At 62.5% G+C, this 111536-nt stretch carries 112 protein-coding genes, 2 tRNA genes and 9 pseudogenes (2 of these 123 cut by a window edge); 62 read left to right on the top strand and 61 right to left on the bottom strand.

Features of this window, described 5'->3' with window-relative positions; translation table 11 throughout:
* The 3 genes from A4G99_RS11805 to A4G99_RS11795 form a co-directional block, all read right to left on the bottom strand.
* Positions 1-1122: the 5' portion of a PQQ-binding-like beta-propeller repeat protein gene (locus A4G99_RS11805; protein ID WP_066143688.1), read on the bottom strand. Its footprint begins 981 nt before the window's first position; 1122 of the gene's 2103 nt are visible here — the first part of the coding sequence; it begins with the start codon at positions 1120-1122; the stop codon falls past the left edge of the window.
* A gap of 153 nt (positions 1123-1275) precedes the next feature.
* Positions 1276-1908 (bottom strand): plastocyanin/azurin family copper-binding protein, encoded by a 633-nt coding sequence (locus A4G99_RS11800; protein WP_223301843.1) that lies wholly within the window; start codon positions 1906-1908, stop codon positions 1276-1278.
* 125 nt (positions 1909-2033) lie between these two features.
* Positions 2034-2288 (bottom strand): glutaredoxin family protein, encoded by a 255-nt coding sequence (locus A4G99_RS11795; RefSeq protein WP_066143683.1) that lies wholly within the window; start codon positions 2286-2288, stop codon positions 2034-2036.
* Between the two features lie 95 nt (positions 2289-2383).
* On the opposite strand from A4G99_RS11795, the gene A4G99_RS11790 reads away from it, so the two are divergent.
* Positions 2384-2677 carry a hypothetical protein gene (locus tag A4G99_RS11790; RefSeq protein ID WP_066143681.1) on the top strand — a complete coding sequence of 98 codons (294 nt, stop codon included), beginning with the start codon at positions 2384-2386 and terminating at the stop codon, positions 2675-2677.
* 4 nt (positions 2678-2681) lie between these two features.
* Here A4G99_RS11790 and A4G99_RS11785 read toward each other — a convergent pair whose 3' ends face one another.
* The 5 genes from A4G99_RS11785 to A4G99_RS11765 all read right to left on the bottom strand — a co-directional run bounded on the left by A4G99_RS11785 (position 2682) and on the right by A4G99_RS11765 (position 6560).
* A complete protein-coding gene (locus A4G99_RS11785; RefSeq protein ID WP_066143679.1) occupies positions 2682-2867 on the bottom strand; it encodes a hypothetical protein in 186 nt (61 codons plus the stop codon).
* Between the two features lie 3 nt (positions 2868-2870).
* Positions 2871-4178, bottom strand: coding sequence for a cytochrome bc complex cytochrome b subunit (locus A4G99_RS11780; RefSeq protein WP_223301842.1), 1308 nt, complete (start codon positions 4176-4178; stop codon positions 2871-2873).
* An 86-nt stretch (positions 4179-4264) separates the two neighbouring features.
* Positions 4265-4951: a ubiquinol-cytochrome c reductase iron-sulfur subunit gene (locus A4G99_RS11775; RefSeq protein WP_082837794.1), complete on the bottom strand. Its 687-nt coding sequence runs from the start codon at positions 4949-4951 to the stop codon at positions 4265-4267.
* Positions 4952-4977: 26 nt separating this feature from the next.
* Positions 4978-5508 carry a hypothetical protein gene (locus A4G99_RS11770; RefSeq protein WP_223301896.1) on the bottom strand — a complete coding sequence of 177 codons (531 nt, stop codon included), beginning with the start codon at positions 5506-5508 and terminating at the stop codon, positions 4978-4980.
* A 263-nt stretch (positions 5509-5771) separates the two neighbouring features.
* Complete coding sequence (locus A4G99_RS11765) at positions 5772-6560, bottom strand: hypothetical protein (RefSeq protein ID WP_150123097.1); 789 nt, start codon at positions 6558-6560, stop codon at positions 5772-5774.
* A 383-nt stretch (positions 6561-6943) separates the two neighbouring features.
* On the opposite strand from A4G99_RS11765, the gene A4G99_RS11760 reads away from it, so the two are divergent.
* Positions 6944-7912: a TIGR00269 family protein gene (locus A4G99_RS11760; protein WP_066143670.1), complete on the top strand. Its 969-nt coding sequence runs from the start codon at positions 6944-6946 to the stop codon at positions 7910-7912.
* Positions 7913-8171: 259 nt separating this feature from the next.
* Positions 8172-9353, top strand: coding sequence for a PQQ-like beta-propeller repeat protein (locus A4G99_RS11755; protein ID WP_066145172.1), 1182 nt, complete (start codon positions 8172-8174; stop codon positions 9351-9353).
* A 36-nt stretch (positions 9354-9389) separates the two neighbouring features.
* Here A4G99_RS11755 and ftsZ (A4G99_RS11750) read toward each other — a convergent pair whose 3' ends face one another.
* From ftsZ (A4G99_RS11750) to A4G99_RS11740, 3 genes are all read right to left on the bottom strand, one after another.
* Positions 9390-10577, bottom strand: a complete 1188-nt coding sequence (gene ftsZ, locus A4G99_RS11750; RefSeq protein WP_066143666.1) for a cell division protein FtsZ — start codon at positions 10575-10577, stop codon at positions 9390-9392.
* A gap of 3 nt (positions 10578-10580) precedes the next feature.
* A complete protein-coding gene (locus A4G99_RS11745) occupies positions 10581-10760 on the bottom strand; it encodes a ribbon-helix-helix domain-containing protein (protein WP_066143663.1) in 180 nt (59 codons plus the stop codon).
* A gap of 182 nt (positions 10761-10942) precedes the next feature.
* Positions 10943-11476 (bottom strand): zinc ribbon domain-containing protein, encoded by a 534-nt coding sequence (locus A4G99_RS11740; protein WP_066145169.1) that lies wholly within the window; start codon positions 11474-11476, stop codon positions 10943-10945.
* A gap of 128 nt (positions 11477-11604) precedes the next feature.
* Here A4G99_RS11740 and A4G99_RS11735 point away from each other — a divergent pair.
* The 4 genes and pseudogenes from A4G99_RS11735 to A4G99_RS11720 all read left to right on the top strand — a co-directional run bounded on the left by A4G99_RS11735 (position 11605) and on the right by A4G99_RS11720 (position 18275).
* Positions 11605-11678: transfer RNA gene (locus A4G99_RS11735), tRNA-Tyr, on the top strand.
* A 297-nt stretch (positions 11679-11975) separates the two neighbouring features.
* Positions 11976-13153 (top strand): annotated as a pseudogene (locus A4G99_RS29830) (M24 family metallopeptidase).
* A 973-nt stretch (positions 13154-14126) separates the two neighbouring features.
* A complete protein-coding gene (locus A4G99_RS11725) occupies positions 14127-17147 on the top strand; it encodes an FAD-binding and (Fe-S)-binding domain-containing protein (protein ID WP_066143660.1) in 3021 nt (1006 codons plus the stop codon).
* 54 nt (positions 17148-17201) lie between these two features.
* On the top strand, positions 17202-18275 hold the full coding sequence (locus A4G99_RS11720) for a ferredoxin--NADP reductase (protein ID WP_223301840.1): 1074 nt from the start codon (positions 17202-17204) through the stop codon (positions 18273-18275).
* Here the strand turns inward: A4G99_RS11720 and A4G99_RS11715 are convergent, their stop codons facing one another.
* On the bottom strand, positions 18276-19013 hold the full coding sequence (locus A4G99_RS11715) for an SDR family oxidoreductase (RefSeq protein ID WP_066143655.1): 738 nt from the start codon (positions 19011-19013) through the stop codon (positions 18276-18278).
* A gap of 111 nt (positions 19014-19124) precedes the next feature.
* Here A4G99_RS11715 and A4G99_RS11710 point away from each other — a divergent pair, with 111 nt between their 5' ends.
* The 3 genes from A4G99_RS11710 (at position 19125) to A4G99_RS11700 (ending at position 21733) form a co-directional block, all read left to right on the top strand.
* Complete coding sequence (locus A4G99_RS11710; protein ID WP_066143652.1) at positions 19125-20276, top strand: amidohydrolase family protein; 1152 nt, start codon at positions 19125-19127, stop codon at positions 20274-20276.
* Between the two features lie 50 nt (positions 20277-20326).
* Positions 20327-21520, top strand: a complete 1194-nt coding sequence (locus tag A4G99_RS11705) for a transcriptional regulator (protein ID WP_066143651.1) — start codon at positions 20327-20329, stop codon at positions 21518-21520.
* 138 nt (positions 21521-21658) lie between these two features.
* Positions 21659-21733, top strand: a tRNA-Glu gene (locus A4G99_RS11700).
* Positions 21734-22149: 416 nt separating this feature from the next.
* On the opposite strand, the gene A4G99_RS11695 is transcribed toward A4G99_RS11700, so the two are convergent.
* Positions 22150-22383 carry a hypothetical protein gene (locus A4G99_RS11695; RefSeq protein ID WP_066143648.1) on the bottom strand — a complete coding sequence of 78 codons (234 nt, stop codon included), beginning with the start codon at positions 22381-22383 and terminating at the stop codon, positions 22150-22152.
* A 161-nt stretch (positions 22384-22544) separates the two neighbouring features.
* Between A4G99_RS11695 and A4G99_RS11690 the strand changes: the two genes are divergently transcribed.
* The 3 genes from A4G99_RS11690 to queC are packed head-to-tail and all read left to right on the top strand — an operon-like array spanning position 22545 to position 24528.
* Positions 22545-22982, top strand: a complete 438-nt coding sequence (locus A4G99_RS11690; protein ID WP_066143645.1) for a 6-pyruvoyl tetrahydropterin synthase family protein — start codon at positions 22545-22547, stop codon at positions 22980-22982.
* Between the two features lie 2 nt (positions 22983-22984).
* Entirely contained in the window at positions 22985-23767 is a 783-nt protein-coding gene (locus A4G99_RS11685; RefSeq protein WP_066143638.1) for a 7-carboxy-7-deazaguanine synthase QueE, read from the top strand.
* Between the two features lie 32 nt (positions 23768-23799).
* Entirely contained in the window at positions 23800-24528 is a 729-nt protein-coding gene (queC, locus tag A4G99_RS11680) for a 7-cyano-7-deazaguanine synthase QueC (protein WP_066143635.1), read from the top strand.
* 42 nt (positions 24529-24570) lie between these two features.
* Here queC and A4G99_RS11675 read toward each other — a convergent pair whose 3' ends face one another.
* From A4G99_RS11675 to A4G99_RS11665, 3 genes are all read right to left on the bottom strand, one after another.
* A complete protein-coding gene (locus A4G99_RS11675; protein WP_150123096.1) occupies positions 24571-25494 on the bottom strand; it encodes a DMT family transporter in 924 nt (307 codons plus the stop codon).
* Positions 25495-25570: 76 nt separating this feature from the next.
* Positions 25571-26257 (bottom strand): type II CAAX prenyl endopeptidase Rce1 family protein, encoded by a 687-nt coding sequence (locus tag A4G99_RS11670; RefSeq protein WP_082837793.1) that lies wholly within the window; start codon positions 26255-26257, stop codon positions 25571-25573.
* Complete coding sequence (locus A4G99_RS11665; protein ID WP_066143633.1) at positions 26254-26544, bottom strand: DUF5789 family protein; 291 nt, start codon at positions 26542-26544, stop codon at positions 26254-26256. The genes A4G99_RS11670 and A4G99_RS11665 overlap by 4 nt, the downstream gene beginning before the upstream one ends.
* Positions 26545-27073: 529 nt before the next feature.
* Between A4G99_RS11665 and A4G99_RS11660 the strand changes: the two genes are divergently transcribed.
* On the top strand, positions 27074-27880 hold the full coding sequence (locus A4G99_RS11660) for a hypothetical protein (protein WP_066143630.1): 807 nt from the start codon (positions 27074-27076) through the stop codon (positions 27878-27880).
* Here A4G99_RS11660 and A4G99_RS11655 read toward each other — a convergent pair.
* Genes A4G99_RS11655 through A4G99_RS11645 form a run of 3 tightly spaced genes read right to left on the bottom strand, consistent with a single transcriptional unit; the run spans position 27877 to position 30493 of the window.
* The gene (locus tag A4G99_RS11655; RefSeq protein ID WP_066143627.1) at positions 27877-28314 is read right to left on the bottom strand and encodes a Mut7-C RNAse domain-containing protein; all 438 of its coding nucleotides are present in this window, start codon (positions 28312-28314) and stop codon (positions 27877-27879) included. The two genes, A4G99_RS11660 and A4G99_RS11655, sit on opposite strands and share 4 nt — an antisense overlap.
* On the bottom strand, positions 28314-30059 hold the full coding sequence (gene polX, locus A4G99_RS11650; RefSeq protein ID WP_066143624.1) for a DNA polymerase/3'-5' exonuclease PolX: 1746 nt from the start codon (positions 30057-30059) through the stop codon (positions 28314-28316). The genes A4G99_RS11655 and polX overlap by 1 nt, the downstream gene beginning before the upstream one ends.
* Positions 30056-30493: a DUF5788 family protein gene (locus A4G99_RS11645; protein WP_066143621.1), complete on the bottom strand. Its 438-nt coding sequence runs from the start codon at positions 30491-30493 to the stop codon at positions 30056-30058. Before A4G99_RS11645 ends, polX begins: the two co-directional genes overlap by 4 nt.
* Before the next feature lie 306 nt (positions 30494-30799).
* On the opposite strand from A4G99_RS11645, the gene A4G99_RS11640 reads away from it, so the two are divergent.
* The 3 genes from A4G99_RS11640 to A4G99_RS11630 are packed head-to-tail and all read left to right on the top strand — an operon-like array spanning position 30800 to position 33401.
* Positions 30800-31705, top strand: coding sequence for a rhomboid family intramembrane serine protease (locus tag A4G99_RS11640; RefSeq protein WP_066143619.1), 906 nt, complete (start codon positions 30800-30802; stop codon positions 31703-31705).
* A gap of 4 nt (positions 31706-31709) precedes the next feature.
* On the top strand, positions 31710-32525 hold the full coding sequence (locus tag A4G99_RS11635; protein ID WP_066145163.1) for an endonuclease V: 816 nt from the start codon (positions 31710-31712) through the stop codon (positions 32523-32525).
* 24 nt (positions 32526-32549) lie between these two features.
* Entirely contained in the window at positions 32550-33401 is an 852-nt protein-coding gene (locus tag A4G99_RS11630) for an SDR family oxidoreductase (protein ID WP_066143615.1), read from the top strand.
* A 738-nt stretch (positions 33402-34139) separates the two neighbouring features.
* Here A4G99_RS11630 and A4G99_RS11625 read toward each other — a convergent pair.
* Positions 34140-35177: a TRC40/GET3/ArsA family transport-energizing ATPase gene (locus tag A4G99_RS11625; RefSeq protein WP_066143612.1), complete on the bottom strand. Its 1038-nt coding sequence runs from the start codon at positions 35175-35177 to the stop codon at positions 34140-34142.
* 228 nt (positions 35178-35405) lie between these two features.
* Here A4G99_RS11625 and hisF point away from each other — a divergent pair, with 228 nt between their 5' ends.
* A complete protein-coding gene (hisF, locus tag A4G99_RS11620) occupies positions 35406-36221 on the top strand; it encodes an imidazole glycerol phosphate synthase subunit HisF (protein WP_066143610.1) in 816 nt (271 codons plus the stop codon).
* A 57-nt stretch (positions 36222-36278) separates the two neighbouring features.
* On the opposite strand, the gene A4G99_RS11615 is transcribed toward hisF, so the two are convergent.
* The 3 genes from A4G99_RS11615 to coxB form a co-directional block, all read right to left on the bottom strand.
* On the bottom strand, positions 36279-36560 hold the full coding sequence (locus tag A4G99_RS11615) for a DNA-directed RNA polymerase subunit L (RefSeq protein WP_066145161.1): 282 nt from the start codon (positions 36558-36560) through the stop codon (positions 36279-36281).
* Between the two features lie 142 nt (positions 36561-36702).
* Positions 36703-37560: a heme-copper oxidase subunit III gene (locus A4G99_RS11610; protein ID WP_066143607.1), complete on the bottom strand. Its 858-nt coding sequence runs from the start codon at positions 37558-37560 to the stop codon at positions 36703-36705.
* A gap of 127 nt (positions 37561-37687) precedes the next feature.
* On the bottom strand, positions 37688-38524 hold the full coding sequence (gene coxB / locus A4G99_RS11605; RefSeq protein WP_066143604.1) for a cytochrome c oxidase subunit II: 837 nt from the start codon (positions 38522-38524) through the stop codon (positions 37688-37690).
* Positions 38525-38632: 108 nt separating this feature from the next.
* Here coxB and cyoE point away from each other — a divergent pair, with 108 nt between their 5' ends.
* The 9 genes and pseudogenes from cyoE (at position 38633) to A4G99_RS11565 (ending at position 46927) form a co-directional block, all read left to right on the top strand.
* A complete protein-coding gene (cyoE, locus tag A4G99_RS11600) occupies positions 38633-40018 on the top strand; it encodes a heme o synthase (RefSeq protein ID WP_066143602.1) in 1386 nt (461 codons plus the stop codon).
* Positions 40015-40701, top strand: a complete 687-nt coding sequence (locus A4G99_RS11595; protein WP_066143599.1) for a hypothetical protein — start codon at positions 40015-40017, stop codon at positions 40699-40701. Before cyoE ends, A4G99_RS11595 begins: the two co-directional genes overlap by 4 nt.
* A 213-nt stretch (positions 40702-40914) precedes the next feature.
* Positions 40915-41853, top strand: a complete 939-nt coding sequence (locus tag A4G99_RS11590; protein ID WP_066143595.1) for an ABC transporter ATP-binding protein — start codon at positions 40915-40917, stop codon at positions 41851-41853.
* Positions 41850-42611, top strand: a complete 762-nt coding sequence (locus tag A4G99_RS11585) for an ABC transporter permease (protein ID WP_066143592.1) — start codon at positions 41850-41852, stop codon at positions 42609-42611. Before A4G99_RS11590 ends, A4G99_RS11585 begins: the two co-directional genes overlap by 4 nt.
* A 69-nt stretch (positions 42612-42680) precedes the next feature.
* Positions 42681-43016, top strand: coding sequence for a hypothetical protein (locus tag A4G99_RS11580; RefSeq protein WP_066143589.1), 336 nt, complete (start codon positions 42681-42683; stop codon positions 43014-43016).
* Positions 43017-43038: 22 nt separating this feature from the next.
* Entirely contained in the window at positions 43039-43164 is a 126-nt protein-coding gene (locus tag A4G99_RS28725; protein WP_255359089.1) for a hypothetical protein, read from the top strand.
* 240 nt (positions 43165-43404) lie between these two features.
* Entirely contained in the window at positions 43405-44346 is a 942-nt protein-coding gene (locus tag A4G99_RS11575; protein ID WP_066143586.1) for a 1,4-dihydroxy-2-naphthoate polyprenyltransferase, read from the top strand.
* Positions 44343-45364 (top strand): annotated as a pseudogene (locus A4G99_RS11570) (mandelate racemase/muconate lactonizing enzyme family protein). Before A4G99_RS11575 ends, A4G99_RS11570 begins: the two are co-directional and overlap by 4 nt.
* A 41-nt stretch (positions 45365-45405) precedes the next feature.
* Positions 45406-46927, top strand: a pseudogene (locus A4G99_RS11565) (AMP-binding protein).
* Positions 46928-46936: 9 nt separating this feature from the next.
* On the opposite strand, the gene A4G99_RS11560 reads toward A4G99_RS11565, so the two are convergent.
* Positions 46937-47560, bottom strand: coding sequence for a CHRD domain-containing protein (locus tag A4G99_RS11560; RefSeq protein WP_066143583.1), 624 nt, complete (start codon positions 47558-47560; stop codon positions 46937-46939).
* A gap of 91 nt (positions 47561-47651) precedes the next feature.
* On the opposite strand from A4G99_RS11560, the gene A4G99_RS11555 reads away from it, so the two are divergent.
* Together A4G99_RS11555 and A4G99_RS11550 are read left to right on the top strand one after the other, a co-directional pair.
* The gene (locus A4G99_RS11555; protein ID WP_066143580.1) at positions 47652-48353 is read left to right on the top strand and encodes an NRDE family protein; all 702 of its coding nucleotides are present in this window, start codon (positions 47652-47654) and stop codon (positions 48351-48353) included.
* Positions 48354-48378: 25 nt separating this feature from the next.
* On the top strand, positions 48379-48729 hold the full coding sequence (locus tag A4G99_RS11550; protein WP_066143577.1) for a MarR family transcriptional regulator: 351 nt from the start codon (positions 48379-48381) through the stop codon (positions 48727-48729).
* Between the two features lie 6 nt (positions 48730-48735).
* On the opposite strand, the gene A4G99_RS11545 is transcribed toward A4G99_RS11550, so the two are convergent.
* The 4 genes from A4G99_RS11545 to gatC form a co-directional block, all read right to left on the bottom strand.
* Entirely contained in the window at positions 48736-49401 is a 666-nt protein-coding gene (locus A4G99_RS11545; RefSeq protein WP_066143574.1) for a bacterio-opsin activator domain-containing protein, read from the bottom strand.
* An 84-nt stretch (positions 49402-49485) separates the two neighbouring features.
* Positions 49486-49803, bottom strand: coding sequence for a cupin domain-containing protein (locus A4G99_RS11540; RefSeq protein WP_066143571.1), 318 nt, complete (start codon positions 49801-49803; stop codon positions 49486-49488).
* A 216-nt stretch (positions 49804-50019) separates the two neighbouring features.
* A complete protein-coding gene (gene gatA, locus A4G99_RS11535; protein WP_066143569.1) occupies positions 50020-51285 on the bottom strand; it encodes an Asp-tRNA(Asn)/Glu-tRNA(Gln) amidotransferase subunit GatA in 1266 nt (421 codons plus the stop codon).
* Positions 51282-51560 (bottom strand): Asp-tRNA(Asn)/Glu-tRNA(Gln) amidotransferase subunit GatC, encoded by a 279-nt coding sequence (gene gatC, locus A4G99_RS11530; protein WP_066143567.1) that lies wholly within the window; start codon positions 51558-51560, stop codon positions 51282-51284. Before gatC ends, gatA begins: the two co-directional genes overlap by 4 nt.
* Positions 51561-51824: 264 nt before the next feature.
* On the opposite strand from gatC, the pseudogene A4G99_RS11525 reads away from it, so the two are divergent.
* Positions 51825-52798 (top strand): annotated as a pseudogene (locus A4G99_RS11525) (transcription initiation factor IIB family protein).
* Between the two features lie 80 nt (positions 52799-52878).
* Here the strand turns inward: A4G99_RS11525 and A4G99_RS11520 are convergent.
* The 3 genes from A4G99_RS11520 to thsA form a co-directional block, all read right to left on the bottom strand.
* Positions 52879-53148, bottom strand: coding sequence for a hypothetical protein (locus A4G99_RS11520; RefSeq protein ID WP_066143565.1), 270 nt, complete (start codon positions 53146-53148; stop codon positions 52879-52881).
* A gap of 40 nt (positions 53149-53188) precedes the next feature.
* The gene (locus A4G99_RS11515) at positions 53189-53452 is read right to left on the bottom strand and encodes a hypothetical protein (RefSeq protein WP_066143562.1); all 264 of its coding nucleotides are present in this window, start codon (positions 53450-53452) and stop codon (positions 53189-53191) included.
* 136 nt (positions 53453-53588) lie between these two features.
* Positions 53589-55151: a thermosome subunit alpha gene (gene thsA / locus A4G99_RS11510; protein ID WP_066143560.1), complete on the bottom strand. Its 1563-nt coding sequence runs from the start codon at positions 55149-55151 to the stop codon at positions 53589-53591.
* Positions 55152-55298: 147 nt separating this feature from the next.
* On the opposite strand from thsA, the gene A4G99_RS11505 reads away from it, so the two are divergent.
* Positions 55299-56138: an amidohydrolase family protein gene (locus tag A4G99_RS11505; RefSeq protein WP_066143554.1), complete on the top strand. Its 840-nt coding sequence runs from the start codon at positions 55299-55301 to the stop codon at positions 56136-56138.
* A 56-nt stretch (positions 56139-56194) separates the two neighbouring features.
* Here the strand turns inward: A4G99_RS11505 and A4G99_RS11500 are convergent, their stop codons facing one another.
* The gene (locus A4G99_RS11500; protein WP_066143551.1) at positions 56195-57118 is read right to left on the bottom strand and encodes a glycosyltransferase family 2 protein; all 924 of its coding nucleotides are present in this window, start codon (positions 57116-57118) and stop codon (positions 56195-56197) included.
* An 82-nt stretch (positions 57119-57200) separates the two neighbouring features.
* A complete protein-coding gene (locus A4G99_RS11495) occupies positions 57201-57908 on the bottom strand; it encodes a class I SAM-dependent methyltransferase (protein WP_066143550.1) in 708 nt (235 codons plus the stop codon).
* A gap of 166 nt (positions 57909-58074) precedes the next feature.
* Here A4G99_RS11495 and A4G99_RS25935 point away from each other — a divergent pair, with 166 nt between their 5' ends.
* The gene (locus tag A4G99_RS25935) at positions 58075-58233 is read left to right on the top strand and encodes a hypothetical protein (protein ID WP_190303746.1); all 159 of its coding nucleotides are present in this window, start codon (positions 58075-58077) and stop codon (positions 58231-58233) included.
* 18 nt (positions 58234-58251) lie between these two features.
* Here the strand turns inward: A4G99_RS25935 and A4G99_RS11485 are convergent, their stop codons facing one another.
* Positions 58252-58650 carry a PPOX class F420-dependent oxidoreductase gene (locus A4G99_RS11485; protein WP_066143545.1) on the bottom strand — a complete coding sequence of 133 codons (399 nt, stop codon included), beginning with the start codon at positions 58648-58650 and terminating at the stop codon, positions 58252-58254.
* 146 nt (positions 58651-58796) lie between these two features.
* Here A4G99_RS11485 and A4G99_RS11480 point away from each other — a divergent pair, with 146 nt between their 5' ends.
* From A4G99_RS11480 to A4G99_RS11465, 4 genes are all read left to right on the top strand, one after another.
* The gene (locus A4G99_RS11480; protein ID WP_066143541.1) at positions 58797-59048 is read left to right on the top strand and encodes a helix-turn-helix domain-containing protein; all 252 of its coding nucleotides are present in this window, start codon (positions 58797-58799) and stop codon (positions 59046-59048) included.
* Between the two features lie 106 nt (positions 59049-59154).
* Positions 59155-59904 carry an MBL fold metallo-hydrolase gene (locus tag A4G99_RS11475; protein ID WP_066143539.1) on the top strand — a complete coding sequence of 250 codons (750 nt, stop codon included), beginning with the start codon at positions 59155-59157 and terminating at the stop codon, positions 59902-59904.
* A 49-nt stretch (positions 59905-59953) separates the two neighbouring features.
* Positions 59954-60595, top strand: a complete 642-nt coding sequence (locus A4G99_RS11470) for a YkgJ family cysteine cluster protein (RefSeq protein WP_066143536.1) — start codon at positions 59954-59956, stop codon at positions 60593-60595.
* Positions 60596-60902: 307 nt separating this feature from the next.
* Positions 60903-61334, top strand: coding sequence for a TRAM domain-containing protein (locus A4G99_RS11465; protein ID WP_066143533.1), 432 nt, complete (start codon positions 60903-60905; stop codon positions 61332-61334).
* A 346-nt stretch (positions 61335-61680) separates the two neighbouring features.
* Here A4G99_RS11465 and A4G99_RS11460 read toward each other — a convergent pair whose 3' ends face one another.
* Complete coding sequence (locus A4G99_RS11460; protein ID WP_066143530.1) at positions 61681-63408, bottom strand: radical SAM protein; 1728 nt, start codon at positions 63406-63408, stop codon at positions 61681-61683.
* A gap of 1006 nt (positions 63409-64414) precedes the next feature.
* Here A4G99_RS11460 and A4G99_RS25930 point away from each other — a divergent pair.
* Positions 64415-64573, top strand: coding sequence for a hypothetical protein (locus A4G99_RS25930; protein ID WP_190303745.1), 159 nt, complete (start codon positions 64415-64417; stop codon positions 64571-64573).
* A pseudogene (locus tag A4G99_RS11455) lies at positions 64570-64944 on the top strand (Hsp20/alpha crystallin family protein); the annotation flags it as partial. The gene A4G99_RS25930 and the pseudogene A4G99_RS11455, both read left to right, overlap by 4 nt.
* 4 nt (positions 64945-64948) lie before the next feature.
* Here the strand turns inward: A4G99_RS11455 and A4G99_RS11450 are convergent.
* The 4 genes and pseudogenes from A4G99_RS11450 to A4G99_RS11435 form a co-directional block, all read right to left on the bottom strand.
* Positions 64949-66133, bottom strand: a complete 1185-nt coding sequence (locus A4G99_RS11450; RefSeq protein WP_066143524.1) for an FAD-binding oxidoreductase — start codon at positions 66131-66133, stop codon at positions 64949-64951.
* Positions 66130-66894: a creatininase family protein gene (locus A4G99_RS11445; RefSeq protein WP_066143521.1), complete on the bottom strand. Its 765-nt coding sequence runs from the start codon at positions 66892-66894 to the stop codon at positions 66130-66132. The genes A4G99_RS11450 and A4G99_RS11445 overlap by 4 nt, the downstream gene beginning before the upstream one ends.
* Positions 66895-66979: 85 nt before the next feature.
* Positions 66980-67764: pseudogene (locus A4G99_RS11440) on the bottom strand (luciferase).
* A 126-nt stretch (positions 67765-67890) separates the two neighbouring features.
* Positions 67891-69405: a flippase gene (locus A4G99_RS11435; protein WP_066143518.1), complete on the bottom strand. Its 1515-nt coding sequence runs from the start codon at positions 69403-69405 to the stop codon at positions 67891-67893.
* 278 nt (positions 69406-69683) lie between these two features.
* Between A4G99_RS11435 and A4G99_RS11430 the strand changes: the two genes are divergently transcribed.
* Positions 69684-70916 carry a hypothetical protein gene (locus A4G99_RS11430; RefSeq protein WP_223301839.1) on the top strand — a complete coding sequence of 411 codons (1233 nt, stop codon included), beginning with the start codon at positions 69684-69686 and terminating at the stop codon, positions 70914-70916.
* A gap of 187 nt (positions 70917-71103) precedes the next feature.
* Complete coding sequence (locus A4G99_RS11425; RefSeq protein WP_066143515.1) at positions 71104-72354, top strand: glycosyltransferase family 4 protein; 1251 nt, start codon at positions 71104-71106, stop codon at positions 72352-72354.
* 49 nt (positions 72355-72403) lie between these two features.
* Here A4G99_RS11425 and A4G99_RS11420 read toward each other — a convergent pair.
* From A4G99_RS11420 to A4G99_RS11410, 3 genes and pseudogenes are all read right to left on the bottom strand, one after another.
* A pseudogene (locus A4G99_RS11420) lies at positions 72404-73113 on the bottom strand (TOBE domain-containing protein).
* A 29-nt stretch (positions 73114-73142) separates the two neighbouring features.
* On the bottom strand, positions 73143-74156 hold the full coding sequence (locus A4G99_RS11415) for a M48 family metalloprotease (RefSeq protein WP_066143512.1): 1014 nt from the start codon (positions 74154-74156) through the stop codon (positions 73143-73145).
* 86 nt (positions 74157-74242) lie between these two features.
* Positions 74243-75592 carry a cytochrome P450 gene (locus A4G99_RS11410; RefSeq protein ID WP_066143510.1) on the bottom strand — a complete coding sequence of 450 codons (1350 nt, stop codon included), beginning with the start codon at positions 75590-75592 and terminating at the stop codon, positions 74243-74245.
* A gap of 89 nt (positions 75593-75681) precedes the next feature.
* Here A4G99_RS11410 and A4G99_RS11405 point away from each other — a divergent pair, with 89 nt between their 5' ends.
* The 6 genes from A4G99_RS11405 to A4G99_RS11380 all read left to right on the top strand — a co-directional run bounded on the left by A4G99_RS11405 (position 75682) and on the right by A4G99_RS11380 (position 80341).
* Entirely contained in the window at positions 75682-76344 is a 663-nt protein-coding gene (locus tag A4G99_RS11405; protein WP_066143506.1) for a helix-turn-helix domain-containing protein, read from the top strand.
* A 111-nt stretch (positions 76345-76455) separates the two neighbouring features.
* A complete protein-coding gene (locus A4G99_RS11400; RefSeq protein WP_223301838.1) occupies positions 76456-77697 on the top strand; it encodes an MFS transporter in 1242 nt (413 codons plus the stop codon).
* A 73-nt stretch (positions 77698-77770) separates the two neighbouring features.
* Positions 77771-78025: a hypothetical protein gene (locus tag A4G99_RS27195; RefSeq protein ID WP_223301837.1), complete on the top strand. Its 255-nt coding sequence runs from the start codon at positions 77771-77773 to the stop codon at positions 78023-78025.
* Between the two features lie 390 nt (positions 78026-78415).
* Positions 78416-79027: an aminodeoxychorismate/anthranilate synthase component II gene (locus A4G99_RS11390; protein WP_066143503.1), complete on the top strand. Its 612-nt coding sequence runs from the start codon at positions 78416-78418 to the stop codon at positions 79025-79027.
* A complete protein-coding gene (locus A4G99_RS11385; protein WP_066143501.1) occupies positions 79012-79881 on the top strand; it encodes an aminotransferase class IV in 870 nt (289 codons plus the stop codon). The genes A4G99_RS11390 and A4G99_RS11385 overlap by 16 nt, the downstream gene beginning before the upstream one ends.
* Before the next feature lie 49 nt (positions 79882-79930).
* Positions 79931-80341 (top strand): Rieske (2Fe-2S) protein, encoded by a 411-nt coding sequence (locus A4G99_RS11380; protein ID WP_066143498.1) that lies wholly within the window; start codon positions 79931-79933, stop codon positions 80339-80341.
* A gap of 788 nt (positions 80342-81129) precedes the next feature.
* On the opposite strand, the pseudogene A4G99_RS11375 reads toward A4G99_RS11380, so the two are convergent.
* Together A4G99_RS11375 and A4G99_RS11370 are read right to left on the bottom strand one after the other, a co-directional pair.
* A pseudogene (locus tag A4G99_RS11375) lies at positions 81130-82235 on the bottom strand (glycosyl transferase family 2).
* Positions 82236-82318: 83 nt separating this feature from the next.
* Complete coding sequence (locus tag A4G99_RS11370) at positions 82319-83461, bottom strand: MFS transporter (RefSeq protein WP_066145155.1); 1143 nt, start codon at positions 83459-83461, stop codon at positions 82319-82321.
* 182 nt (positions 83462-83643) lie between these two features.
* Between A4G99_RS11370 and A4G99_RS29265 the strand changes: the two genes are divergently transcribed.
* Positions 83644-83847: an HVO_0758 family zinc finger protein gene (locus A4G99_RS29265; RefSeq protein ID WP_082837792.1), complete on the top strand. Its 204-nt coding sequence runs from the start codon at positions 83644-83646 to the stop codon at positions 83845-83847.
* A 133-nt stretch (positions 83848-83980) separates the two neighbouring features.
* On the top strand, positions 83981-84964 hold the full coding sequence (locus A4G99_RS11365) for an NAD-dependent epimerase/dehydratase family protein (protein WP_066143495.1): 984 nt from the start codon (positions 83981-83983) through the stop codon (positions 84962-84964).
* Between the two features lie 6 nt (positions 84965-84970).
* On the opposite strand, the gene sppA is transcribed toward A4G99_RS11365, so the two are convergent.
* A complete protein-coding gene (sppA, locus tag A4G99_RS11360; protein WP_066143492.1) occupies positions 84971-85999 on the bottom strand; it encodes a signal peptide peptidase SppA in 1029 nt (342 codons plus the stop codon).
* A gap of 55 nt (positions 86000-86054) precedes the next feature.
* Positions 86055-86918, bottom strand: coding sequence for a coiled-coil protein (locus A4G99_RS11355; RefSeq protein WP_066143488.1), 864 nt, complete (start codon positions 86916-86918; stop codon positions 86055-86057).
* Between the two features lie 414 nt (positions 86919-87332).
* Here A4G99_RS11355 and A4G99_RS25925 point away from each other — a divergent pair, with 414 nt between their 5' ends.
* The 4 genes from A4G99_RS25925 (at position 87333) to nth (ending at position 89365) form a co-directional block, all read left to right on the top strand.
* Entirely contained in the window at positions 87333-87485 is a 153-nt protein-coding gene (locus A4G99_RS25925) for a hypothetical protein (protein WP_190303744.1), read from the top strand.
* Positions 87486-87568: 83 nt separating this feature from the next.
* Positions 87569-87985 carry a DUF371 domain-containing protein gene (locus tag A4G99_RS11350; RefSeq protein ID WP_066145153.1) on the top strand — a complete coding sequence of 139 codons (417 nt, stop codon included), beginning with the start codon at positions 87569-87571 and terminating at the stop codon, positions 87983-87985.
* 36 nt (positions 87986-88021) lie between these two features.
* Positions 88022-88531, top strand: coding sequence for a M50 family metallopeptidase (locus A4G99_RS11345; protein ID WP_082837791.1), 510 nt, complete (start codon positions 88022-88024; stop codon positions 88529-88531).
* Positions 88532-88558: 27 nt separating this feature from the next.
* Positions 88559-89365 carry an endonuclease III gene (gene nth / locus A4G99_RS11340; RefSeq protein ID WP_066143483.1) on the top strand — a complete coding sequence of 269 codons (807 nt, stop codon included), beginning with the start codon at positions 88559-88561 and terminating at the stop codon, positions 89363-89365.
* Positions 89366-89374: 9 nt separating this feature from the next.
* On the opposite strand, the gene A4G99_RS11335 is transcribed toward nth, so the two are convergent.
* Both A4G99_RS11335 and A4G99_RS11330 read right to left on the bottom strand, forming a co-directional pair.
* On the bottom strand, positions 89375-89782 hold the full coding sequence (locus tag A4G99_RS11335; RefSeq protein WP_223301836.1) for a DUF5518 domain-containing protein: 408 nt from the start codon (positions 89780-89782) through the stop codon (positions 89375-89377).
* A 119-nt stretch (positions 89783-89901) separates the two neighbouring features.
* Positions 89902-91293, bottom strand: a complete 1392-nt coding sequence (locus A4G99_RS11330; protein WP_066143476.1) for an NAD-dependent succinate-semialdehyde dehydrogenase — start codon at positions 91291-91293, stop codon at positions 89902-89904.
* Between the two features lie 207 nt (positions 91294-91500).
* On the opposite strand from A4G99_RS11330, the gene A4G99_RS11325 reads away from it, so the two are divergent.
* Positions 91501-92889, top strand: coding sequence for a cation:proton antiporter (locus A4G99_RS11325; protein WP_223301835.1), 1389 nt, complete (start codon positions 91501-91503; stop codon positions 92887-92889).
* Positions 92890-92897: 8 nt separating this feature from the next.
* Here A4G99_RS11325 and A4G99_RS11320 read toward each other — a convergent pair whose 3' ends face one another.
* Positions 92898-93425: a hypothetical protein gene (locus tag A4G99_RS11320; protein ID WP_066143473.1), complete on the bottom strand. Its 528-nt coding sequence runs from the start codon at positions 93423-93425 to the stop codon at positions 92898-92900.
* A 60-nt stretch (positions 93426-93485) separates the two neighbouring features.
* On the opposite strand from A4G99_RS11320, the gene A4G99_RS11315 reads away from it, so the two are divergent.
* Positions 93486-93833, top strand: a complete 348-nt coding sequence (locus tag A4G99_RS11315) for a DUF192 domain-containing protein (protein ID WP_066143470.1) — start codon at positions 93486-93488, stop codon at positions 93831-93833.
* 2 nt (positions 93834-93835) lie between these two features.
* Here A4G99_RS11315 and A4G99_RS11310 read toward each other — a convergent pair whose 3' ends face one another.
* Together A4G99_RS11310 and A4G99_RS11305 are read right to left on the bottom strand one after the other, a co-directional pair.
* Complete coding sequence (locus A4G99_RS11310) at positions 93836-94264, bottom strand: CopG family ribbon-helix-helix protein (RefSeq protein WP_066143468.1); 429 nt, start codon at positions 94262-94264, stop codon at positions 93836-93838.
* Positions 94265-94303: 39 nt separating this feature from the next.
* Complete coding sequence (locus A4G99_RS11305) at positions 94304-95374, bottom strand: S66 peptidase family protein (RefSeq protein WP_066143465.1); 1071 nt, start codon at positions 95372-95374, stop codon at positions 94304-94306.
* A 152-nt stretch (positions 95375-95526) separates the two neighbouring features.
* Here A4G99_RS11305 and A4G99_RS11300 point away from each other — a divergent pair, with 152 nt between their 5' ends.
* Entirely contained in the window at positions 95527-95925 is a 399-nt protein-coding gene (locus A4G99_RS11300) for a hypothetical protein (RefSeq protein WP_066143463.1), read from the top strand.
* 67 nt (positions 95926-95992) lie between these two features.
* On the top strand, positions 95993-96148 hold the full coding sequence (locus A4G99_RS25920) for a hypothetical protein (protein WP_190303743.1): 156 nt from the start codon (positions 95993-95995) through the stop codon (positions 96146-96148).
* A 90-nt stretch (positions 96149-96238) separates the two neighbouring features.
* Here A4G99_RS25920 and purL read toward each other — a convergent pair whose 3' ends face one another.
* A complete protein-coding gene (purL, locus tag A4G99_RS11295; protein ID WP_066143460.1) occupies positions 96239-98368 on the bottom strand; it encodes a phosphoribosylformylglycinamidine synthase subunit PurL in 2130 nt (709 codons plus the stop codon).
* A gap of 696 nt (positions 98369-99064) precedes the next feature.
* Complete coding sequence (locus tag A4G99_RS25915) at positions 99065-99229, bottom strand: hypothetical protein (protein WP_190303742.1); 165 nt, start codon at positions 99227-99229, stop codon at positions 99065-99067.
* Between the two features lie 539 nt (positions 99230-99768).
* Between A4G99_RS25915 and A4G99_RS24380 the strand changes: the two are divergent.
* Both A4G99_RS24380 and A4G99_RS11285 read left to right on the top strand, forming a co-directional pair.
* Positions 99769-100341, top strand: a pseudogene (locus tag A4G99_RS24380) (PHP domain-containing protein); the annotation flags it as partial.
* Between the two features lie 108 nt (positions 100342-100449).
* Positions 100450-101553: an asparagine synthase C-terminal domain-containing protein gene (locus A4G99_RS11285; protein ID WP_066145151.1), complete on the top strand. Its 1104-nt coding sequence runs from the start codon at positions 100450-100452 to the stop codon at positions 101551-101553.
* Positions 101554-101882: 329 nt separating this feature from the next.
* On the opposite strand, the gene A4G99_RS25910 is transcribed toward A4G99_RS11285, so the two are convergent.
* From A4G99_RS25910 to A4G99_RS11270, 4 genes are read right to left on the bottom strand one after another with little or no spacing between them, the layout of a single operon-like run.
* Positions 101883-102038, bottom strand: coding sequence for a hypothetical protein (locus A4G99_RS25910; RefSeq protein ID WP_190303741.1), 156 nt, complete (start codon positions 102036-102038; stop codon positions 101883-101885).
* Positions 102039-102088: 50 nt separating this feature from the next.
* Complete coding sequence (locus tag A4G99_RS11280; protein ID WP_066143455.1) at positions 102089-102562, bottom strand: NUDIX hydrolase; 474 nt, start codon at positions 102560-102562, stop codon at positions 102089-102091.
* 54 nt (positions 102563-102616) lie between these two features.
* Positions 102617-103387: an S-adenosyl-l-methionine hydroxide adenosyltransferase family protein gene (locus tag A4G99_RS11275; RefSeq protein ID WP_066143452.1), complete on the bottom strand. Its 771-nt coding sequence runs from the start codon at positions 103385-103387 to the stop codon at positions 102617-102619.
* Positions 103384-103902 carry a nicotinamide-nucleotide adenylyltransferase gene (locus A4G99_RS11270; protein WP_066145149.1) on the bottom strand — a complete coding sequence of 173 codons (519 nt, stop codon included), beginning with the start codon at positions 103900-103902 and terminating at the stop codon, positions 103384-103386. The genes A4G99_RS11275 and A4G99_RS11270 overlap by 4 nt, the downstream gene beginning before the upstream one ends.
* Before the next feature lie 260 nt (positions 103903-104162).
* Between A4G99_RS11270 and lonB the strand changes: the two genes are divergently transcribed.
* Positions 104163-106157 (top strand): ATP-dependent protease LonB, encoded by a 1995-nt coding sequence (gene lonB, locus A4G99_RS11265; protein WP_066143449.1) that lies wholly within the window; start codon positions 104163-104165, stop codon positions 106155-106157.
* 101 nt (positions 106158-106258) lie between these two features.
* Complete coding sequence (locus A4G99_RS11260; RefSeq protein WP_066143446.1) at positions 106259-107188, top strand: CPBP family intramembrane glutamic endopeptidase; 930 nt, start codon at positions 106259-106261, stop codon at positions 107186-107188.
* 243 nt (positions 107189-107431) lie between these two features.
* On the opposite strand, the gene A4G99_RS11255 is transcribed toward A4G99_RS11260, so the two are convergent.
* The 4 genes from A4G99_RS11255 to A4G99_RS11240 form a co-directional block, all read right to left on the bottom strand.
* Positions 107432-107869 (bottom strand): transcription elongation factor Spt5, encoded by a 438-nt coding sequence (locus A4G99_RS11255; protein WP_066143443.1) that lies wholly within the window; start codon positions 107867-107869, stop codon positions 107432-107434.
* A gap of 8 nt (positions 107870-107877) precedes the next feature.
* Positions 107878-108054 (bottom strand): protein translocase SEC61 complex subunit gamma, encoded by a 177-nt coding sequence (locus A4G99_RS11250; protein WP_066143438.1) that lies wholly within the window; start codon positions 108052-108054, stop codon positions 107878-107880.
* Between the two features lie 181 nt (positions 108055-108235).
* Complete coding sequence (gene ftsZ, locus A4G99_RS11245) at positions 108236-109384, bottom strand: cell division protein FtsZ (RefSeq protein ID WP_066143437.1); 1149 nt, start codon at positions 109382-109384, stop codon at positions 108236-108238.
* A 118-nt stretch (positions 109385-109502) separates the two neighbouring features.
* Entirely contained in the window at positions 109503-110837 is a 1335-nt protein-coding gene (locus A4G99_RS11240) for a D-aminoacyl-tRNA deacylase (RefSeq protein WP_066145147.1), read from the bottom strand.
* Between the two features lie 79 nt (positions 110838-110916).
* Between A4G99_RS11240 and A4G99_RS11235 the strand changes: the two genes are divergently transcribed.
* Complete coding sequence (locus tag A4G99_RS11235) at positions 110917-111312, top strand: universal stress protein (RefSeq protein WP_066143435.1); 396 nt, start codon at positions 110917-110919, stop codon at positions 111310-111312.
* 126 nt (positions 111313-111438) lie between these two features.
* A protein-coding gene (locus A4G99_RS11230; RefSeq protein WP_223301834.1) for a sodium:calcium antiporter crosses the window boundary here: on the top strand, positions 111439-111536 show its 5' portion. 1039 nt of this gene lie beyond the right edge of the window; only the first 98 of its 1137 coding nucleotides appear in the window; the start codon lies at positions 111439-111441; its stop codon lies off the right edge, out of view.

Genomic DNA, 111536 nt, shown 5'->3' with positions numbered 1-111536 from the left:
GGGCGGCAACGACGAGGTATCGAGATTACGTACCGGAACCCACCACTTCTGGTTGCCGCTCCGAAGGTCGAACGCGCCGAGTCCATCGCCGCTATCCCGTGTGATGGGGACGTAGACCGTTCCGTCGGCGATCGATGGGGTTCCGGTCGACCCGTCGAGAGTTTCGACCGTCCACCGTACGGTTCCGTCGTCGGCAGCGAGTGCCCAAATCCGTGCCCGAGCGCCGTCGGTCACGACGACTGTGTCGTCGGTGACTGCGGGTGATTGGCTGAGTCGCGTCGAATCGCCGAGGTCCGTCGTCCACCGTGTCGCTCCGTCCTCCGTCGAGAGTGCGAACGTCTTCCGTCCGGAGACGTAGACGGCATCGTTTGCCACGGTCGGTGCGTAGTCGATCATCCCGTCGGTGCTGGCCTGCCACTGTGGCTGTCCGTCGATCGCATCGAGGGCATACACCGTCTCCTTGTCGGCGAAGTACGCCGTTCCGTCGACGACTGCGGGTGGCACGTTCTCGGCGCTCGGTGTCTCGCCGTCCTTTCCGGATGGGAGACGGACTTGCCACTGTTTCGTTCCGGTCCCCGTATCGATCGCCCAGCAGGAACCCTGTCCGTTCACGTCGCTGGTCTTGAAGAAGGCGATGCCGTCGGCAACGGTCACGGGGGACGATTCGATGACGCCGATTTCGAACCGCCACCGCTCGCTCCCGTCATCGGCGGAGAGGGAGACGAGGTCGGTTCCGGCCACGTACACGGTGTCCCCGACGACGGTCGGTGCGTAGTCCAGCCCTCGGATATGCGTCGTCCAGCACGCGTTCCGCGAGTCAATGTCGAACGCCGTTATTCCTCCGGACGTATCGGAAACGTAGGCGATTCCGTCGACTACGGTCGGGGAATAGAGACCCCGATCACTCACCTGTTCGCTCCAGTCGACCCACGCTCCTGGACCGGGATCGTTCCCATCGGCACTACTCCCCGTGTTCCCCGTATCGTTTTGAAACGACGACCACGCATGATTCGTGGTCGTTGCCGTGTCGGACGCTGCGGTCCCCACAAGTCCTGTCGTCCCGATAGCAGCACCGGTCAGTTTGAGAAAAGTCCGTCGTGTCTCGTCGGAGGGGTCGACCATGAAAAGAATACAGGAGTACCACTTTGATTATTATTTAGCAATTAAATCGCCTGTAACCGTCCGCTGTGGCCTTCAGAACAACAGTTGCAGGCGTCTATTGATCGGTTATATCAAATAAAACCCACTTCCCGCGAACGGAATCCTCGAATCGGATCAGTCGTTCGATGGTCGGTCGTGTTCGTCGGTGAGGATGGTTTCCGCGTTCGAAGCCTGATCGTACCGGCCCGTTTTTCGGTCGTAGACCGAAAACAGATACACGCTCGTCAGGGAGAAGATGCTAAACCCACCCCAGAAGAGGGCCGGTGGCCCGCCGTGACCCGTGTTCGGGATGTACGGGAACGAGAGGGACTTCTTCTTCACGATTTCGTCCGACGGCGGTATCACTCCGCTACCCGGCTTGTCGGGAATTTCCGATTTTTCGGCCGGTCCGCCCGGTTCCCCACAGACGATTCGGCCGACCATCCCGAGCGTCTTGTGCGGGATACAGTAGTAGTCGTAGGTCCCCTTCTTCTCGAACGTGTACGAGAAGGACTTACCACTGCCGATCGTGCCGCTGTCCCACGATTTTGCCCCTTTCGGGATGAGCGTGTTGTTGGCGCTCGGGTTTCCTTTACTGTAGGATGTCGTCGAGTGACTGCCACTGTCGATGACCCATTTCACCGTATCGCCCGGTTCGACGTACAAACCGATCGGGTCGAAGACGTATTCTCCTGCTTCGGTGGCCATCTTGACGGTGTGTGTTTTTCCACCGCCCTTCTGACCGCTAACGATAGCAGTACTACCCACCGTGGTGGCCGCTACTCCTGTCAGAAATGATCTCCTATGCATCGAATTTCCCTCAATCTAGCTAGTTGGTTGCATCTTTGTAGTCCGGGGTACTGTACTTTCCGACATCGGTTCGACCATTCGTATTACTCTCCTGTTAGGTGGTCTCTGAACTCGTCCTCGTCGACACGGTATTTGAATCGTGGACGACCGTCGATCAGTACGTATGGAACACGTTCACCGTAGCGCTCCTGCAGTTCCGGGTCAGTATCCACGTCGACGATGTCGAGGCTGACGTCGTGGTTCACCGACTCTGAGACGCGGCGAACGGTTTCGATGGCATCCCCGCAGAGATGACATCCATCGCGCGTGTAGACGGTGACCGTCCGTTCTCGACCCATCTCTCAGTAAAACCCTTGGACTGGGGGCATTTACTCGTTTCCGTTCATCGCACGACCGCAATCGTGTTATCGATTCCGTTCGTAGTCGACTGCAAATGTCTGCTGATGACGACTCCGCGGAATCGAATCCGGACTCGTTTCTGGATCGGTTCGTCCACCCACGAATCGCGGCGATAGCTATCGCCGGTATCGCGCTCTGGGGAGTCTCGTTTCTCATCGCGGCATCGGGCGTCGCTATCGAATACACCGGAAAAGCGATCCTCAGCGCACAGTTGTTCTTCGTGTCGAGCCTCACCGGAATCGTCGGTATCGTCATTCTCGGCTGCTGTGTGCTGTGGCTCGTCGGAGTTCGTATTCGACAAGTGTTGTCCGTTTCCGAAAACAGCTGAATAGTTACGCGTCGGTTCCGTCGACGTCGATGAAGACGGTTGCGATGCCGATGATGAATCCCAGTATCGCAACCGGTATCGAGAGCGACCCGAAGAGATGTTCTAACCCCGCTGCGAGGGCGACGATACCGACCAGTTTCGACCCCCAATCGACCACGCGATACTGTCGTGGTGGGAGAGCGACTGCCATCGGTTAATCTCCGGGTTGTATCTGTGCCGCCGTCGTCTTACCCTTTCGCTCCAGTCGGCGACGGAGCATGAAGTAGACGATGAGTCCGTACAGGATCGGCACCACGACGACGAGGACGAGGAGCGGCGTTCCGAGCGCGCCGATCGTGGTATCGAACGTCTCCGCGATCTGCGAGTTCATCCCGGCCAGCGACGTCAGGTTGATGAACGTGATCGCCGCGACACCGACCGCTGTCGGTGCCGGACGGTCGAGCGGGTTCACCGCGAAGGTGATCTGTTCCGTGCTCCGGTCGATGAACGGCCAGATCACTAGGACGCCGATGATGATCGTCGGGATGATGACACCGCCGAGGAATCGGCCGAGCGACCCCAGACCACTCGGGACGACCTTGAGGATACCGTACACCCACATCAAGAACCACGCCGGAACCACACCGGGTGGGGTGGAGAGCGGGTCCGCCGGACCGGTGATGGCGATCCGCTGGATGGGGAACAATGCCGCCATGAACGAGATGACCGCCGTGGTGAACGAGAAGACGATCACCGTCATCGCGGCCTGGTTCGGAACGAGCGGGACGCCGGCGACGATGCTCTTGTCGTCCTTGTCCTCGATCTCGTCGACTTCGTCCCTCGCACTACGCTGTTCCGTGTGCTTCTGACGAATCAGCAGTCCCATGTGCACCGCGATGAGCGCGGCGATGGCCGCCGGAAGCAGGAACACGTGGAGGAAGAATATCCGCGGTAACACGACGTCCGCGTTGCTGGGGAAGCCCCCACCGAAGAGCAACTTCACTAACTGTCCACCGATGACCGGTATGGTATTCGTGATTTCGAACCCGATCGAAGTCGCCGTCTTGCTGAAGTTGTCGTACGGGAGCGAGTAACCGAGGAACCCTTCGCCCAGCGCCAACAGGAGCAGAAGGCTGCCGACCACCCAGTTCAGTTCACGTGGGTTGCGGTAGACGCCGCTGAAGAAGACCCGGAACATGTGGAGCGCGATGGCCGCGATGAACAAGTACGCGGCCCAGTGATGCATCATCCGGAAGTACATCCCGAGACGGATGTCGTAGCTGATTCGGAGGACGGATGCGAACGCACCGGGGAGGGTTTTTCCAGTGTAGGACTGTACCTGTCCCGAGTACTCCATTCCCTTCGTTGCCACGGGCGCGTACAGAAGTCCGAGGAACGTCCCAGTCAGCGAGAGGAGCACGAACGAAAACAACGCAACCTCTCCGAGGAGGAACGACCCGTACTTGTCCTCGGGGAAGGCCTTACCCAACATTCCGTCCTGCAGGTCGAGTCGGTCGTCCAACCAGGTGTAGACGCGACTACCCGCGTATTGATCGTTAGCCGATTTCCGGTCTCGTTTTTTCCATGGATCTAACATTGCTTTCTCCGTTACTGTGGTCCGATTGGGCCGTCGAACGGCCCGGTGGCGACGAGTAGCTTTCCGTCTTTACTGACTCCGATGGGGAGTTGCGGAAGCGCGCGTGGTGCGGGTCCGCCGGTGACTTCCGCACCCTTGAGCGGGTCGTACACGCTGTTGTGGCACGGACATTTGAAACCGTCTCCTTCCCGTTGCGAGACGAGACATCCCTCGTGGGTACAGACCATCGAATACGCGGCGTATCCCTTGACCGTTCCGTCGACGTTGGTCGGTTTTTTGTACTTCGACTCGGAGAAACGGACCAGTAGGGTCGGTGCGTCACCCGTTTCGAGCGGCTTACCCTTCTCGGCTTCCGGGAGTACGACTTTTTCGTCCCCGGATCCTTCCTTGAGGGTATCGATGCCGATTCGTTTGCCGTTTTCGTCCACGAGGTGGGTTCCCTTTACGTAGACGTTCTCACGCGAAGCACCGACACCGGCATCCGACAGCGCTGCGACGGCGCTCACGGCGATGCTGCCGACTGCGGCAGCGCCACCGATACCTGCGAGCCACGTCGCGACTGCTCGTCGCGACATTTCCGGCGGTTGGTATTCGTACCCACCCTCTTCGCGCTCGACGAGCTTTCCTTGCCGCTCGTCGGGCACCTCGTTTTCTTCGTTCGATCCGTCCGTTGGTTTGTTGGAATCGTCGTTGGTCATTGTTCAGATTTCCTGTTTTGTTCCATTCAGTGACTGCGGTCCTCGACCACGACCATATCCGGAATGAACCACGTCGTGTAGATAGCAGTCATCGCGCCGATCGAGAGAAACATCATACCAGCGTAGATGCCGAGGAACTGTGTCCGTGCATAGCCGAACGTTTCCAGTCCGAAGAGAGCAGCAAACACGACCGTGGACCACGCCGTGAGTGCTATCCCGATGATGCCGGGTGTGCTATACTCTGCGGGCCAGAAGTCCGCGATCCATCGGCCATCGCTGGTCAAGTACGATGGGAGGTTGAGATTTATTCCCCCATCCGTCGCTATCGAACCGCTCGACCGACCGATAACTCGGATGAATCGATTCGTGTAATATAACATCCCGACGAGGACGAACAGTGCGGCCCACGAGACCACACCGGCAGCGAACTCGCCGACCTCTACTGGTGTCGGCAGGAACGTTTCGTTTGGTGCAATACTTCCCTTGTTGCTGCTAAGGACGACCGGGGATTTCTCCTCGCCAGCTGCGAGCGAGAAATACCAAACCGGTGCAAGCACCAAGGCTATTAGCAGCAGGATGATTATTGTTTCGCGTTCAATTTTCATGGTTTACTATCAGCAAACGGCTATCGAGTGACACGTACCGGAACGGTGCCATTCGAGCCCCTTCTCAGTGCCGGTTCTGTGACGTTATCTAAGCGTATTGGTCGCATTTACTTGCCTGTTTTGCCATGGAGCCGGAATCGTATCGAAAAATACTTGTCCCAGATAATCTCGGACCGCAAAAATACGTTCGCAGCTCGAACTGTATCCTCGGCGGATCAGTTCGGTGTGTGAATCGTCGTCTCGCTCGACGAACTCGCCGTCGCGCTGACGTCACACTGCGCGTTCGAGTTGACGATCCCGCTCCAATTCACGCCGACGCTCTGTCCCGCGAAGTTCTCGAAGACCTGGTTGTAGAACGTCGTGTATCCCGGAAGCTGGTCACAGCGTCCCCAGTTGTAGGCTGCGACTTCAAGTGTTGTAAACGCGTGCGTGAAATCGAGCGAGAGGTCGTCCGAGTAAACGCTGGACGAGGTGCCTTTATCCACGTTCTGCATCTCGATGTACCACTGACCGCCGCTCGAACTGCCGACGTTCATGTAGCCGTACAGCGTGTCGCCGGGGTCGGCTGGCTTGACCGGTCCGTGGTGGTACGCGCCGCTGCTGTCCGGACCCCACCACGCCGAGTACGTCCACTGGTCGGTGTAGGAACCCCAGTCCCACTGGAGGACCGGCTGTACGATGGTCGTGTAATCGGCGTCCTCGAACGCCGGGAAGAGGAAGTCGACGTCGCCCGAGGTGGGCGGCGACGTGGGAACGACGAAGTATCCCTGATATCGCTTGAACCCGTTTCCATCGTTGGAGTTGTACGTTCCGAGCGTGTACGCGAGCCACTCGTGGACGTCGGGAACTTCGGGGTTTTTCTGTGACGTCACTTCCGGCTCTGATTGCATCGTCGCAACGTCGGCAGGAGACACCGTTCGATTCGTATCCTCGTGTGCGACCACCTTCTCCGTCCGCACTCTCTTCCCGTGCGGAACGTACACGTAGTCGGTCGGTGACGACATCGCGCCGGCCACTCCACTTCCGAACGTCAGAGCGCCCGTCGCTCCGATCGCCTTCAGGTACGAGCGTCGATTGAAACTCGATCGTCGGTCAGTACGGTTGGTATCCGTCATCGGTATTTTGACCCGGATACAGCTATACAGAATATAAATTTATACTTATTCGCTAGAAATAAATTGGTACCCCGCTACTTAATTTCGTATTGACATCACTGAAAACGGCGTGGCGGCCGATTATCGGCGGGGAAGTTCCCGTCGGCGCGCGGGTACCGTCCGTCTCTCCGCTTTCGTCTTGGGCCGACGACGAACATGCCGATTTACTATCGCAGTATTCGATTTATACCGGAGCGAAACCGTGAAACGGCCCGCGACGAAAGCGACACGTAATGGACTGCGATAAGTGCGACCGAGAGGCGGTGATGCACGCCGCGTATTCGGGGCTTCACCTCTGTGACGACCACTTCTGCCGGTCGGTCGAGAAACGACTCCGTCGACGCATCCGTGACGACGACCTCTTGCCCGCTTCGGCGACACCGGACGACCCCCAAGTGTGGCTCATCGGATTGTCGGGTGGCAAGGACAGCGTCGTCCTCACGAAGATCCTCCACGACACGTTCGCCGAGGACCCGCGGATCGAACTCCTGGCGCTGACGATTCACGAGGGGATCGAGGGATATCGGGACAAGAGCTTGGACGCCTGTCTCGAACTCACCGACGACCTCGATATCCGCCACGAGGTCGTCTCCTACGAGGAGGAGTTCGACCTCCGGATGGACGACGTGGTTCAAAAGGACCCAGAAAGCATGGCCGCCTGTGCGTACTGTGGCGTCTTCCGCCGCGACCTGCTCTCGAAGTACGCCGAGGAGTACGGTGCGGACAAACTCCTCACCGGGCACAACCTCGACGACGAAGCCGAAACCGCACTGATGAACTTCCTCGAAGGGGACGTCGCACAGGTCGCAAAGCATTTCGACGCGAGTCTGGCGGGATTCGACGAACGAAGCGAACAGGACGAGTTCGTCCCCCGAGCGAAACCGCTGCGTGACGTGCCGGAAAAGGAAGTCGCACTGTACGCACACCTGGAAAACCTCCCGGCACACATCACCGAATGTCCCCATTCCAGCGAGGCGTACCGCGGCGAGATTCAGAAATTGATGCTCTCACTCGAAGAGAATCACCCGGGGACGCGCCATTCCATCATGGCTGGCTACGAGGAACTCGCCAAACTCGCGGCGGACGAATTCGGCGCGGGTGAAGGAAAGCGCGAACTCAACGAGTGTGAACGCTGTGGTGCGGCCACGACGCGGGACGTCTGTCGGAAATGTGCGCTCGTGGAGGCGATCCACGCGGTGTAATTCGACTTCATCTCGACCACTTCCCAAACGGTGATTGACACGGACCGAATCCGGTTCTCAGTTCACTGTTTTCACTCCGTCTCCCGTGTGTCGTACACGCTTCGGTGCCCGACGGTGAGCGATGGCACGTGATTTAACGCCAACCCACTGTCATTTAATAGGATGGGTGTTGACAATCGAGAGGCGACCGACGATATGCAATTTCGATCCGTCGTGACGCCAGAGAAAACTTATTATGTCACTGATCAACACGGAGAATATGCCCTCCCGACGGACGTTTCTCGCCCTCGGCATAACCACGATGTTTACCGGATGTATGACGAAAGCCGACGACCCGCCGAAAGCGGGTGTGGACGAACAACCGGACCCCACGAGACACATTTACGGTGCAAACGGCGAGTGGTCGAGTTTTGGCTGCAATGCCAGTAATACCCGAAGCATCAGCGACGGAAAGGCCCCCGTCGATGGTGTCTCGGAGCGGTGGCGTGTCGAAGTTCCGCAGTTGATGTACGACGAACCGATCGTTTCGAACGGTCGGCTCTTCCTTTCGATTCCGGGCCGACTCGAAGTGTACGACGTTCGAGACGGCAGCAAACTGTGGACGAAGGAAATCGACCCGTATTCGACGCCACTCGTCCGCGACGGAACGGTGTACGTGGGAGACAGCGACCGTCTTCTCGCACTGGACGCGAAAACCGGTGAGACGAAATGGAAACGGACGTTCGACGCCCGCGGAGTGGTTCAGTCACCGGCGACCGCTGGCGGTAAACAGCTTTACGTCCCGGTCGGTGAAACCGTCTACCGAGTCGATGCGAAGACGGGCGATATCGCGTGGTCCCGTCGCCTGTTCGGTACCATTCTCGGGTCGCCACTGTGCAGTATGACGGGCTTGACGGTCACGACCGAGGCCGGGAAACTGTACTCGCTCGACAGAGACAGAACCGGGTACGCGGAGTGGAAACTACCTTCGAAACCACAGGCACCGCCAACGGCCGATACGGACGGCATCTACGTCAACTGTCTCGACAGTAAGACGTACGGAATCCGAACCGAGCGCACGCCACGGTTGAACGTCGATTGGCACGTCGAGACCGGGTGGGCGAACGGCGGACTCGCAGTCGGGAAACATCTCTACGCGTCGGGAACTGGCGGATTACGCGCCATCGACCTCGAATCCGGCGACCAACTCTGGAAACGGGATACGGGTAACTGGCGCTATACTGCGCCCGTTCTCGGTCGTGATACGCTCTTCGTCGGTGGCGACAAACTGTTCGCTTTCGACCCGACGCCATCGACGGGAGGGCTCTCGGGCGGACCCGCACTCAGGTTCGAGAAAGCGTTCCACGGTCGTGTTGGTCCCGGTCCCGTGCTCGATGACGGCGTGTTGTACGTCGTCGCGCAGACGGGGGAAGAATCGTACCACTTGCTGGCGTTGCACTGAGAACAGAAGAAAACGAGAATAAATGAGGCGAAGCAGTTATCGGATAACGTCGAGGCCGTTGTTCTTCTCCAGTTCGCTCCGGCCGCCGTCGCTCTGAGCGCCGAACGTTTTGCGCCCTTCGGACTGGTCGTTACCGCTATCGTACGACTGTGCGTCGACGTCGCGCATCTTCTGTCGGGAGCGGTCGGCCTGTTTCTGTGTCGTCGGGCCGAGCACCTGTGCGCTCTGGACGCCGGTCATGATGGCCATGACACGAACCTTGTTCTTGTAGTTCTCCTGAATGCGAGCGCCCCAGATTACGTTGGCGTCCGCTTCGAGCCGTTCGGTGATGTTGGCCGCGATGCCCTCTGCCTCTTTGAGCGTCAGGTCGGGACCGCCCGTGATGTGGACGAGACCGCCGGATGCGCCGCGATAGTCCACGTCGAGAAGCGGGTGGTTCATCGCGTCGCGCACCACTTCGTCGCTCTTGTTCTTGTCCTGTGTCTCACCGACGAGCATCACGGCGACGCCGCCCTGATTCATGATGGTGGACATGTCCGCGTAGTCGAGGTTGATGAGCGACGGCTGTGTGATCGTCTCCGAAATCCCCTTGACGGTTTCGGCGATGATCTGGTCCATGACCGAGAACGCCTTGCCGATCGGGAGGTTCGGGACGTAATCGAGCAGTCGGTTGTTGTCGAGGACGATGATGGAGTCCGCTTCGTTGCGGAGTTTCTCCAGCCCTTCCTCGGCCTTCACCGTGCGGGCACGCTCGACGTTGAACGGCGTGGAGACCATCCCCACGACGATTGCACCCTGCTCTTTGGCGATTTTTGCGACGACTGGTGCCGCGCCAGTGCCGGTGCCACCACCCATGCCTGCGGTCACGAAGACGAGGTCGGCGTCGCCGAGCACTTCCTTGACCGTTCCCTGTGCCATCTCGGTCGCACGCTCGCCCATCGAGGGGTCGCCACCCGCGCCGAGACCGGACGTGAGGGATTTGCCGACGAGGATTTTCGTGTCGGCTTCGATCATCTTCAAATGTTGTTTGTCGGTGTTGATGGCAACCGTGTCAGCGCCATCGACGCCGATGTTATACAGTCGGTTGATGGTGTTATTGCCCGCACCACCACAGCCGACGATGACGATTCGTGGGTCGCCGAACTCGTCGCCCGTGTCCACTGCTTCCATCTCACGCTGCTCGCTTTCGGCGTTTTCCAGCGCTTCTTGAACGATATCCTGCATCGATTATACCTTGGCCCACGTGCGCTTGTTCGTGGTCTCGGTCCCGGCGTTCTCATGCTCGTTGAGCATATCCCGCACTGCTGCCCGAATCGCTTCACTGCGGTTCGGGAATTCGCCGGTTTCGACCATCTGTTCGACTTCTTCGATTTGTTGCTTTGGGATTCGTAGTGTCACGCGCTCCATAGTTGGTTCCCCTTGTTTGGTAAGACGACACGCGGTAGTTTTGTTTCGTCCGTCTTACGCCGTTTTAGCGGCCGAGACACCCGGCTTCGGCCGTATTCAGATGGCGTAAGACAATCGTCTTACGTAGAAGTATCCACATAGCCACGGCATATATAATTAACGGCGTTTGTAAAACAATCGTTTTACGACGAGTCTAAAACGTCAGCGGACGGCGTTCGTCGGCCGCACCCGGGGCAGAACGCCCAATCGGAGCGCAGCTCGTCACCGCAGTCACAGAACACGCGATGTGTGGCTTTCTCGCCACAGTTCGGGCAGTAAACGTGGTTCGCGTCCAGCGATTCGCCACATTGTTGGCACGTGTTTTCGGCGTGGCCCGCGTCGGTGGGCGTCGTACGAACGTGCTCTTCCGTCTTGACCGTCGACGATTCTTCTTCCTCGTGCGCGCTTGCCGTTCCCGCTCCCGCGCCTTCGAGCGTGACGTTGACGTTGATGTCCCGCCCGTCGCCGCGGGGAGCCACGTCCGTGGCGAGTCGCTGATCGACGAGTTCGTCCACGCGGTCGGCGACTACTGCATCGAGCGTCGGCTCCTCGCCCTCGCTTTCGGAACCGTCGAGATACTCGCGGAGCGCCTCGCGCATCACTTCGCTCTTCGAAGCGTCGAGCGATTCGATCTGCTTGACGAGGTCGTCGTCCGCGCGAAATGTAATTTTACTCATCTCGATCACTCGTATAGATCCGTTTTCGGATACACCGTGTCTATCATACTTGAACCTTCCGTCCGTCGGACGCGCCAAGCCGAATAATAATTCTTAAGTCCGCAACGCGGATAGGTGAAAGTGCGTGCCCGCCCTTAGCTCAGATTGGTAGAGCAGTCGACTGTAGATCGACTTGTCCCCCGTTCAAATCGGGGAGGGCGGATTTGTTTTACAAATTCAACTGATACGATTTGAGCTTGTGAGTTGCATGCCCGGAATGGCCCGACGGGCCACATGCCCGGAACATCTCACGGTGTTCAAATCGGGGAGGGCGGACTTTCTCTCAAAATCCGACCGAGCAGAGCAGCGTCGCTCGACGCACTCGTGCCTGCCGGACGGTTCGGAATGCATCTCGAAATCGAGTTAGGCAGCCACTATCGGACGAGAAACGGCTCGTTTCGGTTTCTCCTCGGTTTCCGGCACGTCAACGCTTTTAGGCCGCTCCTGTGAACGACATCACATGTCGACACGGCTTCCCGATTCCGAGTTCGAAGCGCGTCTCTCGGACGTGCGCGAGCGAATACGCGACCGCGGTGTGGATGCTGGCGTCTGGTTCGGCGCGACGAGCATCGAATACCTCACCGGCTTCGACCACATCCAGACCGAGCGCCCGGTCGTCCTCGCCGTCACCGACGACCGTGTGGAGATCACGATACCGCGCCTCGAAGTCGAGCGCGTCCAGTCGAATCCCCATATCGACGCGGTCCACCACTACTTCGACTATCCCGGTGGGAAACCGATCGAGGTGGCCGCCGAGATGTTGTCGGAACTCGGAGCCGAATCCGTCGTGGCGGACGCCGACGGCGCGCCGGGTGTGATGGGCTACACCGGTCCCGCGCTCTCACAACTCGTCGAAGTCGAGTCGCAGGCGTGGGTGGACCGCATGCGCTGGGCGAAGTCGGACGCCGAAATCGACCTGATCAGGGAGTCAGCGAAGTGGGGTAACCTCGCCCATCAGTACCTCGCGGACTACACCGAACCGGGCGCTCATCCCGCGACCGTCAGCCAGCGCGCGTCCACGGACGCTCCCGCGCCATGCTCGACACGCTCGGGGACACGTACGTCGCACGCACACGCGGAGACGGTCCGGCCCACGCGGGCTATATCACCGGTCCACAGACCGCCCTGCCCCACGGCCATACCGCCAACCGCCGAATCGAGGAGGGGGACGTGCTCATCACGGGTGCTGCGGCCAACGTCGATGGCTACCACTCCGAACTGGAGCGCACGATGTTCGTCGGCGAACCGAACGACGAGCAGGTCCACTACTTCGAGTTGATGCTCGAAGCCCAGACCATCGCCATCGACGCCCTCGGTCCCGGCGTCCCGCTGGCGCACGTGGACGAGCAGGTGTCCGACTACTTCGAGGAGCAGGGCGTCGCCGACCTCGCGCGCCACCACGTCGGCCACAACATCGGCATGGGCGGTCACGAACCGCCGTACATCGACCACGGTTGGACCGACCACGTCGAGGCGGACGACGCCGAGATGGAACCCGGCCACGTTTACACCATCGAACCCGGCTTGTACACCGACACGTACGGCTATCGGCATTCGGACACGGTTGCCATTACCGAGAACGGGACGGAGATGCTGACCTACTTCCCGCGCGACCTGGAGTCCAACATCATCCGCTAGCACGATGAGGGCGACGACGAGTGCGTGACTTTGACTGATCCTGGCTCTGACTGAATTTGCCCCGAGACGACTCCTGCTCTGGTCTTTCTACAACCGTCGTTACGAAGAAGACCCAGAAAGCCCCCGACCGTTCGCTACGAGACGTGTTTGGTTGGTGTGTGATTGCAGTTACTGAGAGGCAGACCTCGAAAGCCCTCGCCCGTTCGCGGTCGCCCGAAGACGTTCCTGCTCACTTCGTTGCGCGGGCTGCGACTTCCGTGGTCACCCTCGCAGCGCAAGCGCTTCGCTCTTGCTGGCTCCCGTTCGCACGGCTCACGGGAACTTCGCTCGCGTGACCGCTGTGCAGGATATTTTGACCTCTCCGCACAGCTCGGTCAAAATAGTTGCCTGCACAGACGACTAAACGAGCGCGAACGGACGGCCCCTTTCATCCCACCCGACTGCACCTCCCCTACAACGCACCACACGCCTCCCCAGCCGATTCCTTCGCTCCCGCTGGTCGCTCACTCATCCCTCGCGCGCGAGAAACGCGCGCGCCGTGTGGTTGGTCAGTATTGCACAGTCCGTCCCGCCGGGTGGCGCGCGCTGGAGAGGCGAGACCATCGGTCGGTCGAACCGTCTCGGAAGGTTCGTGCGAGGGATGACGAGCGTAAGCGAGGAATCGGCTGGGGAGGACTGTGGGCGGTGCGGTTGCAGTGCGGAGGCGGTTGCGGTCTTCAGTGTTGCTCGGCTACTGAAATCACAAAACCAGAATCAAACTCTCCTGTGCGTAGCAAGTTCAGTCGGAGCAACGCTTCGACAGCGTCCACTCACTCCTTCGTCGTTCGTGGGACCGGGCGGGGGCTTTCGAGGCAGTCTACCTTCCTGCAATTCCAATCGAACCCACACGATACCCAAAAGCAACTGGCCGTGTTCCCCGCCGTCGTTGCCGTGGCCCACATGACTTTTCGGTCCCCCTTCCATACGCCCTACTATGGCAACACGTGACGCGGGAGACCCGGCCCGCGACGAACACGCGAATTACGATTATCATTCGGATTCTACCGCGCGCACTGGATTGGTCTCTGACCTCGTGAAACTGGTGGACGGGGAGGTTCGGTTCGACGAGTACTCCCGGCAGTTGTACGCCACGGACGCGAGCGCCTACGAGGTGACGCCCATCGGCGTCGTCTTCCCGACGTCGACGGACGACGTGGCGGCGGTGATGGAGTACTGCGCCGAACGCGAAATCCCGGTCCTGCCGCGCGGCGGCGGCACGAGCCTCGCCGGACAGTCGGTCAACGAGGCCGTCGTGCTGGACTTCACCCGGCACATGGGCGACCTGCTGGAGTTCGACGTGGAGGAACGGACCGCCCGCGCACAACCCGGCACCATCCTCGGGGAGTTGAACGCGGAACTCGCCGAGTACGACCTGAAGTTCGCGCCCGACCCGGCGTGGCGGGACAAGAGCGCAATCGGCGGCGCGATCGGTAACAACTCGACGGGTGCCCACTCGCTGAAGTACGGAAAGACGGACGCCTATATCGAGGAGTGCGAAGTCGTCCTCGCCGATGGTTCCGTGACGCGCTTCGGCGACGTGACGCTGGAGGAGCTTCGAGAGGGCGCGAAAGCGGATTCCCTCGAAGGCCAAATCTACGCCGAAGTCCTGCGAATCGTGGAGGAGGAATCGGACGCCATCGAGGAGGTGTTCCCGCAACTCAAACGTAACGTGTCGGGATACAACCTCGACAGGCTGGCGGAGGAAGCCGAGGAGGGGCACGTCAACCTCGCGCGCTTGCTCGCCGGGAGCGAGGGGACGCTGGCCATCGTGACGGAGGCGACGGTGAGTCTCGAACCCGTGCCCGAGACGAAGGCGATGGCGCTGTTGACCTACGACAGCCTGAACGACGCGATGGAGGACGTGTCGCCGATTCTCGACCACGACCCGGCGGCCGTCGAAGTGCTGGACGACGTGCTCATCGACCTCGCCAGCGACACCGAGGAGTTCCACGACGTAGTGGAGATGTTGCCGGACGGAACCGACTCGGTCCTGCTCGTGGAGTTCTACGCGACCGACGACGAGGACGGCCGGGAGAAAGTCGCGGCGCTGCGGGAGGCCCGCGAAGGGGAACGTGCGTTCTCCCTGCTGGAGGCACACGACGAGGAGGAACGCGCCCGCTTCTGGAAACTGCGGAAGTCCGGCCTGCCCATCCTGCTCTCGCGCACGACGGACGCGAAGCACATCTCGTTCATCGAGGACGCGGCCGTCCCGCCGGAGAACCTTCCCGAGTACGTTGCCGACTTCCAGCAGGTGCTGGAGGACAACGACACGTTCGCCAGCATCTACGCCCACGCCGGGCCGGGTTGTCTGCACATCCGGCCGCTCGTCAACACGAAGAGTCCGGCCGGGGTGAACCAGATGGAATCCATCGCGGACGCCGTCACCGACCTCGTGGTCGAGTACGGCGGCAGCGTCTCGGGCGAACACGGCGACGGCCGCGCCCGCACGCAGTGGAACCGGAAACTGTACGGCGACCACGTCTGGAACGTCTTCCGCGACCTGAAATCCGCCTTCGACCCGGACTGGTTGCTCAACCCCGGGCAGGTCTGTGGCGACGTGGACATGACCGAAAACCTGCGATTCGACTCCAGCTACGAGTTCGACGCCGGGTTCGACCCGGTGCTCGACTGGGAGAACGAGAACGGCTTCGAGGGGATGGTCGAACTCTGTCACGGCTGTGGCGGTTGTCGCGGTGGGCAGGAGGTCACCGGCGGTGTGATGTGCCCGACTTACCGGGCGGCCGACGAGGAGATCACGAGCACGCGAGGACGGGCGAACATGCTCAGGCAGGCGATGAGCGGTTCCCTTTCCGACGAGGAGCAGTTCGACGTGGAGTTCATGCACGAGGTGATGGACCTCTGTATCGGCTGTAAGGGCTGTGCCCGTGACTGTCCGTCCGGCGTGGACATGGCGAAGCTGAAAGCCGAAGTCGAACACGAGTACCACGAGCGCCACGGACTGAATCTGCGGGACCGCCTCTTCGGCAATATCGGTCGGCTCTCGGCGCTGGGAAGCGCGTTCGCGCCGCTCTCTAACTGGGCGACGGAACTGCCGGGCGCTCGGTTCGTCGCCGAGGAACTGCTCGGCATCGCCAGCGACCGAACCCTCCCGACGTTCCACCGCGAGACGCTCGAAGACTGGTTCGCCGAGCGCGGGACGCGCGTCCCGGAGGAGGACGCCGCCCGCCGCGTCCTGCTCTTTCCGGACACCTACACGAACTACAACCATCCAGAGGCCGGAAAGGCAGCGGTTCGGGTGCTCGAAGCGGCGGGCGTCCACGTCCGGATTCCGTCCGACGTCGCCGGGAGCGGCAGACCGGCCCACTCGAAAGGCATGCTCGATACGGCGCGAAAGCAGGCCGAGACGAACGTCGAGGCACTCTCCCCGTTCGTGCGCGACGGTTGGGACGTGGTCGTGGTCGAACCGTCCGACGCGGTGATGTTCCAGTCGGACTACCTCGACCTGCTTCCCGCGACCGAGAAATCCGGGTCGTCGAGTGGCCAGTACACCGAACCCCGTTCCGCCGACCCCGAGGCCGACGGTCTCCGAACGGAAGCCGAGCGACTCGCCGCGAACTCCTACGGCATCTGCGAGTACCTCGACGCGTTCGATTTCGACCTCCCGGCGACGGGTGACGGGTCGTTGACCTACCACGGCCACTGCCACCAGAAGGCGACGAAGAAGGACGGCCACGCCGTGGCCGTCCTCCGCAACGCGGGCTACGAAGTGGACGCGCTCGACAGCGGGTGCTGTGGCATGGCGGGCAGTTTCGGCTACGAAGCCGAACACTACTCGATGAGCAAGGCGGTCGGATCGATCCTGTTCGAGCAGGTCGAGGAGAGCGACGGAAACGAGGTCGTCGCGCCGGGTGCGTCCTGTCGGACGCAACTCGGCGACTGGCAGGGTGAGGAACCGCCCCACCCGATCCAGAAGGTCGCCGACGCGCTCGACTAACGTCCGGAAAATCGTCGGATAGGATTAGCGGGTCGGGAAATAGCGAGAAGTGTTTTGTCGCTCGCACACATCTTCGTAACCAGCGCGGCCATGGAGATACCATCACAGCATTCACAGCACAGACGGGCCGAGGAGCTTCCGCTGGTGACGGACTCGGCGACGATAGCCGAACGGAATCACCTCGACGAGGACCGCACCGACCGTGTCGTCGAGCGGACCGCCGAGTTGCTTCGGGTGGACGGACACGACGACTGGGCGGACGAGGTCGAATCGGGCGACCCGGACTGGGACGAGATGATCTCGACGTTGGAGGAGGACGAGCACCAACACGAGAACTTGCTGACGGAACTCTCGTCGTTGAAGGACCGGTATCAGCGACCCTACCCGTCGTTGATGAGCCTTCGCATCGAGATGGACGAGGAGTTCGATTTCGTCCCCGGCCAGTACACCACGATGCGATACGAACATACGCCCCGCGTCTATTCCATCGCCAGTTCGCCGAACGACGACGGTATCGAGCTCTGTATTCGGCGGGTCCCGCACGGGCATCTCACGTCGAAACTGTTCGAGGACATCGAGGAAGGCGAGACGGTGACGATTCGCGGGCCGAACGGCGACTTCGTCCTCGAAGAACCGTCTGGTCGGGACATGGTGTTTCTCGCCACCGGGACCGGCGTCGCGCCGCTTCGGAGCATGATCGAGTACACGTTCGAGGAGGGGCGCGACGAGTACGAGGGCGAACAACGGGACCTCTGGTTGTTCCTCGGCGCGTCGTGGAAGGACGACTTGGCGCACTTCGAGGAGTTCCGGAGACTGGATGAGGAACACGGGAACTTCCATTTCATCCCGACCTGCTCGCGCGAGGAGTACCTCACGGACTGGGAGGGCGAAACCGACTACGTCCAGCAGACGCTCGTCAAGTACCTCGTCGATGGCGCAGAGGAGAACCTCTCGGAGGACCTCGCGGAGTACGTGACCGAACCGGCCAACGACATCGACGCCGAAATCGATCCCGACAACCTCGAAGTGTACGCCTGCGGCGTCAACGCGATGGTGTCGATGCTCGCCAGCGCGGCGAAGGACCTCGGAGTCCCCGAGGACCATCTCCAGTACGAAGGGTACGGATAATCAGAAGTCCGAGAACTTGTCCCGGCGGTAGACGTCTATTTCGCTGACGGTCGAATTTCTCATTCCCGCCGCGAACGCGATAGCGTCGGCTATCTCTTCCGGTTCGGTGACGCTACCGGGTTCGAATCGTTCCTCGAAGGACTCGCCCTCTTCGGAGCCGAACTCCGTTCGGACTTCCGAGGGATTGACGACCGTGACGGCCACGCCGTCCTCGCCGACTTGTCCTTCGAGGCTGTGTGCGAACCCGCGCACCCACCACTTCGTCGCGGCGTAGACCGGATTGAACGGTCGGGGGAATCGCCCCGCGAAACTCCCGACGAAGATCAGGTTGCCGGACGACTCGCGGAGGTACGGGAGTGCGGCCCGTGTGGCGAAGAAGACGCCATCCACGTTCGTGTCCTGCATGGTTCGAAACTCCTCGGTCGAGAGATTCTCGACCTGCTGGCCCCGTGCCAGTCCGGCGTTGTTCACGAGCACGTCGAGACCGCCGAAGGCCGAAACCGTCCCCTCGACCATCGACGCGACGGCTTCCTCGTCGCGCACGTCGGTCGGGCAGACCGTCGTCTCGACGCCGTACTCGGATTCCACCCCTTCAGCGATGTCGGCCAGTTCCGACTCGCGCCTCGCCGCGAGCGCGACGTTCATTCCGTCGCTGGCGAGGGCGTGAGCCGTCGCCTGCCCGATTCCGGAACTCGCACCGGTTATCAGCGCCGTTCTCGTCGTTGTCGTCTCCGTCATACACCTCCGTTTCACGTCGAACGAATTCCCTCTTTCCTCAACGAGCTGAGAACTTCCCCCCACCCTGCCGGGACCCTGACGGTTATCTCGTCACCGCGTCTCACACCGCTCATGCTCGTACTTCGCGGTGCGGATGTCGTAGATGCAAACGGGATCAGGGAGGCGGATGTCGCCATCGAGGACGGCGAGATAGTCTCGGTGGGGGACGTATCGGACGCCGACGAGGAACTCGACGTGAGCGGGAAGTTCGTCGCCCCGGGGCTCATCGATTCGCACATCCACTCGTCGATGGACGGTCGGCCGGACGTCACGTCGGTGTTCGGCGACAGCGACATGATGCTCTCCTATCGTGCGGTATCGAACCTCCGCGACGCCCTTCGTGCGGGTGTGACGACGGTTCGTGACCTCGGTTCGCCGACGACGCTCGCGCTCGACGCCGCGGATGCGATCGAAGCCGGACTCATCGAGGGACCTCGAATCGTCGCCTGCGGCCAAAACGTCGTCATGACCGGCGGCCACGGCCACTGGCACGGCCGCGAGGCGGACGGTGAAGCGGAGGTGAAGAAGGCGGTCCGTGAGCAACTCAAGCGCGGTGCGGGCGTCGTCAAGTGCATGGCGACCGGCGGCGTTCTGACGGACGGTGCGATCACCGGTTCCCCCGAACTGGACGAAGCCGAGTTGACGACGCTGGTGGAGACGGCTGCCGCGAAGCACGTGCCGACGGCGGCCCACGCACACGGGACGGAAGGCATCAAGAACGCCGTTCGTGCCGGAATTTCGAGTATCGAACACGGGACGTTCATGGACCGCGAAGCGGCGGAGATGATGGCCGACCGGGGTACCTACTGGGTGCCGACCGCGAAGGCGTCCGCCGGTATCGTCGAACACGGGACGGAAGCGGGTATCCCCGAATACGCGGTCGAGAAGGCCGAAGACGCCATCGAATCGGTTGCGGACGCCTTCGAGTATGCGATGGACGCCGAGGTGCCCATCGCGATGGGAACCGACGCCGGAACGCCGTTCAACTTCCACGCCGACATTCCCGAGGAAATCGAACTGATGGTCGAGTACGGGATGTCGCCCGAAGCGGCGCTGGAGGCGGCGACGGTCAACGCGGCCGACCTCCTCGGGTTGTCGGACGTCGGACTGGTCGAGGAGGGTTATCGTGCGGACCTCGTCGTCCTCGATTCCGACCCCCGTGAGGACGAACGAACGTGGCAATCCCCGGCAAAAATCATGAGCAATGGTAGCATAGTTCGGTGACGTCCTCACGTCACAAGGTCTTTTATATCCGGCCATGGACGATAAGGTACATGAGACGGCTCCTGGCTGTCGGCCTCATCACGGTGCTGCTCGTCGCGCTGATTCCCGCTTCCGGGACAGCCCAGAGCAATGCTCCGACGACTCCGCAAAAGATTACCACTTCCCAGGAGTTCGATGATGTCGAATTTCATATTTTCGTCTATAAGAACAGTGCCGACGCTCTCTGGACATTTCGCTACGAGAAAACGTTGAATAACAAACAGGAACGCGAACAGTTCAAGGAATTTTCAAACCGGTTCAACTCTTCCGACACCGAGATGTACAAGAGCTTCAGGGAAAACGCCGTCAACCTCACGAGGACGGCGAACAACCGAACGAAACGGAAGATGGCCGCCAGCAACTTCTCGAAGAACGCCTACATCAACCAGGAAGGGATCGACGGAGATACGACCCGAGGCGTCGTCGAGATGTCGTTTACGTGGTCCTCGTTCGCGTACGGTAGCGGCAACGTCACGAACATCGGCGACGTGTTCAAGGGCGGCCTCTATCTCGGGAAAGACCAGACGCTCGTCATCAACCACGCGGACGGGATGACCTTCGAGAAAGTTCGCCCGACGAAGGGAGTGAACATGTCCGGGGACACGTTAGCGGAAAGCAGTTCCGTGTCCTGGACCGGTCCACGGGAGTTCACCGATCAGCATCCGATGGTGAAGTTCTCCTCACCACCCCAGAGTAGCACGACGACCACGACGACGTCCACGAACAACAGCAGCGTTCCACCCGGCGGTGGGAACCAAGGTTCCAACTCACGGTCGCCGATGATGTGGTTCATCGCAGTCGTTCTAGTCCTCATCGGGCTGGTCGCGGTGTTCATGTGGCGGCAGGGGAGCCTCGGTTCACTTTCGTCCGGTCGAAGCACACCGGGTGGCGGCGGTGGCGGTGCTGGTGCTGGCGGTGCCGCAGCGACTCCCGAGTCGAACACTCCGCCTGCCGAACCCGCAGTCAGCGACGAGGAACTGCTGACCGACGAGGCACGGGTGAAGAAACTCCTCCGCGAGAACGGCGGCCGGATGAAGCAGGTCAACATCGTGGACGAGACCGGCTGGTCGAAATCCAAGGTCAGCATGCTCCTCTCGGAGATGGAGGAGGAGGGCGATATCAGTAAGCTCCGCGTCGGTCGTGAGAACATCATCAGCCTCGACGGGCATGAACCGGATGCCGCCGGGTCGCCACTCGACCGTTGAGGACCATCGGTTTTTTTTTTCGGTGCGAACTGCATCGGGAGCGATGCGTGTTCCCGCTTCAGAATGTGTCATACCGCGCCACGGCGCTTCCGAAACGCAACTGTTAAACAGTCCGTGCGATTACGATTGAGTACACACGCTCCGTTGGTGTAGTCCGGCCAATCATCTTGCCCTCTCACGGCAAGGACCAGGGTTCGAATCCCTGACGGAGCATTTTCTAGAAGTAAACGTCCGAGCGATAGCAGTACTGCGAACACGAAGTAAAACAACCGTACTCATCGTATACGGTTAAGAGGCAGGTTCCGCTAGTCGTTTCCCAAGTACTGCGAGAGTAGCCCCTGCAATCAACGCTAGTAAGCCCGGTCCCCAATAGTTGATATTTGGGGCACAGGATCCACCTGAGGGACTTGCTTGATTGAGGCATAATGGATGTTGAAACGCAAGTATAAATGTAATAATTGCAATTGTGATCGTAGCAAAACCCAGGATGCTGAGTGGGTTACTCCACTCCGTGGTACTTTCCATGCATTACACATATCTCTCTATTATGCTATAATCCCATTCTTCCAGAAAAATATGATCTATTTATTGCATCAAATACTCACCAACCGGTGTAGAGATCTTCCGTCTCAGATGCTCTCGTTCGATTTCTTCTGCTGGTTCGCGATGAACGTCGAGATGACGGTGACGTCGAGGAGACCGACGACGACGAAAATCGCCGGGACGAACATCCCGTCGAGCGTGAAAAACAGCAGGACGCCGAGGAGGACGATCATCACCCCGCTTCCCCTGATGAGGAATCGAACTTTCTCGTGGTCTTCCAATTCGCCGAAGTTCTGCAACGTTTCGAGAGGGCTTTTCATGTTGGAGAGGATGAAGATATTTACTATAGATATTACGATTGCGATGAATAACTGGTGACTCCTCCTCGCCGATATCGTTCAACAGCGAGTAATCGACGGCCTCCATTTGTACCACGGCTCGGAGTAGTGGCGTTTAAGTATTCTCTCGATAATCTCCGAATATGACTGGATCGCTACTCGAATCATCCCCGGAACGAACGCTGCATATCGGACGCGACCGTCCGATTCGCATCAGCACCGGGCATCGATTGCTGCATCACGACGGGAAATGTAGCCGACCGCACGGTCACAACTACGAGATAGAGGTGACCGTGGTCGGCGAACTCACCGAGGAAGGGTGGGTCGTGGACAAGGGAGATATCACGTCGATAATCGACGAGTGGGATCACATGTTCCTGCTGGAGGACGGCGACCCGCTGGTGGAGGCGTTCGAGGAGAGCGGCGACGGGGCGGCGGTCGTCCTCTTCGAGGACCCGCCGACCGCCGAGGTGATGAGCCTCGAACTGGAACGCCGGTTCATGGAGGAGTTGCCCGACAACGTCTCCAAAGTCGGGGTACAGGTGAACGAGACGTCCGAACTCTGTGGTGCACCGGTCTGATCATGCCAGTGAACGCAACCGGTCCGGAAGAAACCGAACGCGATGAGGAAGCGGACTCGGACGAACCGTCGCTTCCCATCAACGAGTTGTTCTACTCGTTGCAGGGCGAGGGCAAACTCGCGGGCGTTCCGAGCGTGTTCGTCCGGACGAGTGGCTGTAACCTTCGGTGCTGGTTCTGCGATTCGTATCACACCTCGTGGGAACCGACACACGCCCGAATGACGCTGGACGACATCGTCGCGGAGGTCGAGTCCTACGACGCGAACCACGTCGTCCTCACGGGCGGCGAACCGCTGGTTCACGGGGAGTCGGTCACCCTGCTCGACCGGCTTTCGGAACTGGGCTATCACACGACCGTCGAGACGAACGGGACGTTCCTCCCCGACGCACCGATCGATCTGGCGAGCGTCAGCCCAAAACTGGCCTCCTCGACCCCGACGCCGGAGAACGACCCGAAAGGCGACGGCGAGTGGGCGGAACGACACGAGGAGCGACGGATCGATGTGGGGACGCTCGCGGGACTCGTGGACGCGTACGAAACCCAATTGAAGTTCGTCGTCACCGACGACGCCGACCTGGAAGAGATAGAGGAACTGGTTTCGGCCGTTCGTGATGCCGCCGACGAACCGCTATCCGACACGGACGTACTGTTGATGCCCGAGGGAGCGACCCGCGACGGACTGGACGAGAACCGTGAACGGGTCGCCGAACTGGCGATGGAGTACGGCTATCGATACACGCCGCGCCTGCACGTGGACCTGTGGAACGACGTCCCCGGAACCTGAACGCGAGATACGAAACACGATAGACGATATTCATGACATCGAACGATTCATCCGACGACTCGACTGCGACGGACGAACAGACCGAAAAACGCGCCGTCATCCTCGCCTCCGGCGGGATGGACAGTGCGACCGTGGCCTACGAAGCACGCGAACGCGGATACGAACCGTACTTCCTGCACACGTCCTACGGCCAACGAACCGAGGCGAAGGAGTTCGACTGCGCGAAGCGACAGGCCGAGGAACTCGACGCTGGCTTCCTGCACGTCGAGACGAGCCACCTCGCGAAGATCGGTGGATCGAGCCTGACCGACGACGAGATGGACGTCGAGGACGCCGACTTGGAGAGCGACGAAGTGCCGGACACCTACGTCCCGTTCCGGAACGCGAACCTGCTCTCGATGGCGGTCTCCTGCGCGGAAGCGAACGACTGCGATGCCGTCTTCATCGGCGCACACAGCGAGGACTTTTCGGGGTATCCCGACTGCCGCCCACAGTTCTTCGAGGCGTTCCAGAACGTGGTGGACACCGGCACGAAGGACGAAACGAACATCGAACTCGTCGCGCCGTTCGTCGAGTTCCGCAAGACCGATATCGCGGAGCGCGGCGTCGAACTCGACGTTCCGTACGAACTGACGTGGAGTTGCTACCGTGCGGAGGAACCGGCCTGCGGAACCTGTGATTCGTGTGCGCTTCGCTTGCAGGCGTTCCAGAACGTCGGCGTGCGCGACCCGATCGAGTACGAGGAACGGCCGGAGTACTGAGTGCCGAGTACTGGGTACCGACTACCGATCACCGACTATCGGCTACTGGGACGCCGCGCTTTTTCCCCCGGTCGAAGCGACGTAGATCCCGGCGAGCACGACGGCCCCGCCGATGACGGTTGCGAGGCCCGGCGTCTGCCCGAGGATGAGTAACGCGAGAATCGTGCTCCCCACGGGTTCGCCGAGGAGCGTGACGCTCACGACGCTCGATTCGACGTACTTCAGCGCCCAGTTGATTATCGTGTGGCCGAAGATTCCCGGCCCGACGGCCATCCCGAGAAAGAGGAACCACTCCGTCGGTCGGTAGGCCGTAAGGGAGACCGTCGCGTCGCTGGTCAGTGCGGCACCGAGCAAGACGATGGTGGTCACGCTGTACACGACCGTCACGTACGGAATCAGCGACACGCGCTGGCGGAGCGACCGCCCGGCGAGGACGTATCCCGCCGCCGCTATCGCCCCGACGATAGCGAGTCCGTTTCCGTACAGCGGCCGCGCCCCGGCGACGGCGGCGTTCGAGAGCAGGCCGCTCAGCGACATCCCTACCATTCCGAGCAGTGCGACGAAAATTCCGACCATCGTCCGTCGGGTGACGCGTTCGTCGAGCAGCGCCCACGCGCCGACAACGACGAACAGCGGTTGGGATTGGACCAGCGTCACGGACGCCGCGACGGTCGTCCAGTCCAGACTCGCGAACCACGCGATGAAGTGGGCGGCGAGGGCACACCCCGTGACGACGGCGATGAACAGATCCCGCCCCGAGAAGGTTCGCAGGTCGTCCCGATACCGCGTAACAGCGAGCGGCGCGAGGAGGAGCGTCGTGAACAGCGACCGATAAAACGCCTTGATGATGCTCGGCGCGTGACTGAGTTCGATGAGGATGGCGCTCGTGCTGACCGCGACGATGGCGACCGCGAGGGCCGCCATCGGGGACACCTCGTCCTCCACGCGCTCGACCATCCCGAACATTACGTGGGGGTTCCGCCGCGGGGCGGTTGAACGTTCCGAACGAGGAAAGCGACGAACTGCGGAAAATCGACCACCATCACATGTGCACCGGAATCCACGAGAGCCAGTGGACGACCCTCTCGGGCGGAATGAGCGGCTTGTGAAGCACCAACCAGTCAAGAAGCATCAGTCCGACGCCGTGGGCCACGACGGACGGAAGCAACGAATCGCAGTTGAAATCCACCACGCCGAACAGCACGTCCGTCGGTGCCGACAGCACGACTTCGATGGGCGGTTTTCCGAGGTGATGAAACGCATAGATCACCGGACTCACGAAGGCGCTCTTGTACCCGATCTTTCGCAGGCCGACGCAGAGAAACCCGCGGTAGTAGGTCTCGGCCGCGAGCACGACGATGAACTGCTTTACCGAGTGCGGGAGAAAGCTCCCGAGCGCCGCGCTCGTCTCCCACATCGGATAGTACGTCCGAATGGTCGGCAGCGACGATCCGACGACGTAAATCGGAATCACGAACGCCGCGAGAATCAACGTGTTGCGTATCGCCTTTCGATCCACCCGATAGCCGAGGTGACGGCCGTGCGTTATCGCCAGTACGCCGGGAATCAGGATGTACAGCGTCGTGTCGCGAACGACGCGTAGGTTCAGGCTGCCTCCCGTGCTCGGTAGGTACGACCACGAAACCGTGATGATCCCACCGACGAGGAACGTCAACTGTACCCACGAGAGGCCGAACGATCCGTCCTCGACGTTTCGGGAGAAGTTCACGAATCGTCGGCGGTCGGGACCGGACCCGTGCCGATGACGTCGCGAATCGCGCCCGTGAATGCCTGCTCGGTCTGGAAGTACGTCATGTCGACGTCCTCCAGAACGGCGTCGAGTTGCTGTGGTCCGTCCGGCGTTCGAATCGTCTCGCTTCCTTCCCGGCGCGCGATTTCGCTCTTCTGAATGGGCCAGAACAGCCGCGAAGAGATTCGCGCGATAGGTGCGCCATCGACGGGTTCACCGTCGCCGAGTTCGACGGCGGGTCCCTCGTCTTCGTTATCGTCGGCCATACCGTGGCGTTTGCGAGGGCGCGGATTATGCTTTTCGAACCCACCTTTTACGACGGGAAGTTGACGGCGGTTTCGTAAACGACACGAAACCGCCGTCGCTTCCCTGTAAAAGCTGGACCAAAAGCACTCCTCCCTCCCGGTGGTCGGTCGTCGGCCCGGAAAATCTTCGATTTTCCGGAGTCTCAAAATCGTGGTGCGATTTTGATGGCTCGAAAGACCGCAGGTCTTTCGATGGAATTTCTGGTGACTGGCGGCTGTGTCGGTTGCTGACTCTGGCGGTTGTGTCAATGCGAGATTTCTGGGCGGTTGTGACACCGGCCTACCGCTCCCGTACGGTCGCTCACGACTCATCGCCTGTTGGACTAATCAGATCGTGGTAGGTTCCGAGGGACAGTAGAACAGTCGATAGAGTAGAACGTATGATGATCGTCTCAGTACCCGACTTCCGGCCCGGTATAGAACTTAAGCATAATAATTCTGATGTCTGTCTGACGGAGTAGTTTAGTAGGAGGACTCCAATGGCAGATACATGACAAGCCTCGGGGAAACGTACGAAGGGCACGGCGGCGTGAAAAAGCGCCCCCGGCGTCTCTATCTCGGCGTCGGTCTGTTTCTCGCCGGGTCGTTGCTCGTCGTCGTGGGAATCCTCGCGGGGACGACGAACCTGTTCTCGGCCGTCGGACTGGACGTGTACGGCGCACGGAAGTTCGCGGGTGTCACCGCCGGTCTGGGCGTCCCCGCCGTTTTCGTCGGCGTGTTCGTCGTCCTCCCGGCGACGAGCGACCGCGTGCGCGCGGCGGCGGCCATCGGGTCCAGTATCACGATTCTCGGCGTCGCCATGTTCTGGTACGCCTACCCGCATCACTGGGCCGGACACGGCCAACACCTCACGCTGCCCGTCGTCGCCATCTACTTCGTCGGCCTCATGACGACGTTCTGGTGTCTGTTCACCGCCGTCGTGAACTTCAAGACGCGGAACGACCCCGGCGGAACCGTCACGATGGAAGTCACGCGCAAGGGCGAGACGAAAATAATCGAAGTCGAGAAACCGCGCGGGTTTGGCGGCATCGGCGTCTTCGGCGACGACCCGACCGGCATGGAGTCCCCCAGCGCCCCCGTTAGCGACGGCGGCGCGGCGAGCGACGACATCATCTCGCCGATGGATACTGACCGGCCGTCCGCTCCGTCCCCGACGAACCCGACGGACACGTACTGCGGCAACTGCGCCCACTTCGATTACGTCCGTACCGACTCGGGTATGACGCCCTATTGTGGACTCCACGACCAGCGAATGACCGATATGGACGCCTGTGACCGCTGGCAGTCCAACCGCTAGAGTTTCGATAGCGTTTCTTCGACCGACTTCCAGTGGCTTCCCTTCCAGAATCGCTTTCCGCAGTCCCGACAGCGCCACACCCTCTTTCCGTCGGGGACGTATTCCGGGTTCTCCTTTCCCTTACGCTCCCGAACCAGTTCCCCGTTACAATCCGAACAACGAGCGGGTTCGGAGAGCGAGAGGGAAAACCCGTGCTCGCGCAGTTCCCCCAACTGGTCCTCCACGTCGAGCGATTCGATGCAAACCGCGTCCTCGGAACGCCCCGCGAGTTCCACGTCCCGCGTGAGGAGCGTCCTGTCCTCCGATTCGGCCAGTTCGAGAATCACGTCGTCGTCCTCGACACCCCTGTCCAGCGCGTACGCGGCGTCGTAGCCACACATCCGCAGGTACGTCGCGAGTTTTCCCAACATCACGTCGAGAAAGAGGCGGTCCATCAGTGCAGGAACTCGCGGACGCCCGCGGCGTCGCGGGTGTTGAGCACGTCGTCCGCCTCGGCCCAACCGCGCCGCGCGGTGTGAACCCCGTACCTGATGTTCCCGTACTCGCCGGGGCTGTGAGCGTCGGTATCGATGGCGATGGTCGCACCCTCCTCGACCGCGACCTGCACCGCCGCACCCCAGAGGTCGAGACGGTGCGTGTTGCTGTTGATTTCCAGTGCGACGTCGTTGTCCGCGGCGGCGCTCGCCACTTCGCGCACGTCGAAATCGTGGCCCGGCCGTTGGTTGATGAGTCGGCCGCTCGGATGGCCGAGAATATCGACGCTCGGGTGTTCGATCGCCCGGATCAACCGCTCGGTGGCGTCGCCGTCCAGACTGCTGTGCGGCGAGGCGACGACGATGTCCAGTTCGGCGAGCACGTCGTCCCCGACGCTGATTCCGCCGTCCGGGTCGATGTTCGCCTCGACGCCGGTGAACACGTCGATGGGGGCGTCCTCGGCGGCCGCACGCACCTCGGCTATCTGCTCTTCGAGTTCGGCGTCGTCCAATCCGACGCCGCCGACCATCCCGGACCCCGTCGCGTGGTCGGAGATGACGATGTAGTCGTGGCCGAACTCGGCCGCACCCTCGATCATCTCCGCGATGGTGTTGTTTCCGTCCGACCAATTCGTGTGCAGGTGGAGGTCGCCGCGCACGTCGCCCTCCTCGATGAGGTCGGGGAGGTCGTCGTTCAGCGCGGCGTCGATTTCGCCGTTGTCCTCGCGCATCTCCGGTGCGATGAGCGGCAGGCCGAGCGCCTCGTACATGCTGGCTTCCGTCTCGCCTGCGACCTTCTCGCCGACGCGTTGCCCGGCGTCCGGGTCGTCCACATCACTCACGTCGAACACGCCGTACTCGTTCACCTTGTACCCCTGTTCGATGGCGTAGTTTCGCAGGGTAATGTTGTGGTTCTTGCTTCCGGTGAAGTACTGGAGCGCGCTGCCGAACTCTTCGGGGACGACGACGCGGAGGTCGATGCGCATGTCCGAGACGCGGATTGCGGCCTTGTCGGTTCCCGATTCGATGACCTCCGTCGCCCGCTCCCAGTCGGTGAACGCTTCGATGACCGCCTCCTTCTCGTCTTCCTCGCTTTCTGCGAGCACGTCGATGTCGCCGATGGTCTCGCGCCAACGCCGAAGCGACCCGGCGAGTTCGTGCCGCCCGGCGGACGGAATATCGTCGAAGAAGGCGAGTACCTGGTCCCCGACCGGTCGGGCGTCGCCGAGCAGTTCCCGTCCCCGTACCGTCCGTGCGAACTCGATGCCGTCGAGGATGTTCTCCTCCGTCTTGGGACCGTAGCCCTTGATCTCCTGGATCTCCCCCTCGCGGGCCGCGTCCTCCAAGTCGTCCAGCGTTCGGATACCGAGTTCCTCGTAGAGGCTGCCGACCGTCTTCGGGCCGACACCTTCGACGCGCGTCAGTTCGACCATCTCGACGGGGAGGTTCTCGCGTTCCTCCTCCAGTTCCTCGATTTCGCCGGTCTCGAAGTATTCGATGACTTTGCTCGCAATCGAGTCGCCGACCTGCGGGATTTCCCCGACCGCGTCGGGTCCCTGCTCGGCCAACTCCGCGATGTCCTCCGGGTAGTCGCGGATGTTGTCCGCCGCCCGGCGGTAGGCCTGCGGTTTGTACTGGACGTCCTGTGCTTCGACCAAGTCGGCGTACTCCTCGAACAACGCCGCGACTTCCTCGTTTCGACTCATAATCGTGATCGTTTCCCGCTGCTTTCGTTGCCGAGCGCCTGCTGGAGGAACGACATCCACCGTTTCTGGTCGGCGGCCTCCTTGGCACTCCCTTCGGCTTCCAGATTCGTCGGCCCGAGGTTTTCGAGCGCGTTCAGCGCGCGGTCGATGCCGATGATGCTCTCGACCAACTGTTCACCCTCCTCCTTGGTGATGTCCGCTTCTTCCAGCCGTTCCTTGCGCTGGAGGCGCTCGCGGCGCAGGTTCCGTTTCGCCCGCTCCACGCGGTCGCGTTCGCCCTCCGGGATCGTTTCCCGGCGTTTGATTTCGAAGACGAACTCGCGGAGGTCGATCTCCTCTCCCTGCACCGAAATCGACTCGGGAATCGACGCGCCCAGGGTCGCGCTTTCGCGTTCGACCCGCTCCAGCAGTCCTTTTCGTTCGTACTCCTTCACACCCCACACTCCTCGGCCAGCAGTCAAAAGCTTCCTGCCCTCTGCACTCCGAACATCACCCGACCGAACTTTCGGAGTCGGCCGACGACCACGGCGAACTGGACACGCTGGCCGACCAACCGCTGTGGATTCCGGAATCCGGCTTCGGATCGATGACGACCGTCCGACAGTTCTACAATTTCCCCGTCTACGGCACGCGGAAATCCGACTCGTTCGACGGTTTCTCGGCGCTCGATTTTGTCCCCTATTTTTCACGTCCGCCACGCACCCAAACCCATTTGACCGGTCGGTTCAAACCATGGAACAATGGCGCAATGCGACGTGTGTGGGCAGAACGAGAATATGCCGTACCAGTGCCGGATGTGCGGCGGGACGTTCTGTGCCGAGCACCGACTCCCGGAGAATCACTCCTGTCCGGGGTTGGACCAGTGGAACGATCCGGAGGGAGTGTTCGACAGTGGCTTCGATGATGGCGTGAACGATAGCGACGGCGGCCGATTCAGCGCTGCCGCCCGCACCGGCGGCCCGCTGAGCTACTTCCGCGGGAACATGACGTTCGTGTTCCTCGGACTGATGGTGCTGATGTTCGTCGCGCAGTACGCCATCACACCCCTGCTCGGAATCCAGCAATGGAGTCCGGAGTGGGTTTCGATATTCACGCTAAGCACCTATCATATCACCTACGTTTGGACGTGGATCACGTCCATCTTCGCACACAGTGGGTTCACGCATATCATCTTCAACGGCATCGTGCTGTACTTCTTCGGGCCGGTGCTCGAACGGCGCATCGGGAGCGCGAAGTTCTCCGCGTTGTTCCTCGGAAGCGGAATCCTCGCCGGACTGGCACAGGTCGGTATCGTCGGACTGATGGGCGGCAGTGCCATCGTTCTCGGCGCGAGCGGCGCTATCATGGCGATTATGGGTGTTCTCACGGTTCTGAACCCGAACATGAAGATTTACATCTACTTCATCCTCCCGGTGCCGCTCTGGGTGGCGACCATCGGCTTCGCCATCTACTCCGGATTCACGAGCGTCGTCGCTGGACCGGGTGCGGGTAACGTCGCCCAATTGGCCCACCTCACCGGGCTGGGAATCGGTCTGCTGTACGGCGCGTGGTTGAAAAACCGCGGTACGGGTGGTCCCTCCGAACTCGATATCGGCGGGGGCGGTGGACGTGGCGGGATGGGTGGCGGAGGCCGCCGCCGGTTCTGATGAAATGACCGACCTCGCCCACCCCGAATTCGTTCCGGACGCGTCGCTCTCGCGCGAAGAGATGGAAGCGCTCCAGTACGAGGTGGCGGAGACGGCTATTTTCGAGGACGCGTTCGACTTCGACGCGGGGAGCGTTCGTGCGGAAGCGACCGACGAGGAGCAGACGCACCTGCCGACCGGTGACGAGACGCCCGCAACCAATGACTCCCCCGTCGTCGTCGGCGTGGACCAAGCCTTCATCGACGACCTCGCCGTGAGCGCGCTCGTCGCGTCGCGCGACGGCGAGGTGATAGAGCGCGTTCACGCCGCCGTCGAGACGGAGATTCCGTACATTCCCGGACTGCTGTCGTTCCGGGAGGGAACCGCAATTTTGCGCGCCTTCGAGAAGTTGACCGTCTCGCCCGACCTCGCCATGGTGGACGGAAGCGGACGGATTCACTTCCGGCAGGCCGGAATCGCCACGCACATCGGCGTGATGTTGGACCTGCCGACCGTCGGCGTCGCCAAGAACCTGCTCTGTGGCGAGTTGCGCGACCCGCCGCAGGGATACATGGACGCGGGCGAGCGCGTGCCGGTCGTTGCGAACTCGCGGGTCAGCGCGCCCGGCGGGACGGTCATCGGCTACGCGCTCCAGTCGCGCCAGTATCCGAACCCGGAAAAGCGCCACATCAACCCGTTGTACGTCAGTTCGGGCCACCGCGTGAGCGCCGAGACGACCGCGGATTTGGTCTGGCAACTCTGTGCGGGGTACAAACTCCCCGAACCGACGCGGCGGGCGGACGCCTACGCTGATGACGTGAAGGAAACCGTTGATACTTAGCCACCCCCGTCCGAAGGAAACCCCATGGCTGAGACTGTGCTGATAACTGGCTGTTCGTCGGGGATCGGTCGGGAGGCCGCTCTCTCGTTTCTCGCGGACGGCTGGGAAGTGTACGCGACCGCCCGAAACCCCGCCGATATCGAGACGCTCGGGGAGAAGGGCTGTACCATTTCGACGCTCGACGTCACCAAGGACGAGGACGTGGAGCGCGTCATCGGGAGAATCATCGACGAGCACGGCCACCTCGACTGCCTCGTCAACAACGCGGGCTACGCTCAGCCCGGTCCCGTCGAGGACGTACCGATCGAACAGGTGCACGCGCAGTTCGACGTGAACGTCTACGGGCCGCTTCGACTGGCCCGCGCCGCATTGGAGCACATGCGCGAGCGCGGAAAAGGGACCATCATCAACGTCTCCAGCGCGGTCGGCCGCGTGGCGGTCCCCGGCATGGGAATCTACAGCGGGTCGAAGTTCGCGCTGGAAGGTATTTCGGACTCCCTCCGCGGCGAAGTCTCCGAGTACGACGTGGACGTCGTGCTGGTCGAACCCGGCCCGGTCGATACCGAGTTCTACGACCGCGCGAGCGACGAGGTCGAGGGCGTCGAGCGCTCCGGCGGCTACGAAAGCTTCTACAAGATGTACGGCGACCGGCAGGCCATCGACGGCGGCATGCCCGGCGCAGTCCACCCCAAGGAAGTCGCCGACACCATCCTCGACGCGGCGAACCTCCAACATCCGAACGCCCGCTATCAGGTCGGGACGATGGCGCGGATAACCGAGTACGCGCGTATCCTACCCGCCGCGTGGCTCGACAAACTGTACGGGACGTTCTCCGATCTCTCGACCAACGACTGGGTCAAGAAGTTCTTCGACTGATTCGGGAAGCGCGACGAGTGGGCGTGTTTGATTCTTTTGTGATTGCAGTTCCGGAGATAATTACCTCGAAAGTCCCCGCCCGCTCGCTTCGTTGTGCTGTTTTTGATTGTTTTACGAGTGCAGTTGCTGGGACGTAGACCGCCTCGAAAGCCCCCGCCCGCTCGCGGCCGCTAGACCGACATCTTGGTTCGACTCGTTTCGCTCGTCTTCACCAAGAGAGGTCGCCGAGACGCCCACGATACACGCGAGCGGCGCCCCTTTCAACCACCCACACCACCGCCCCGCACCACATCCTCCCCAGCCGATTCCTTCGCTCCCTCCGGAAGAGCTCCGCTCTTCCGTGCTCCCGTTCGCTACCGCTCACGGGGATTTCAGTCGCTCAGTCATCCCTCGCGCGATAGCCAATCAGACCCTCGGATGACCGCTATCCTCGGGCCTGCTGCCCCGCGCGCCACTCGGTTGGATAGGCTGCACGATACGGTTCAACCGCACGGCGCGCGACGGAAGGAGCGTCGGAGCGAATCGGCTGGGGAGGCGTGTGGGCGGTAGACGAGGTTCCTCCGGAACCTCGCAAGCGAGCGGCACAGCCGCGAGCAAGCGGTTGCGGGGCGGATGCGGTAATTCATGCGGCTCGGTACTTGCAGTCTCAAAATACAGACACCTCGTAGCAAGTGGGGGCTTTCTACGTCGTCGTCGCGGTAGTTATGTTCTCAGTAAAATGTTGGCGTTCCCGTCGGATCAGTCCAAACAGGCGGCGACGACGCGCAACATCTCCTCGCCGCGAACTTCGTCGGCGAACAGCGGAACGCGTTTGATGGTGTGCCCGCGGAACACGTCCTGTGCTTCCCGAAGCGCGCCCTGCTGGACCTCCCAGCGCTGTTGGCAGAACTCACAGTCGTCGAGGTTCGGGGTGGCGAACCGATCCGAATCGACCGAATCGGTCACGTCCGCGAGGTTCTCCATCACGCGGTTGACGACGACGGTTCCGACCGGGATTCCGAACTCCTCCAGTCGCGCGAGCAGGCGCTTGGACTCGAAGACGCTCATCTCCTCGGGGATCATGACGACGCGGAAGTCCGTTTTCGAGGGGTCCCGCAGCGTCGTCCGGAGTTTTTGAATCCGTTCCTTGAGCACGTCGAGGTTCTCCATCCCTTCCTCGGGGTCCGCACCGCCGCCGAACACGTCCTTGACGCCGTCCATCATCCCGCTCAATCGCTGGCGCAGGCTCATCATCCGGCCCACCATCGTGTCCATCAGTTCGGGCAGTTCCAGCAATCGGAGGGTGTGTCCCGTCGGCGCGGTGTCCACGACGACGCGGTCGAACCGCTCGTCGTCCAGAAATTCGAGTAACTTCTGCATCGCGGCGGCCTCGTCCGCCCCGGGCATCGCCCCGCCGAGGAGCGACCCCATCGGCCCGTCCTCATCGTCGCCGAGCATGCCGCCGAGCGGACTCCCTTCGCCCATCATTCCGGCCTGTTCCTCCAGTTCGGCGTCCGGATCGATCTCCGCCGCGAAGAGGGGAATATCCTCCCGAATGCGCGTCGCTTCCGCCGGAATGTCGCGCTCGAACGTGTCCGACAGGGAGTGTGCCGGGTCGGTCGAGACGACGAGCGTTCGCGTTCCATCGCGCGCGCTCGCCAGCGCCGTCGCGGCGGCCATCGTCGTCTTCCCGACGCCGCCTTTGCCGCCGTACAACACGTACTTCGGTGCATCGATCCCCGCGGGGACGACGTCCTCGTCGATTCGCTCGACGGGTTCCACGTCGATTTCGGCCATACCGGTGCTATCGGGCCGAAGTTTACGTACCTTCTGTTGTCCGCATCACGAAGGCGAAACGCACGAGCAGTGAAGGTACGAACAGGTGTGTTCGATTTTCCTGTGATTGCAAGTTCCGTGCTGCACGAAGCCAGTACCGCTGACACACGCGGCTCTACCGCTCGCTTCTCGTCGCAACCTTTCCCGTAACCCGTCTCCTTTTGCCGTCCGGTTCCCAACCCACTCCCAATGACTCTCACCAAGCGGATCATCCCGTGTATCGACGTGGACTTGGACGACGACGGGAACCCGGCGGTGTACACCGGCGTCAACTTCGAGGACTTACAGTACACGGGCGACCCCGTCGAGATGGCGCGCCAGTACAACGAGGCGGGCGCGGACGAGTTCGTCTTCCTCGACATCACGGCCAGCGCCGACGGCCGCGAGACGATGTTGAACGTCGTCAACTCGGTGGCCGACGAGGTGTTCATCCCGCTGACCGTCGGCGGCGGGATTCGAACCCGCGAGGACATCAAGGAAACCCTGCGCGCCGGGGCGGACAAGGTGTCCATCAACACCGCCGCGCTGGAGCGCCCGGAACTCGTGACGGAGGGGGCGACGGCGTTCGGCAGTCAGTGCATCGTCATCAGCGTCGACGCCCGTAGGCGCTTCGACGAGGAAGGCGAACACTACGAACGTGTGGACGGCGAGTCCTGTTGGTTCGAGTGTACGGTCAAGGGCGGCCGCGAGGGAACCGGCATCGACGTGGTCGAATGGGCGAGAGAGGCCGAATCGCGCGGCGCGGGCGAACTGTTCGTCAACTCCATCGACGCGGACGGGACGAAGGACGGCTACGACGTGCCGCTGACGAAGGCCGTCTGCGATTCGGTTTCGACGCCCGTCATCGCCTCGTCGGGGTGTGGCGGCCCGGAGGACGCGTACGAGGTGTTCACCGACGCGAACGCGGACGCGGCGCTCGCGGCGTCCATCTTCCACTTCGGCGAGTACTCGATTCGGGAGGTAAAGGAGTACCTCGCGGACCGTGACGTGCCGGTTCGGATGTGATTTTCCGGTCGCTCGTCGTGCATCACGAAGACCGAAACGAAATACGAACCCGAAAACTCAGGCGCTCGTGAACGCTTCGCGGAACGCGCCCGTCTTGTCTTTGACGTTCTGTGCACCGGCCTCCAAGGCGTCGATGGGGTCGACCCCGTCCTCGGTTTTGACGGTGAGGAGGGGGTCAGTCTGTCCACCCGACTGCTCGGGGTTCAGGTCGTAGGTCGCCGCCGCGACGCCCTCGGTTTCGAGGAGTGCACCCTTCAACACGTTCATGAAGGTGTGGTCCTCGCCCCCGATTTCGATCCGGAGTTCCGTATCGCTTTTCTCGATAACCCGCAGTTCCATACCACGAAATTCTGCACTCTCGCGTTTCAATCTTGCGAACGCGTGTTTCCGTGTTCACGGTGATTCGAACGGGATCGAATTCCACTCCGACTCGGTAGCGTGGTCACTGGAACGGATGAAAAGTGGGAAAACGAATTCGCGGTCAGAAGTTTATCTCGGCGCCGAAGTAGATCACGACGACGAGGAAGATCCACACCGCGTCCACGAAGTGCCAGTACATCGAGACGGTCGACACGGAGACGTGACGATCCGCGGAGTACTGTCCGTACAGCGAACGGACCAGAACGATGGTCAGGAGCACTGCGCCCATCGTAACGTGCAGGCCGTGGAGACCCGTCAGGCCGAAGAACGCGCTGTTGAACACGCCGCCAGTGAACGTGAACCCTTTCTCGACGATGAAGTCGTAGTACTCGTACACCTGTCCAGCGAGGAACAGGGCACCGAGGACGAGCGTCGTTGCGAGACCGGCGATGAACCGACTTCGGTTGTTCTTCCGGAGTTCGCTGTGCGCCCAGTGGAGCGTGATACTGCTGGCGACCAGCAGGACCGTGTTAACGATGACCAATGTACTCACGACTTCGGGAACCTCTCCGATCTTCGGGGGCCACGTACCGACCCGGATGAAGAAGTAGTAGACGAACCCGGCACCGAACGTCGCGATTTCGGTGCAGAGGAACATTATCATCCCGAAGCGTAGCTTCGGCGAGCCGGATGACTCCTTGCTCCAGAAGTGCTTGACGAAGGCGTGATACACCCACCCGTACAGTCCGCTGAGGAAGACCGCGGCGGCACAGATGAACACGATGGGGCCGATGTTCGGCCCGACCATGGTGTCCCCGCCGTGTCCCAGAATGTACAGTGCGGCACCGACGTAGAACCCTGATGCGCCGAGTACCGTGATGATCGGCCACCACGACGCCTCGCCGAAGCCTTTCGGCCAGTCCTCGACGGCCGGGAGGTGATGGCCGTGCTCCTCTGTCGAATCGTCCGTTACCGTCATACAGAGACGGTTGCGGCCCGACTACTAAAAATGCACCCAAAGGCGTTCGTCGGACGAACTGTCTGCGATGGTTTCAGTATTGCTGAGTCATCACTACGGAATCATCATCGAAACGGAAAAATCGGAATTACGCCGACGAGTTGTTGCCGCCCGCAGTACTGTTACCGCTCGAACTGTTGTTGCCACCCGCAGTGCTGTTGTTACCGCCGCTGCTCGAACTGTTGTTCCCTCCGTTGCCGCTCGAACTTCCGCCGGAGTTCTTCTTCTCCTGCTGTTTCAGCCACTTCTCGTACTTGGCGTTCGAGACGACGTGCACCTTGCTCAGCATGACCGAGTGACCGGAGCCACAGTACTCAGCACAGTACACCTGATACGTGCCTTCCTTCGTGACTTTCGTCTTGATGGTGTTGTTCTCGCCCGGTATCGCGTCCTGTTTCAACCCGAGTTTGGGAACGTGGAACGAGTGTATCCAGTCGGTCGACGTGACGTTGAAGTACACCGGCCTGTCCTTCGGGATGTAGAGGTCCGATGAACCCGTGATGTTGTGCTCGGGGTAGTTGTAGGTCCAGAAGTAGCGCTGACCGATGACGTCGACGCTGACCGCGTTCGGTTCCTTTTGCATCGTGTCCTTCGGCGTCACCGTGACGTACTCGTTCGCCATGACGCCGTAGGATGCGACCCCGACGAAGAGGAGGACGATTGCGGTTGCGACCGTCCACGTGATTTCGAGCCGTCGGTTCTCCTTCGTCGGTTTCGGGTCGTCGTTGTTGCGAAACTTCCAGACGGTGTAGAAGAGGATCCCCTCGACGAGGATCGAGATGGGGATTGCCGCGTACAACAACTGCTTGTTGAGCGTCCGAATCAGGGAATCTGTCGTCGAATTGTAGGCCGCTACAGGGTCGACAGCGAGTGCGAGGAACATCGCGCCGAGGGTCGCGATGAGTCCCATCCGCTTGGAATCCATATTGGCCTAGCCTTCGGAAGTGACCCATAAATATGTGCTGACTTCACTGCCGTCGAAAGTCGGATGGTCTAAGTACGCGGGGATACAATTCGTCAGACAACGGTGCCATTGCAGGATTCCTCATCTGGACGGTTCGAACGTGCACTGACAGCGACCGTTGTCGGCGTCTATCTCTTGGTCGTCGTCGGTGCGACGACCTCGCTCGTCAACGCCGTCTCCGCGTGCCCGACGTGGCCCGCCTGCAACGGCCATTGGATCGTTCCGTTCCACGATTCGAAACTCATCATCGCGTGGACCCATCGCGTGGTCGCGCTCGTCGTCGGCCTGCTGTTGTTCGCCACGACCGTGTTGGCGTTCCGTCGTAACTCTCGACCGCGCGTGAAGGCGGGAATCGGATTCGCCGCGATACTCTACCCGATACAGGTCGTCCTGGGCGCGTATGCGGCCACCTCCGCGACGACGACTTCGTTCGCCGACACTCACCTAATCGTCGGCATGGCGATTTTCACCGGCGTCGTCCTCGCGCTCGCGTGGACGCTCGAACCCGAAGAGTCGGACGGTCCGGTCGGTATGACGTTCAACGACCCGGACCCCATCGAGGAACCGACCGAAACCGGCGACCTCGTCGGCATCACGGCGACCGCGTACGCCTACTTCCGCCTGATGAAACCGCGTTTGATGTGGTTGCTCTGTCTCGTCGCCTCGGCGGGGATGGCGCTCGCGGCCGGATCCGATACGTTACAGGTGAGCACCATCGTCGCCACGCTCACCGGCGGCGTCCTCTCCATCGGCGCGAGCGGGACGTTCAACCACGTCCTCGAACGCGACGTAGACAAGCGGATGAACCGCACCGCGGACCGCCCCGCCGCGACGGCACAGATTCCGCTTCGAAACGCCATCGCCTTCGGCTTTCTGCTGGCCGCCGCGTCGCTGGCCGTCTTCCTCTCGGTGAACCTGCTCGTCGCCATCTTCGGCCTGTTCGCCATCGTGTTCTACAGCGTGGTGTACACGCTCATCCTGAAGCCGAACACGGTGCAGAACACCGTCATCGGCGGGTTGGCCGGGTCGCTCCCGGCGCTCATCGGTTGGGCCGCCGTCTCCGACGATATCGGTCTGCCCGCGCTGGTGCTGGCCGGTGTAATCTTCCTGTGGACGCCCGCCCACTTCTACAACCTCGCGCTGGCGTACAAGGACGACTATGCGCGCGGTGGATTCCCGATGATGCCCGTCGTTCGCGGCGAGGCCGAAACCCGAAAACACATCCTGCTGTGGTTGGGCGCGACGCTGCTCGCCTCGGGCGTCCTCGCCACGGTGACGACCCTCGGTTGGTTGTACGCGCTCACGACCATCGTGTTCGGGGCGGTCTTCCTGGTCGCGGTCGTTCAACTCCACCGCGAACGCGACGACAAGGCGGCGTTCCGCTCGTTCCACGCGTCGAACGCCTATCTCGGGGCGCTGTTGCTCGCCATCGTCGTCGATGCACTCGTACTATGAGCACCGCATTCACACGCTATCGGCCGTCCCACGAATCGCTGTTGTTGGGAGCGGTCGTGCTGAACGCGGAGTTGTTCGCGCTGCTGGCCTTTCTCGCCGTCAAGGGACTGTCCCACGGCTATGGCTTCCGCTACCTGCTCTACCCCTTTATCTGGATAAACGTCGGGCTGTACGCGGTGTGGAAGACGAACCCGGTTCGAACGAACGAGCGCGACCGGTGGGTCGCGCTCGCCATCGGCATCGGGTATTTCGTCGTCGTCGCGTACTTCGGCGGCCTGTTCGGCCGCACCGGTGCGCTCCCCGGATCGCTGGCGAACGGGTTTCGTATCTCGTGGCTCCCGCCGGGATGGGGACCCGCACTGCTGTATCACAACAGCGTGTTTCGCGTCGAGATTCTGCCATTCAAACTGATCGGCTATCTCTCGCTCGCGTATCTCGTCTACGCCACCGTCCTCGACGCGGCGGGGTCCGCGATTTCGGGACTCCTCGGCCTGTTCTCCTGCGTGAGTTGTTCGTGGCCAATCGTCGCGTCGCTCATCACGGGGGTCGCTGGCGCGGGATCGGGACTCGCCGCGACGGTTTCGTCCGGTTCCTACGACATCTCGACGGTCGTGTTCGTCGTTACCGTCCTGTTGTTGTACTGGCGGCCGACGATTCGGTGGGGCCGAGGACGAAACTCGTAATACCCCATCCGACCGAAGAACGGATCGAACGATTACGGGGTCGATGGAGCGGGAATTGGAAGGATCGATGAGCTGAACGCGGACGATGTCGAATAATTATTCGGGCAAAACTATCTTGGCTCAGTCAGTTCCGATTTCGATGTGATGTCGTTCGACGGACCGCTTGGTGGTCGAATCGAACTCCTTACTTAGCAACGGCGAGAAGTTCCGGGCATGTCCGACGCACTCGTCGCCGAGAACGTTCGGAAGGAATACGGCGACACCGTCGCACTGAACGGTGTCTCCCTCTCGGTCGGCGCGGGCGAAGTGTTCGCGCTCATCGGGCCGAACGGGGCGGGCAAGACAACACTCATCCGGTCACTGACCGGGACGATGACTCCCGACGGCGGGAGCGTTTCCATCCTCGGTGCACCACCCGGTAACGTGGACAAGTCACGGGTGGGACTGCTTCCGCAGTCGTTCGACCCTCCTGCCCGGCTTTCGGCCCGCGAACTCGTCGCGTATTACGCGGGCCTGTACGACGGTGCCCGCGACCCCGACGACGCCCTCGCCGACGTCGGTCTCACCGACACGGGCGACACGTGGTACAAGAACCTCTCCGGAGGACAGCAACGCCGGGTCTGTGTGGCCGCGACGCTGGTTAACGACCCCGACATCCTCTTTCTGGACGAGCCAACGACCGGAATCGACCCGGCCGGACGCCGCGCGCTCTGGGGACTCGTCGAGGACCTCGCGGACGGCGGAACGACGGTCTTCCTGACGACCCACTACATGGCCGAAGCGGAACAACTGGCCGACCGGGTCGGACTCCTCGCGGACGGCGAAATCGTCGCCGTCGGAACGCCCGACTCGCTCATCGGCGAGTACGGCGGCGAGAGCCGACTCGTCGTGGAAACCGCGACCCCGCGGTCCTCCGTCGAGATGGGATACACCGTCGAGGAGACCGAATCCGGACTGGTGTTCGACGGCGTCACCCCCGCCGACATCGGGGAGGTCGTCACGGACTTGAACAGCCGCGGCGTCGAGTACGAGGCCCTGACGTGGACCGAACCGGACTTGGAGGACGTGTACCTCAGGCTGACAGGCGCACCGCTCGGGCCGGAAACCACGCGTCGTGCCGGTGAGGCCGCCATCGTCGGAGGTGACCAATGACGTCGTTCGGTCGCGTCCGGTCGGAGGCCGGTGCGGCGTGGCGGTCGTTCCTCCGCCGTCGCACCGCCGTGTTCTTCACGTTCTTCTTCCCGGTCATCCTCATCCTCATCTTCGCGGTGTTGGTGCAGACCAATCCGGGTTCGGGCGGTTCGGGCGGCCTGTTCTCGAAACCCCCGGCGTACTACCTGCCGGGCTACCTCGCCGTCGTCGTGCTGTTCACACCGCTCTCGCGCGTCGGGAGTTCGGTCTCCCGGCACCGCGAGTCGAACCGCTTCGAGAAGCTGTCGACCACGCCGCTCACCCGTGCCGAGTGGTTGCTCGCACACACGCTCGTCAACGTCGTCATCATCGGCCTCGCGGGCGTCATCATCCTCGTGCTGATGACCCTCGTGACGAGCACGGGCGTCTCCCTCGCCACGTTGCCCGCCGTCGCGGTCTTCATCGCGCTCGCGGTCGCGTTGTTCTGCGGCCTCGGCTCCCTGCTGGGGAGTTACGCCGGGTCCTCGGACGGCGTCATCGCCGCCAGCAACGCCATCGCCCTGCCGTTGTTGTTCCTCTCGGACACGTTCGTCACGCCGGACCTCCTGCCGTCGTGGTTCCGTCCCATCATGAACATCTCGCCGCTGACGTACTTCGCGCGCGGCGTCCGAACCTTGACGTACTCCCATGGGGCCGTCGGCGGTGACTTGGTCGTCCTCGCCGCCCTCGCCGTGTTGTTCTTCCTCGCCGGGTCCTACGCCATCCCGGAGACGGACTGACCCCGCGAATCCTGTTATTCATTCTTCAACTCCGGAACGAATATTACTGACCGGCAGGTATGTGGTCCCATGGTCGATTTACCCTCCTCGGAATCCAGAACGCGTCGATGGCACCGATTCATCGAGCATTACACGCCGGACGGCACCGTCGGACGACTCTTGCTCGCGTTCGGTACCGGAACGCTGGGAATCCTCTCTTACGTCCTGACGAGCGTGAGTCTGTACAGTCTCAACCTGTTCGTCACGTTGTTTTTCGCCCCGTTGTTTCTGGCGCTCACCCTCGGAACCCTGGTCCTAACCGTCGCCACCCTCTGGCCGGTGTACCTCTCGCTCATCGGGAACATCCCGTCGGTCGAGCGCGTATTCGGAGTCGTTCGACGGTTCGGTTTCGACGGACGACCGTGACGAAACCGACCCCGTCGAGCGCTTGAAACGCAACTACGCCGACGGGAAGGTTTCGGAATCGGAGTTCGAGCGGCGGTTGGAGACCCTGCTTCACAAGGAGGAGTCGTCGCGATACGGGAGCGACGCTCGCGAACTGGAACGGAACTGACCACGCCGAGAACGCTCGCGGTGTTCGTGACGGATTCGTGACGAGCGTCGTCACTCGAAACGAGTCAATCTACTCCTGCAGAACGAGCCGTCTTCCGTCCATATCTCCACCTTGTGACGAGAAGCACTTAAACGAAAGTCCCTCGCCCGCGCCATCGAATCCGTTTCTCCGGAGAGAAATCCGGTAAGAGTCCTGTGAAACCGTAGATGCTATACACCTCTCGCCGGAACTATCTCGATAATGAACGATACGGCCACAGACGTCTCTCGGAAGCAGGCGTGGCTGATGGCGGCGCGGCCACACACCCTTCCGGCGGCCGCCGCGCCCGTCATCGTGGGCATCGGGCTTGCGCTTCACGAGAAGCAGTTCGCGCCGCTTCCGGCGCTCGCGGCTTTCGTCGGCGCGGCGCTGATCCAGATCGGGACGAACTTCGCCAACGACTACTACGACGCCGTGAAGGGCGTCGATACCGACGAACGGACGGGATTCACCCGCGTGACACAGTCGGGGCTCATCGCGCCGAACGAGGTCAAACGGGCGATGTACGGCACCTTCCTGCTCGCCATCGTCGTCGGGGTCTACCTCGTCTACGTCGGCGGATTACCGATCCTCGTCATCGGCCTCGCGAGCGTCATCAGCGGCATCGCCTACGCTGGCGGGCCGTTTCCGCTCGGCTCACACGGACTGGGTGACCTGTTCGTCTTCGTCTTCTTCGGCGTCATCGCCGTGATGGGGACGTTCTACGTGCAGGCCGCGAGCCTCGTCGCCGCGCCGTTCCCGCTCGCCATTCCGGGGGGAACCGTCACGATGACCGCGTTCTTGGCGAGCCTCCCAGTCGCGGCCATCTCGACGAACATCCTCGTCGTCAACAACGTCCGTGACTTGGAGAACGACAGGAAAGCGGGCAAGAAGACGCTGGCGGTGCTCATCGGCTACCGTGCGAGTCGCGGCGAGTTCATCGGTATGCTCGCCCTTTCCTACCTCGTCCCCATCTACTTCGCGACCACGTCGGCGTTCGGTTTTGCCGTCCTCCTCCCGCTCATCACGGTTCCGTACGCCGCGATGATCACCCGGACGATGCTCACGAAGACGTCGGGCGAGGCGCTCAATCCGGCACTCGAACAGACCGGAAAACTGCTGGCCGCCCACGCGGTCTGTTTCGCCATCGGTATGACGGTATGATTATCGAAACGCACGAGTTCTCGCTTCCGCTGGAGTCGCCGCTCGACACGGCACACGGCCCCATCGAGCACCGAAAAGGCATCCTCATCCGCATCGATGACGGCGACGACATCGGCATCGGGGAGGCGACGCCCCTTCCGGGGTGGACCGAATCCCTTCCGGCGTGCCGCGCGGCCATCGCGCACGTCGATGACCCCGAGAGCGCACTGTCGTCCCTCGAATCGACACCGGCGGCCAGACACGGCTTCGCGCTCGCGCTGGCGGACCTGCGAGCGAAGCGGGAGGACCAACCGCTGTATCGGATTCTCGGCGGGCCGGACCACGTCGAGTCGGTTCCGGCCAACGCCACCGTCGGCGACTGCTCGCGTATCGAGACTGTGGCGGCGGTGGAGGACGCGGTCGATTCCGGGTTCGAGTCCGTGAAGGTGAAAGTGGGGGCACGTTCGCTTACGGACGACGTGTCCCGCCTCCGGGCGGTTCGGGATGCGGTCGGCCCGGACGTCGAACTCCGCGTCGATGCGAACGGCGCGTGGTCGCGTGCGGAGGCACGCGAAGCGTTTCACAAGTTCGACTCGCTTCGAATCGCTTACGTCGAACAGCCGCTTCCGGCCGACGACATCGACGGTCTCGCCGACCTGCGCGGCCGGTCGTCGCCGTCGCTGCGGACGAGTCCATCGCGGAAACGTCGGCCGAGACGGTCCTCGACGCGGGTGCCGCGGACGTGCTGATCTGCAAACCGATGGTGATTGGCGGTCCTGATCGGGTCGTGGAGGTCGCGAAACACGCCCGGGACGAGGGCGTCACGCCGGTCGTCACGACAACCATCGACGGCGTCGTCGCGAGGACGGCGGCGATTCACGCGGCGGCCGCGATTCCCGACCGTCTCGCCTGCGGGGTGGCGACCGGAACGCTGCTGGGTCGGGATCTGGGTCCCGACCGGACGCGACTCGTGGACGGGTCGGTCAGCGTTCCGCAGGAACCCGGAAACGGCGTGGCGGATACGTGGGGTGAGTCATGAACGAACGGAAGAGAAACGACCGAGGGACGAACGAGCGACCGATGAACAAACCGTCGCTGAACGAACCGCCACTGAACGATTGGCTCTCGCATCGGGCGGACGTGTCGCCCGACCGAACCGCCATCGTCGAAGCGGCGGACGGCACCGAGTGGACGTACGCGGAACTCGATTCGGCCGTCGAGGAGACTGCCGAAAAGCTGGCCGGATTGGGACTCGGGAAAGGGGATCACCTCGGCATGCTGATGGAGACCCGGATGGAGGGTGTGCTGCTCGTCCACGCCGCGATGCGGTTGGGCTGTGTGCTCGTCGGACTGAACGTCCGTCTGGCCACCCCCGAGCTCCGTCGACAGGTCGCGGTGACGGATCTATCAGTTCTCGTCTGCGAGGCCGACACTGAAACGGTGGCTCACGAAATCGCTGGGGAGGGGACGGATGGTGAAAGCACTCGAAACGTCCCCGTGGTGTCCGTCGATGCATCGACGGACACCACGCTTTCGGCGTGTGAGGAAGCGGAGTTCGAACGCGCGGAGTGGTCGCGTGCGGACCCGCAGGTCCTCCTGTTCACGTCCGGGACGACCGGTAACCCGAAGGCCGTCACGCTCACGATGGGTAACCTGTTCGCCAGCGCGACCGCCTCGGCGTTCCGCCTCGGCGTCCTCCCGGGCGACCGCTGGCACCTCTGTCTCTCGACGTACCACATGGGCGGCCTCGCACCGCTCCTGCGCTCCGCGCTGTACGGAACGACGGTCGTCGTGCAGGAAGGCTTCGACGCCGAGGACACCCGTTCGTTCCTCCGGACGTACAGGGCGACCGGGGTTTCGCTCGTTCCGACGATGCTCCGGCGGTTGCTGGACGAGGGGAATCTCTCGGACTCGCTTCGGTTCGTCCTCCTCGGCGGTGCACCCGCTCGCGACGACCTCATCGCGGCGTGTGCGGAGCGCGACGTCCCGGTCTGCCCGACCTACGGCATGACCGAAACCGCCTCGCAGATCGCCACCGCGACCCCCGACGAAGCGGTTTCACACCTCGGAACGGTCGGTCGGCCGCTGATGTTCACGGACGTCTCCGTCGTCCGCGACGACGGGACGCTCGCACCGACCGGGGAACCCGGCGAACTCGTCGTCTCCGGACCGACCGTGATGGCTGGCTACTACGGCAATCCCGACGCGACTGACGAGGCGTTCGGCGAGCACGGCTCCGGACGGGCGACGTGGGCTACCGCGACGAAGGCGTCGGCTCTGGGTGTTGAACCGCCGCGCCGACCGTATCGTCACCGGCGGCGAGAACGTCCATCCCGGCGAAGTCGTGGACGTGCTCCGCGACCATCCCGACGTGTCGGAAGTCGCGGTCGTCGGCGTCGAGGACGACGAGTGGGGCGAACGAATCGCGACCCTAGTCGTTCCCGTCGCCGAGACGTCCGTGACGCTGGACTCGGTGCGCGAGTTCTGTGACGGCCGCCTCGCCGGGTACAAACACCCGCGTCTTCTCGCCACCGCCGTGGAACTCCCCCGGACGACCTCCGGAACCATCGACCGCGAGGCGGTTCGCGAACGGTTCCGGTGATCGGCGACTTTACGACTGTTGTATCTGCAGACTCACGGAGCGCTGGATTCCCAAACCGTTGCCCGTGCTCACGTCGAGCGCCTCCTTGAATTTCGCCTCGGCGTTCGAGACCGGCGAAATCTGCCCCCGAATCTCCCCTTCGGGATTCTGTTTCGTGTGAACGTTGACGTACGCCTCCCCGGTCTCGATGACGCTCGCTAGCTGTGTTAGCGGTTCGTTCTTCAGTGGCCCGACGAGGTCGCTCGAATCGAACGTTCCGGACGCGAGCACGCCGTTGAACTCGCCGGAGAACTGTCGTCCCTCGGTCGATTTCGGACTCGGATATAGCCAGACGACGACGGACCCGCTCTGCCCTCTCTTCCCCATGTGGATGTGCGCCTCCGTGACGTCCTCCAGTTTGGAGACGAGCAGGACGTACCGGACGTTCTCCCCGGCTTGCATGAACATCGCCACTCCGTTGGCGTTCGTTTCGACGTTCTTCGGTTGATTTTTGCCCGTCATCTCGCCCGTGCTGAACGACGGACTGCCGGTCATCCGTGTGGTCGTCTGCGCGGACCCGACGCTGGTTCCGAGCGCTCCCATCCCGACCCCCAGCGTCGCGCCGGTCTTCAGTACATTGCGTCTGTGTGTCATGTTCGAAACTCCCCGGAGTAGTCACGACGAGGATTCGCATAAGCGGCGGGGCCGACGAAACCTTTTATCGAATCGAGACCAACCCCTCCACGTGTGTACACTCATCGTCGCGTGGCAGGTTTTCGAGGACGCACCCGTCGTCGCGGCCGCGAACCGTGACGAAGCGTTCGGTCGGCCTTCACGCCCGCCGAGGGTGCTCGACCGGGATCCGACGGTCGTCGCCCCGCAGGACGAGGAGGCGGGCGGCACGTGGATCGGGTACAACGATTCGGGGTTGTTCGTCGGCGTGACGAACCGCTGGGTCGAACTGGAGGGCGAGCGCTCCCGCGGCTTGCTGGTACGCGACGCGCTGGCCCACGAGTCGGCCGCGTCCGCGCGCGAGTTCGTGACCGGCGAACTCGACGAACATCGATACGCCGGATTCAACCTCCTGCTCGCGGACGCGAACGAGGCGACCCTCCTGGAGTGGGACGGCACGCTCGAAACGACGCGCCTCGACCCCGGCGTCCACGTCGTCGTCAACCGAGGATTCGACGCGAACGCCCCGAAATCCGAACGGATTCTGCCGCACGTCGACGTGACCGCGGACGACCCGCCGTCGCTTTCCGAATGGCGAGCATCGGCCAGGGATACCCTCCGAAATCACGACATCGGCGTCTGCGTCCACGGCGACGGATACGGAACCCGCTCGTCGTCCATCGTCACCGTGTTCGAGGACGGCACCGGGAGCTACGAGTTCGCCGACGGCCCTCCTTGTGAAACCCCGTACGATAACGTGGAAAGTCACATTTAAACGCCCGCCCGTCCCTGTATTGAACATGAGCACGGCAACGTCCGAGGAAGACCTCACTGAGGACGAGTACAACGGCCTCGAACTCGTCCGCGAGAGCGGCGGTATCCATCAGAGCGACTTCTGGAAAAACCTCGATGTCTCGTCGCGCAAGGGTAGTCGAATCGTGGAGTCGTTGGAGCGACAGGGGTTCGTCCAGCGACAGGAGACCGTCTACGAGGGGCACAACACCTACTTCATCACGCCCGCCGCGAAGGACCTCGATTTCTCGCTGTTGATGGCGGGCGACATGCTCTCGCCGTTCATCGGGGAGGAGGAAATAGATCCCGAGAGCGACGCCTTCTCGCAGTGGATCATGAACCTCGCGTACGAGGACTAATCGATTTTACTGCGGTTCGTCGGCGTTTCGTCCGATTATGAGCGTGTTTTTCACGAGGCTGCGGTGACCGCGCCGCAGTCGCTCGGAGATGGCTTGGTGTGACACTTCGAGGTCGTCGGCGAGCTTTTCGGCCGACGCCTCCCGGGGAATGTCGTAGTAGCCACGCTCGAACGCGAGCGTGAGCGTGTCCTGTTGTTCGTCGGTGAGGCCGAACCGCCCCTTTCGACCCTGTTCTAACTCGTAGATGTTCCGAATGTCGAGCGTGAGGTCGTTTTCACGGCAGTAGTCGTAGGTGTCCGACAACGCGTTCCGGTCCGGGAAGAGAATACGGAGATGCCAGTGGCTACTGTTCCCGGACGCGGAGAGGACGGTTGCTTCCTCGTCCACGAGGATGTGAATGAGCGTTTGGATGCGGTCGGTCCACTCCATCTGGTACAACTGTTCTTCGTCCAAGTCCGCGAGCAACTGCAGGTTTTGGACGCTCGTGTCCTCCTCCAAGATCGATTCCATGTCTCCTTCCCCGCCGCTCGCCCAGACGAACGGCATCACTCTGTCGCTCTCGTGTGCAACAACGCGCTCGATCTCGAATTCGAGGGTTTCGTGCTCCGTCAACGTTTCCCAGAGCGCGAATTCGTCGGCTGGAATCTCGACTTCGACGACGGTACCTACCATACGGACAATCGAACTGCCGGAAAGAAATAAGCGTTGGCGGAGATTTCACGTCGTCCGTTCCATCTTGCCATCGTCGCTACATCCTCACAGAAAATCCTCTCGCGGTGGCGAGAAGACGTCGATGATTTCCCCGGAATCGATTATCTCGTAGCTGTGTTCGACGCCACCCGGTATCGAATAACTGTCCCCGCTCTCTATCGTTTCCTCGTCGCCTCCGATGTGGATCCGATACGTACCCGACATCACGTACCCGCTCTGTTCGCTTTCGTGGGTGTGCGGCGGAACGTCGTTGCCCTCTTCGAAGTGCATCTTCGTCACCATCGACTCGTCGCCGACCGCGAGCACGTCGAACTGCACGCCCTGAAATTCGTTCGTCTCCGCGTCTTCTGCTTTGACTATCATCGGAATCGCATCGAATAATAGGTTGTTTATACTATAATATGGTTACTAGTTTATCATCCGTTTTATTCTACCGTCGAATGGTGTAGTTCGATAGCGGCACAGTTGGCGGCCCGGTGAAACTGGACACGTGTCAACGGGTTTATAAACGATTTCTCTCCTCGATTATCGTCTTCCGAACCGGCGTGACTGTCCCCCGAAAAAACCCGAACCGATTCGTTACTCCAACGCGCTTCCGGCCCGGATCACGCGCTGTTCGCCGAATTTCGGCCCGATGAACTGCACGCCGACGGGGAGACCGTCGGTTTCTCCCGCCGGGACGGAAATCGCGGGGAGATTGGCGAGGTTGACGGGGACGGTGTTCGCGTCCGCGAGGTACATCTGGAGCGGGTCGTCCAGACTCTCGCCGAGTTCGAACGGCGGCGTCGGCATCGTCGGACTGGCGAGCACGTCCACGTCCTCGAAGGCGTCGTCGAAATCGCCCTTGAGCCACGAGCGGGCGTCCTGTGCCTTCTTGTAGTACTTGTCGTGATACCCGGCCGAGAGGGCGTAGGTGCCGAGCAGGATGCGTCGTTTCACCTCGTCGCCGAACGACTCCTCGCGCGTCTCGGCGAAGGTTTCGTTCCAGTTGCCGTCGTAGCCGCCGGACTCGCCGTACCGAACCCCGTCGTACCGGGCGAGGTTCGAGGAGGCTTCGGACATGGCGATGACGTAGTAGGCTTCGACGGCGTGTTCGATCGATGGGAGGGACACTTCGTGGACCGTCGCTCCCTGCGATTCGAGTTCGTCCATGGCGTCCCAGAAGCGGGAAACGACGCCCTCGTCCGCACCCTCCACGAGTTCGGTCGGGACGCCGATGTCGAGGCCGTCCACGTCGCCGTCCGCGGCGCTCGCGTAGTCGGCGTCCGCGCCTTCCTCGCGGGTCGTCGCATCGTGGTCGTCCGGTCCGGCGATGACGTCGAGCAGGGAAGCGGCCTCCTCGACCGTCGGTGCGATTGGACCGACCTGCTCCAAGCTATTCGCGTAGGCGACGAGTCCGTACCGCGAGACGAGTCCGTAGGTCGGCTTGATGCCGACCACGCCACAGAACGCGGCGGGGCAACGGATGGAGCCACCCGTGTCCGTCCCGAGCGAGAGGTCGGCCTCACCGGCCGCGACGGCGGCCGCACTGCCACCGGAGGAGCCACCTGCGACGTGACCCTCCGCGACCGGGTTTTCCGTCGGGCCGAAGGCCGACGTTTCGGTCGTGGTTCCCATCCCGAACTCGTCCATGTTGGCCTTGCCGACGATGGTCGCCCCGGCGTCCTTCAACCGCGTGACGACGGTTGCGTCGTAGGGCGGGACGTACTCCTCCAACATGGCCGACCCGCAGGTCGTCCGGATTCCTTTCGTACTTATGTTGTCCTTGACGGCGACGGTTTTTCCGGCGAGCGGGCCGTCGTCCGCACCGTCGATAGTTTCCTCGGTGATGAATATGTCGCTCATGAGACGTTGGGTCCTTTGAAGTAGCCGTCTTCGGTCTCCGGTGCGTTTTCCAGCGCATCGGCCTGGTCGAGGCTGGTTCGAACCTCGTCCTCGCGCATGACGTTGACGAGGTCGTCCTCGCGTTCGACCTCGGGTACCTCGTCCAGCGTTTCGAAGTAACCCAGAATATCCGCGAACTGTTCGGCAAATCGCTCGGCTTCCTCGTCGGAAACCCCGACGCGGGCCAACCGTGCGACGTACCGAACCTCGTCCGGTCCGGGAGGCGTGTCGCTCATGTGTTCATGAACCCTCGGACGAGCGGTAAGGGTTTCGATACTCACTGCCGAATGGCTGATAAAGAAGGCCATCAGCGGAGTCGTGCGAGAAAATCGAATACTGCATTCTTCCCGTGCCATATCCGATAAAACACCAGTTTACGCCCCGGGAAAATGGGCGTTTTTGCCACTGGAGTTAAGACGGTGGAGGTCCTATAAGATATGTCTATCGATTCTCTCACTCTCGTAGTGCACCATCGACCCTCTCTCTCCTGATAGTACGCCATGACTGATACACGTACCCGACCGACTGACGAAACCGAAACCACCGGTGAGCAAACCAAAACGCGAGCCGACGAGCAACAACGATGTCCCGAGTGTGGTGGCCCGCTCGTCACCGACGAAGAGCGCGGTGAGCGGGTGTGTGACGACTGCGGTCTCGTCGTCGAGGAAGACGCCGTGGACCGCGGGCCGGAGTGGCGCGCCTTCGACGCGAGCGAACGCGAGCAGAAATCCCGCGTCGTGCACCGACGACGAACATGATGCACGACAAGGGGCTCTCGACCAACATCGACTGGCGGGACCGGGACGCCTACGGCAACTCGCTGGGCTCCCGCCAGCGCGAGAAGATGCAGCGACTCCGCAAGTGGAACGAGCGCTTCCGCACCCGCGACAGCAAGGAGCGCAACCTGAAACAGGCGCTCGGCGAAATCGACCGCATGGCGAGTTCGCTCGGCCTCCCCGACACCGTTCGTGAGACCGCGAGCGTCATCTACCGCCGTGCGCTGGACGAGGACCTCCTGCCGGGGCGTTCCATCGAAGGCGTCGCAACCGGCGCGTTGTACGCCGCCGCCCGGCAGGCGCGCACCCCGCGCAGTTTGGACGAGTTGACGGCCGTCTCACGCGTCGAGAAGGACGAAATCGCCCGAACGTATCGCTACATCGCCCGCGAACTCGGCCTCGAAATCGAACCCGCCGACCCGAAGAGCTACGTCCCACGGTTCGCGTCCGAACTCGATCTCTCGGACGAGACCGAACGACGTGCCCGCTCGTTGCTCGACACGGCGACGAAGAAGGGTCTCCACAGCGGGAAATCACCCGTCGGACTCGCGGCCGCCGCCGTGTACGCCGCCGCGCTCCTGACCAACGAGAAGGTGACACAGAGCGAGGTCAGCGACGTCGCGAACATCAGCGAAGTCACCATCCGAAACCGCTACCACGAACTGCTCGACGCCGAGGAAGGGACGATAGCACCCTGAACGGGCGAAAAAGGACGACTTTTGTGCTGACCGCCGACCGCGGCTACCGACTACATTATTCGCAGTTACCGACTACGTTGTTATCGGTCGTTCCACGCTTCGGCCAGCGACGGCCAGTAGGCGAAGAGGACGAGTCCGAACCAGAGGACGGCGAAGATGATAGCACCGCTCATCGTCGTCGTGGCGTAGTCGAGGAGCGACGCCGTCTGACCCGTCGGCGAGAACGTGTCGAAGATGACGTAGAGCGCGAAGAGGGCTGGGGCGCTCGCCAGCAGAATCGTTGCCGCAACGGCCAGCAGTTCGCCGGTCGTCCCGTCGGAGGACGAGCGCGAACGTGTTTCGGTTGCCATATCGGGTGCAAGTCGGCGGACTGGAATAATCTTTTTCCTCTCACGTTACGCGGTCGGTGTCGTACTGCGAGACGTACGAAACCAGCGCGAACAGGACGACGAGAACCACCGTCGTGAGCGCCATGCCGAACAGGGCCATCGAGGTGGGACTCATCTCGAACAGCGAGACGCCGAACAACCGCAGTATTTTGTGTCTGTTTTGACCGGTCGCACCGACCGTGAGTCCGATACCGCCCGAGACGAGAACGATCGTTACGGCAGTGGCGAGAAAGATTCGACGGCTCGAAAGGGTACGCTCGCTCATCGACGAAGATTGACACCCAGTCGGGTTAGGGCTTGCTACTTCGAACGGTCAAAACGGTTCCACAACCGTTCGAAGCGCGGCTGTGGGCACTCTCGTCCGTTCGTGGCGACAAAAAAGATCGCGATCAGGCGGTCGCTTACTCGGCGGCGATGACGTCGTCGATGCGGACGATCATCGTCGCGGATTCGGTGGCGCTCTCGATGGCTTCGCTCTTGACGGCGGCGGGGTCGATGACGCCCTTCTCGACGGGGTCGGCGATTTCGCCGGTCTCGCCGGAAGAGATGATGCCTGCGCGGCCTTCCTCGGCGTCGTTCGCCGCACGGAGGTCGACGAGGGCGTCGATGGGGTCCATGCCGGTGTTCTCCGCGAGGGTTCGCGGGAGCATTTCGATGGCGTCGGCGAACGCTTCGACGGCGAGTTGCTGGCGGCCTTCGATGCCCGCGGCGTCGTCGCGGACGCGGCCCGCGATGTTGATCTCGGTCGCACCGGCACCGGGGACGACGCTCTCGGTTTCGACGGCGTTGGCGACGACGTCGAGGGCGTCCTCGATGGCGCGCTCGACTTCGTCGACGACGTGTTCCGTTCCGCCGCGGACGAAGACGGTGACGGACTGTGCCTCGTCGGCACCTTCGACGAAGACGAGGTCCTCGTCGCCGTACTTCTCGACGCGGATGGTGTCGGCGTGGCCGAGGTCGTCGTCGTCGATGTCGTCCGGTTTACCCGTGCGCTTGCCGCCCGTGGACTGGGCGATGGCGCTCGTCATGTCGTCGTCGACGTCCTCGAAGGCGAGGATGCCGTGCTCGGCGAGGTACGAGGCCGTGCGGTCGTCGATGGAGGAGTGCGAGAAGACGACGTCGACACCGGCGTCGGCGATGGAATCGGCGAGGTCGCGGAGCTGGTTGTCCTCGGCGTCCATCGCGGCGGTGAGCTGTTCGACGTTGTCGACGGAGTACTCGGCGTCGAGTTCCGTTTCGCGAACGCCGAAGGTGCCGTCGGTGGCGAGGATGGTCGCGTCCTCGACCGAGCGCGGCATGTTCTTGTGTGCGGGTTCGGCGTCGGCGACGATTCCCTCGACGAGTTCCGTCCCGCTGGAACTGCCGCCAACCTGCGTCAGCACGCGGATTTCGTCGCGGTCGAGTCCGTCGTCGGTTTCGACGCCGCGGACCGCGTTGACGACGACGTCCGCGAGTCGCTCGGTCGTGATGTCGCCGGTGCCCTTGCCGGTCATGCTGGATTCGGCGACCTGCTTCAGGAGGTCGTCGTCGATGTCGACGTCGAGCGAGAGGTCCTCGACGGCCTCGATGGCGATGTCACGAGCGCGGGCGTAGCCCTCCACGATGGTCGTGGCGTGGACGTCCTGTTCGAGGAGGTTCTCGGCCTTCGCGAGGAGTTCCCCGGCGAGGACTGCCGCCGTGGTCGTCCCGTCGCCGACTTCGTCCTCCTGTGTCTGGGAGACTTCGACGATCATCTGTGCGGCGGGATGCTCGATGTCCATCGAGTCGAGAATCGTGACCCCGTCGTTCGTGATGACGACGTCGCCGTCGTCGGAGACGAGCATTTTGTCCATCCCGCGCGGGCCGAGCGTGGTGCGTACGGCCTCGCTGACCGCTTTCCCGGCCGTGATGTTGGAGGATTGAGCGTCCCGACCTTGTGTCCGTTCCGTGCCCTCGCTGAGGATGAACATCGGTCGTCCGCCCATGCGTCGCTGTCCGAATCCTGATTCTGACATACGTATAACGAATGATTGATGTTCTATATAAATCTTTTTACTCGGTTTACTGGACGGGACGCAGTTACACGAATCGACCGATAGATACAAACCCGATTGCCATCGAGGAATTTTCAGATGCTAGAACTGGAGCACCGGTTTCGAGTGGTGGACGTTCACGCCCGTCTCCCGGTCGAGGAGTCGGTTACGGCGCGCGGGCGTGCTATCTCGCCCGACAAATTGGAGCGCGAGTTCCACCAGGCGGGTGTCGTGAACGCCATCGTCTTCCCCGGTCCCGTCCAGGAGGGTTCGAGCTATCTCCGAGCGAACAACGCCGTCGCTCGGCGAAGCGTCGAGCGCCCGTTTTTTACGTTCGCCAGGATCAACGGTCCCCGCGACCCCGACGGGAGCGCCACGGCGCGCTTCCGAAACTTCCGTACGCACCGAAAGGACTGGCACACCTCCCCCGAAGACGTCGAGCAGTACGCCTACGACGACCGGTTCCACGGGTTCAAACTCGACCCGACCCACGACGGCCTTCCGGACGACGACGTCCTCGACCGACTCGAAGACGTGGACCTTCCCGTCCTCGTCACCGCGGGCGACGGATTCCCCCCGGAAACCGCCGCGACGACCCTCCTCGACCGCTCGTTCCCCGTGGTTCTCTCGCACTTCGGCGGCTTTCCGCTGAACCGTGATCTGATGGAGGACGCCATCGACCTGCTCGACTCGCACGACGACTGTTATCTGGACACGAGTTTCGTCCGCTACCGCGAGCAGATGGAACGCGCCGTCATGGAGCATCCCGACCGCGTCCTCTTCGGCAGCGGTGCCCCCCACGCCCATCCGAACGTCGCCGTCATGGAGATACTCACCCTCGACGTGCCCGAAGATGCCATGCGAAAGGTGTTCACCAACAATCCCTGTCGCGTCGTCGAGCGCTCGCGCCGGACGAATGATCGTTCGCTAACGGGGTAAGTTCGATTTCCGGGTAAAATCGGTCCCGACGTTCGTTCTGTCTGGTCGTCGAACTGCTATTCCATCTCGGGTTCGACCTCGCGCCAATCGTAGCGTTCGACGGCGCGGTCGGCGCGGTCGGACAACCCGTTCGGGTTGCGCGTCTCGTCCCGGTCCCGGAGGCGGGCGACGAGGCCGTCTTTGGAACCTTTGGCGATTCCCTTGGCGACTTCCTTGCCGCAACTGGCCCAGAGGGACGGACGGGTATCGCCGGAGGCGACGTTCCCTCCGGCCGTCCGTGCGTCGCGGACGGCGTCGTGGATGGTCCGTCTGAACACGGTCAGTCGCGGCCCGTAGTTTTTGACCATCCGGTAGGAGAGCGAGCGGTATTTCGTCGCCCAATCGCGTTCGACACCCTTCTCGTCGGAGTCCTCGCGGCGCACGGCCACTTCCGGAGCCCACGTGATGGAGCGTTCCAATCCCGCGAGGCGGTGGGCACAATCGCGCGCGCCGCCGGTTTCGAGCGCCTCGTCGAAGCCGTCCACGGCCTCGATGCCGTCACGGGTAAACGCGACGTTTACGCCCGAAAAGTAGGTCACGTCCCGGCCCGCTATCGTTCGCGTTTCGATCGTCTCGGTCGTCATCCCCGCCCGAACCATCCGATGGACGGGACCCGTGACCACGTCCGCGCCGTCCGCGATGGCGTTCCGGATGCCGTCGTACCACGACTCCTCGACGGCGACCTCCTCGCCGAGGAACGCGATAACTTCGCCGGTGGCTTCGGCGAGGCCCGCGTTGCGCGCGACGTTCAGGTTTCGGTCGGAAATCTCGACGAGCGCGCTCACGTCGTCGCGCTCGCACACCATTCCCGTGGTTCCGTCCGTGGAGGGACCGTTTACCACGACGACCTCGGCGTCGGGGACGTATCGGGCGACCGCGTCGAGGGCGTCGCTCAGCGGTTCACGACCGTTGAGCGTCGGAACGACCACGGACAAGTCCATATCCGCTTTTCAGATACCGAGTACGTAAAAGCAATTCGGCACGTCGTTGTCAACACTCGCCGAAAAACGGATCAGTTTCGGACTACTCGACGCTCGTGTTCCAGTAGGAAACGGACGCGAGGTGGTCTCCGACAGCCGTTTCGCCTATCGTGGTGTCCATGTCCCGGATGCGCGTCGCGATGGCGTCGGGAATCTTCCGGTAGAAACCGTAGGGGAGGATCCAATCGTGTTCGGAGTCCACCAACGAGAGGCCGGTTTCCCCGAGGAGTTTCTGCACGTCGTCCAGCGAGTACAACCGCGAACCCATCGGCAACAGCCAGTTGTAGAGGCTTCGGGTGCTCGGTCCGGCGAACGTGTCGAAAAAGACCTGATCCTTCGAGACACGGCACATCTCGCTCAGGAACGAGGCTGGCGTGTTCGCGAGATGGAAAAACCGCATGGCGAACACGGTGTCGAAGTGGTCGTCCGGGAACGGGAGCCGGGCGGCGTCGCCGCGCATGAACTCCAGATGATCGGCGACCCCCGTGTTCCGCGCTTTGTGACGGCCCTGTTGGAGCATCGCCGCCGAGATATCGAGTCCGACGATGTCCGCGCCCCGTTCGGCGAGCATGACGGTAAACCGGCCGGTACCGCAGGCTATTTCGAGGACGCGCTTCCCCTCGACCGGGCCGATAGCGTCGAGAACTGCTTGCTTCTCGCGGCGGTCGATGAGTCGGCCGCCACGGGAGAATCGCTTCTCTTCGTATTCCTCGGCCACCTCCGTAGCCTGATACCACTCCTGTCCCTTCACACTTTCTTCGTCCGAACAACCTCACCCGAGGGATAAAACGGTACTGGATGTGGATAGCGGGGCGGGGTTCACACTCACGGGATCCCTTTCCTGCGGCGGACGACCTGACAGCACCCGTAGAGGAACGATTTTGGACGTCGGGCGCGTACTTCCTTCGGGGTTTCCGATGACGACCTGTAATCACTGTGGTGGCGACTTCACCGCCGCGGACCTCGTACGCCACGAATACGAAACCATGATCATCGTCCACTGTCCGGACTGTGGCTGTGTCCTCGGCCAGTACAACCGTCACGGCGGACCGCCGAAGACCGACCGCCAGCAGTAGGTAGAGTGGGTGGGCAGATCATCCGCCGGTCACGACTCGATCGGGGCGAATCCGGATAATGACGCGGGCACCCTCCTCCTGATCGAGGTTCGGATACTCGTCTTGGCCCATGTACCGTTTGGTGAGTTCGTTGGCGTGTTCGACCGCGCCGTCCTCCGTGACCGCCTCGACTTCGCCGCGAACCGAAACGAATCGGTACGGGTCGTCCGGATCGAGGATGGAGAGTCCGACCTTCGGATTCCGCCTGACGTTTCGTTCCTTCTGTCGGCCTTCCGCGGTGTTCACGAGGAGGTAATCGCCGTCGTATCCCACCCAAACGGGCGTCACCTGCGGCGTTCCGTCCGGCATGACGGTGGCGAAGTTGGCGAACGCTTTCCTCTCGAACAGGTCTCGAAACTCCTCGGGTATCGATTCCATACCTATCTCACGTCGTGAAGAACGGTGTAGTTTCTCCCCAACTTATCATGGAATTTAAATGTGATATAATGACGTTTAAGGTGTCGATATTGTATGTACACACCTATAGCCAACGTTTACCACCTTCCCCCGGTCGCATGCTATATATGAGCACGACTGTACCAGAACCAGCAGGTGAATTTCGTGAACGACTCCGTGAACTACCCCCCAGCGCCAAACTCGTCGCCAAGGTACTGGAAACCGAAGAACCGCTGACGCAGGGCGAACTCGCGGAGGAATCGCTGCTTCCGGACCGAACCGTCCGCTACGCCCTGACCCGTCTCGAAGAGCAGGACCTCATCGTCTCGCGCCACAGTTTCCGCGACGCGCGAAAGCAGGTCTACCTCCTCAACAACTAAAACGACGCCTCCCTGGGTTTTCTCGCCGATATTCGGCCCTCGTTTTTCCTGACGAGCGACGTCCACGAACGGGAAGCCTTTCCCGGCCGCGTCCTACTTCCCTCGCATGAACCCGATTCCCGTGCCGACCGAGACGCTGGCACCACATGGGGCGACAAACGCATACGTCGTCGGTGGCGTCCTCATCGACCCGGCAGGGCGAACCGAGGAACTCGACCGGGTCGTGGACGGGACGAATATCACCGACATCGTTCTCACTCACACCCATCCCGACCACGTCGGCGGGGTCGCCCACTACGCCGAAGTTTGTGACGCGACGGTATGGGCACGGTACGGACACGAAGAACGGTTCGCTGACGCGACTGGAACCGACCCCGACCGGACGTTTCGGGAAGGAACGAAAGTCGGCCCACTGACCGTCATCGAAACGTCGGGCCACGCCCCGGACCACGTCGCGTTCGCCACCGACGAGGGGGTCGTTTCGGGCGACCTCGCCGTCGCGGAGGGAAGCGTCGTCGTCGCGGCCGGGGAAGGGGACCTTCGCGCCTACCTCACGTCGCTCCGGCGACTGTACGCAAAGAATCCGACGGCGCTCTATCCGGGTCACGGACCAGTCATCGAGGACTCACGAGCGACGATTCGACGACTCATCGACCACCGACTGCGCCGTGAAGGGCGCGTTCTCGATGCGGTCCGCGGCGGTGCCCGAACGCTCCCCGAGGTTACGGACGCGGCATACGACAAGGACGTCTCCGCTGTCCGGGAGTTCGCGGAGCGAACCGTGGCCGCCCATCTGGAAAAGCTGGCGGTCGAGGGGAAGGTGGCGTGGGACGGCGAACGCGCGGTGCCGAACTGAGTCTGCCGACACCCACAACGATTTTCATTCCACAAACGAACCGTTCCCCGTGGAAACTCTCGAAGCCGAATTGGAACGAGCGAACTCGCTCGACACGGCCGACCTCGCCGATGCAATCGAGGACATCGGATTCGAGTGTACGCGCTGTGGTGCCTGCTGTACGAGCGAAGCGGACGACCCCCACACCGCCACCGTCTTCCCCGACGAAGTGCGCGAGCTACAGGCGGCGACGGAGTACGACTTTCGGGATGTGGCCCGCCCCATGCCGTTCGGGTTGACGGCGGACGGCGACGGCGAGACGTTCGAATGGGCGCTCCAAACCGATGACTGCGGCGACTGCCGATTCTACGAGGACGGTATCGGCGCGTGTTCGGTGCATCCTGACCGTCCGCTCATCTGTCAAACGTACCCCTTCAGCGTGGCGCTCGGCGGGACGAGCCAACCGATGGGCGACCCCGTGGACGAGTCCGGCATGGTCCGCGCCCACGAGTGCGAAGGCCTCGGCCGGGACATCGACAGGGAACACGCGGAGGAACTTGCGGAGACGCTCAAGAAACGCGCCGTCCGCGAACTCGAAGAGGCAATCGGTGTGCGCGACAACTACGAACCCGCGGACCCCGCCCCCGGAGAGACCGTCGTCTACGACTCCGAAGGCGCGAAAAACCCCGACGGGACGACGTACGGCAAGTGATCTTCTCACGGCGTAGTGATCTTCTCACGGCGAGTGGACGGCGCGAGCACCGCCCACGAGCGAGAGGCCGGTGACACGGCTGCCGAAATCAACGAACCGGACGATTACCTGTCCCTGGCGCTTCTATCGAAGGATTTCCGGTTTTTCGGAAGGGGGATGATGCAAGCTACTGGTTCGGACGTTTTCACGAAAGTAGGCCCAAACCCGCGCCAATCGTGTGGATTTCGGCTTCTAACGGCAGCAAACGGTGGCGTTCGATAATTCTTTAATGGTTGACTACTTGGTTTCACGTGGAGGTCTACGAGCCTTGGAAATCTCTGATAAACTCCTGTGTCTGTTCAGCGGTGATGTTACTCTCAACGGCGACGAATACGTTGTCTCGATACCACGTCGCGAAATCGATACGGGTTCGGTCGAACCGGGAGAAACCTACCGTGTCGCGCTAATCTCGCGAGAAACGGAAGAGGAATCGGACGAAGAACAAGAAACGACCGCGACTTCGACGCAACCGAGTACGGGCAGTTCCGTCTCGTCGGAACCACAGCCACCCGTCGAAGCCGGTGAAATCCGCTACGTCGAAGTCGAAGACATCGGCAAACAGGGAGATGGCATCGCCCGCGTCGAACGCGGGTACGTCATCATCGTTCCCGGCGCGGAGATCGGCGAACGCGTGAAGGTCGAAATCACGGAAGTGAAATCGAACTTCGCCGTCGGCGAAATCATCGAGGAAGAGTTCTAACGAACCACCTTTTTATTGCGAGGGTCGCTCTGCGATCCTCGATAAAAATCTGGACCAAAAGCACGGCGTTACCCCCTCCGGGGGTTCCTTGGCCCGGAAAATCTTCGATTTTCCGGAGAGTGTACTAGCGGCTAGTGGCTGGCCGAGAATGGCGATTGCTGGCGGTTAAATCGGCTTCTGATAGCTGACAGGTGTGTCGATAGCCGCTTCTGGCGGTTGTGACAATTTCACTTCTGGCGATTGTGCCGATGACAGTTACTGGCGGTCCTGTCACCGGCCTCTCGCTCGTGGGCGGCGCTCGCGCCGCTCACTCGCCGAAAAATCGTCGTCGCTGAAAAATCCTTTTTCAGTCCGCGTTTCTGGACACCGGTCTCCCGGCGAACTTGCTCAAATCCACGTCCACCGTCTCGGCGAGGTCGTCCGGCGTCTCGTACGGCCGGTTGACGATGACGTTTCCGGCGCGCTGTTTGCCGAGGCCGGGAATCGCGGTGAGTTCGTCCATCGACGCGCTGTTCACGTCGAGCGGATACGGAACGCCCGTGACGGAGCGATAGCCGTGGTCCACGACGGCGACGTCCATCGTTCGTCCGAGTTCGCGTTCCCCCGGAATCCCGACGAGGAGCGGGTAGGTGCCGAGTTGTCGCCCGAAGGTCCGACCGTCCTGATGGTATTCGAGGTGGACGTTGGGCAGGACTGTTCCCGGCGGGGTGACTCGCTGGAGCATCGGATTGTCGATTTCCTCCCTGACCTCGCTCTTGTACTGCTTGAACAGTCGCTTGTGGTCGTCCGCGATTTGGGTCCCCACGGAGTTCATCTCGGTCCCCGAGAACGCCATCACCTGCCGGATGTTCACCCGGCGGAGCATCAGCCCCTCGTCGTACACCCGCCCGAGGAACTCGCGGTTGTGGTCGAACGTCTCCTTCCGCTCGCCTTTCAACCCGTGGAGCAGGTTGATTCCCGGCAGGAGCTTCGGAAGGCGGTTCGCCGCGTCGGGGCCGTGCGTCGGGGCCGCTTCCGAACTCTCGCCTGGCCGCCATCCCGCCTCCTCGTTGACGATTTTCACCGCTCGGAAACACTCCTCGGCGGAGACGTTCAGGTTGTTCTGCTCCTGCACCACGGGGTCGGCCGATTCCAGTCCGAACGCGGCGGTGTCGCCCGGCGTGTTGTGCTCGGCGATGACCCGAATGCCCTCGCGGGACAGTTCGGGCCACTCCACGATGGTGATGGGATTCATGTTGTCGAGGTGGAGCGTGCCGAGGTCCGGCGCGACCGCCCGAATCCCGCCGTACAACTCCCGAAGCGCGTCCGGGTTGGGCTTCTCGCCGTTTCCGCCGTAGGCGAGGATGTCGGCCTGTCGGCCCAGTCGGAAGTGCCGGACGCCGCGGTTCGAGAGGCCGTCAACCTCCGCGATCACGGACTCGGGTTCGCGGAACGCCGGGTTGCCGTACAGCGGTTCCGTGCAGAACGAGCATCTGTAGGGACACCCCCGCGAGGTCTCCATCTCGCAGATGAGGTAGTCCGGATGGTTCGGGTGCTGTTCGACGACGAACGCGCCCGCTTCCGCCCAGCGGTCGATTTCCTCGTTGTCGCGCATCCGGTTGTTGAAACCCTCCAGACCGCTCTCCACGAGGTCCGCGGCGGCGGCTTCCACGTCGCCCTTCGCCACGAAGTCGAAGTCGAGGTCGTCGCGCTCGGTCTGGGTTCCGCCCGCGTTCTCGTCGCCGACGCCGAACTTGACGGGGCCGCCCATCAGACTCGTGCCGTCGGCGGTCCACGCCATCTTCCGCACCTCGTCCGGTTCGGCGGGCGTCCCGCCGACGTACTTGCCGGGCACCGTCATCCCGCCGATGTAGACGAACAGGTCGGCGTCGGCCACGTCGGCCCACTTCGAGTTGTCCTCTCGGAGTTCGTCGATGGTGTGGTACGTAATCTGCTCTTCCGGCACTCCCGCGTCCACCAGCGCCCCGGCGGTGTAGCGCGGGTACGTCGAGATGTACGGCGGCACGCCGAAGTGAGCCGGTTCGTCGACGTAGCCGTCCACGAGCGTCACGTCGAGAGTCGCGGGGTCAGTCATTACCCGCTTTTGTGACTGGGCGGATAAAACGGTGACTACGTCGAACGCAGCGACGGGACGGCTCCAACTCTGGTAAGAACGTAGCAGCAACTGCGATGAATACCCAGAAAGCTCCCGCCCGCTACGAAACGACTCTAATTCCGGTGCGAACACAGCTACTGAGAAGACAACCCAGAAAGCCCCCGCCCGTTCGCGGCCGCACCAACGCCTCCCCAGCCGATTCCTTCGCTCGTTACACTCGCTCACTCATCCCTCGCACGATTCTGACGAGACGGCTCGGATGAGCGCTAGCTCGCGGGCGTCGCCAGACCCTGTCTGGCTGCCTGCCGAGCGTTGCTCGGCAGCGTTGCCGCTCGTTTCGAGGTTTCTGTGAAACCTCGCTATCCTCGCCATCTCGTCAGCGCGCGCCACTCGGTTGGACGGGGCGGGTGCGATATTGACCAGCCAACCGGCGTGCGAAGGCGCACGGCAGTGCGCCCGCGCGAGGGACGAGCGACTGGAGGGAGCGAGGAGGTTGGGGAGGCTCGTGGTACGGTGCGGAGGCGGAGCGGTAGGGATAGGGATGAAAGGGGCCGCCCGCTCGCGTTTACTGTGGTCGTCTCAGTGAACCCTCCCGGAGGAGTTCTCGTGAGCGACAGAGGAGCGAACGAGAGCAGGCAAGAGCTTTTCTCTTGCCAAGGCACGAAGTGCCGACGGAGAGATGTCACTGAGCGGGTCACGCGAACGAATGTGAGTGTGACCACGGAAGTCGCAGCCCGCGAACGAATGTGAGCCGGAACGTCTTCCGGTGCCGCGAGCGGGCGGGGGCTTTCGAGGTAGTGTTCTCAGTAGTGTGCTCTCTCGATGAAGTCAGAAACAACTCGTAGCGAGCAGGTGGGGGCTTTCGAGGTGATCTTCTCAGTAACTCCAATCACACAACCAAAACCAACCACAACTCGTACTCCCCGAACCACCAATCCTAGCCGAAGTCCGCGCGTTTATTTCCGTTCGGTACGTATCCACGCGTATGCCTGCGACGCTTGAGGTCAAGTGTACGGACGACGACTGCGAGATGGACATGTTCGAGATGCACTACACCTACGATATGCCGGACGACGTGGGAGTGGACGACTTCCAGTGCCCGTACTGCGGCGAAACCGATTGCCTCGAAGCCATCGAACTATGACGCTCCGCGACCTCGGGCGCTCGACCGTGACGGCCGTCGCATCGAAGGTCGGCCGTGCCGCGAGCAAGGTACAGGAATCACGTCCCATCCCGGCCGACCTGCTCGAAAGCGAGGACGCCTACCTCGTCGTGTTCGACGCGGCAGGTGCGACGGGAAGCGACGTGCAAGTCCGATTCGTCGAGGACTCCGTCCTCGTTCGGATCGACCGCTTCCGCGACTTCCACGAGGGGTTCGACATGGTGTTCCCCGGTCGCGGGATGTCGCTCGACGGGGAGGTCGAACTCCCGTCCGACGCGAAGGTCGATGCGAACGAAGCGACGGCGACGCTGACCGACTCGGGAACGCTCCGCGTGACCGTACCGAAGTCCGAATAACCTACTCGACGGCCATTCCTTCCACGATTTCGAACTCCTCGTCGCCAGCGAAGCGTGTCGGGTCGAACTCCGGGACGCCGCCCTCGCCGAGCACGTCCTTCGCGATGGCTTCACCGAGCGCCGGGGAGCGCATGAACCCGTGGCCCTGCCAGCCAGCGGCGACGTAGCAGTTCGGTCGGAGTTCGCCGAGCAACGGGTCGTAGTCTGGCGTCGCGGTGCAGAGCCCCGCCCACGCGCGTTCGACGGTCGGTTCCGACGCCGGTTCGAATTCCGTCTTCGGTTCGGATTCCGTGTCCGATTCGAAATCGAGCCGATGGGAGAGCCGTTCCTCCATCGCGGCGACGAACGCGTCGTCGCTTTCGTGTTTCCAATCGGTGGGGTCGCTCTCGACCTCTTCCGTCCCGTCCCCGGCCAGAAGCCCCTCGGGGTGTGGCCGTAGGTAGTAGCCCTCGGTGGCGTCGTACAGCATCGGCGTGTCGGCGTCGAACTCGCAGGTGAGCGCCTGCACGCGGTACGGTTTGAGCGCGACGGGGATTCCCGCCTCCGCGAACACGCGTTTCGTGTGCGATCCGGCCGCGACGACGATGGCGTCGAACGATTCGCCGGAAGCGTCGCCGTCGGCCAGCGGAACGATTCGAGGGTCGTCCGCCCCCTCGTCCCCAAGTCGAATCCGAATCGGCGTCTCGGTTCGAATCTCCGCGCCCTCCGTCTCCGCTTCCGCCGCCATCATCCTGGCGTAGCTTCCGGGGTCGGTGCATCCGGTGTTGCGGGCGATTGCGGCGATGCCGACGTCCTCGACGTTCACCGCCGGAAACCGTTCTTTCAGTTCCGAGGCGTGGATGAACGCGACGTCGCGTCCCTGTTCGCGCATTCGAGGCACCTGCTCGCGGATCGCAGCGGCGCGCTTCTCGTCGCCGGTGCGGGCGAACCAGACGTACGGCGTCTCCACGAACTCGAATCCCCCTGTTCCGGAAAACTCGCGGAAGCGCTCTATCGCGCGGCTTCCGATACGGGCGTCCTCCGGGGCGGCGAAGGCGTCGTAGAGCACGCCCGCCGCCCGCGAGGTGCTCTCCCCTTCGTTCGGAATTTCGCCCGCCTCGAACAGCGTCACGTCGGTACCGCGCACAGCGAGGTCGTGGGCCGCCGTCAGGCCGACCGCACCGCCGCCGACGATGCCGACCTTCATCGGTGCTCCTGTGGCCACAGATCCGCGATATCCCGTTCGGCGAGCCATTGGACCAACGCGGCGAGTTCGTCGCTCGAACTCGTGAGCAATCGTTCGCCCGCCTCGCGCGATCCGCGCGTCGGGTGCCCGACGACGCCGCTTTCGGAGAAGTCGGCCGTATCGAACCCGATGTTGGCTCCGTGAACGTCCTCGCCCCACACGTCGTTCGCGCCCGCCTCGGCCGCTTCGAGCGCGGCCTCGCGGACGAGTTCCTCGGCGACTTCGAGGAGCATGCTCGTCTCGATTTCGTCGGCGTGCGTGATTCCCATCCCGAACTCGTCTTCGAGCACGTCGTCGATACCGCTCCACCAGTTCCACGGGACGGCGTAGGCGACTTCCGCGCGTCGGACGCGGCGCGCGACCCGGCGGAGCGCGCCGTCGTTGCCCCCGTGCCCGTTCACGATGACGACCTTCCGCACGCCGTGGCTGGCGATGCTGGAGACGATGTCCGAGACGTAGTTCTCGAACGTCGTCGGGTCGGTCCACAGGGTCCCGTCGAACTGGCGGTGGTGTTCGCTGACCCCGACCGGAATCGTCGGGAGGACGGCGACGTCGTCGCGGTCGGCGAGTTCCCCCGCGACCGCCTGTGCCGCCATGAAATCGGTTCCTAATGGGAGGGCTGGCCCGTGTTGTTCGACGCTTCCCGTCGGGAGTAATGCGACGTCCACGTCGGCGAGCGCGTCGCCCGCGGTGGTCGTCGTGTGTTCTGCAAGTCGGCTCATGACGGTTTGTATTGCAGCCGTGGTATTTGAAACTGGGTGTCGCGGCGATGGGAGAAAAAACGGACGTACGGGACGATTTCGGCCGTTATCGACCGAGGAACGAGTCGAGTCCGCGGGCGGGATACCCGACCACGAGGTCCACCCCGGCCGTCTTCAGTTCCTCGACCCGTTCGCCGATTTCCCGTTCGGTTCCGACGAGCGCGAAATCACGGCTCGCCGCCGATAGGACGCGCCGCGCGCGGCCGTCGGCGCTGGCATCCGCCGGTGCGTCGTCCGGGAGCGCCCGTGCCACGGGTCGTCGTCGGGAGACGTACGCCCCGACCGAATCGAGGATCGTGTCCTCGTCGTCCGTGAGGACGGTCGGGGCGTACACCGCGACCGTTCCCTCGAATCCGGCCGAGCGAAGCGCTCGAACGTCCCGGTCGGTCGAGCGCGACAGCAGTTCGAACTGCGTCGCGCCCGTGGCGGTGGCGATTCGTTCGATCCCTTCGGTGCCGACCCACGCGTCGGGCGACCGCTCCAGCGCCGCGCCGAGGCGCGCGCGACCGCACGCCGTTTCTCCTCGTCGTCGAGATACGCGGCGTGTCCGGCGACGAACACCGTCCCGACCCCTTCGGGGAGTCGGTCGAACAGCGAATCGTCGCCGAGGGGGTCGAACCCGTCGGCCCGGATCGGAACCGTCATCAGGACGTTCTTTGCCGCCGCCAGTTCGCGGAGCACCGCCTCGTCGGGGAGGTGCTCGCGCCCTTCGTAGTCGATGGTGATCGTCTCGAACGGCAAGTCGTGCGCTCGCCGCACGTCACACTCTGCGGGTTTCAGTGCGGCGGCGTCGAGTCCCGTGCGGGCGAGGGCGTGGCTACTGGTCAGCATCGATACCTCCGGTAATCAGAATGAGTTGGCTACTGTTCTCGCGGAACGCGATCAATCGTCTGTGCGACCATGGTCTCCGTAACGTCACGGGGATAAAAAGGCTGTCGGCAACGGCAACGATTCGAGTCAGGGAACGTAGCGCTCGATGGTGGGCATCTCGATGCCGAGTGCGCCCTCGACGAACTCGATGAGCGCGCCGTCCTCCGGTTGGAGTCCCCCGGCGAGGACGACGGCGACGAGTCCGAGGAGGCCGGTGCAGACCAGAAAGACGGGCAGCGTCACGAGCGTCAACGTCACCCAGCGGGACGCGCCCAGGGCGACCGGGAAGAGGACGAGCGGAAGGACGACGTACGTCCGGTTCGTGGACGAGGCGAACGGCGTGATGTCGCATTTCGACCAGAGCACGAGGTTGAGCGCGAGGTTTCGGACGACGTACGCCCCTGAGGAGGCGACGGCGGCACCGACGATGCCGTACGTCGGAATGAGGAGGAGGTTGGCGACGAAGTTGAGCGCGAGCGTCAGAATATCGACCCCCAGAATCGCTTTCGTGTGACCGAGCGCGGCGAGCGTCGTCCGGTTCCGTCCCGCCGCCGCGCTGGTGAAAAACCCGACCGAGAGGATTGCGAGCGCGATACCGCCGCCCGTGTACCCCGACCCGAAGAAGATCGAGAGGGTATCGTCCGGGAAGACGGTGAACACCAGAAACGCGGGGAAGGTGAGGACGTAAATCCACTTCGTCGTGATGCGGTAGATGCTCGTCACCTCGTCGCGCTCGCCGTCGGCGTCGAGTCTGGACGTGAGCGGCAGGTAGAGATACCCGAACGAGGAGATGACCATGAGGAGGCTGTTCGCCAGCGGGTAGGCGGCGTTGTAGACCCCGACTTCGTTCGAGGTGCGAAACTGGGCGAGCATGATGGTGTCCATCCGCGTGAGCAGGATCGAGAGCACCATCGTCACGATGAGCGGGGCCGAGTAGGTCAGCAGTTCGCGGGTGTGCGTTCGCACGGGGCCGACGAGTCGGACGAGGCGGTTCGAGAGGAAGTAGACCACGACCACCGTGCAGAGCGTGGCGACGAGGTAGGCGTAGCCGATGGACGCGAGGTTCAACCCTCCCGCGACGAGCGCGACGAGCAGGAGGATTCGGAGACACGGGTAGAGAAGGTCCTTCGTGTACAGTTTGTAGCGCGTGTTCTCCATGCCGCGGAGCGCGCTCACGCCGACGGTTAGCCCCGTCGTGATCGGAATCGTGAGAATGAACAGGCGGAGCAGGTCGGTCGCGGCGCTCGTCTCGAACAGCGCGACCGTGATGTGGTCGATGTTCAGGTACAGGACGAGCGAGACGAGGACGCTGACGACGAGCGAGAAGCCCAGTCCGAACAGCCAGACGCCGCGCACGTCCCGGTCGTCGTCGTAGCGGGAGACGAATCGCGGAATCCCGTCGTTCAACCCGACGAGCGAGACGGTCGCCCCGATGGTCATGATGGCGAGTGCGATGGTCATCTCGCCGTAGAGTTGCGGCGAGAACCAGTGGGCGACGATGACGCGCTCGATCAGTCGACCGATGGACGCGACGATGACGCCGACGACGATGAGGACCGAACTCGACAGCAGTTTCGAGAGGTGGTTTTCACTCGTCGCCATTCCGGTAGTTCCGTGGATAAGCGTGGTGCTCGCGGCCTCGTTGCGTTCTCGAATTCACGGTGGGACAATCAAATCGGCCGAGTGGCTTTGTTATGGACGCCGTACGGCGGAGTAATCGCTCTCATCCGCCTCACCCGAACCCACACCGAAAGAGCCATGTGAACAACGATCATGATAATTCCAGCGAGTCATCGATTTCGTTGTTACTTTCAGATTAGTTGATATGTGTGGAACGACACCGAAAGAATATTAATCGATCTCTTTGCATTGAAGACCGCATGGCACGCGATTGCAGTACGACAAAAAACGATAGCGGAGCGGACGGCAGTTCGTTCGACCGCCGTTCGTATCTGAAACTGACCGGAACGGCCGCGGTTGCGGCCGCCGGTGCTGGCGCTGCGACCGGTCTCGGCGCGGCGAAGGAGTACGAGACGATCACGATTCCCGCGAACACGGCGAAGCAGTTCACCGTCGGGAGCGGCGAGACGTTCGAAAACAAACTCATCGACATCAGCGCGTCGGGCGCTGACGTTCGCATCATCGCGAGCGGATCCGACTGGACGATCCGCAACGTCGGTTTCAGCGGCGCGTCCGACGTGAGCGGTCCCCACCCGCCGGGGAAGAACCTCGGTGGCTACCCGAACCTCATCACGGCGTCGGGAACCGGGACCATCGAGCACGTCTACATGGGCGACGGCGTCTCCGGTGACATGATTCGCAAGGGCGCGATCGGAATTCCGGCGTCCTTCGCGGGTCACATCGACCTCACCGGCGTCACGATGAACGGCTGGACGGGCAACGCGATTTACGCGGGCGGCGCGGCCAAATCCAGCGGCGGCGGCGGGACGCTGGCGTTCGATGGCTGTCTCCTGAAGAACAACAACATCAGCCACCTTCGCGTGGCGACGGACGGCACGACGGTGAAGAATACCGTCATCTACAACACGAACGACGTTCCGCTCCACCCGATCAACGGCGGCGTCGTGAACTCCCGCGGCGTCTACGACGGCTACGGGACGACGAGCGACGTCGTCACGTTCGAGAACTGCGACATCGACTGCACCGACGCGGACACCAACGGCGGGGCCTCCGCGCTCGTCGCGGCGCACACGACGTTCGAGGTCACAGATTCGCAGATCAAAGGCAGCCTCATCGGCAACGTCGAGACGACGAACGTCGGCAGCAACCCGTCGCACGAAGCGCCGAAGGCCGCACCCACGACCGCGAAGCAGGCCGCAACCGGCGTGACGTCGTCCGGCGGAAGTTCGAAGACCGGCGGCAAGTCGAAGAAGAAGAACGCAAAGAAGGCCAAAAAGAGCAAGAAGGCAAAGCAGTCGAAAAAGAAGGCCAAGAAAGCTAAAAAGGCCAAGAAGGCGAAAAAACCGAGCGATCCGGCGATGAAGAAGGGGACGAAGAACGCGGCCGCCCCCGGTTCGCGTGACTTCTGTTTCACCTACAACGGCAAACAGTATTGTGTTGATTTCAGTCAACTTCACGCGCTGCTGGGTTGATACTGAGAGCGAACGTCGGAAACGTATTTTTGCGGTAGGTGGTCCGTACTACGACGACACCGCGTTCCTGTCGAAGCCGTAGCACTCGCCGTCTCTATTTTGTGGTCCCGATTGATTACGTGAACGACGCCCCCCGATTGGTTCCGACGACGCATAACAAAGTGTAATACCCCTGTAGCATCGGGAAATGAGCAGTGGTAATCGACCGTCCCAGCGTGTCGTCGGGAGTCCGGAGACGACGGCGGAACACGGCGACGCGCGTCGTCCCACCGACGCGCGAGCGGCGGAGTTGACCATCGGGATGTACTACCGGAAAGCGGGAACGCGGGACGCTGGCGGTGTCGTGATGTACGTGCAGGAACTCCTCGACGCGCTGTCGGAACACCAGTCGGCCTACCTCTACACGGAATCCGGGGAACTGACGTCGAAGATGCGCACGACGGACGCGGAAATCGTCCAACTGTCTGACCCCGCGTTCGACGCCGCAACTCGCGTGTTTCCCGCCATCACGGGAAAACTCGTTCCCCTGCTCGGCGCGATGCGCGACGGGACGATTGCGCGGATGAACGAAACCCTCGACGTGCTCGTGACACACCACTACTTAGAGGACATCGTCCTCTCGAACCTCCTCGACATCCCCGTGATTCGCGTGTACCACGGCTTCGAGCGGACGGGACTCGGGACGGCGGCCCACGGGATGCTGTCGGACAGCCACTCGGTCGTGAATTCGGTGCAGACGAACGCGGAGTTCGTCGAGCAACACGGCTACGAACCCGACGGCATCGTCTACCCGGGCGTCGATACTGACCTGTTTCACCCCGACGCGCCGCCCGCATTCGAGCGTGAAGAACCGACGGTGCTGTTCGTCGGTCGCTTCGTGGAATCGAAAGGCGTCTTCGACCTCATCGACGCGGTTGCAGCGGCCCGCGACGCCGGAACCGACGTTCACCTCTCCATCGTCGGTCGCGGGGACGAGGACGCAGTGGAGCGGCGAATCGAGGAGCACGAACTGGCGTCGTCGGTGTCCGTCCTCGGAGCGGTTCCACACGACGAACTCCCGGGTTACTACACCGCCGCGGACGTGGCCTGTTTGCCGTCCCACTACGAGAGTTTCGGCATGGTCAACATGGAGGCGCTGGCCTGCGGCACCCCCGTCGTCACCACGTCGGTCGACGGCGTCACGGAGTACGCCATCGACCGAGAAACCGCGTTGCTCGTCCCGCCGGAAACCCCCGAGGAGTTGGCGACGGCGATAGCGACGGCGGTTTCGTCGCCGGAGCTACGGGCGCGACTCTCGGAGCAAGGACGGGCCGTCGCGGAACGCTACTCGTGGAACCAGTCGGCGAAGCGTCTCGTGGACGTGTGTGCCGAAATCCTCGGACGGACCGACCGGGAGACCTTCGAACGAACCGACCGAGAAGTTCTCAACGCGGATTGACCGGGAAACCCTCGAACGAACCGACCGAGAAGTTCTCGACGCGGACCGATTATTCGGACCTCAACTCCACCGGAACCGCCCGCGTCGTCGTCGCCTTGAACGAGGCGACGACCGGCCGACCGGGTTCCAGTCCCAACCGCTCGACGCTGTTCATCGTGACGAGCGCGAGGAACGGCGTTTCGGCCCCGACGTCGACGGTGATGCGGGCGATTCGTTTCCCCTCTTCGACAGCCACAACCGTCCCGGAAAACTGGTTTCTGGCGCTCGTGTCGTCCCCCTGCGGCGCGGCGTCGGGACTGTAGAGGGTGATCACGTCGGAGCGGATGGGTACCTCCACGGCGTCGGCGTCGGCCGGGACGAGCGCCCGAACGACGCCGACGTCCGTCTCGACGAGACCGAACTCGCCGTCGCGTTCGGTGACGGTGCCGACGAGAACCGTCTCGTCCACGTCGGCGAGGCCGGACGTTCCGCCGTGAGTCGGCGGAATCGCTGGATGAGTCGCCGCGCCTCGTCGGTCAACGTGCTCCCCCCGCCGCTCGTCCCGCCGCGTTCGCGGCGGACGAGCGGTCCGAAACCGTCCTCCAGCGTCACGACTCGGCGCTGTGCGTGGGCGTACGACCGCCCGAGGGCGGTCGCCGCCGCGTTGAGCGAGCCGTGTTCGTCTATCGCCCGAAGCAGTTGCACGTCCCGTGCGTCGAACGTGACATCGCCGGAGACGAGTTGTGCGTCGAACGTCGCCCGTGGCGTCGCGTCGTCCATCGTCAGTACCTGTCGTACCGCTCGGTACATCAGTTCTCCGGGCTACCGGCGGACGATGCCCGTTCGAACTGCTCTTCGGCCTCACGAAGTCGTTCCAACCGCGTTTCGAGCGATGGGTGGGTTTCGAGCCACGGCGTGTCCGCGTCCGCCGAATCCGCTCCGTCCACGTCGGTCGCCATCGAGAGCGGGACGATGGCGCGTTCCGGCGGGATTTCGTAGGCGTCCCGCATGTCCGTCGGCGGGCGCGTCGCCGTCGCGTCGTACAGTTTCCGGAGCGCCAAGGCGAGTTCGCCCGCGTTTCCGGTGATCCGCACCGCGCCGCGGTCGGCGGCGAGTTCCCGATAGCGCGAGAGGAGCGCGAGCAGGACCCGTCCGACGAAACTGAAGACGGCCGAGAGCGCATACGAAAAGGCGAAGAACAGGCCGACGAGCGGATGGGCACCTCGCTCGGCGTCCAACGCCCAGTGTCTGTCCGCGTACTTTCGAACCCGCAGGGCGAGACGGAGGGGAAGCGACGCGAGGGTAACGACGAGGAAATCCCGGTGGCGAACGTGGGCGAACTCGTGTGCGAGCACGGCTTCGAGTTCGTCGGCCGAGAGCGTCTCCACGAGCGCCGTCGTCACGACGATGGTCGCGCTCTCGGGCGAATACCCGGTCGTGAACGCCGTCGGAACGTTCGAGGTCCGGCACTCGATGTCCGGTCGAGGGACCGACAGATGGCTGGCGATTTTCGTCGCGCGCGCCTCGACTTCCGGGGGGACTTCGACGACGACGGGTTCGTCGTCTCCGTCCTTCGGGAAGCCCGTCAAATCGCTGTTCGCGTAGCGTTCGATGACGTAGAAGCCGAGCACGCTCGATCCGCCCGCCAATCCCGCCATGATGAGGACGGCGGTCATCGTCGTTCCGGTAAAGAGCGCGACGAGGCGTGCCCCCGCCGTAACGATGAGCCAGAGCGTCGCCGGAATCGCAACCGCGAAGAGGACGACGAGACACAACGTGGCGACCATCCGAACCTGCAACCCTCGATCCGGTTTCCACTCCATACGATGACGTATGTTCTCAGCGATGATGAAATTTTTCGGCGATGACGAAAATCCGAGTTGTAATCGGGGTCGTCCGCGAAATTCGCTCAGTCGGAGCGCCGGTGGACGGTCATCGGTATCTCCTTCTTCGGGCGGGCCGTGATGGTCGCCATCAGGTCCAGTTCGGCCTCGGGCGTGAGTTCGATGTGGAACTGCTGGTAGATGGTGGCGAGCAGGAGACGCGCCTCCAGCATGGCAAAGCGGTCGCCGATACAGCGCCGCGGACCGGCCGCGAACGGGAAGTACGCGAGTTTCGGGAGCGACTTCTCGAACTCCTTGGTCCAGCGCTCGGGTTGGAACGCGAGCGGGTCGTCGTACCAGCGCGGGTCGCGGTGGACGACCCACTGGTTCATCTGCACCGTCGCACCCGCCGGAATCTCGTAGCCGCCGATGATGTCCGGTTTGGTCGCCTCGCGGACGATGCCCGGCACGGGCGGGTAGAGTCGCATCGACTCCTTGACGACCTTTTCGGTGTACGTCAACTCGTCCAGGTCGGCCATCGTCGGCGTCTCGCCGTCGAGCACCTCGTCGAGTTCCGCGATGAGTTTCTCCTCCACCTCGGGGTACTGCGCGAGGGCGTACATCGTGAGCGTCAGCGAGAGCGCCGTCGTCTCGTGCCCGGCGAGCAGGAGCGTGACGACTTCGTCCCGTATCTGCTCGTCGCTCATGTGGTTGCCGTGCTCGTCCGTCGCGTCGAGGAGCGTCGAGATAACGCCCTCGCCGGTCGGGTCCTCGCGCCGTTCCCGGATCAGTTGGTAGACGACGTCGTCGAGTTGCTTCCGCGCGTCCTTGATCTGCATCCTCGACGGCGTCGGAATCCCCGGCGGGAGGATGAAGTTGGCGAGGCTCTCGGTACCGAGCATGAACTCCTCCAGCGCCGACCCGACGGTGTGGACTTCGTCGTCGATATCGACGCCGAACAGCGCCCGCGCGACGATTTTGAGCGTCACCTCCATCATGTCCTCGTGGACGAGTCGCGTCTCGCCGTCCTCCCACGTGGCGAGTTCCTCCTCGGTGAACTCCGTCATCATGGAGGAGTATCGCTGAATCTCCTTGGGGTGGAAGGCGGGTTGAATGAGGTGGCGGTTGCGCCGCCAGACCGCGCCTTCGCTGTTCAGGATACCCTTCCCCAGCACCGGTCCGAGGATGTTCTGGAACCCCTCGCCCTTGATGTAGTTCTGATTGTTCTGGACGAGCACCTGTTCGATGTAGTCGGGGTGGTTGAGTTGATACATCGGCCCGTCGAGTTCCTCCCAGTGAACGATGTCACCGTACTCGCGGGCGTTTTCCGTCATGAAGCCGAACGGGTCGCGGATGAAATCCCATCGCGTTCCGACGATGGGGAGGCCGTCCGGTCCCGGCGGCGTGTCCCCGGTGGGGGGTGTGTCGCTACTCATGGTTGTTTCCTAGTACTGCCCCCAGCGGTCTATCTCTATATCCGATCATCCTAGGTGTGTTTAAATACTCTCGTGCGGTATCGTTCCCCATGCGGTACGCGACGATAGTCATGACGTGGGAGGACGACACGGCGGTTCATCCCATCGACGACCTGCTCTCCGAGACCGACGACGTGACGGTCGAGACGATTCGGTACGTCGGACCGGTGTACGAGGGGCGATACGTGGAACTCGTGGAACTCCGCGGCGACCTCGACGTCGCGCGGGAACTGTTAGCCGGTTCGCCCGAAACCATCGAATACGATATCGTCGGTGAGGACGGCTACGGCGTCCTCTACTTGCAGTGTCGAACCGGCGGTCTGGTCGATGACCTGCTCACCATCCTGCGCGAACACGAAATCGTCCTCGACTGGCCGATTCGGTACATCGACACGGGGAGCGAACACGGCCTCCAACTCACCGTGATCGGAACCAGCGATGCGATTCGACAGGCCGCGGGTGACGTTCCCGACGGCATCTCCCTGAAACTCGAACGGATGGGCGAGTACGAACCCGACATGGGAAAACTCTCGTCGATACTCACCGAGCGGCAGGAGACGCTCTTCGACCTCGCCGTTCGCGAGGGCTATTACGAGGTTCCTCGGGAGACGACCCACCGGGAACTCGCCGAGGAACTCGGCCTCTCGACGGGGACCGTCAGCGAGCGACTCCAGCGAATCGAGTCGAGGTTGGTCGGCGCGTACGTCAACTGATCGGCGAAAGTTCCGTTTCGGGACGGTTACGACGCGCCGGTAGGGCTGAGATTAATTACCTCCCCAGCGTCAGTTCTAGCAGGCACGGATTGCCGGAGAACGGGGGGAACCATGACGCCGCCACAGCCATCCGCTTCCGGGGATAGCAACACGAATACCGACGAGGAGACGTCCCCGTGGCGGTCGTCCACTGTCCAGATCGTCCTCGCGGCGACGCTCCTCGCGCCGCTTGGCGTCCCGCTCATCAGTCCGACGCTGCCCGCGTTTCGGGACGCGTTCGGGATCACCGACGCGCAGGCGAGTCTGCTCATCAGCACCTACTTCCTGACCGGAATCGTGCTGTCGCCGTTCATCGGCATGCTCGCCGACCGAGTCGGTAGGCGGGCCGTCCTCATCTGGGGGTTGATCGCGTTCAGCGTCTCGGGCGGTGCTATCGCTCTCGCGCCGAGTTACGAGGCCATCCTGTTGTTGCGAACCATCGGCGGGACCGCCGCCGCCGGTATCTTCATCACCACCGTCACGCTCATCGGGGATTCGTTCGAGGGCACCCAACGGAACTCCGTACTCGGGATGAACAACGCGGTGCTGTCCGCGGGGGCCGCGCTCTTCCCCATCGTCGGCGGCGCGCTCGCCACCGTCGCGTGGAACGTGCCGTACCTCGCCTACCTGCTCGGCCTGCCGCTCGCGCTGTACGCGGTTCGGCATCTGGAGGAACCCGCCCACGAACGCGACTCGAAGGGACTCGCCTATCTGCGCCGCGCCGCCAGCGTCCTCAGCGGACCCGACGCGCTCGTCTGCTACGGGGCGGCGTGCATGACTGAACTGCTGTTGTTCGGCACGGTGCTCACGATTCTGCCGTTCCTGCTGGCCGGGGACTTCGGCCTGTCGGCGTTGGCCATCGGACTCCTGCTCTCGGTCGCGGAACTCTCGTCGGTCGTCGTCTCCGCGAAGAACGGCTGGTTCGCGCGGTACACGTCGAACTACGGCCTCATCGCCGCCGGGTTCGCCTGCTATTCCGTCGGCCTGTTCGGCGCGTGGCTGGCACCCTCGCCGGTCTTCATCGGCGTGACGATGCTCGTCCTCGGTGCGGGTCTCGGCCTGTCCATGCCCGCCGTGGACGCCGCTATCAGCGACCTCGTCTCCGCGGGACTGCGCGGCGGGGCGCTGAGCCTACGCAACAGCACGACGTTCCTCGGGCGCGCCGCGGGACCGGTCCTGTTCGCCGCGCTCGCCGAGGTCACGGGCTACTACCCGCTCTTCGTCGGCAGCGCCGTCGTCGCGCTCGTCATCGCGCTCTCTATCGCCTCCATGAGCGTCTACCGGACCCGCCGTCGGCCCGTCGCCGAGGCGTAGGTCCGTCGAGATGCGGGTGGCACGGTGACCCGGCGGCAACAATCCTCTTTTGGCTCCGTCCCGACCTCCATCCATGGCGACCGTTATCGGAATTCGGTGTGCCGAAGGTACCGTTCTCGCCGCCGACCGCCGAGTCACGAGCGACGACGCCGTCACCTCGGACGGCGTCCGGCGGGTGTTCGAGTACGACGACGCCGGTGCGCCGTCGTCGGCGACGTCGGAGCAATCGAGGAGTTCGACCGTCGGTTCGGCACCGAACTCGACCGCAGTCGAGAGGAGAGCGACGACGTCCACATCGACCGAATCGCGCAGGTTGCGAGCGAGTTGACGGGCGAACTCGGTCTCGACGGGTTGGTCGTGGGGTGGGATTCGAACGGCGACGTCGGTCTCCGCGAAGTCGGGAGCGACGGCCTCGTGCTCGCGTCCGACGTGACCGCGCTCGGCAGCGGCGCGTCCGTCGCCTTCTGGCCCCCTCGAACAGGTCGACACGGACCGCGGGTTGGACGACGTGGAATCCCTCGCCCGCGAGACGCTCTCCATCGTCGCCCAACGCGATCCCGACACCGGCACCGACACCGACGTGGTGCGGTTCGAGAACGGCGACGATTGAGTTCGGGCGGTCATCGTTCGTTGTCGAACCCGCTTCGAAAAGAGTCAGCTTTTACGTCCCGGTCCGCCAACCGACGGCATAGAGACCATCACCGTCGCTCATCCCACAATGATTCTCGTCATCGACAACTACGACTCGTTCGCCTACAACCTCGTCCAGTATCTCGGCGAGTTCGCCGACGAGGTGGTCGTCCGGCGGAACGACGCCATCGACGTGGCCGGTATCCGCGCCCTCGACCCCGACGGAATCGTCGTCTCGCCGGGTCCCGGAACCCCGGACGACGCGGGGGTTTCGATGGCCGTCTTTTCCGAAACCACCTATCCCGCGCTCGGCGTCTGTTTGGGCTTCAGGGCGCTCTGTGCGGCCCACGGCGCGCGGGTCGGCCACGCGCCGGACGTCGTCCACGGGAAGCCATCGACGGTGACACACGACGGCGAGGGAATCTTCGACGGGTTGCCCACGGAGTTCGATGTCGGGCGATACCACTCGTTGGCGGTCGAACACGGTGACATTCCGGACGTGCTCGTCGAGACGGCGCGGACGACGGACGAGCGCGGCATCGTGATGGGGGTTCGGCACGCGACCCTGCCGCACGTTGGCGTGCAGTTCCACCCCGAGAGCATTCTCACCGACGAAGGGAAACGCCTCGTGCGGAACTTCTGTGAACTGTGCGAAGACGAACGGGAGCGTGAATCGGGAGGACCATGTACTACCACGTGAACGGCGACATCGTTCCGGCCGACGAGGCGACCGTGAGCGTCCGCGACCGCGGCTTCATGTACGGCGACGCGGCCTTCGAAACCCTGCGCGCCTACGGCGGAACCGCGTTCGAATGGGAGGCACACGCCGAGCGCCTGCAAGCGACCTGCGATGCGCTCGCACTCGATCACGGGATTTCCGACGAGGACTTTCTGGAACGTATCCGCGACACGCTCGACGCGAACGACCTCCGTGACGCCTACGTCAAACTCACCGTCTCCCGTGGTCCCCAACCCGGCAAACTCTCGCCCGGTCCAGCCGAGAATCCGACGGTCGTCGTGATGGTCTCGGAACTCCCCCGCGGCGGAATCGATGGGACCTCGGTCTGGGACGCCCCGGCGACCGCCGAGGTCGTGGAGACGCAGCGTGTTCCCGACGCGGCGCTCCCCGCCCACGCGAAGACGCACAACTACCTGAACGGGATTCTGGCCCGTCTGGAACTCGACGCGGACACGGACGAAGCCGTCCTGCTCGATTCGACGGGCGCGGTGACGGAAGGCGCGACGAGCAACCTGTTCTTCGTCCGCGACGGGGTGCTCCACACGCCGTCGCTCTCGGGTCCCGTGCTCCCCGGAATCACGCGAGACGTCGTCCGCTCGCTCGCCGACGACGCCGGAATCCCGACCGAGACGGGTCGCTACGACCCCGCGGCGGTTCGGCGGGCCGACGAGGCGTTCCTGACGAACACGACGTGGGAACTCCGCCCGCTCGCCTCCCTCGACGGTGTCGAAATCGGCGGCGGACCCGTGACCGACGAACTCGCCGCCGCGTTCGACGCGCTGGTCGAATCGCGCCACTACGATCCGGACGCGTAGAGCGCCCGTTTGAAAAGGCTCAAACTCCCTCGGCCGCAAATCCCGGTCGATGGACGAGCACAGCCGAATCGCCGCTGTCGAGGAGCTCCCGGACGACACCACCTTCCTGTTCACGATTCGGGAGGGCTTCGACGAGGAGGAGGCCATCCTGGTCGCCGACGACGGCGACGTCCGAGCGTGGCGAAACTACTGTCAGCACTGGACCGACGTGCGCCTCGACAAGGGCGACGGCGCGAGCATGCGCGACGGCGAACTCGTCTGCGGCAAACACGGCGCGCTGTTCGAAGCCGACACCGGGGTCTGCACCTACGGCCCCTGCGAAGACGCCGTGCTGGACGAAGTCGATATCACCGTCGAGGACGGGGATATCTACCTGACCGACGACGATTACGAGTTCGTCGAACAGGGCTCCTCGATCACGCACGACCTCTCCTCGAACCGCTCGCTCGGTTTCGAGTGACGATTCGGTTGGGGTTTTTCGGTTGGAGAGCTACCGTCCGCTACGAACAGATGTGTTTGGTCGATCTGTGAGTGTCGTTGCCGAGAGGATTCCCTCGAAAGCCTACGTCCGTTCGCTACGGGTTGCTTCTGGTTTCATTAAGAGAGCAACTACTGAGAACACTACCTCGAAAGCCCCCGCCCGTTCGCGGTCGCTGTGCAGGATATCTGCGCTCTCCGCAACGCCCGCGCAGATAGGGCCTACACAGCGACTAAACGCTGCGCGAACGGTCGGCCCCTTTCAATCCACCCAGACACTGCAACCGCACTGCACCACACGCCTCCCCAACCGATTCCCTCAGTTCGTTTCACTCACTTCGGTCATCCCTCGCGCGGGCGCACTTCCGTGCGCCTTCGCGCGCCATCCGGTTGCTCAGTAGCGCCTTGCCCGTCCAGCCAAGTGGCGCGCGTTGGTACCGACCGGAGGCCAGCGAGGTTTCTGCGAAACCTCTGGGTGAGCGGTGTAATTGCCGAGCAACGCTCGGCAATCAGCCAGACTCCATCTGGCGAAATTGCCAAGCGTTGCTTGGCGGTCAACCGGACGGAGTCCGGTGAAACCGCGAACCAATTGTCGGCCGACGGTCGGTGCCAATAGCGTGCGAGGGATAACGCAGGGAGCGACAGCGACCGCGAACGGGCGGGGGCTTTCGAAGTCTTCATCGCAGTTATTGAAATCGCATATGAATCATAAACGTCTCGTCGTAGCGAACGGCCGAGCGGACTTCTAGGGAACCGTTTCGTCGCTGTCCCTCAGTGGCGCTGGCCCGAAAGTTCCGCTCGCGCGGCGTCCAGAACATCCGCAGGGGAAATCGCAACGTCGTCCCAGGCCGGGAGAACCTCACTTCCACCGGAACGTTCCGGCGGACGGATGGCGTCGGCGTAGGTTTCGACCTGTTCGCGCTCGGCCATCGGATCGTACTCCAGTCCGTTGAACGCGGCGTCGGCGGCGTACTGCTGGACGAACTCGCGGCCGGTGTCGCGGTAGCGGGCGGGGAGCGTGTCGTACTCGGGGGCGACGCCGTGGTTCTCACAGACCCGGAAGAGGGCGTTTCCGACGCCCTCGCTCATGGTGGAGAGGCCGCCCGGCCGGCCACGCCGCGATGGGCGTGTTCGTAGCGACCCAGGTCAACCTGCGCGCTTCCTCCGAATCCGGCGTGCTCGAAGGCGTTCCCGAGGGTACCGACCTCCAGTCCCCAGTCGCGCTCGACGCGCATGCCGGTGGCGAGGTCGGCGGTCATGCCGAACTCCCCGGCCAGCGCGTAGCGGAACGCGCCGAGATAGTCGAGGATTTCTCCGTCGTTCGCTCCCAGCAGCGTGCGAACGAGCGGCGCGTAGAACAGTCGGAACAACCGACCGTAGAGGCGGTTCTCCTCGACGCGAGCGTAGTAGCCCTTCGTGAACGAGAAGCCGGTATCGAGCGGGGCGAGCAGGCGGGGGACGATGGACGGGTCGTACGTTTCGGTGTCCGCGTCGTGGCAGACGACGAACGCGGAATCGGCCGCCGCGACGCCGAGCGCCAGCCAGACGTCCCGGCCCTTTCCGGCGGAGCCTGCAAGCCCGTGATCGTCCAACAGCGTCTCGACCCGTGGGTTGGAACACCAGAGCAGCGTGAGCGGCAGGTCGAACGACGAGAGCCAGTCGTGAATCCGGCCGACGGAATCGCCGGGGGCGCGAAGCGGAACGACGACGCGGTTCGGGGCGACCGTTTCGAGCGTCGCGAAGACGCGTTCGGCCGTCCGGGACCCGTACTCCCGGTCGGTCAGTGGGACGACGACCGACGTCCGGTCGGTCGGCGCGTCGGGAACCCGCCCGTTCAGGTCGTGGAGCGTCGTCACCCGCTCCTGCACGTACTCCATTGGAGATGGCTTAGGACAGGGAGATGAAAAAGGGCGTGGAGTCGGCAGAACCGTCTCGGTTACCGGGGTCTTCGAAGTTCGAATTAGCTCGTCGCGGCCGCCGTCGGCAGTCGGTCGGCGCGGTGGAGCGCGACGAGGACGAACAGGATGGCGATCAAGCCGATGGAAAACGTCCGGAACACGGTATCGAACAGGAATCCGGCGTCCAACAGTGCACCGACTATCGAACTGCCCGCTGCCTGTCCGATCATGGCGAGGCCGCTGTACACCGCGTACGCGCTGGCCCTGTTCTCGTCCGGCAGGGAGTCGAGCAGGTAGGTGTCGAGCGCCGGAAACAGGCTGTGGATGACGTAGCCGAGGACGAGCGAGACCCCGACGATGGCGGCGAGTCCCTGCGCCGCCGTCAACGCGAGCAGACAGACGATGAACCCGCCGAGGATGGACAGCATGAGCGGGACGTGTGGGACCCGGTCGGCCAGTCGCCCGGTGAGGAAGAACGCCGGAACGCCCGCCGCGAAGACGACAGTCAGGAGCGTCCGTCCGGTCTCCAGCGAGAGATGTTTCGTCTGGTGGAGGTAGCTCGGATACCAGTTGAACAGTCCGTTCCAGACGAACCCCGTCGCGCCGATGATGGCGACGCCGCTGAGGATGATGGGCCACTGACGGCGGAACGCCGTCAGCAGGTCTCTGTCGGTGGCCCCCGCGTCGGGGAGTTCGGTTCGTCCGACGACCACGAAGTAGACGACGGTGACGGCGGCGGTGACGACCATGAGCAGTTTCAGCACGTCTCGCCACTCGACCATCGTCAATAGCAGGCCGACGAAGACCGGTGCGATGGCGGCGGCGAGTTGGCTGGCCATTCCGTGGATGCCGATGGCTCGCCCCACCCGGTCGGGGTACAGTTCGCTCACGAGTGGGTTCGCGGCGATGAAGTAGACAGCGCTCGCCGTCCCCATGGCGAACGCGCCGACGGCCAACACGGTGATATTTGGCGCGAACGCCGTAAGCCCGGCGGAGACCGTCAAGACGATGCCTGCACCGAGCACGACACGATGCCGGGCGACGCGGGTGAGGAGATAACCCGTCGGAATTCTCGGAAGCGCACTCCCGAGCCAGACGAGCGTCGCGATGAGTCCAATCACCGTGGCGCTGACCCCGAAGTGCGCTTTGAGCGGTTCGAGCAGCGGCGCGAACACGACGCGGGCGAAATTGACCAGGAAGACCATCGAACTGAGCGATGCGAACAGACGACCCCGAGACACGGGCGTGGATTTCGAGAGGGGGTAGTCAAACCTTCCGAAACGGGCAAGAGAATCAGTCTGTCCGAGGTATTCGTTCGCACTCGACACTCCCGAACGCCGTCGTTCGTCATCGAGCCGGGCGTGTAAGCTGAAAATCAGTTCCGTCGATGCCTATATGTCAACAGCAGATGTATGATCGCTCGATGCAATCAGTTCGAAGCGGTCTACGAAAGGGCGAGGTCGAGAAGGACACGTACGGGCGACTCTCGTGCTCGGGCTGCCGAGAATCTTTGAAAACACAAAACGACCCATCCGAGGTCTACTCGGTTCGTTTGTGTCCTGATTGTGGTAGTAAGTGGAAAGTTCTGTAAACACGATCACTTCTCCGAAGCGCTCGTCCCGTGCGGTGCTCGCGTGGCGATACGTCGCCCGACGCGTCGTCCCCGCGACTGTCGAGTTCGCTGGTTCCTGTAGGTTTATCGGCCAGTCACTCGCACCAGCGGTATGGCTCGCGCACTGCTCGTCGGCGGCACACGGTTCATGGGACGACACACGGTCGAGGAACTGCTCGACCACCGATACGAGGTAACGACGTTCACACGCGGCGAATCCGGCAACCCGTTCGCGGACCGAGCGGACGTCTCACACATCCGTGGAGATCGAAACGACCGCGACGCGCTCGAAGCCGCGCGGGACGACGTCGCCCCCGACATCGTCATCGACTTCTGCGTGATGCATCCCCAGCAAATCGAGACGGCAACCGACCTGTTCGCCGACGTGGACGCGTACGTCTACGTCTCCAGCGGAAGCGCGTACGCGGAGTATCCGATACCCATCCCGGAGGACGCGACGTTGCACGACTGCACCGACGAACAGGCCGACGACGAGTCGATGGAGAGCTACGGCCCGCGAAAGGCCGAGTGTGACCGCGTCTGTTTCGCCGCCGCCGAGGCGGACGTGAACGCGATGGTCGTCCGCCCCATGCTCATCTACGGCCCGTACGACTACACGGAGCGATTCGACTACTGGCTCCATCGCGTCGCGACATACGACCGTGTTCTCGTACCGGGTGACGGCGGGAGCCTGCTTCACCGGGCCTACGCCATCGACGGTGCTCGCGCCCTGCGAATCGTCGCCGAGCGCGGGACGCCCGGCGAGGCGTACAACCTCGCCGACCGCGAGACGATGTCGCTCGACGGTTCGCTGGAACTCGCGGCCGACGCCATGGACACGGAAGTCGAACTCGTCCACGCCAGCGAGCGCGAGTTGGAAACACACGGCCTCTCGTCCGCCGACTTTCCGCTGTACACGCCGACGCCGTTTCTGGCAGCGACCGAAAAACTCGGGTCCCTCGGATGGGAATCCACGCCGCTCTCCGAGACCGTCGATCGAACCGTCGAAGAACACCTCGAATCCGGGCGAACCGGCGAGGATGTCGGTCCCGACCGCGAGAAAGAGGAGGTCGTGCTCGACGCGCTCGTTGAGTGAATCCCGTTATCGAACGCGGAACTCGAACCCGTTCGCGTCTCCCGTTTCGTCGCCAAGCACGCTCGCCACGCCCGCGCCGAACGAGTAGGCGATGTCCCGCGCGCCGAGGTTCAACCGACGTCGGAGCGGCGGCGTCGGTTCGAACTCCTGCACCGACACCTCGCTCACGCCGAGTCGCTCGGCCAGTCGTGCTTCGACGTCCTCCCGCGTCCCGATCTCGTCCACGAGACCCAGTTCGCGCGCTTCCTCGCCGAGGTATACGCGGGCTTCGGTCTCCCGAACCGTCTCGGGATCGAGGTCGCGTCCGGCGACCACGCGCTCCACGAAGTCGTCGTACAGGCCGTCGATGATTCCCTGCAAGTAGTTGCGTTCGTCTCCGTCCAACTCCTTGAGCGGGACGCCCGCGTCCTTGTACCTGCCCGCCGCCAGTCGCTCGTAGGAGAGGCCGACCCTGTCGGCGAGTTCGGACGCGTTCACCCGCGAACCGATGACGCCGATGCTGCCGACGATGCTGGCGTCGCGGGCGAACAGTTCGTCGCACCCGCTCGCGATCCAATAGCCGCCGCTGGCACACGTATCCGTCGCGTACGCTATCGTGGGGCCGTCGAACCGCTCGGCCGCGAGGCGAATATCCTCGCTGGGAACGACCTCACCGCCGGGCGTGTTCAACCGCAACAACAGTCCGTTCGCGTTCGTGTCGTCGTTGGCTCGGTCGATCTGTTCCACGATGTCGTCGGCTGGCGTTCCACCTCTGGAGGGGAACCCGCCACCGCCGCCGTCCCGGCGTATCGGCCCTTCCACGGCGACTTCCGCCACGTCGTACGACGGAAACCGCTGGGCCGCGAACCGGGCGGCTGCTCGCGCTCCCATGACTCCCGCGAGCAGTACGAACAGGATTCCCACTACCTCCGCGAGCGTATTCGCATAATCGAGAAACAGCCACCACGCGACGACAACTGTCAGCACTGTTCCGCCAAAAACGATCGCGAGCCGTTGCCCACGACCACCCCCGTTCGACGAGCGTCCGCTTGCCATATCGATAGATGGGTGGGCGACGGCGTTAAAAGTTCGCTAGCAAAGGGTCAGCAGATTATAGCAGACCGGTCTTCTGGAGCTTCATGAGGTCCTCGGTGTCGAGGGTCTCTCCTTCCTTGAACTGCTGGTAGATTTCCTCGGCCTCGGCCTTGGCCTCTTCGCGCTCCTTGGCCTTCTCGGATTTGCGCTCCTTTTCCTCTTTCTTGTCGAGTTCGCGCAGGCGCTTCTGGACGCGGACGAAGTCCTCGTGGTGCTGGTCGGCAGCTTCCTGGGCTTCCACGAAGTTCTCGTGCATCGCGTCGGCGTCGTCACGGATGTCGTCGGCTTCGCGGTAGGCCTCGATCATCTTGTTGTGATGCTGCTGGGCCTGGTCCGCGAGTTCCGTCACTTTCTCGTGGTGCGTGCTCGCTTCGGCACGAACCTCTTCTGCCTCTTCGACGAGTTCTTCGAGGTCGTCGCTCTGATCGAGCTTTTCCTTGCGGCTCGTGTACTCGTCGCGCTTGGCCTCGATCTTCTCGATGAGTTCGCGCTCGTCCTCCGTGGAGAGGACTTCCGTCTGCTGTTTGAACTCAAGCTCTTCGATTTCCTTCTTGAGTTGCTCCAAATCCTTTCCCTCGTCGAGTTCGAGGTCGGATTTGCGGTCCTCGACGCGGTCGAACAGTTTGTTCGCCTCGGCGTTGAGTTCGTTGCGCTTCTTTTTGTGTTCCTGAACTTGCTCGTTCAGTTCGTCACGCTTTTCTCGGTGCTCTTGGGCCTCATCCACCTTTTCCCGTGTGCTCGCGTTCAAGTCATCACGCTTGGACGCGCGTTTGCTCGCCTGCTGATTCAGCTCGTTTCGTCGGTCTCGGAGCTGTCCTGCGAGTTTAATGAGTTCACCTTTCGACTTGTTCTGAAGATCCTCTTCTGTTACGCTTACCATTCTTAGTTAAACCTCGGTTCCTTCCACTCCGGCAAATGATAGCATCGCTACTCTTCTACGAGTTCCAACCATCCGATGACAATATTCCCATATCATTGGTTGACGCGCGGTGCTACCGTGACGCCGGAAGCGTTCAGGTATTACGAAGTATTCGGCATAGCTATTTAAAAGTTGTGCCCTCAAATTATGTGGAAACGCCTAGCACACGCTCCGTACCCCGTGGAAACGGTTGACACACACCTCCAATGGAGTTTATAAAGAATGAGTGGCACATGCAAGCGGTAGGGGCGGACGAATTGAAGAAACATCGTTCCGATTTGGGGAAAATACCCGAGAGAGGCGCGCTACGTCGGAGTTTCACTTTCACTCCGGATACGGGTCGATTTAACGTGGGTGGCGGACGGAAATCGAGGTATGATAGAAGCGCTCCGATGTACGTGTGAAGCGACGGATTGCGACCGCGAACTGGCCGAGCGGCATCTGATGCTGGCGATGCAGACCAGCGCGGGTACGCGCCGCGCATACGAGTGTGATTGTGGTGCAGTCACGGTGACGGTCACACGCTGACCGGGAACACGAACCCCAACCGCGACACCCAAATACGAACCGGAAATGACGACGCTGAAGTGGCCCCCGTGGAAAGCCGACCCATGAAGGAAACGATCCGCGCACGCGGTCACGAGAACGTATCCGCTCGCCACGCGAGCACGTTCGAAATCACGACTGATGACTTTCTCACGCCCGCAGGTGACTGCATCCTCGCCATCGAGGCCGACCGCGCGCCCGCCGACTTCGACCCCGACTTCGTGGCGGCCTGTCGGGACGAGGACGCCACGATAACCGTGACCGTCGAGGCGGGCGACCACGCCGAGACCGTCACCGGCCACGGCCATCCCGACCTCGAATTCGACAGCGACCGAAGCATGGTCGGCCGCACCAGCGACTACGTGGACGAACGAACGTTCGTCCTCGGTTGTGAGTTCGCTGCCGAAGGGTTCAACCGGGACCTCGTGACCGCGCTGGAGAACGGACTGGAAACCGTCGTCACCGTCGAAGTCGAACCGTAGTTACATTTTTATCAGGTCAGTAAAAATCAATTTCGTATGAGTATTATCACGGTGGCGATCAGTGTCTCCGTCATCATTGCGGTGTATCTTTTCCTCGTTCCGCTCGTGATGTTGGTTCACGAACTCGGTCACGCAATCGTCGCGCTGTTGCTCACCGACGGAACCGTCACCGTTACCGTCGGTGGCGAGCGCTATCGTCGGCAATTCGGCCGGTTCAGTCTACGGTTTTCACCCCACGGGTGGCGCGAATGGTGGTACGGATTTTGTCGCTACGAGACGCCGCCGCGACGACCACTCGGACGAGTGTTGTTTAGTCTCGCGGGGCCGCTCGCAACCGCTGTCAGTCTCGCCGTCATCCTCGCGCTTCGAAGCATTCCGACGGACCACTGGTCGCTGTTCGCGCTCAACGGCCTGCTTTGGTGGGGTGTGTACCAACTCGTCGTGACCCTCGTTCCGATACGATATCCCTCGTCGTGGGGGGCCTATGCGGGGACCACGAGCGACGGGTACGATGTGCTGAACGCGCTGCGCAATGCCAGAACCTAATTGAGAACTGCACTCCAAGAATCGTGTATGAGCGACGACCCGGAACCCGCTGAGAACATCAGCGGCGGGGCGGACGGCGGCGGCATGGCCGCCGAGTTCACACCCGCGGACGCCGAGACCCGCGCCGAGGAGGTCGTGGACCGACTCGGCGAACTGTACTGGCAGAAATCGTATGGCGGGCAGGACGCCTTCACCTGCCTCGTCCGCACCATCCTCAGCCAGAACACCAGCGACGTGGCCAGCCAACCCGCCCACGACGACCTCGTGGCGCGGTACGGCGGTGACGACCTCGCGGAAAACCTCGCTAAGGCCGACCACGGCGAACTCGCGGACACGATTCACTCCGCCGGGCTTTACAACCAGAAGGCGGACGTGATCATCGAATCGGCCGAGAACGTCCTCGCGGAGTACGGGAGTGCGACGGCGTTCGACGAGTTCGTCCGGGAAGAGGAACCGAGCGAAGTTAGAAAGGCACTGTTGGATATGAACGGCGTCGGGCCGAAGACGGCCGACTGCGTGCTGCTCTTCTCCGGCGGTCAGTCGGGCGTGTTCCCCGTGGACACGCACGTCCACCGAATTTATCGCAGGATGGGCATCGCCCCGGCGGACGCCGACCACGAGGAGGTGCGCGAGGTGCTGGAGGACGAGGTTCCGGCCGAGAAATGCGGGTTCGGGCACACGGCGAGCATTCAGTTCGGACGTGAGTACTGCTCCGCCCGGAAACCCGCGTGTCTGGACGGTGAGGAGGAATGTCCGATGTTCGATCTGTGCGAGCGAGTCGGGGTAGATGTGGAAAACGGTACGGTCGTCGACCCGGCGGAATCGGGACGGTGAAACCGGGGTTTAGCTGCCGACTGGTTCGGGTTTCTCCGAACCGAATTTACGTGACAGCCATCTTCCGATCATCGCGGCGATTGCCCCGGACACACCGACCATCACGGCGACGAACGCGATCAGTACGAACACGATGAGTACCTCCAAGGCTCCGAAAAATACGGGCTGGTCGAACTGTAAAATCGCACCGACCGTGGGGACCATGTCCCACAAGATCGGAAGTGACCCGACTAATCCGGTTCGAAACCCGATACCCTGCGCTTCTTTCCTTCCGCCGAGGGTTACTACTCCGCCGAGCAGTCCCGTCCAGAATACGATGCCGAAATCGAGCGTTCCGGGGTATGGTGCGTCGATTAGGACGTAAGCGGCCGAAATGAGTCCAGCAGGCAGCGCGTACGCCCACGGATGAGCCGTCACGAATTCACGCAGATCTCTCATCATGGGTTTGTTTGTATACTATACATTCGTGCGTGCATATATTTTGTTGACGAGCAAAAGCTAGCTACCCCGACCGATAGCGGAACTCGTCCGATTCTCTACTCCACGCCGCCCTCGGAGTGGGACACGTCCGACAGCCACATCGTCTTCTTGTTGACGAACTCGTGGATGCCGTGTTTCGAGAGTTCACGACCGTAGCCCGAATCCTTCACGCCGCCGAACGGGAGGCGGGGGTCGGATTTGACGAGTTCGTTGACGAACACCATGCCCGACTCGATTTCGCTGGCGACCTCCTTCGCCTGCCGTTTGTCCTGCGTCCAAACGCTCGCGCCGAGTCCGTAGGTGGTGTCGTTGGCGCGTCGAACCGCCTCCTCGGTGCTGGAAACTTTGAAGACCGAGGCCACGGGGCCGAACAGTTCCTCGTCCGCGGCGGGACTTCCCTCCGGAATGTCGGTGAGCACCGTCGGCGGGTAGTACGGTCCGTCCCTGTCGAGCGGTTCGCCGCCGAGTTCGACGGTCGCACCCGCGTCCACGCTCACCTCGACCTGTTCGTGGAGGTCCTCCATCAGGTCCTCGCGGGCCTGCGGGCCGATGTCGGTGTCCTCGTCCATCGGGTCGCCGATGGTCAGCGACTCCATCTCCTCCGTGAACGTTTCGAGGAACTCGTCGTACACGTCCTCGTGGACGACGAACCGCTTGGCGGCGATACAGGACTGGCCGTTGTTGATACAGCGGGCCTGCGCGCCCGTCGTGGCCGCGTCCTCGACGTCGGCGTCGGGGAGGACGACGAACGGGTCGCTCCCGCCGAGTTCGAGGACGGTCTTCTTGAGGTTCTTCCCGGCCGTTTCGGCGACGGCGCGTCCGGCCCCTTCGCTCCCCGTCAACGTCACGGCTTCGAGTCGTTCGTCCTCGATAATGCTCTCGACCGTGTCCGACCCGACGAGCAGGGTGGTGAACACGCCCTCCGGGAAACCGGCTTCCTCCAACACTTCCTGAATCGCCATGGCACACCCCGGAACGTTCGAGGCGTGTTTGAGCAGGCCGACGTTCCCCGCCGTGATGTTCGGTCCGATGAACCGGAACACCTGCCAGAACGGGAAGTTCCACGGCATCACGGCGAGAACCGGCCCGAGCGGTTCGTACGAGACGTACGATTCCACCTCGGCCTCCGTGCCGATGTGCTCGTCCTGCAGGAACTCCGCGGCGTGTTCGGCGTAGTAGTCACACACCCACGCGCATTTCTCGACCTCCGAAATCGCGGCGTCGAGGGGCTTTCCCATCTCCTTCGTCATCAACTCGCCGTACTCCTCCTTGTTGTCGCGGAGGACGTCCCCCGCTTTTCCGATGAGTCGCTGGCGTTCCTCTATCGGCGTGTGTCGCCACTCGTCGTAGGTTTCGGTCGCGCGCTGCAGTTTCTCGTCCACCGAACTCCCGTCGTCGTCGTCGTACGTCCCCACTACCTCGCCCGTTGCGGGATTGAGACTCTCCATGGATGAGGCGACATCGTCCACGGGCATGTACGCTGTGGCGGCCCACGCAAGCCGGTAGTATCGGGAAGAAAGGGTGGTCTAGTCCCATTTCGATGACGGTACCGTCGAACAATCGTCCGTTTCCGACCATACGCGCCCCATACTTATGCGAATCCCGACCGACCAGTATCCTCACATGAATCGTTCGGGGGGCGGGAGGAGTCGATAATGGCGTCGCTCGAAATCTTCCTCGTCATCGGGGTGAGCCTGTTGCTCTCGCTCGTTCTCAGCGAGGCCATCGAACGACTCGGCGAACCGGGATTTCTCGGTGAAATTCTCGCGGGCGTCATTCTCGGACCGTCAGTCGCCATGCTCATCAGCAGCACGGCCGAGAACAGCCCGTTCATCCTCATCGCAACCATCGGCGGTCTGTTGCTCTTTTTCGACGTCGGCTATCAGCAGATCGACCTGAGCGACCTGCTGGCCGCGTTTCGCCCCGTGCTGATAATCGGGTTGTCGGGCGTCTTTCTCCCGTTCATCGTCGGCTACATCATCGGGAGTTACTTCGGACAAGGGTTGGAGTCGAGCCTCTATCTCGGCCTCATCCTCTCGGTGACATCGGTCTCCATCGTCGTCCGAACCCTGCTGTCGCTGGACAAACTCGACACGCAGTATGGTCGCTGGATCCTCGGCGCGTCGGTCGTGGACGACGTGGTCGGCCTGCTCGGTATCTCCATTTTGCCCCTATTCTTCGTCGCCGGGGGGACCATGGGTACCATCTCCGCGCTCGGGTTGGCCGCGCTGTTCTTCGTCGTCGCGGCGATTTTCTACCGTTTCCTGCTCGACCCCGTCTCCGACCTGCTGTCGAAATCCGAAGTCGGCATGTCGGACTTCATCGGAATCCTCGGCCTTCTCTTCATCTTCGGCTACGCCTCCGACGCGGTGGACCTCTCGTACTTCATCGGCGCGCTCACCATCGGACTGGTGGTCTCCACGAACAAGCGATTGGAAGGCAAGAGCCTCCAGTCGGACGTGTATGGCATCGCGTACGGGGTGTTCATCCCGCTCTACTTCGTCGCCATCGGAGCCAGAATGAAACTCGCCGCGTTAACGGTCAACGAGTTTATTCTCGTCTTCGCTGTGTTCGGCCTCCTCTCGAACTTCATCGCGGGCTACGTCGGCAACATCATCGCGGGCGGACGTCGGGAACACTCGCTCATCCTGGGATTCGCGCTGTTGCCCCGCTCCGAATCCGGCATCGCCATCGTCTCGCTCGGCGTCGCACAGGGTATCGTCGGCAACCAGATATTCGTCGCCTATCTGGTCGTCTTCGTTATCTCCGTCCTGTTGACCCCGTCGCTACTGAAGCGGGCGGTCGAACGCGCCGAGGCGAAGAAAAGCAAGGAGAAGGGGTCGGGAACGGCGGGCGGTTCGTCGGATGCGGATAGTTCGTCCGGGTCGAATGGGTCGAATTCGGGTAACTCGTCTGGGTCGGGTGGCACGTCTGATTCGAGCGATTCGTCTGGGTCAAGTAGTTCCTCGGGGTCGAGTTCGGACGGTTCGTCCGGGTCGGATAGCTCATCGGATTCGAGCGATTCATCGGATTCGAGCAGTTAATCGGTCCGCTACTTCTCGCGTTCGTATCGCTCGGCCGCCGTCTCGAACGCGGTCTCGACCTGTTCCTTACTTCGTCGTCCTTCGGCCTCGGCGATGGCTTCCGGGTCGGGATTCACGTCGTCGTCGATACGTGCCCACGATTTGTGGACCTTCGCGTGACACCACCGACAGAGGTACACCGTGATTTCGTGAGAAAGCGTCTCTCCGCCTCCGGCGTACGAGAGGTGGTGTTCTTCGAGCAGCGGGCGTTCGTCGGAGTGGGCCATCCGCCGCTCTTCGAGACCGCAGCGGATGCATTCGCGGTCGCGGTTGCGACAGCGATAGTGCGGACAGTCGCTCCACTCCCAATCGCCGTCCGGGTCCGCGACGGGACAGCGAAACTCCTCCTCTCGACGCTCGCGGGCGAACTCGGGGTCGTGTTCCGGATGCTCGAACGCGTAGCGGCAGTTTCCCTCGTCGGTCAGGTGATCACAGAGTCCGGCGTGTTCGTAAGGGTCGTCCACGCCGACGGCGGTCCCCGACGGGGTTTTCTCCATGGTCGTGGGTGGCGGCGCTCTCGCACAAAAGTTTTGTCTCCCGCCTGAGGAGTTGGCGACGTGCGCGTCGTACACGAATCGGACGGACGGTCGGAGACGCTAGCGAACGATGTCGAGACGGCGGATTCGTTTCTCTCGCAGGCGAAGGGGTTGATGTTCCGGCGGTCGATTCCGGACGACTACGCGCTGGCGTTCCGGTTCGGCGACGTCGATGCTCGGGACGTCCACATGGTGTTCGTTCCGTTCGCACTCGACGCCGTGTGGACGACGGACGGGGAGGTTCAGCACGTCAAACGACTCTCCGCGTGGACCGGATTGGGAAAAGCCGAGGCGGACACGTTGTTCGAACTGCCAGCGGGCAGTACCGCCGACGTTTCGGTCGGCGATTCGGTTCGGTTGATCGAATAACTCTACTCGATGTCCTGGAGCGGCGAGAAGCCGTCCACGGGTGTCACCGAATAATCGACGGTCAGCGTGTCCTTCGTGGCGCGAATCTTGCCGACGAAGGTCGAAATCTCTTCCAGCGTGCCTTCGAGGACGAACAGTTCCATACAGTGGTGGTCGCCGATGTGGCTGTGGAAGTTCGAAGCGACGAGTCCCTCGTGTTCGTGGCGCAGGTGCATCATCCGCTCCTCGACGTTCGTCGTCTCGTAATCGAACATCACCGTGACGATGCCCATCAGTTCGCGGTTTTCGAGCCTGCGGTCCTCGAACTCGCCGAGGAGGTTTCGACTGGCTTCGCGGACGACCTCGCTCCGTCCGGTGTAGCCGTGTTCGTCGGCGAATTGGTCGATTCTGGAGAGCAGTTCGTCGGGCATGGAGACGCTCACGACGGTCATGTATTAACTGAGCACCGGATCGCTATTAGAATCTTATTATCAGTACTCGAATGTGATCCGTTCTTCCGTCGGGTCGACCGTCGCTTTGCCGCCGACCGGAATCGGGGCGACCGGCGCGGTGTGCCCGAAGTCGAGGTCGAAAACGACCGGCGCGTCCGGGTTGTACTCGGCGACGAGGTCGGTGATGGCGTCGCGTTGGCGTTCGCGGTAGGCCGTGCGTTCCTCGGGTGGTCGCTGGTCCTCGACGGCCCGCGCTTTCGCCCGTCCGACGAGCACGGCCGAAAACCGCGAGAGCAGTCCGCGTTCGCCCATTCCCATCAGCGTCCAACGAACGTCGAACTCGCTTGGCAGTTCCTCGGACGTTTCGAGCAGTAGCACCGCCCGGTCGAGTTCCTCGGCGAGGGGTAGATAGCGGTTGACCGACAACTGCTGATCGACGATGGCGAGACAGCCACCCCACGTCCTACCCGTGACGGTTTCGTCCGCATCGACAGTGCTGCCGCCGCGCCACTCCCACCCCGGATTCGGTTCCATCTCGCGCTGCTCGTCGAGGGTGTCGGAATCTCCCCAATCCAAGTCCTCGTCGGTAAATCGCTCGGACGGATGGAGTTCGCCGAACGAATCTTCGAACATGGTCCGCTCCAGATACTCCACGGTGTACTCGTGCATCGACCCCTGCATGGCGAACTCGGTGAACAGACAGCCGCCGTAAAACGAGACGATTTCCTCGTTCCAGAGCGCCATCTGGAGGTTCGTGTTGTCGCTGGTGCCGTAGAACCGCGTCGGGTTCTCGCGGAGCACGTCCGCGTCGAGGTGCGGCAGGATTCGAACTTGGTCCGCCCCGCCGATAACCGCGATAACGCCCGCGATGTCCGGGTCCGCGAAGGCGTCCATCACGTCCTTCGCCCGTGCCTCGGGGTGGTCGTCCAACCACTCGGGGGATTTCGTCGCCGTCGGGAATTCGACGGGATTCAGGCCGAACACCGATTCGAGGCAGTCGAGTCCCAACTCGTAGACGTCCGGGTACACCGTTGCGAGGCTAGTTCCGGGGGCGACGATGGCCACGTCGTCGCCCGGTTCGAGCGCGGGTGGAAGGACGAATTCAGTCATAGAAATCCGTTATCTAACTGCCACAAATAGCTTTCCACCCGTCAGTTACGGTTCCACTAACGGCCCATTAATCGAAAAATTTGCTGACAGAGCGATCCTAATTCGAACTTAATCGTGCCATAACAAAGAGTCGAAACGGTGTGTCCGTGTGTATGTCAAACCGCTCCGTGGACGGATTCGAGACGCGCCGGGCGTGGCCGGCGCTCGCTCCGAATCGGGCGTGGTTGTTGGCGGCACTCGTCGGGGGGAAGACGCTCGACGCCGTGAGCACCATCACCGTCCTCGAACTCCGTACGGACGTCTTCGAATCGGTGTGGCTCACCCGGACGCTCATGGAACATTTCGGTATGGTCGCCGGGTCGCTCCTCACCCTCGTGTTCGCCGTCATCGGCGTCACCCTCCTCGCCGAGAGCGGTCTCCTTTTCGAACGTGTATTTCCGAGTTCGTGGGTGCCGACCGGCTATCCGGCCGCCTTCAGAACCACTATCTATCTCTCCGCGGGTGCTTGGTACGGCTTCCTCGGAGTTCACAACTTTCTGTTCCTGTTCTGAAATTCGTCCCGAACGACGGCGCTGAAACACCGATACATCGAAGTACCGCACGGACTGAAACTCAGCCATGAGCACGGAAGACACGGACCCGGTACAACACGCGGACGGAATGACGCGATTGACCTCCCCGATGCAGGAGTTCACGATGGGACAGGTGACGACCGGACTCGTCGTCTTCGTCATCGGCGCTATCCTCGTGTTCGGCGTTCCGCTCTTGATCTAAACTCGTTTCTGTCCGCTTCTCGCCGATAGTTTCGATAAATATCACGCAAAAAGAATTCGATGTGCTCTCTTCCTTACGGCTGAGACGGGCTTATTCCAGTTCCCGGACGAGGACGTTCCGTAGCTCTGCGATTTCGTCCGCCGTGTAGCGGAGACCCTCGCCATCGGCGTCGATTTGGAGCGTTCCGGAGTCGTTCGCCTGTCCGAGTTCGGTGACCGGGGCGACGCCGTCGAAGGCTTCGACGACGGCGTCCGGATCGGTCGTCTCGACCACGGCACGACCGGGGAGTTCGCTGAACAGCGACTCGTGGGCGTCGACGTCGTCGAGCGAAACCGTCGCCCCCGCATCGTCCGACACCATCTCGGCGAGCGTTACCGCGAGACCGCCGTCGCTCACGTCGTGGACGGCGAGGGCGGCGTCTCCCGTGACGACATCGCGGAGGGTGGCGAGGCGTTCGCTCGCGTTCTCCGGAAGCGTCGGGAAGCGGTCGCTCCCGCCGACCTGCGCGAGGTATTCGGAACCACCGAGTTCGGCGGCGGGTTCGCCGACGAGCAACAGGGTCCCGTCACCTGTGAGTTCCGTCGGCGGTGCGTCGTACTCCTCCGTCGTCCCCGTCATCGCCAGCGTCGGCGTCGGCGGAATCGGGCCGCTCGGCGAGTCGTTGTACAGCGAAACGTTCCCGCCGACGACCGGCACGTCGAGTTCGGAACACATGTCGGCGAGACCGTCCACGATGCCCTTGAACCCGCCGTACACGTCCGGTTTCTCGGGATTGCCGCCGTTCAGGCAATCGACCGCGGCGAGCGGCGTCGCGCCCTTGGCGGCGAGGTTCGTCGCGTTTTCGAGCGCGACCGCACGGGAACCGTCGTAGGGTGCCGTCGTCGTCCAGTTGGGGTTCGCGCCGGACGAGAACGCGAGACCGAGTTCGGCGCGGCGAATCGCGAGGACGGCCGAGTCGTCGCCCGGCAACACCGAGGTCCGCGTCTGGACTTCGTGGTCGTACTGGCGGTACACCCACGACTTGCTCGCGCAGTTGGGCGACCCGACGACCGCCTCGAACGCTTCGCGCACGTCGGCGTCCGGCAGGTCGCGCTCGGGCTGAGTCGGCGCTTCCGACGGGAGGTCGTTCATCGGCGCGCCGTCACCGAGGAACTCGGCGGGCACGTCCACGACCGTCTCGCCCTCGAACTCGCAGACGTAGTTGCCGTCGGTCACGTCTCCGATGACGGTGCAACCGAGGTCGTACTTCTCGGCGATTTCCGAGACCGCTTCGACGTTCTCGGGACGCACCTCGTACACCATGCGCTCTTGGGATTCGGCGAGCAGGATTTCCATCGCGTTCATGTTCGGTTCGCGCTGGTGGACGCGACCGAGTTCGATGTCGGCCCCGAGTTCGCCCTTCGCCACCAGTTCGCTCGACGCGCCGCCGAGTCCCGCCGCGCCGAGGTCGCGTGCGGATTCGACCAGTTGGCCGTCAACGAGTTCCTCGTTCGCCTCGATGAGCAGTTTTTCAGTGTACGGGTCGCCGACCTGCACCGCCGGGCGGTCCTCCGTCTCCGCGTCCTCGCCGAGGTCCTCGCTGGCGAAACTCGCGCCGCCGAGTCCGTCACGGCCCGTCGAGTTGCCGACGAGCAGGAGTTTGTTGCCCGGTTCCTGCGCCTCGGCCGTGATGAGACGCTCCGCGGGAAGCAGTCCGACGCAGGCCACGTTGACGAGCGGGTTCCCCTCGTAGTCCTCGTGGAACTGCGTGCTCCCCGTCACCGTCGGCACGCCGATGGAGTTGCCGTAGTCGGCGATACCTTCCACGACGCCTTCCAGCAGATAACGCGAATGTTCGCGGTCGAAGCCGCCGAAGTAGAGGCTGTCCGCGAGCGCGATGGGGTACGCACCCATCGACAGCGTGTCGCGGACGATGCCGCCAACGCCCGTCGCCGCGCCGTCGTACGGATCCACGTAGGACGGGTGGTTGTGGCTCTCGATACCCATCGTGATGTAAGTGGAGTCGGCGTCGGCCGACGGAAGTTCGACCACGGCGGCGTCGTCACCCGGCCCGATGACGACGTCGTCGCTCTCGGACTCGAACGCCGACAGCAGGGGCCGCGACGACCGATACGCACAGTGTTCACTCCAGAGGTTCTCGAATAGCGCTTCCTCGGCCGATGTCGGGTCGCGGCCGAGTTCCGCGACGACCAACTCTCGGTCGGAGTCGTCCAAACTCATTCACTGGTTTGTACAAACAGGGCGGATTAATGCCTTTCCATGTGCACGAACGTGTGTGAATCCGGATGGCCGTGATGAGTGACAGGAGCGTCTTCTACCATCGAACGTGAGGACAGGTGGGTGAAGTCGTCTTGAACGTCCTCACGGTCGTCGGGGGGAGGCTTTGGCGATCACAATCATGGGCTCCCCGACGAACCGTTCTTCCTTCGTAACTTCCATTGTTCTTTTGGCCGGAAATATGTATAATCAAAACCGAGTTTGCGTACGTCACACACGTTCGCTCGCGGTAGCGGGAGGTGAATAACGCACCTTACAGTGGAACTCATAAACGGGGCATACGCTCAGGGGTTCGCGTTACGATTCGAGGAAACGTGGGGATGAATGAGCACAACACCCCACGTTTCGGGAGAAATTGCTGTTCGAGCGGGAACCGTACGATTCCCGACAGTGACGTGATAGATTCGTGTACTTCGACCTACGGTACCACCCCCAACGATGTATATTGGTCACGCTCCCGGTTAAGGAGATGGCTTGCTAATTCGGAATCAGGGGACGACGGGAAATAGTTGGACGTTCGTACCGTGGGGACGGCAGTACGACGTGTCCTCGTCCACGAATACACGTCGATACGCCCGTCACGTCCGTGTGCTCGATACCGGCCTCCTGAACGCCCGACGGAGCGTCGTTGTCGCGTAATCAGACCGGTTGACGCCAGTCGCCACCGACGTACTGGAACCCTTCCCGCACCCGTCCTTGACTGGCCATCACCAGGCCGATGAAAAGGACGACGGCAGGTGTCGTCGCGTACGTCACCGCTTTCAACGTTAGGTTTTCGAGAACCGTTCGTGTCTCTGCCATCATAGTGGTGAGCAGAAAATCCGCCAGCAAATACTTTGTGTTACGATGTCATTCTGCGCGGGTTCGTTCTCCGTGGGCGAACAACGGCACGCGGAACGCATTCGGCGAGCGAGCACAACGGCCGCAACTGTCTATGGACGATTGATTTATTTTTGCCCATATTTTGGCCAACTCTTGTGGAAGTATTCTATTTTGCAAGTGTGATGTTCTTTCGCCAGCCCTATTTCACCACAATACCTAAATACTGTGTGGGGCGTTGTATCTACTGCAATGAAGATCGGAGAAGGAGGGGATGAATAGGACCCGTACCGCCGACAAACATCGATGCCTATGATTGCATGAAGCGCGAGTGACCGTTTTCACCCACCACTCGACGGGCGATGCTGCCTCCATCGCCCCTCTCTCATGCGCCAGAGTAGTTAATTCATGGTTCCTCTCTATAAGAAACTGAGTTCACGACGGAGCTACGGCGTTTTTCGTAGATCGACGACCATCGACGGCGGACCGAGTTGCTTTTCCCGACGTACTGCGAACGTTCCTCCGTGCTATCGGTCGAGTTGCATTGTCATTCCGCACTTTCCCACGATGGTCGTGACCCGGTCGAACTGCTCTTGGAACAAGCCAAGGCAGTCGATTTGGACGCCATCGCCGTGACCGACCACGACGAAATCGAGGCGAGCCTCGAAGCCGCGAAACTCGCACCCGAATACGGACTGGTCGGCATTCCCGGTATGGAGATCTCGTCACGCGCGGGCCACGTCTTGGGGTTAGGTATCGAAGAACTCGTTCCGCCGGGTCTCTCGTTCGGAGAGACGCTCGACAGAATTCGAGAGCAGGGTGGCGTCGCCATCGTTCCTCACCCGTTTCAGAAATCCCGGAGCGGCGTCGCCGCGAACATCACGGGGAAGAAACTCGCGGAGGCCGACGCTATCGAGGTGTACAACTCGCGCCTGTTGACGGGGCGTGGCAACCGGCGAGCGCGGACGTTCGCCAGCGACCAGGACGTCCCGATGACGGCCGGAAGCGACGCCCACATCAGCGAGATGGTCGCAGGCGGTGACGGAAATCGACGTGAACACGCGCGACAGACGGGCCATCCTCGGTGCTATCGTCGATGGCCGGACGGAGGTCGACGGGAAACGAACGCCGTGGCGGATCAGCTTTCGACAGGCCGCAGGCGGCGTGAAACGGCGGATTATCAACCGCGTCGGGCACTATCTCTGATGCAGGGGGCATCGACCGACGTCGTTCGTCGCGCTATCGACACGGCCGCCGCGCTTCCAGGCGGTAACGGGTTTGCAGGCGAGGTGGACGGGCGTCTCGTCCGCGACGTGCTGGGTCGCTATCCACTGTTCTCCGAGGAGGATGACCCGACGACGTGGAGTTACGACCCGACCGACCTCGACTCGCCAAACTCGGTTCCGGCGGGTTGTGCCCGGACGATAACCGACGAAATCGGTGACGACGGGAACGACGACCAGCGACTGTGGGACCTCCCCAGTCCGGAACCGTTCGAGGACGAGGCGGATGCCGTTTCCGCGATTCGGGAGGCCATCGAGGGAAGCCTCGGCGACGTGTCCGGCGACGGTCTCGCCGTCGCGTTCTCGGGCGGGGTCGATTCCGCCGTCGTCGCCAGCGCGTTCGACTACCCGCTGTACGTCGCTGGCTTCCGCGACAGTCACGACGTGGAGGCCGCCCGCACCGCGGCCGACCTGATGGACCGTGATCTACGGATCGTCGATGTCTCACACGAGGACATCGAGCGTGCGGTTCCCGAAGTCGCTCGCGCCATCGGTCGGACCAATGCGATGGACGTGCAGATAGCGTTACCCCTCTATCTGACCGCCGAGCGAGCGCGGGCGGACGGCTACGACCGACTCGCGGTGGGACAGGGCGCGGACGAACTGTTCGGCGGCTACGAGAAGGTCGCCCGCGCGGACCACCGCGTCGAGGCGGAGACGGTACGCGGTGCGGCCCGCGAGACGATTCGAACGCTCGCCCAACAGTTGCCGCGGGACATCCTCACGCTCCGTGCCGCTGGCGTGGAACCCGTCGCACCGCTTCTCGACGACCGCGTCGTCCGGGAAGCGCTTCGGCTACCGGGGTCGATGCTCGTTTCGGACGACGTCCGAAAGTGGACGTTCAGACGGTCCGCTCGGGCGTTCGTTCCGGACGAAATCGCAACACGGGACAAGAAGGCGGTGCAGTACGGCAGCCTGGTCGCGCGTGAACTCGACCGCCTCGCGCGGCAGGCGGGCTACAAACGACGAATGGACGATCACGTGACGAAGTACGTTCGCTCCCGTCTCGAATCGACCGATCAGTAAAAGCGCTTGCGCGACTGCGGACCGAGTTTCTGCTGGAGCCACGATTCACGGTAGCCGATGCAGTGACCGCCGCAATCGGGGCACATCTGTCGATCAAGCTCGTACTGTCTCCCGCACGACTTGCATTCGAACCGCGTCGAATCACCGCTCCCAAATTTCAGACTGACTCGACTGACAAATCCCATTCTCGATTTGTTCGACAACTAGCAGTGTCATTATTATCCGGCAGATAATGTCTCCGAAACGCCGATTTCCGCGAGATACGATTCCTTATTTCAATCCGTCCGAAGGAATCAGTAAAGATTGTGTGCCAACAGGTTCGTTTCCTATCAGTGTCGAGGTGAAACCACTTGTTCGCTTCCGCAGTCGGGACAGAGTTTCCGGTCACCGTCGAACGCTTTGCCACAGCCGGTACAGACGTACGTCGGTCGCGGGTCGTCGTCGCCGTCCTCGTCGGTACCGAGCAGGCGGTCAATGATACTCATGGACTGTGGAATTCACCGAATAGACCTTATTATACACCACTTAATCGGTTCTACTGCCGCGACTCGACGCGTTCGATGGCCTCGATGCCGAGCGTGGCCACTTCCTCGGTCAGTTCGTCGTGCGTCCGAAGGTCGTCCGGCGAGAACCACCGCCAGCAGTCGGTCGCTCGTTCGTCGTCGTCGGGGGCGAGGTCGCGGCTTGCCGCTTCACCATAGTAGACGAAGTCGATGTGTTGGTGGGCGACTTCTCCGTCGAACGCATCGACGTCGTAGAGCATGGTGTGTTCCGCGGGCGCGAGTTCCCGACCGAAGTCGGCCGTCACGCTCGTTTCGGGTTCGAGCAGTGTCACCTCCAACCCGGTCTCCTCGCGGGTTTCGCGCAGGGCCGCATCGCGCGGCAGTTCGTCCCGATCCAGGTGACCGCCGGGCGGGAGAAGCATCCCGAGCCGTTCGTGGTCGTGAAGCAAGCACTCGCCGTCGTTCACGACGTACGTGGTCGCGGTGAAGTGGCGCGTCGTCTCCATACGCAAAAGGAATTCCGGGGTCGGTTCACCGTTACGGTCGTGTGATGATGGCGGTCATTTCTCCAACCGTATCTCGTGGCTCGCGGAGACGCCGAACGCCTCGTCGCCGCGTCCCTCGTTGACCGCGAGTTCGACGTTTCCGTGGCTGCCGACGGTCACGAGTCGCTCGCCGGGTTCGACGTGGGCGTAGGAGGGTTCGACCGGCGCGGACTGGCCGTTGATCGAGAGTTCGCCAACACCGTCGAGAAAGTCGCCCGGAACGTTCGTGATGGCGTTCCCGAAGTCGTCCACGACGAGCAGTTCGCCGACCGCCTTGTCGTCCTCCACTGTCGGTTTCGGGAACCGGAGGTCCTCGAACGCTTCCGCGGGTTCGATATCGTCGAGGGGTTCGAAGTCGTCGATTCCCGCCTCGTGAATCCTCGCGGCGGCGGGCGCGAACACGTCCCGTCCGTGGAAGGTCGCGCTGTCCGCGTCCTCGTAGGAAACGCGGAAGACTTCGAACCCGTCGGCGTCGGACTGTTCCGACTCGGCGAGTTCGCGGGCGACCGGAAGCAGAACGCCGTTGTCCGGGCCGACGAGGGCGTGGCCCCCTGATCGAACCGCGAGCGCCGCGCGGTCGGTACCGACACCGGGGTCGACGACGACGAGGTGGACGGCGGGCGGAAAATAGGGGACGACTTCCCGAAGCCAGAACGCGGTCGTCCGAACGTCCTGTCGCGGGAAATCGTGGGCGATGTCCACGAGACGCGCGTCACTGTGCTGGAGCAAAACGCCCTTCATCGCCGCCGGGTACGGCGTGCCGAAATCGGACGAGAGGGTTATCATATTCCGTTCGAATCCGAGTCGCTGACCTGTTGGATGCGGTCGATGCCGCCGATTTCCTCGACGATTTCGACGACGGGGTCTGGAACGAGTCGTTGCCAATCGCCGCCTTCGACCATCCGGTCGCGTACCTCGGTTCCCTCCAGCACTTCGCGGTTGAACATGGGCGATTGGCGCACTTCGACGCCCGCTTCTTCGAACAGACGGATGACGAGTGGATTGTTCGAGTAGGCCACGTCGAAATCCGGGCTCATGCTCTGGACGTGACTGACCCAAACGGAGTTCCTGTCCAGGTCCTCGATGGGAACGGCGTACGTCACGAGGTCGGAATCCACGAGGGATTTGGTTATCATCATGATGCGTTCGCCCGCCGTGAATGGGTCGTGACGGCTGTGTGAGTCGCCCGCGCTCCCGATGCCGAGGACGAGTTCGTCTACTTCCTCGGCGATGGTCTCGACCACGTTGTGGTGGCCGTTGTGGTAGGGTTGGAAGCGCCCGATGTAGAACCCGCGAGTCATGATATATTCGTCGTGTAGCGTTTTTATAAGAGTGACGAGTCGCTCGTGGGGCGTTTCGTGAGTTCGTGTTCTACCATCCTTCTTTTCGTTCGTGCGTTCGCGTTCTCGATTAACAGCGCGGACGGTGTGAAGGAGATTCATTTTCCCCGATTCCTTCTATTCGTACGTTTGACGGCCTGAAATGGAGTGAGACGGAACACAGGGAGGGAGAAAGTATATCAGTTCTCCAGCCATGTTTTCAACTACACAAAACGAATTCTATGAGTAACGACACCGATGCTTCACCACCGGAGCAAGAAGCCGAGCAAGAAGTCGACCGCCTTGGGAGTGAGGTGGACGCCCAGGTCGCCGACGATATTGCAGAGGACGATCTGCTGGGTGGGTTGGAGATAGAAAGTACGGAAGAGGTCGAGATTCCGGATCGACTGGTCGACCAGGTCATCGGGCAGGATCACGCCCGAGATATCATCCTGAAGGCGGCGAAACAGCGCCGCCACGTGATGATGATCGGGTCGCCGGGGACCGGGAAATCGATGTTGGCGAAGGCGATGAGTCAGCTCCTCCCCAAGGAGGATCTGCAAGACGTCCTCGTCTATCACAACCCCGACGACGGGAACGAACCGAAGGTTCGGACCGTTCCCGCCGGAAAGGGCGAACAAATCATCGAGGCGCACAAGGAGGAGGCCCGCAAGCGCAACCAGATGCGCTCGTTCTTGATGTGGGTCATCATCGCCATCGTGGTCGGCTACGCGCTCCTCATTGCGGGTAAGCCGCTCCTCGGAATCCTCGCTGCGGGTGTCATCTACCTCGCGTTCCGCTACGGGTCGCGTGGCAGCGACGCGATGATTCCGAACCTGCTGGTCAACAACAGCGACGTCACCAGCGCTCCCTTCGAGGACGCGACGGGTGCCCACGCGGGTGCACTCCTCGGCGACGTGCGCCACGACCCGTTCCAGTCCGGCGGAATGGAGACCCCGAGCCACGACCGCGTGGAACCCGGTGCCATCCACAAGGCCAACAAAGGTGTCCTGTTCGTGGACGAGATCAACACCCTCGACATTCGCAGTCAGCAAAAGCTGATGACCGCGATTCAGGAGGGCGAGTTCTCCATCACCGGTCAGTCCGAGCGCTCCTCGGGCGCGATGGTTCACACCGAACCCGTCCCGACCGACTTCGTGATGGTCGCGGCGGGGAACCTCGACGCGATGGAGAACATGCACCCGGCACTCCGCTCGCGTATCAAGGGATACGGGTACGAAGTGTACATGGACGACACCATCGACGACACGCCGGAGATGCGCCGGAAATACGCGCGCTTCGTCGCACAGGAAGTCGAGAAGGACGGTCGTCTCCCGCACTTCACGGACACGGCGGTCGAGGAAATCATCCTCGAAGCTCAGCGCCGTGCGATGCGGAAGGACCACCTCACGCTCAAACTGCGTGACCTCGGTGGCCTCGTCCGCGTCGCCGGTGACATCGCCCGCGCGGAGGACGCCGAGAACACCACGCGTGACCACGTGCTGCAAGCGAAACAGCGCTCGCGTTCCATCGAGCAACAGATCGCCGACGACTACATCGAGCGCCGGAAGGACTACGAACTCACCGTTTCGGCGGGCGACGTGGTCGGCCGCGTGAACGGTCTGGCGGTCATGGGCGAGGACAGCGGTATCGTCATGCCCGTCATGGCCGAAGTCGCGCCGTCGCAGGGTCCCGGTAAGGTGATCGCCACCGGGAAACTGCAGGACATCGCCGAGGAGGCGGTGCAGAACGTCAGTGCCATCATCAAGAAGTTCAGCGACGAGGACATCTCCGAGAAGGACATCCACATCCAGTACGTCCAATCCTACGAAGGCGTCCAGGGTGACTCCGCGTCGGTGACGATGGCCACGGCGGTCATCAGCGCGCTGGAGAACATCCCCATCGACCAGAGCATCGCCATGACCGGCTCGCTGTCGGTGCGCGGCGACGTGCTCCCCGTTGGTGGCGTCACGCACAAAATCGAGGCGGCCGCGAAGGCGGGCGTCAAGACGGTCATCATCCCGAAGGCCAACGAGCAGGACGTGATGATCGAGGACGAGTACAAGGAGATGATCGAAATCGTCCCCGTCTCGCACATCAGCGAAGTCCTCGAAGTCGCGCTCACGGGCGAGTCCGAGAAGGACAGCCTCATCAACCGACTGAAGGACATCACCGGCCACGCCCTCGACCGTAAGGTCGGCGGCACCAAGCCCGGTAGCAACCCGAGTCCGCAGTAGCGGGCGAACGAGAATTCGTTTTTTCTGTTCTCCGACACGAGCAGCGACCGCGTCGCCGTAGTAGATAGTTTTTCACCGTCAGCGTACGAACACGAACGTGAATGGTCACGCCGAACTGGAACGCGTTCGCAGGCGTCACCCTCACTGTCCTCGTCGTTCTCATCGCATTGGCCCGCGCCTCGCAAGCGATGTTCGTCGGGGAGGACGAAGACGGATGGGAGGAATCCGAGACGAGCGTCGAAACGCCCGACCGACGCGTACGGAACGGTGGGGACGAATGGGGCAAGGACGAACGGAGCAGGAACGGGGACGAAGGGGACGACGACGAACGGGATACCAACGAATCGAACGATTCCACTTTCGAGGACCAGGACCACCGACCGACCGAAGTTTCGTCGCCGATTCCCGACGAACCGTTCCCGGCCGTCGAGTCTCCGACTCCGGTGGAGGATTTCACGCCGGGGACGCTGCTGGTCAACGTCGCGCTGAGTCAGGGGCTGTTCGGCGTGATACTCGTCGTCGCCGCCGTGCTGACCGCGATTCCCGCCGACACGCTCGGCGTGAGGAGCGTGACGGCGACCCAGTTCGGCGTCGGGGCACTTCTCGGGGTGGCGCTCTACGTCGCCAACGAACTCGGTCAGCGAGTGGTCGATGCGGTCGGAATCGAGTACGAGGACAGCCTTCGGGAGATGCTCACCCCCGATTCGGTCCGCGGGTGGGTCGTTTTGCTCGTTCTCGTCCTCCCGATCATCGCGGGGTTCGAGGAACTCCTGTTCCGTTCATCCCTCGTGGGCGTGTTCGCCGCCGGGTACGGCATCTCGCCGTGGTTCCTCGTCGTCGCCTCGTCAGTCGCGTTCGCTGTCGGCCACGGCGCACAGGGTCCGGCGGGTGTACTCGTCACGGGAACGCTGGGTGCGGCGCTTGCGGGCGCGTTCGTCCTGACGGAAAGCATGGTCGTGGTCGTGGTAGCCCACTATCTCGTCAACGCGCTGGAGTTCGCGGTTCACGCCCGCGACGATTCGACAGAGTAGTCACTGGGAACTCGTGAGCGACGAAGGAGAGCCAGAGGAACTACCGTTCCTCGCTGTTCTCGCGAACGAAGTGAGCGAGAGCCAGAGGAACTACCGTTCCTCGCTGGCTCGCGGTTTAGCCGAACTTCGTTCGGCTGACCGCCAAGCAAGGCTTGGCGATTTCGCCAGACTCCGTCTGGCTGACTGCCGAGCGTTGCTCGGCAATTTCACCGCTCGTCCGTTCCGAGGAACGGTGCGCTTCGCTTACCGTTCCTCGCTGTCCAGCACGCGGATCTGGTCACCGCGCACGGTGACGGGAATCGGGACGGTGGCCTCGTACAACTCGACCGTTACCTGGTCCTTGCCCTCGTCGATACGCTGGACCTGGGCCTTCTCGCCCTTGAACGGTCCGGCGATGAGTTCCACGATGTCCCCTTCCGCGATGCCCTCCACGTCGGGCGTCGGGGAGAGGAAGTGCTCCACTTCGGAGATGTTGCTCTCGCCGGGGACCATGCTCCGCGCGTGGGGGATTTCCTCCAGCACGCGGTCGATGACGCGGTGGTCGTCGGCCTCGACCATGACGTAGCTGGTGAGCGCGTCGGGCGCGAGGACCGCGTGAATCTCCGGTTCCTCGCGGTTGATGATCATGTCCGCGACTGTACGTTCCTGACTTGCCGTGGTCTTTACTGCGTAGATAGGCATTTGTTCTCCTATACGGGGGCGGCGTTGATGAAGCTCATGATGGCGAAGATCACGAACCCGAGCAGTCCGACGAGCAGAATACCGGCACCAGCAATCTGAGCGATCTTCGAGAACTCGTCCCACGACGGCGTGCTCGCCAATTTGAGCACCCGTAGGTACGACGCGAGGTCAAGCTTAACGTCCATTGTTGGTTGTGCTTGGCCATCGGGCTTTTTCTATCTTACTACAGAGGGATGAGAGCGAAACGCGGTTTGGACACGTTCGAGGGAAATCGGTCGAAACGGCATCGCAACTCGTACCGAACTCGTCCCGATTTTCGTGAAAACCCACGGCTCTCCGCCACGGATCCGAAAAACGGAGAAGAGATTATTCGACGTAGTCGATGTCTTCGGCCTGCTGTTGGGCCTTCGCCTGCGCCCGTTCGGCTTCGTTGCGGCCGTAGATCTGTGGCGATTCGACGCCGGTGACGACGATCATGGTGCGCATGGTGCCGTCGAGTTCCTCGTCGATGGAGGTCCCCCAGATGATGCGGGCGTCGGGGTCGATGCGGTCGTAGATCTGTTCGACCACGCCTTCGGCTTCCTCGATGGACATGTCGTTGCCACCGGTGACGTTGACGAGCGCGGATTTCGCGCCGCTGATGTCCACGTCGAGGAGCGGCGAGCGCAGGGCGCTCTTGACCGAATCCTGTGCCTTCTGGTCGGAGTCGCTCTCGCCGAGACCGATCATCGCCACGCCGCCTTTCTCCATGACGGTGCGAACGTCGGCGAAGTCGAGGTTGACGAGTCCGGGCTTCGTGATGAGCTCCGTGATACCCTTCACCGAGCGCATGAGCACTTCGTCGGCGACCTTGAACGCCTGTTTGACGGGCAGTTTGCCCACCGAGTCGAGCAGGCGGTCGTTCGGGACGACGATGACGGTGTCGCTCACGTCGCGCAGGCGCTCCAGACCGGCCTCCGCGTTGGTGCGGCGGACCTCACCCTCCGCCGTGAACGGCGTCGTGACGATGGCGATGGTGAGCGCACCGGCCTCGCGCGCGGCTTTGGCGACGACCGGGGCGCTCCCCGTGCCGGTGCCGCCGCCGAGTCCAGCCGTGACGAACACCATGTCCGAGCCCTGAATCGAGTCGTAGATTTCGTCCTGACTTTCGAGGGCGGCCTCCTCGCCGACCTGCGGGAGCGATCCGGCACCGCGCCCGCTCGTCTTCTGTTCGCCCATCAGGATCTTGGTGTCCGCCTCGATTTCGACGAGATGCTGAACGTCGGTGTTCGCGGCGACGAGTGACGCCCCGTGGATCCCCTCTTCGGCCATTCGGTTGACCGTGTTCCCGCCACCGCCGCCGCACCCGACGACGGTGATGTTGGTTTGGAGTTCCTTGAGTACGTCCTGTAGTTCCTCGTCGGTCATCGTCCCGGAGAGACTGGTGTCCTGCGAGACACCACCGACCTGCGATTGGGGGGCATCCTGTTGTTGCCCTTCCGCCTCCTCAATGGCGTCTTCAACGATTGAATCCATCCTTGAAGCTTCTTTTACGAACGCACATTAATTATCTTTCCCCTCTGGTCGACGGTTGTCTGACTCATATCACTCCACCGTGAAAAAAAGCTATAAGCACTGATTCATCCCCGGAGATTCACCGCAGGGGGAAGACGCGTCTCCGTTCGGTTTGCACCTCGCGGGGTGGAATCGTCGTCCCGTTCACCTCCACCGCGACCCCGGACGAGAGCTTTCCGAACGCGGGACCCTCCGGAACGCCCAATTTGCGAGCCTTCTCGGGGTCGAACCCCACGTCACGCACGACGATTTCGTCCCCGTTCCGGCTCACCTCGTCGTACTTCCCGTCGAGCAGTTCGACCAGTCCGTCGATGACGGCCTCGAAGTCAGCCGCATCGAGAACCGCCGCACGCCCGGCCACCTGCGTCCCTCCCTCGTCGGTTTCGAACGCGACCGTCCGCGCCGCGACGAGTTCCGAAACGGCGTCCCTGTCGATTCCCGTGACGGCGTCGAGCAGTTTCCCGGGGAGCGAAACGATTTCGAACGGCTCCGTTGCGGCCATCCCGCGCGCTTTCTCGCCGAACCGTAGCCCCGACTCCACCGACGACAGTTCCGACTCCAGTTCCTCGACGAGCGCGAGCGGAACGCCCGACACTTCCCGGACCCACGTCTCGCTCACCACGCGGTAGCCGAGGTCGGCGACGACCTCGGCGATGTCGTCCGTTTTCCCTTCGCAGACGGAGTACTCCGCGCCGCTTCGCTCGAACACCTGTCGGATCGTTTCCGGATGTGCCTCCGGCAATCCCAACGTTTCGAGGTTCCAGTCGGACGCGATATGTCCGACCGCCCAGTCCGTTTCCCCGAGTATTCGCTCGAATCGCGGGGCGTAGTGGCCCCCACCGAACCCGACCAGTTGGCGCTCCCGGTGGGGGGCGACACCGCGCAGGTCGAGGATGGCGCGGGCGACGGCGCGGGCCGCATCGGGGTCGCCCCATTGTTCGTCGTCGCTTCCTAGTTCGACGAACATCGAGGGAACGCCGACTTCGCTCGGCCCGTGGTGGGTGCACTCCATTCCGACGTCGTACCCCTCGGGCGCGTGCTCGTCGAACGCTTCGAGCAGTCGTGCGTGGGCGTTCGGACAGGCCTCGGCCACCGTTCTGTCGGTTCCACCGAACTCCGCCGGGCCGAAGTTGCCCGTGAAGTGGCCCGTCAGCAGCGGGCCGGTGTCTCCCGAGTGGCGCGAGGCGAACACGAGCATCTCCGGGTCCGAAAACGGTTCGGCGGCGTCCTCGATGTCGAGGTGGAGCGCGTCGAACTCCCGCAGTTCGAACCCCTCAGTTCGGTAGTAGGTACCGCCACCCTCGGCGTCGGAGCGGGATTCGTCTTCGTGCACGTTCCACTCGGTTTCGGAGAGCAGGAATTCGCCGATGTGTTCGGAGGCGTAATCGGCCCTGCTGACGACGACGGCAATCACGAACGACCCTCCGAACGCACGGCGAAAAAGTCCGTCGAACCCGGAAAGCGTTAAGGACAGGGGGAAAGTGTGTTCGCCCATGAAGATTCTCGCTCCCGTCGATGGGTCCGAATGTAGCATGCGCGCGCTCGACTTCGCCATCGAGTTCGCACGACGATACGATGCCGACCTGAGCGTCGTCCACTTCACGGACGTTCGCGGGGAAGATACCGACCGGTTGCAAACGCGGATCGACGAGAAACTGGCCGACTCCGGGGTCGAGAGCGACACGTCCGTGTCGGTTGACGTCCACCTCGCGAGCCTGAAGGTGTCGGACCGGATCGGAAAGGACATCATCGCCGTGGTCGAGGACGACGACTACGACCACGTCGTCATGGGTCACCACGGCACTGGCCGCATCGGGGCGTTCCTCCTTGGAAGCGCCGCGAAGACCGTCCTCGAATCGTGTGACGTTCCCGTGACGACCGTTCCCTGATGCCGCCACCCGTGGTTCTTTCGTCGGACGAGTTCGGCCAAAAAATCACATCCGGCGCAGAGGGAACCACTTAATTAGAGCCATTTTGAAAATACCACCACGATGACCCCGCTATCCTCAGTTCCGATGGCAATTCTACCACCAGTGTGGGAAAATTCCCTCCTGCTCCTCGCATCGTTTCTCCTACTTCTCCTCGGCGCGGAGGTGTTCACCAACGCGGTCGA

It is taken from the genome of Haladaptatus sp. R4, assembly GCF_001625445.1.
Lineage (GTDB): Archaea > Halobacteriota > Halobacteria > Halobacteriales > Haladaptataceae > Haladaptatus.
This window is presented reverse-complemented; position numbering and strand designations above follow the sequence as displayed.

Excerpts from the sequence above, each read along its gene's own strand:
- A4G99_RS11640 (WP_066143619.1), top strand. The coding sequence starts at position 30,800 with ATGGCGCAATGCGACGTGTGTGGGCAGAACGAGAATATGCCGTACCAG.
- A4G99_RS11690 (WP_066143645.1), top strand. The coding sequence starts at position 22,545 with ATGACTGGATCGCTACTCGAATCATCCCCGGAACGAACGCTGCATATC.
- A4G99_RS11280 (WP_066143455.1), bottom strand. The coding sequence starts at position 102,562 with ATGGAGACGACGCGCCACTTCACCGCGACCACGTACGTCGTGAACGAC.
- lonB (WP_066143449.1), top strand. The coding sequence starts at position 104,163 with ATGAGTAACGACACCGATGCTTCACCACCGGAGCAAGAAGCCGAGCAA.
- A4G99_RS11515 (WP_066143562.1), bottom strand. The coding sequence starts at position 53,452 with ATGAGCGAGCGTACCCTTTCGAGCCGTCGAATCTTTCTCGCCACTGCC.
- A4G99_RS11685 (WP_066143638.1), top strand. The coding sequence starts at position 22,985 with ATGCCAGTGAACGCAACCGGTCCGGAAGAAACCGAACGCGATGAGGAA.
- A4G99_RS11630 (WP_066143615.1), top strand. The coding sequence starts at position 32,550 with ATGGCTGAGACTGTGCTGATAACTGGCTGTTCGTCGGGGATCGGTCGG.
- A4G99_RS11745 (WP_066143663.1), bottom strand. The coding sequence starts at position 10,760 with ATGGAGCGCGTGACACTACGAATCCCAAAGCAACAAATCGAAGAAGTC.
- A4G99_RS11500 (WP_066143551.1), bottom strand. The coding sequence starts at position 57,118 with ATGGACTTGTCCGTGGTCGTTCCGACGCTCAACGGTCGTGAACCGCTG.
- A4G99_RS11300 (WP_066143463.1), top strand. The coding sequence starts at position 95,527 with ATGTCAAACCGCTCCGTGGACGGATTCGAGACGCGCCGGGCGTGGCCG.
- A4G99_RS11790 (WP_066143681.1), top strand. The coding sequence starts at position 2,384 with ATGTCTGCTGATGACGACTCCGCGGAATCGAATCCGGACTCGTTTCTG.
- A4G99_RS11475 (WP_066143539.1), top strand. The coding sequence starts at position 59,155 with ATGAACCCGATTCCCGTGCCGACCGAGACGCTGGCACCACATGGGGCG.
- A4G99_RS27195 (WP_223301837.1), top strand. The coding sequence starts at position 77,771 with ATGGCGACCGTTATCGGAATTCGGTGTGCCGAAGGTACCGTTCTCGCC.
- A4G99_RS11445 (WP_066143521.1), bottom strand. The coding sequence starts at position 66,894 with ATGAGCCGACTTGCAGAACACACGACGACCACCGCGGGCGACGCGCTC.
- A4G99_RS25915 (WP_190303742.1), bottom strand. The coding sequence starts at position 99,229 with ATGATGGCAGAGACACGAACGGTTCTCGAAAACCTAACGTTGAAAGCG.
- thsA (WP_066143560.1), bottom strand. The coding sequence starts at position 55,151 with ATGGGCGGACGACCGATGTTCATCCTCAGCGAGGGCACGGAACGGACA.
- A4G99_RS11310 (WP_066143468.1), bottom strand. The coding sequence starts at position 94,264 with ATGACCGTCGTGAGCGTCTCCATGCCCGACGAACTGCTCTCCAGAATC.
- A4G99_RS11235 (WP_066143435.1), top strand. The coding sequence starts at position 110,917 with ATGAAGATTCTCGCTCCCGTCGATGGGTCCGAATGTAGCATGCGCGCG.
- hisF (WP_066143610.1), top strand. The coding sequence starts at position 35,406 with ATGACTCTCACCAAGCGGATCATCCCGTGTATCGACGTGGACTTGGAC.
- A4G99_RS11760 (WP_066143670.1), top strand. The coding sequence starts at position 6,944 with ATGGACTGCGATAAGTGCGACCGAGAGGCGGTGATGCACGCCGCGTAT.
- A4G99_RS11365 (WP_066143495.1), top strand. The coding sequence starts at position 83,981 with ATGGCTCGCGCACTGCTCGTCGGCGGCACACGGTTCATGGGACGACAC.
- A4G99_RS11785 (WP_066143679.1), bottom strand. The coding sequence starts at position 2,867 with ATGGCAGTCGCTCTCCCACCACGACAGTATCGCGTGGTCGATTGGGGG.
- A4G99_RS11665 (WP_066143633.1), bottom strand. The coding sequence starts at position 26,544 with ATGGCCGACGATAACGAAGACGAGGGACCCGCCGTCGAACTCGGCGAC.
- A4G99_RS11775 (WP_082837794.1), bottom strand. The coding sequence starts at position 4,951 with ATGACCAACGACGATTCCAACAAACCAACGGACGGATCGAACGAAGAA.
- A4G99_RS11615 (WP_066145161.1), bottom strand. The coding sequence starts at position 36,560 with ATGGAACTGCGGGTTATCGAGAAAAGCGATACGGAACTCCGGATCGAA.
- A4G99_RS11325 (WP_223301835.1), top strand. The coding sequence starts at position 91,501 with ATGGCGTCGCTCGAAATCTTCCTCGTCATCGGGGTGAGCCTGTTGCTC.
- A4G99_RS11795 (WP_066143683.1), bottom strand. The coding sequence starts at position 2,288 with ATGGGTCGAGAACGGACGGTCACCGTCTACACGCGCGATGGATGTCAT.
- A4G99_RS11585 (WP_066143592.1), top strand. The coding sequence starts at position 41,850 with ATGACGTCGTTCGGTCGCGTCCGGTCGGAGGCCGGTGCGGCGTGGCGG.
- A4G99_RS11250 (WP_066143438.1), bottom strand. The coding sequence starts at position 108,054 with ATGGACGTTAAGCTTGACCTCGCGTCGTACCTACGGGTGCTCAAATTG.
- polX (WP_066143624.1), bottom strand. The coding sequence starts at position 30,059 with ATGAGTCGAAACGAGGAAGTCGCGGCGTTGTTCGAGGAGTACGCCGAC.
- A4G99_RS11675 (WP_150123096.1), bottom strand. The coding sequence starts at position 25,494 with ATGTTCGGGATGGTCGAGCGCGTGGAGGACGAGGTGTCCCCGATGGCG.
- A4G99_RS11765 (WP_150123097.1), bottom strand. The coding sequence starts at position 6,560 with ATGTCGTCACCGACCGACTACGTGTACGTTCCGCACGGGAAGAGAGTG.
- A4G99_RS25910 (WP_190303741.1), bottom strand. The coding sequence starts at position 102,038 with ATGAGTATCATTGACCGCCTGCTCGGTACCGACGAGGACGGCGACGAC.
- A4G99_RS25935 (WP_190303746.1), top strand. The coding sequence starts at position 58,075 with ATGACGACCTGTAATCACTGTGGTGGCGACTTCACCGCCGCGGACCTC.
- A4G99_RS11320 (WP_066143473.1), bottom strand. The coding sequence starts at position 93,425 with ATGGAGAAAACCCCGTCGGGGACCGCCGTCGGCGTGGACGACCCTTAC.
- A4G99_RS11485 (WP_066143545.1), bottom strand. The coding sequence starts at position 58,650 with ATGGAATCGATACCCGAGGAGTTTCGAGACCTGTTCGAGAGGAAAGCG.
- A4G99_RS11430 (WP_223301839.1), top strand. The coding sequence starts at position 69,684 with ATGGCACGCGATTGCAGTACGACAAAAAACGATAGCGGAGCGGACGGC.
- gatC (WP_066143567.1), bottom strand. The coding sequence starts at position 51,560 with ATGAGCGACACGCCTCCCGGACCGGACGAGGTTCGGTACGTCGCACGG.
- nth (WP_066143483.1), top strand. The coding sequence starts at position 88,559 with ATGAGCGACGACCCGGAACCCGCTGAGAACATCAGCGGCGGGGCGGAC.
- A4G99_RS11380 (WP_066143498.1), top strand. The coding sequence starts at position 79,931 with ATGGACGAGCACAGCCGAATCGCCGCTGTCGAGGAGCTCCCGGACGAC.
- A4G99_RS11405 (WP_066143506.1), top strand. The coding sequence starts at position 75,682 with ATGCGGTACGCGACGATAGTCATGACGTGGGAGGACGACACGGCGGTT.
- A4G99_RS11285 (WP_066145151.1), top strand. The coding sequence starts at position 100,450 with ATGCAGGGGGCATCGACCGACGTCGTTCGTCGCGCTATCGACACGGCC.
- A4G99_RS11710 (WP_066143652.1), top strand. The coding sequence starts at position 19,125 with ATGCTCGTACTTCGCGGTGCGGATGTCGTAGATGCAAACGGGATCAGG.
- A4G99_RS11590 (WP_066143595.1), top strand. The coding sequence starts at position 40,915 with ATGTCCGACGCACTCGTCGCCGAGAACGTTCGGAAGGAATACGGCGAC.
- A4G99_RS11480 (WP_066143541.1), top strand. The coding sequence starts at position 58,797 with ATGAGCACGACTGTACCAGAACCAGCAGGTGAATTTCGTGAACGACTC.
- queC (WP_066143635.1), top strand. The coding sequence starts at position 23,800 with ATGACATCGAACGATTCATCCGACGACTCGACTGCGACGGACGAACAG.
- A4G99_RS11355 (WP_066143488.1), bottom strand. The coding sequence starts at position 86,918 with ATGGTAAGCGTAACAGAAGAGGATCTTCAGAACAAGTCGAAAGGTGAA.
- A4G99_RS11415 (WP_066143512.1), bottom strand. The coding sequence starts at position 74,156 with ATGGAGTGGAAACCGGATCGAGGGTTGCAGGTTCGGATGGTCGCCACG.
- A4G99_RS11505 (WP_066143554.1), top strand. The coding sequence starts at position 55,299 with ATGCTAGAACTGGAGCACCGGTTTCGAGTGGTGGACGTTCACGCCCGT.
- A4G99_RS11450 (WP_066143524.1), bottom strand. The coding sequence starts at position 66,133 with ATGAAGGTCGGCATCGTCGGCGGCGGTGCGGTCGGCCTGACGGCGGCC.
- ftsZ (WP_066143666.1), bottom strand. The coding sequence starts at position 10,577 with ATGCAGGATATCGTTCAAGAAGCGCTGGAAAACGCCGAAAGCGAGCAG.
- A4G99_RS25920 (WP_190303743.1), top strand. The coding sequence starts at position 95,993 with ATGAGCACGGAAGACACGGACCCGGTACAACACGCGGACGGAATGACG.
- A4G99_RS11350 (WP_066145153.1), top strand. The coding sequence starts at position 87,569 with ATGAAGGAAACGATCCGCGCACGCGGTCACGAGAACGTATCCGCTCGC.
- A4G99_RS11695 (WP_066143648.1), bottom strand. The coding sequence starts at position 22,383 with ATGAAAAGCCCTCTCGAAACGTTGCAGAACTTCGGCGAATTGGAAGAC.
- A4G99_RS11260 (WP_066143446.1), top strand. The coding sequence starts at position 106,259 with ATGGTCACGCCGAACTGGAACGCGTTCGCAGGCGTCACCCTCACTGTC.
- A4G99_RS11540 (WP_066143571.1), bottom strand. The coding sequence starts at position 49,803 with ATGATAGTCAAAGCAGAAGACGCGGAGACGAACGAATTTCAGGGCGTG.
- A4G99_RS11635 (WP_066145163.1), top strand. The coding sequence starts at position 31,710 with ATGACCGACCTCGCCCACCCCGAATTCGTTCCGGACGCGTCGCTCTCG.
- A4G99_RS11715 (WP_066143655.1), bottom strand. The coding sequence starts at position 19,013 with ATGACGGAGACGACAACGACGAGAACGGCGCTGATAACCGGTGCGAGT.
- A4G99_RS11655 (WP_066143627.1), bottom strand. The coding sequence starts at position 28,314 with ATGGACCGCCTCTTTCTCGACGTGATGTTGGGAAAACTCGCGACGTAC.
- A4G99_RS11660 (WP_066143630.1), top strand. The coding sequence starts at position 27,074 with ATGACAAGCCTCGGGGAAACGTACGAAGGGCACGGCGGCGTGAAAAAG.
- A4G99_RS11610 (WP_066143607.1), bottom strand. The coding sequence starts at position 37,560 with ATGACGGTAACGGACGATTCGACAGAGGAGCACGGCCATCACCTCCCG.
- A4G99_RS11390 (WP_066143503.1), top strand. The coding sequence starts at position 78,416 with ATGATTCTCGTCATCGACAACTACGACTCGTTCGCCTACAACCTCGTC.
- A4G99_RS11345 (WP_082837791.1), top strand. The coding sequence starts at position 88,022 with ATGAGTATTATCACGGTGGCGATCAGTGTCTCCGTCATCATTGCGGTG.
- A4G99_RS11545 (WP_066143574.1), bottom strand. The coding sequence starts at position 49,401 with ATGGTAGGTACCGTCGTCGAAGTCGAGATTCCAGCCGACGAATTCGCG.
- purL (WP_066143460.1), bottom strand. The coding sequence starts at position 98,368 with ATGAGTTTGGACGACTCCGACCGAGAGTTGGTCGTCGCGGAACTCGGC.
- A4G99_RS11410 (WP_066143510.1), bottom strand. The coding sequence starts at position 75,592 with ATGAGTAGCGACACACCCCCCACCGGGGACACGCCGCCGGGACCGGAC.
- A4G99_RS11305 (WP_066143465.1), bottom strand. The coding sequence starts at position 95,374 with ATGACTGAATTCGTCCTTCCACCCGCGCTCGAACCGGGCGACGACGTG.
- gatA (WP_066143569.1), bottom strand. The coding sequence starts at position 51,285 with ATGAGCGACATATTCATCACCGAGGAAACTATCGACGGTGCGGACGAC.
- A4G99_RS11460 (WP_066143530.1), bottom strand. The coding sequence starts at position 63,408 with ATGACTGACCCCGCGACTCTCGACGTGACGCTCGTGGACGGCTACGTC.
- A4G99_RS11400 (WP_223301838.1), top strand. The coding sequence starts at position 76,456 with ATGACGCCGCCACAGCCATCCGCTTCCGGGGATAGCAACACGAATACC.
- ftsZ (WP_066143437.1), bottom strand. The coding sequence starts at position 109,384 with ATGGATTCAATCGTTGAAGACGCCATTGAGGAGGCGGAAGGGCAACAA.
- A4G99_RS25930 (WP_190303745.1), top strand. The coding sequence starts at position 64,415 with ATGCCTGCGACGCTTGAGGTCAAGTGTACGGACGACGACTGCGAGATG.
- coxB (WP_066143604.1), bottom strand. The coding sequence starts at position 38,524 with ATGGATTCCAAGCGGATGGGACTCATCGCGACCCTCGGCGCGATGTTC.
- A4G99_RS11595 (WP_066143599.1), top strand. The coding sequence starts at position 40,015 with ATGAGCACCGCATTCACACGCTATCGGCCGTCCCACGAATCGCTGTTG.
- A4G99_RS11755 (WP_066145172.1), top strand. The coding sequence starts at position 8,172 with ATGCCCTCCCGACGGACGTTTCTCGCCCTCGGCATAACCACGATGTTT.
- A4G99_RS11625 (WP_066143612.1), bottom strand. The coding sequence starts at position 35,177 with ATGGCCGAAATCGACGTGGAACCCGTCGAGCGAATCGACGAGGACGTC.
- A4G99_RS11520 (WP_066143565.1), bottom strand. The coding sequence starts at position 53,148 with ATGGCAACCGAAACACGTTCGCGCTCGTCCTCCGACGGGACGACCGGC.
- A4G99_RS11725 (WP_066143660.1), top strand. The coding sequence starts at position 14,127 with ATGGCAACACGTGACGCGGGAGACCCGGCCCGCGACGAACACGCGAAT.
- A4G99_RS11385 (WP_066143501.1), top strand. The coding sequence starts at position 79,012 with ATGTACTACCACGTGAACGGCGACATCGTTCCGGCCGACGAGGCGACC.
- A4G99_RS11740 (WP_066145169.1), bottom strand. The coding sequence starts at position 11,476 with ATGAGTAAAATTACATTTCGCGCGGACGACGACCTCGTCAAGCAGATC.
- A4G99_RS29265 (WP_082837792.1), top strand. The coding sequence starts at position 83,644 with ATGCCTATATGTCAACAGCAGATGTATGATCGCTCGATGCAATCAGTT.
- A4G99_RS11275 (WP_066143452.1), bottom strand. The coding sequence starts at position 103,387 with ATGATAACCCTCTCGTCCGATTTCGGCACGCCGTACCCGGCGGCGATG.
- A4G99_RS11580 (WP_066143589.1), top strand. The coding sequence starts at position 42,681 with ATGGTCGATTTACCCTCCTCGGAATCCAGAACGCGTCGATGGCACCGA.
- A4G99_RS11255 (WP_066143443.1), bottom strand. The coding sequence starts at position 107,869 with ATGCCTATCTACGCAGTAAAGACCACGGCAAGTCAGGAACGTACAGTC.
- A4G99_RS11435 (WP_066143518.1), bottom strand. The coding sequence starts at position 69,405 with ATGGCGACGAGTGAAAACCACCTCTCGAAACTGCTGTCGAGTTCGGTC.
- A4G99_RS11575 (WP_066143586.1), top strand. The coding sequence starts at position 43,405 with ATGAACGATACGGCCACAGACGTCTCTCGGAAGCAGGCGTGGCTGATG.
- sppA (WP_066143492.1), bottom strand. The coding sequence starts at position 85,999 with ATGGCAAGCGGACGCTCGTCGAACGGGGGTGGTCGTGGGCAACGGCTC.
- A4G99_RS11705 (WP_066143651.1), top strand. The coding sequence starts at position 20,327 with ATGAGACGGCTCCTGGCTGTCGGCCTCATCACGGTGCTGCTCGTCGCG.
- A4G99_RS11550 (WP_066143577.1), top strand. The coding sequence starts at position 48,379 with ATGAGCACGGCAACGTCCGAGGAAGACCTCACTGAGGACGAGTACAAC.
- A4G99_RS11560 (WP_066143583.1), bottom strand. The coding sequence starts at position 47,560 with ATGACACACAGACGCAATGTACTGAAGACCGGCGCGACGCTGGGGGTC.
- A4G99_RS11425 (WP_066143515.1), top strand. The coding sequence starts at position 71,104 with ATGAGCAGTGGTAATCGACCGTCCCAGCGTGTCGTCGGGAGTCCGGAG.
- A4G99_RS11370 (WP_066145155.1), bottom strand. The coding sequence starts at position 83,461 with ATGGTCTTCCTGGTCAATTTCGCCCGCGTCGTGTTCGCGCCGCTGCTC.
- A4G99_RS25925 (WP_190303744.1), top strand. The coding sequence starts at position 87,333 with ATGATAGAAGCGCTCCGATGTACGTGTGAAGCGACGGATTGCGACCGC.
- A4G99_RS11270 (WP_066145149.1), bottom strand. The coding sequence starts at position 103,902 with ATGACTCGCGGGTTCTACATCGGGCGCTTCCAACCCTACCACAACGGC.
- A4G99_RS11330 (WP_066143476.1), bottom strand. The coding sequence starts at position 91,293 with ATGGAGAGTCTCAATCCCGCAACGGGCGAGGTAGTGGGGACGTACGAC.